This window comes from Clostridioides sp. ES-S-0190-01 (assembly GCF_020658275.1).
Taxonomy (GTDB): Bacteria; Bacillota; Clostridia; order Peptostreptococcales; family Peptostreptococcaceae; genus Clostridioides.
Genome location: NZ_JACVWA010000017.1, coordinates 1 through 115343, shown reverse-complemented (window position 1 = coordinate 115343; position 115343 = coordinate 1). Strand labels below are relative to the sequence as shown.

Annotated in this window: 109 protein-coding genes, 2 pseudogenes and 2 riboswitches (1 of these 113 running past the window's edge); of the genes and pseudogenes, 76 read left to right on the top strand and 35 right to left on the bottom strand. The window is 28.7% G+C overall.

Annotated elements, in window-relative coordinates; genetic code table 11:
- Together IC214_RS06720 and IC214_RS06715 are read right to left on the bottom strand one after the other, a co-directional pair.
- Positions 1-623, bottom strand: partial view of an ABC transporter ATP-binding protein gene (locus IC214_RS06720; protein ID WP_227483393.1) — the 5' portion only. The gene continues 40 nt to the left of window position 1, outside the view; the window shows 623 of its 663 coding nt (coding positions 1-623); it begins with the start codon at positions 621-623; the stop codon falls past the left edge of the window.
- An 11-nt stretch (positions 624-634) separates the two neighbouring features.
- On the bottom strand, positions 635-3211 hold the full coding sequence (locus IC214_RS06715) for an ABC transporter permease (RefSeq protein ID WP_227866415.1): 2577 nt from the start codon (positions 3209-3211) through the stop codon (positions 635-637).
- A gap of 208 nt (positions 3212-3419) precedes the next feature.
- Here IC214_RS06715 and IC214_RS06710 point away from each other — a divergent pair, with 208 nt between their 5' ends.
- The gene (locus IC214_RS06710; RefSeq protein ID WP_227825093.1) at positions 3420-4355 is read left to right on the top strand and encodes a sensor histidine kinase; all 936 of its coding nucleotides are present in this window, start codon (positions 3420-3422) and stop codon (positions 4353-4355) included.
- A gap of 18 nt (positions 4356-4373) precedes the next feature.
- Positions 4374-5111 (top strand): LytR/AlgR family response regulator transcription factor, encoded by a 738-nt coding sequence (locus IC214_RS06705; RefSeq protein ID WP_227825094.1) that lies wholly within the window; start codon positions 4374-4376, stop codon positions 5109-5111.
- 178 nt (positions 5112-5289) lie between these two features.
- Here the strand turns inward: IC214_RS06705 and IC214_RS06700 are convergent, their stop codons facing one another.
- The 3 genes from IC214_RS06700 to IC214_RS06690 form a co-directional block, all read right to left on the bottom strand.
- Positions 5290-10356: a DUF4132 domain-containing protein gene (locus IC214_RS06700; RefSeq protein WP_227866414.1), complete on the bottom strand. Its 5067-nt coding sequence runs from the start codon at positions 10354-10356 to the stop codon at positions 5290-5292.
- A 24-nt stretch (positions 10357-10380) separates the two neighbouring features.
- Positions 10381-10800 (bottom strand): hypothetical protein, encoded by a 420-nt coding sequence (locus tag IC214_RS06695; RefSeq protein WP_227435491.1) that lies wholly within the window; start codon positions 10798-10800, stop codon positions 10381-10383.
- Between the two features lie 230 nt (positions 10801-11030).
- Complete coding sequence (locus tag IC214_RS06690; RefSeq protein ID WP_227435489.1) at positions 11031-11282, bottom strand: hypothetical protein; 252 nt, start codon at positions 11280-11282, stop codon at positions 11031-11033.
- A gap of 88 nt (positions 11283-11370) precedes the next feature.
- Between IC214_RS06690 and IC214_RS06685 the strand changes: the two genes are divergently transcribed.
- The 11 genes from IC214_RS06685 (at position 11371) to IC214_RS06635 (ending at position 20922) form a co-directional block, all read left to right on the top strand.
- The gene (locus IC214_RS06685) at positions 11371-12117 is read left to right on the top strand and encodes a YkgJ family cysteine cluster protein (RefSeq protein ID WP_227435487.1); all 747 of its coding nucleotides are present in this window, start codon (positions 11371-11373) and stop codon (positions 12115-12117) included.
- 44 nt (positions 12118-12161) lie between these two features.
- A complete protein-coding gene (locus tag IC214_RS06680) occupies positions 12162-13073 on the top strand; it encodes an MBL fold metallo-hydrolase (protein WP_413926648.1) in 912 nt (303 codons plus the stop codon).
- 50 nt (positions 13074-13123) lie between these two features.
- Positions 13124-13936 (top strand): GTP pyrophosphokinase family protein, encoded by an 813-nt coding sequence (locus IC214_RS06675; protein WP_227435483.1) that lies wholly within the window; start codon positions 13124-13126, stop codon positions 13934-13936.
- Positions 13937-14045: 109 nt separating this feature from the next.
- Complete coding sequence (locus tag IC214_RS06670) at positions 14046-14738, top strand: metallophosphoesterase (RefSeq protein ID WP_227435481.1); 693 nt, start codon at positions 14046-14048, stop codon at positions 14736-14738.
- An 86-nt stretch (positions 14739-14824) separates the two neighbouring features.
- Positions 14825-15760, top strand: a complete 936-nt coding sequence (locus IC214_RS06665) for an MSCRAMM family adhesin SdrC (RefSeq protein WP_227846161.1) — start codon at positions 14825-14827, stop codon at positions 15758-15760.
- A 33-nt stretch (positions 15761-15793) separates the two neighbouring features.
- Positions 15794-16951: a class I SAM-dependent methyltransferase gene (locus IC214_RS06660; protein WP_227866413.1), complete on the top strand. Its 1158-nt coding sequence runs from the start codon at positions 15794-15796 to the stop codon at positions 16949-16951.
- A 151-nt stretch (positions 16952-17102) separates the two neighbouring features.
- Positions 17103-17663: a 5' nucleotidase, NT5C type gene (locus IC214_RS06655; RefSeq protein WP_227435474.1), complete on the top strand. Its 561-nt coding sequence runs from the start codon at positions 17103-17105 to the stop codon at positions 17661-17663.
- Between the two features lie 28 nt (positions 17664-17691).
- Entirely contained in the window at positions 17692-18183 is a 492-nt protein-coding gene (locus tag IC214_RS06650; RefSeq protein WP_054272357.1) for a hypothetical protein, read from the top strand.
- 234 nt (positions 18184-18417) lie between these two features.
- On the top strand, positions 18418-18969 hold the full coding sequence (locus IC214_RS06645) for a helix-turn-helix domain-containing protein (protein WP_227866412.1): 552 nt from the start codon (positions 18418-18420) through the stop codon (positions 18967-18969).
- Between the two features lie 85 nt (positions 18970-19054).
- Positions 19055-19987 (top strand): D-aminoacyl-tRNA deacylase, encoded by a 933-nt coding sequence (locus IC214_RS06640; protein WP_227866411.1) that lies wholly within the window; start codon positions 19055-19057, stop codon positions 19985-19987.
- Positions 19988-20058: 71 nt separating this feature from the next.
- Complete coding sequence (locus IC214_RS06635) at positions 20059-20922, top strand: EamA family transporter (protein ID WP_227435468.1); 864 nt, start codon at positions 20059-20061, stop codon at positions 20920-20922.
- A 484-nt stretch (positions 20923-21406) separates the two neighbouring features.
- Here the strand turns inward: IC214_RS06635 and IC214_RS06630 are convergent, their stop codons facing one another.
- The 3 genes from IC214_RS06630 to IC214_RS06620 form a co-directional block, all read right to left on the bottom strand.
- The gene (locus tag IC214_RS06630) at positions 21407-22003 is read right to left on the bottom strand and encodes a TIGR04100 family radical SAM protein (RefSeq protein WP_227435467.1); all 597 of its coding nucleotides are present in this window, start codon (positions 22001-22003) and stop codon (positions 21407-21409) included.
- 26 nt (positions 22004-22029) lie between these two features.
- Positions 22030-22557 (bottom strand): TIGR04002 family protein, encoded by a 528-nt coding sequence (locus IC214_RS06625; RefSeq protein WP_227435465.1) that lies wholly within the window; start codon positions 22555-22557, stop codon positions 22030-22032.
- A gap of 371 nt (positions 22558-22928) precedes the next feature.
- Entirely contained in the window at positions 22929-23927 is a 999-nt protein-coding gene (locus tag IC214_RS06620; protein ID WP_227435461.1) for a D-2-hydroxyacid dehydrogenase, read from the bottom strand.
- A gap of 688 nt (positions 23928-24615) precedes the next feature.
- On the opposite strand from IC214_RS06620, the gene hadA reads away from it, so the two are divergent.
- The 8 genes from hadA (at position 24616) to IC214_RS06580 (ending at position 34186) form a co-directional block, all read left to right on the top strand.
- On the top strand, positions 24616-25815 hold the full coding sequence (gene hadA / locus IC214_RS06615) for an isocaprenoyl-CoA:2-hydroxyisocaproate CoA-transferase HadA (protein ID WP_227435459.1): 1200 nt from the start codon (positions 24616-24618) through the stop codon (positions 25813-25815).
- 38 nt (positions 25816-25853) lie between these two features.
- Positions 25854-26654, top strand: coding sequence for a 2-hydroxyisocaproyl-CoA dehydratase activator HadI (gene hadI, locus IC214_RS06610; RefSeq protein WP_227435457.1), 801 nt, complete (start codon positions 25854-25856; stop codon positions 26652-26654).
- A gap of 14 nt (positions 26655-26668) precedes the next feature.
- Positions 26669-27895, top strand: a complete 1227-nt coding sequence (gene hadB, locus IC214_RS06605; RefSeq protein ID WP_169468259.1) for a (R)-2-hydroxyisocaproyl-CoA dehydratase subunit HadB — start codon at positions 26669-26671, stop codon at positions 27893-27895.
- Positions 27895-29022, top strand: a complete 1128-nt coding sequence (hadC, locus tag IC214_RS06600) for a (R)-2-hydroxyisocaproyl-CoA dehydratase subunit beta (protein ID WP_227435455.1) — start codon at positions 27895-27897, stop codon at positions 29020-29022. Before hadB ends, hadC begins: the two co-directional genes overlap by 1 nt.
- 47 nt (positions 29023-29069) lie before the next feature.
- Positions 29070-30203 (top strand): putative isocaproyl-CoA dehydrogenase AcdB, encoded by a 1134-nt coding sequence (gene acdB, locus IC214_RS06595; protein ID WP_227435447.1) that lies wholly within the window; start codon positions 29070-29072, stop codon positions 30201-30203.
- Positions 30204-30235: 32 nt separating this feature from the next.
- Positions 30236-31021, top strand: coding sequence for an electron transfer flavoprotein subunit beta (etfB, locus tag IC214_RS06590; protein ID WP_227435445.1), 786 nt, complete (start codon positions 30236-30238; stop codon positions 31019-31021).
- A gap of 18 nt (positions 31022-31039) precedes the next feature.
- Positions 31040-32077, top strand: coding sequence for an electron transfer flavoprotein subunit alpha/FixB family protein (locus tag IC214_RS06585; protein ID WP_227435443.1), 1038 nt, complete (start codon positions 31040-31042; stop codon positions 32075-32077).
- A gap of 477 nt (positions 32078-32554) precedes the next feature.
- Entirely contained in the window at positions 32555-34186 is a 1632-nt protein-coding gene (locus tag IC214_RS06580) for a sigma 54-interacting transcriptional regulator (protein ID WP_227855861.1), read from the top strand.
- 147 nt (positions 34187-34333) lie between these two features.
- Here IC214_RS06580 and fba read toward each other — a convergent pair whose 3' ends face one another.
- Complete coding sequence (fba, locus tag IC214_RS06575) at positions 34334-35260, bottom strand: class II fructose-1,6-bisphosphate aldolase (RefSeq protein ID WP_227866410.1); 927 nt, start codon at positions 35258-35260, stop codon at positions 34334-34336.
- A gap of 203 nt (positions 35261-35463) precedes the next feature.
- Here fba and IC214_RS06570 point away from each other — a divergent pair, with 203 nt between their 5' ends.
- Genes IC214_RS06570 through rlmD form a run of 3 tightly spaced genes read left to right on the top strand, consistent with a single transcriptional unit; the run spans position 35464 to position 37903 of the window.
- Positions 35464-35793, top strand: coding sequence for a DUF1904 domain-containing protein (locus IC214_RS06570; RefSeq protein ID WP_227435437.1), 330 nt, complete (start codon positions 35464-35466; stop codon positions 35791-35793).
- Positions 35793-36515, top strand: a complete 723-nt coding sequence (locus IC214_RS06565) for a pseudouridine synthase (protein ID WP_227435435.1) — start codon at positions 35793-35795, stop codon at positions 36513-36515. Before IC214_RS06570 ends, IC214_RS06565 begins: the two co-directional genes overlap by 1 nt.
- 32 nt (positions 36516-36547) lie before the next feature.
- On the top strand, positions 36548-37903 hold the full coding sequence (gene rlmD / locus IC214_RS06560) for a 23S rRNA (uracil(1939)-C(5))-methyltransferase RlmD (protein ID WP_227483381.1): 1356 nt from the start codon (positions 36548-36550) through the stop codon (positions 37901-37903).
- 81 nt (positions 37904-37984) lie between these two features.
- On the opposite strand, the gene IC214_RS06555 is transcribed toward rlmD, so the two are convergent.
- Both IC214_RS06555 and IC214_RS21125 read right to left on the bottom strand, forming a co-directional pair.
- A complete protein-coding gene (locus IC214_RS06555; protein WP_413926647.1) occupies positions 37985-38686 on the bottom strand; it encodes a tyrosine-type recombinase/integrase in 702 nt (233 codons plus the stop codon).
- On the bottom strand, positions 38683-38868 hold the full coding sequence (locus IC214_RS21125; RefSeq protein WP_413926646.1) for an Arm DNA-binding domain-containing protein: 186 nt from the start codon (positions 38866-38868) through the stop codon (positions 38683-38685). Before IC214_RS21125 ends, IC214_RS06555 begins: the two co-directional genes overlap by 4 nt.
- Positions 38869-39175: 307 nt before the next feature.
- Here IC214_RS21125 and IC214_RS06550 point away from each other — a divergent pair, with 307 nt between their 5' ends.
- From IC214_RS06550 to IC214_RS06520, 6 genes and pseudogenes are all read left to right on the top strand, one after another.
- Positions 39176-39418, top strand: coding sequence for a hemolysin XhlA family protein (locus IC214_RS06550; RefSeq protein ID WP_227866420.1), 243 nt, complete (start codon positions 39176-39178; stop codon positions 39416-39418).
- 3 nt (positions 39419-39421) lie between these two features.
- Positions 39422-40236 (top strand): annotated as a pseudogene (locus IC214_RS06540) (N-acetylmuramoyl-L-alanine amidase).
- A 250-nt stretch (positions 40237-40486) separates the two neighbouring features.
- A pseudogene (locus IC214_RS21120) lies at positions 40487-41587 on the top strand (DUF6765 family protein); the annotation flags it as partial.
- Positions 41588-41632: 45 nt separating this feature from the next.
- Positions 41633-42115, top strand: a complete 483-nt coding sequence (locus tag IC214_RS21115; RefSeq protein ID WP_413926650.1) for a jacalin-like lectin — start codon at positions 41633-41635, stop codon at positions 42113-42115.
- A 294-nt stretch (positions 42116-42409) separates the two neighbouring features.
- A complete protein-coding gene (locus IC214_RS06525) occupies positions 42410-42709 on the top strand; it encodes a hypothetical protein (RefSeq protein ID WP_219674377.1) in 300 nt (99 codons plus the stop codon).
- 32 nt (positions 42710-42741) lie between these two features.
- Positions 42742-43041 (top strand): hypothetical protein, encoded by a 300-nt coding sequence (locus IC214_RS06520; protein ID WP_227435422.1) that lies wholly within the window; start codon positions 42742-42744, stop codon positions 43039-43041.
- A 244-nt stretch (positions 43042-43285) separates the two neighbouring features.
- On the opposite strand, the gene IC214_RS06515 is transcribed toward IC214_RS06520, so the two are convergent.
- On the bottom strand, positions 43286-43486 hold the full coding sequence (locus IC214_RS06515) for a cold-shock protein (protein WP_021384215.1): 201 nt from the start codon (positions 43484-43486) through the stop codon (positions 43286-43288).
- A gap of 226 nt (positions 43487-43712) precedes the next feature.
- A complete protein-coding gene (locus IC214_RS06510) occupies positions 43713-43889 on the bottom strand; it encodes a hypothetical protein (protein ID WP_227435413.1) in 177 nt (58 codons plus the stop codon).
- A 52-nt stretch (positions 43890-43941) separates the two neighbouring features.
- A riboswitch (cyclic di-GMP riboswitch) is annotated at positions 43942-44038 on the bottom strand.
- 208 nt (positions 44039-44246) lie between these two features.
- Here IC214_RS06510 and IC214_RS06505 point away from each other — a divergent pair.
- The 12 genes from IC214_RS06505 (at position 44247) to IC214_RS06455 (ending at position 52306) form a co-directional block, all read left to right on the top strand.
- A complete protein-coding gene (locus IC214_RS06505) occupies positions 44247-44624 on the top strand; it encodes a BlaI/MecI/CopY family transcriptional regulator (RefSeq protein WP_227435410.1) in 378 nt (125 codons plus the stop codon).
- Between the two features lie 106 nt (positions 44625-44730).
- Positions 44731-44898, top strand: coding sequence for a BlaI/MecI/CopY family transcriptional regulator (locus IC214_RS06500; RefSeq protein WP_227435400.1), 168 nt, complete (start codon positions 44731-44733; stop codon positions 44896-44898).
- 661 nt (positions 44899-45559) lie between these two features.
- Positions 45560-46255, top strand: a complete 696-nt coding sequence (vanR, locus tag IC214_RS06495) for a VanR-ABDEGLN family response regulator transcription factor (RefSeq protein WP_227866419.1) — start codon at positions 45560-45562, stop codon at positions 46253-46255.
- 35 nt (positions 46256-46290) lie between these two features.
- A complete protein-coding gene (locus tag IC214_RS06490) occupies positions 46291-46806 on the top strand; it encodes a VanZ family protein (RefSeq protein WP_227846170.1) in 516 nt (171 codons plus the stop codon).
- A gap of 28 nt (positions 46807-46834) precedes the next feature.
- On the top strand, positions 46835-47893 hold the full coding sequence (locus IC214_RS06485) for a sensor histidine kinase (RefSeq protein WP_227866409.1): 1059 nt from the start codon (positions 46835-46837) through the stop codon (positions 47891-47893).
- 133 nt (positions 47894-48026) lie between these two features.
- Positions 48027-48728 carry an ABC transporter ATP-binding protein gene (locus tag IC214_RS06480; protein ID WP_413926645.1) on the top strand — a complete coding sequence of 234 codons (702 nt, stop codon included), beginning with the start codon at positions 48027-48029 and terminating at the stop codon, positions 48726-48728.
- An 18-nt stretch (positions 48729-48746) separates the two neighbouring features.
- Positions 48747-48914, top strand: coding sequence for a hypothetical protein (locus IC214_RS21110; RefSeq protein WP_413926644.1), 168 nt, complete (start codon positions 48747-48749; stop codon positions 48912-48914).
- Entirely contained in the window at positions 48915-50162 is a 1248-nt protein-coding gene (locus IC214_RS06475; protein ID WP_255613139.1) for an ABC transporter permease, read from the top strand.
- Between the two features lie 339 nt (positions 50163-50501).
- The gene (locus tag IC214_RS06470) at positions 50502-50873 is read left to right on the top strand and encodes a DUF2089 domain-containing protein (RefSeq protein ID WP_227435386.1); all 372 of its coding nucleotides are present in this window, start codon (positions 50502-50504) and stop codon (positions 50871-50873) included.
- 61 nt (positions 50874-50934) lie between these two features.
- A complete protein-coding gene (locus IC214_RS06465; protein ID WP_227435384.1) occupies positions 50935-51396 on the top strand; it encodes an SHOCT-like domain-containing protein in 462 nt (153 codons plus the stop codon).
- A gap of 18 nt (positions 51397-51414) precedes the next feature.
- Complete coding sequence (locus tag IC214_RS06460) at positions 51415-51678, top strand: hypothetical protein (protein ID WP_227483375.1); 264 nt, start codon at positions 51415-51417, stop codon at positions 51676-51678.
- 163 nt (positions 51679-51841) lie between these two features.
- On the top strand, positions 51842-52306 hold the full coding sequence (locus tag IC214_RS06455; RefSeq protein ID WP_227834830.1) for a VOC family protein: 465 nt from the start codon (positions 51842-51844) through the stop codon (positions 52304-52306).
- A gap of 438 nt (positions 52307-52744) precedes the next feature.
- Here the strand turns inward: IC214_RS06455 and IC214_RS06450 are convergent, their stop codons facing one another.
- Together IC214_RS06450 and IC214_RS06445 are read right to left on the bottom strand one after the other, a co-directional pair.
- Positions 52745-53437 carry a FadR/GntR family transcriptional regulator gene (locus tag IC214_RS06450; protein ID WP_227860713.1) on the bottom strand — a complete coding sequence of 231 codons (693 nt, stop codon included), beginning with the start codon at positions 53435-53437 and terminating at the stop codon, positions 52745-52747.
- A 24-nt stretch (positions 53438-53461) separates the two neighbouring features.
- Positions 53462-54649, bottom strand: a complete 1188-nt coding sequence (locus IC214_RS06445) for an MFS transporter (RefSeq protein ID WP_227855852.1) — start codon at positions 54647-54649, stop codon at positions 53462-53464.
- Positions 54650-54990: 341 nt separating this feature from the next.
- On the opposite strand from IC214_RS06445, the gene IC214_RS06440 reads away from it, so the two are divergent.
- The 5 genes from IC214_RS06440 to IC214_RS06420 all read left to right on the top strand — a co-directional run bounded on the left by IC214_RS06440 (position 54991) and on the right by IC214_RS06420 (position 60802).
- Complete coding sequence (locus tag IC214_RS06440; RefSeq protein WP_227825109.1) at positions 54991-56862, top strand: beta-glucoside-specific PTS transporter subunit IIABC; 1872 nt, start codon at positions 54991-54993, stop codon at positions 56860-56862.
- A gap of 85 nt (positions 56863-56947) precedes the next feature.
- Entirely contained in the window at positions 56948-58354 is a 1407-nt protein-coding gene (locus IC214_RS06435) for a glycoside hydrolase family 1 protein (protein WP_227825110.1), read from the top strand.
- A gap of 24 nt (positions 58355-58378) precedes the next feature.
- Positions 58379-59227 (top strand): PRD domain-containing protein, encoded by an 849-nt coding sequence (locus IC214_RS06430; protein ID WP_227825111.1) that lies wholly within the window; start codon positions 58379-58381, stop codon positions 59225-59227.
- A gap of 426 nt (positions 59228-59653) precedes the next feature.
- Positions 59654-60133: a GyrI-like domain-containing protein gene (locus IC214_RS06425; RefSeq protein WP_227435363.1), complete on the top strand. Its 480-nt coding sequence runs from the start codon at positions 59654-59656 to the stop codon at positions 60131-60133.
- A gap of 312 nt (positions 60134-60445) precedes the next feature.
- Complete coding sequence (locus IC214_RS06420; protein ID WP_227435351.1) at positions 60446-60802, top strand: VOC family protein; 357 nt, start codon at positions 60446-60448, stop codon at positions 60800-60802.
- A 196-nt stretch (positions 60803-60998) separates the two neighbouring features.
- On the opposite strand, the gene IC214_RS06415 is transcribed toward IC214_RS06420, so the two are convergent.
- The gene (locus tag IC214_RS06415; protein ID WP_227866408.1) at positions 60999-62330 is read right to left on the bottom strand and encodes an MATE family efflux transporter; all 1332 of its coding nucleotides are present in this window, start codon (positions 62328-62330) and stop codon (positions 60999-61001) included.
- Positions 62331-62450: 120 nt separating this feature from the next.
- On the opposite strand from IC214_RS06415, the gene IC214_RS06410 reads away from it, so the two are divergent.
- From IC214_RS06410 to IC214_RS06400, 3 genes are all read left to right on the top strand, one after another.
- Positions 62451-63344, top strand: a complete 894-nt coding sequence (locus IC214_RS06410) for a LysR family transcriptional regulator (protein WP_227866407.1) — start codon at positions 62451-62453, stop codon at positions 63342-63344.
- A 336-nt stretch (positions 63345-63680) separates the two neighbouring features.
- On the top strand, positions 63681-64535 hold the full coding sequence (locus IC214_RS06405; protein ID WP_227435346.1) for a helix-turn-helix transcriptional regulator: 855 nt from the start codon (positions 63681-63683) through the stop codon (positions 64533-64535).
- 251 nt (positions 64536-64786) lie between these two features.
- On the top strand, positions 64787-66904 hold the full coding sequence (locus IC214_RS06400; RefSeq protein ID WP_227851371.1) for a UvrD-helicase domain-containing protein: 2118 nt from the start codon (positions 64787-64789) through the stop codon (positions 66902-66904).
- A 10-nt stretch (positions 66905-66914) separates the two neighbouring features.
- Here IC214_RS06400 and IC214_RS06395 read toward each other — a convergent pair whose 3' ends face one another.
- A complete protein-coding gene (locus IC214_RS06395; RefSeq protein WP_227866421.1) occupies positions 66915-67067 on the bottom strand; it encodes a hypothetical protein in 153 nt (50 codons plus the stop codon).
- Here IC214_RS06395 and IC214_RS21105 point away from each other — a divergent pair.
- The gene (locus IC214_RS21105) at positions 66994-67296 is read left to right on the top strand and encodes a DUF4368 domain-containing protein (protein WP_413926643.1); all 303 of its coding nucleotides are present in this window, start codon (positions 66994-66996) and stop codon (positions 67294-67296) included. The two genes, IC214_RS06395 and IC214_RS21105, sit on opposite strands and share 74 nt — an antisense overlap.
- 56 nt (positions 67297-67352) lie before the next feature.
- Positions 67353-67526, top strand: a complete 174-nt coding sequence (locus tag IC214_RS06385; protein WP_227866406.1) for a hypothetical protein — start codon at positions 67353-67355, stop codon at positions 67524-67526.
- Between the two features lie 166 nt (positions 67527-67692).
- Here IC214_RS06385 and IC214_RS06380 read toward each other — a convergent pair whose 3' ends face one another.
- The 3 genes from IC214_RS06380 to IC214_RS06370 form a co-directional block, all read right to left on the bottom strand.
- A complete protein-coding gene (locus IC214_RS06380) occupies positions 67693-68478 on the bottom strand; it encodes a type II CAAX endopeptidase family protein (RefSeq protein WP_227851373.1) in 786 nt (261 codons plus the stop codon).
- A gap of 56 nt (positions 68479-68534) precedes the next feature.
- A complete protein-coding gene (locus IC214_RS06375; protein WP_227831723.1) occupies positions 68535-69200 on the bottom strand; it encodes a TetR/AcrR family transcriptional regulator in 666 nt (221 codons plus the stop codon).
- A 571-nt stretch (positions 69201-69771) separates the two neighbouring features.
- Complete coding sequence (locus IC214_RS06370; RefSeq protein WP_227866405.1) at positions 69772-72015, bottom strand: excinuclease ABC subunit UvrA; 2244 nt, start codon at positions 72013-72015, stop codon at positions 69772-69774.
- 335 nt (positions 72016-72350) lie between these two features.
- On the opposite strand from IC214_RS06370, the gene IC214_RS06365 reads away from it, so the two are divergent.
- The 4 genes from IC214_RS06365 to IC214_RS06350 all read left to right on the top strand — a co-directional run bounded on the left by IC214_RS06365 (position 72351) and on the right by IC214_RS06350 (position 77666).
- The gene (locus tag IC214_RS06365) at positions 72351-73067 is read left to right on the top strand and encodes a hypothetical protein (protein WP_227831721.1); all 717 of its coding nucleotides are present in this window, start codon (positions 72351-72353) and stop codon (positions 73065-73067) included.
- A gap of 28 nt (positions 73068-73095) precedes the next feature.
- Positions 73096-74031 (top strand): penicillin-binding transpeptidase domain-containing protein, encoded by a 936-nt coding sequence (locus IC214_RS06360; protein WP_227866404.1) that lies wholly within the window; start codon positions 73096-73098, stop codon positions 74029-74031.
- A gap of 294 nt (positions 74032-74325) precedes the next feature.
- On the top strand, positions 74326-75009 hold the full coding sequence (locus IC214_RS06355) for an ABC transporter ATP-binding protein (protein ID WP_227435330.1): 684 nt from the start codon (positions 74326-74328) through the stop codon (positions 75007-75009).
- A complete protein-coding gene (locus IC214_RS06350) occupies positions 75006-77666 on the top strand; it encodes an ABC transporter permease (protein WP_227866403.1) in 2661 nt (886 codons plus the stop codon). The genes IC214_RS06355 and IC214_RS06350 overlap by 4 nt, the downstream gene beginning before the upstream one ends.
- 129 nt (positions 77667-77795) lie before the next feature.
- Here the strand turns inward: IC214_RS06350 and IC214_RS06345 are convergent, their stop codons facing one another.
- The 4 genes from IC214_RS06345 to IC214_RS06330 all read right to left on the bottom strand — a co-directional run bounded on the left by IC214_RS06345 (position 77796) and on the right by IC214_RS06330 (position 80751).
- The gene (locus IC214_RS06345; RefSeq protein WP_227866402.1) at positions 77796-78977 is read right to left on the bottom strand and encodes a sensor histidine kinase; all 1182 of its coding nucleotides are present in this window, start codon (positions 78975-78977) and stop codon (positions 77796-77798) included.
- Complete coding sequence (locus tag IC214_RS06340) at positions 78977-79639, bottom strand: response regulator transcription factor (protein ID WP_227435324.1); 663 nt, start codon at positions 79637-79639, stop codon at positions 78977-78979. The genes IC214_RS06345 and IC214_RS06340 overlap by 1 nt, the downstream gene beginning before the upstream one ends.
- 114 nt (positions 79640-79753) lie before the next feature.
- Positions 79754-79951 carry a hypothetical protein gene (locus IC214_RS06335; RefSeq protein WP_227866401.1) on the bottom strand — a complete coding sequence of 66 codons (198 nt, stop codon included), beginning with the start codon at positions 79949-79951 and terminating at the stop codon, positions 79754-79756.
- Between the two features lie 161 nt (positions 79952-80112).
- Entirely contained in the window at positions 80113-80751 is a 639-nt protein-coding gene (locus IC214_RS06330; protein WP_227435320.1) for a TetR/AcrR family transcriptional regulator, read from the bottom strand.
- 167 nt (positions 80752-80918) lie between these two features.
- On the opposite strand from IC214_RS06330, the gene IC214_RS06325 reads away from it, so the two are divergent.
- From IC214_RS06325 to IC214_RS06305, 5 genes are all read left to right on the top strand, one after another.
- Positions 80919-81527, top strand: coding sequence for an MBL fold metallo-hydrolase (locus IC214_RS06325; protein WP_227483358.1), 609 nt, complete (start codon positions 80919-80921; stop codon positions 81525-81527).
- 70 nt (positions 81528-81597) lie between these two features.
- Complete coding sequence (locus tag IC214_RS06320; RefSeq protein ID WP_413926649.1) at positions 81598-82329, top strand: PadR family transcriptional regulator; 732 nt, start codon at positions 81598-81600, stop codon at positions 82327-82329.
- A gap of 101 nt (positions 82330-82430) precedes the next feature.
- Complete coding sequence (locus tag IC214_RS06315; protein WP_227866400.1) at positions 82431-83189, top strand: ABC transporter ATP-binding protein; 759 nt, start codon at positions 82431-82433, stop codon at positions 83187-83189.
- 3 nt (positions 83190-83192) lie between these two features.
- On the top strand, positions 83193-83933 hold the full coding sequence (locus tag IC214_RS06310) for an ABC transporter permease (RefSeq protein WP_227825123.1): 741 nt from the start codon (positions 83193-83195) through the stop codon (positions 83931-83933).
- Positions 83933-84985 (top strand): ABC transporter permease, encoded by a 1053-nt coding sequence (locus IC214_RS06305; RefSeq protein ID WP_227825124.1) that lies wholly within the window; start codon positions 83933-83935, stop codon positions 84983-84985. The genes IC214_RS06310 and IC214_RS06305 overlap by 1 nt, the downstream gene beginning before the upstream one ends.
- A 129-nt stretch (positions 84986-85114) precedes the next feature.
- On the opposite strand, the gene IC214_RS06300 is transcribed toward IC214_RS06305, so the two are convergent.
- Together IC214_RS06300 and IC214_RS06295 are read right to left on the bottom strand one after the other, a co-directional pair.
- The gene (locus tag IC214_RS06300) at positions 85115-85774 is read right to left on the bottom strand and encodes a CatA-like O-acetyltransferase (protein ID WP_227825125.1); all 660 of its coding nucleotides are present in this window, start codon (positions 85772-85774) and stop codon (positions 85115-85117) included.
- The gene (locus IC214_RS06295; protein ID WP_227825126.1) at positions 85767-86345 is read right to left on the bottom strand and encodes a TetR/AcrR family transcriptional regulator; all 579 of its coding nucleotides are present in this window, start codon (positions 86343-86345) and stop codon (positions 85767-85769) included. The genes IC214_RS06300 and IC214_RS06295 overlap by 8 nt, the downstream gene beginning before the upstream one ends.
- Positions 86346-86689: 344 nt before the next feature.
- On the opposite strand from IC214_RS06295, the gene IC214_RS06290 reads away from it, so the two are divergent.
- Positions 86690-88768 carry a penicillin-binding transpeptidase domain-containing protein gene (locus tag IC214_RS06290; RefSeq protein ID WP_227866399.1) on the top strand — a complete coding sequence of 693 codons (2079 nt, stop codon included), beginning with the start codon at positions 86690-86692 and terminating at the stop codon, positions 88766-88768.
- Positions 88769-89196: 428 nt separating this feature from the next.
- On the opposite strand, the gene IC214_RS06285 is transcribed toward IC214_RS06290, so the two are convergent.
- Together IC214_RS06285 and IC214_RS06280 are read right to left on the bottom strand one after the other, a co-directional pair.
- Positions 89197-90999 (bottom strand): BlaR1 family beta-lactam sensor/signal transducer, encoded by a 1803-nt coding sequence (locus IC214_RS06285; RefSeq protein ID WP_227866398.1) that lies wholly within the window; start codon positions 90997-90999, stop codon positions 89197-89199.
- 2 nt (positions 91000-91001) lie between these two features.
- Positions 91002-91388 carry a BlaI/MecI/CopY family transcriptional regulator gene (locus IC214_RS06280; RefSeq protein WP_227825128.1) on the bottom strand — a complete coding sequence of 129 codons (387 nt, stop codon included), beginning with the start codon at positions 91386-91388 and terminating at the stop codon, positions 91002-91004.
- A gap of 238 nt (positions 91389-91626) precedes the next feature.
- On the opposite strand from IC214_RS06280, the gene IC214_RS06275 reads away from it, so the two are divergent.
- The 3 genes from IC214_RS06275 to IC214_RS06265 all read left to right on the top strand — a co-directional run bounded on the left by IC214_RS06275 (position 91627) and on the right by IC214_RS06265 (position 93590).
- Complete coding sequence (locus IC214_RS06275; protein WP_227866397.1) at positions 91627-92304, top strand: flavodoxin family protein; 678 nt, start codon at positions 91627-91629, stop codon at positions 92302-92304.
- 11 nt (positions 92305-92315) lie between these two features.
- The gene (locus IC214_RS06270; RefSeq protein ID WP_227866396.1) at positions 92316-92741 is read left to right on the top strand and encodes a MarR family transcriptional regulator; all 426 of its coding nucleotides are present in this window, start codon (positions 92316-92318) and stop codon (positions 92739-92741) included.
- A 69-nt stretch (positions 92742-92810) separates the two neighbouring features.
- Entirely contained in the window at positions 92811-93590 is a 780-nt protein-coding gene (locus tag IC214_RS06265; protein WP_227435288.1) for an EFR1 family ferrodoxin, read from the top strand.
- A 155-nt stretch (positions 93591-93745) separates the two neighbouring features.
- On the opposite strand, the gene IC214_RS06260 is transcribed toward IC214_RS06265, so the two are convergent.
- The 3 genes from IC214_RS06260 to IC214_RS06250 form a co-directional block, all read right to left on the bottom strand.
- Positions 93746-94369 carry a uracil-DNA glycosylase family protein gene (locus tag IC214_RS06260; RefSeq protein WP_227435286.1) on the bottom strand — a complete coding sequence of 208 codons (624 nt, stop codon included), beginning with the start codon at positions 94367-94369 and terminating at the stop codon, positions 93746-93748.
- A 302-nt stretch (positions 94370-94671) separates the two neighbouring features.
- Positions 94672-97146, bottom strand: coding sequence for an FtsX-like permease family protein (locus tag IC214_RS06255; protein WP_227863252.1), 2475 nt, complete (start codon positions 97144-97146; stop codon positions 94672-94674).
- Between the two features lie 2 nt (positions 97147-97148).
- Positions 97149-97817, bottom strand: a complete 669-nt coding sequence (locus tag IC214_RS06250; RefSeq protein WP_227483347.1) for an ABC transporter ATP-binding protein — start codon at positions 97815-97817, stop codon at positions 97149-97151.
- 593 nt (positions 97818-98410) lie between these two features.
- Between IC214_RS06250 and IC214_RS06245 the strand changes: the two genes are divergently transcribed.
- Entirely contained in the window at positions 98411-100399 is a 1989-nt protein-coding gene (locus IC214_RS06245) for a sensor domain-containing diguanylate cyclase (protein WP_227846190.1), read from the top strand.
- A 363-nt stretch (positions 100400-100762) separates the two neighbouring features.
- Here the strand turns inward: IC214_RS06245 and IC214_RS06240 are convergent, their stop codons facing one another.
- Complete coding sequence (locus tag IC214_RS06240; RefSeq protein ID WP_227483345.1) at positions 100763-101923, bottom strand: sensor histidine kinase; 1161 nt, start codon at positions 101921-101923, stop codon at positions 100763-100765.
- Entirely contained in the window at positions 101911-102585 is a 675-nt protein-coding gene (locus IC214_RS06235; protein WP_227863253.1) for a response regulator transcription factor, read from the bottom strand. The genes IC214_RS06240 and IC214_RS06235 overlap by 13 nt, the downstream gene beginning before the upstream one ends.
- A 263-nt stretch (positions 102586-102848) precedes the next feature.
- On the opposite strand from IC214_RS06235, the gene IC214_RS06230 reads away from it, so the two are divergent.
- Positions 102849-103631: an EFR1 family ferrodoxin gene (locus IC214_RS06230; protein WP_227483343.1), complete on the top strand. Its 783-nt coding sequence runs from the start codon at positions 102849-102851 to the stop codon at positions 103629-103631.
- Positions 103632-103742: 111 nt separating this feature from the next.
- Here IC214_RS06230 and IC214_RS06225 read toward each other — a convergent pair whose 3' ends face one another.
- On the bottom strand, positions 103743-104570 hold the full coding sequence (locus IC214_RS06225; RefSeq protein ID WP_227435271.1) for a carbon-nitrogen hydrolase family protein: 828 nt from the start codon (positions 104568-104570) through the stop codon (positions 103743-103745).
- Positions 104571-104787: 217 nt separating this feature from the next.
- A riboswitch (guanidine-I (ykkC/yxkD leader) is annotated at positions 104788-104893 on the top strand.
- 72 nt (positions 104894-104965) lie between these two features.
- On the opposite strand from IC214_RS06225, the gene sugE reads away from it, so the two are divergent.
- Positions 104966-105286 (top strand): quaternary ammonium compound efflux SMR transporter SugE, encoded by a 321-nt coding sequence (sugE, locus tag IC214_RS06220; protein ID WP_227435269.1) that lies wholly within the window; start codon positions 104966-104968, stop codon positions 105284-105286.
- A 270-nt stretch (positions 105287-105556) separates the two neighbouring features.
- Here the strand turns inward: sugE and IC214_RS06215 are convergent, their stop codons facing one another.
- The gene (locus IC214_RS06215; protein ID WP_227435267.1) at positions 105557-106237 is read right to left on the bottom strand and encodes a phosphoribosylaminoimidazolesuccinocarboxamide synthase; all 681 of its coding nucleotides are present in this window, start codon (positions 106235-106237) and stop codon (positions 105557-105559) included.
- A 397-nt stretch (positions 106238-106634) separates the two neighbouring features.
- On the opposite strand from IC214_RS06215, the gene IC214_RS21100 reads away from it, so the two are divergent.
- From IC214_RS21100 to IC214_RS06175, 8 genes are all read left to right on the top strand, one after another.
- Entirely contained in the window at positions 106635-107687 is a 1053-nt protein-coding gene (locus IC214_RS21100; protein WP_227866395.1) for a galactitol-1-phosphate 5-dehydrogenase, read from the top strand.
- Positions 107688-107741: 54 nt separating this feature from the next.
- Entirely contained in the window at positions 107742-108158 is a 417-nt protein-coding gene (locus tag IC214_RS06205) for a PTS sugar transporter subunit IIA (protein ID WP_413926642.1), read from the top strand.
- A gap of 28 nt (positions 108159-108186) precedes the next feature.
- On the top strand, positions 108187-108660 hold the full coding sequence (locus IC214_RS06200) for a PTS sugar transporter subunit IIB (protein WP_227483340.1): 474 nt from the start codon (positions 108187-108189) through the stop codon (positions 108658-108660).
- Positions 108661-108703: 43 nt separating this feature from the next.
- Complete coding sequence (locus tag IC214_RS06195) at positions 108704-109462, top strand: PTS mannose/fructose/sorbose/N-acetylgalactosamine transporter subunit IIC (RefSeq protein WP_227435258.1); 759 nt, start codon at positions 108704-108706, stop codon at positions 109460-109462.
- Between the two features lie 24 nt (positions 109463-109486).
- The gene (locus tag IC214_RS06190; RefSeq protein ID WP_227866394.1) at positions 109487-110326 is read left to right on the top strand and encodes a PTS system mannose/fructose/sorbose family transporter subunit IID; all 840 of its coding nucleotides are present in this window, start codon (positions 109487-109489) and stop codon (positions 110324-110326) included.
- A 473-nt stretch (positions 110327-110799) separates the two neighbouring features.
- Complete coding sequence (locus IC214_RS06185) at positions 110800-111447, top strand: response regulator transcription factor (protein ID WP_227866393.1); 648 nt, start codon at positions 110800-110802, stop codon at positions 111445-111447.
- On the top strand, positions 111440-112825 hold the full coding sequence (locus IC214_RS06180) for a sensor histidine kinase (RefSeq protein WP_227866392.1): 1386 nt from the start codon (positions 111440-111442) through the stop codon (positions 112823-112825). Before IC214_RS06185 ends, IC214_RS06180 begins: the two co-directional genes overlap by 8 nt.
- A gap of 469 nt (positions 112826-113294) precedes the next feature.
- The coding region (locus IC214_RS06175; RefSeq protein ID WP_227866391.1) for a cell wall-binding repeat-containing protein at positions 113295-115343 on the top strand (2049 nt) is incomplete at its 3' end.

Genomic DNA, 115343 nt, shown 5'->3' with positions numbered 1-115343 from the left:
GCTTTTCTAGCAATATTTTCATTATGTGTTATTATTATAAGCGTTTGGTTATATTTTTTTATTGAACTTTTTAGTAAATCCATGACTTCTTCTGTAGTTTTGCTGTCCAAATTTCCTGTTGGTTCATCTGCTAGGATTATACTTGGTTTTGTAGATAAAGCACGTGCAATAGCAACTCTTTGTTGTTGACCACCAGATAATTGATTTGGAAGATGATTTTTCCTCTCATTAAGCCCCAATAAATTTATAAGGTCTTTGATGTATTCTTCATCGACTTTTTTATTGTCTAACTTTAGTGGTAATTCTATATTTTCTTTTACATTTAATACTGGAATTAGGTTATACTGTTGAAAGACAAATCCTACTTTTTGTCTTCTATATTTTGCTAGTTCTTTATCTGAAAGGCAACATATATCTTTACCATCGACTTTTATAGTTCCACTACTTGGTCTCTCAAGACCACCTACTAAATGTAGAAATGTGCTTTTCCCACTTCCACTTGGACCAATTATTGCAACAAATTCACCCTTATTTATTTTTAAATTTGCATCCTTTAGTGCATGTACAGATGTTTCTTTTTTTCCATAAATCTTACCTAAGTTAAGAATCTCTAATATAGGCATAATTACTCCTCCTATTCTGTAATGTTTATAGCTTCGACTATACTAATTTTATTTATCTTCCTTGATGGAATATATGTAGCTAGAATACCTACAATTATGTTTGCTAAAACAACTAGGATATATATTTTGTAATCTATTGAAAATCCCAATCCATATGATACAAATCCCTGCAGGTAATACATTTTAAATTGTATTATAAGACCAGCCACAATGGTAATTATACTTGAGAGTGCTCCATATAATATTCCCTCATAGAGTATCATATTTTTAAATCCTTTCTCAGAGATACCAATAGCTCTTAACATTCCAAATTCGTTAGTTCTTGAGGTTAAGTTATAACTTATGTTATTTATTATATTAAATACACTAATTATGAACATCACTGCTACTATACCATAATTATAAATCATGGACCTAGATGTCATCTTATCAGAGTTTTCTTTTTCTACCATCATATCTACCGTTGTAGTTCCAGGAACTTCACTTCCAATTTTACCCAAAAGTTTATTTATTTTTTTCTTGTTTGCATTTTTATTAAGGTCTATATAAACTAAGTTATACTTATCTACATCAGTTAATTTTTTTAGATATTCGCTACTCGTTATTACATCTACACCCTCATCTCCAGAGTACATACCATTATCTGCAAAAGGATAACTTACAATAGCTCCAACTTTAAAATCATATTCTAGATATTCATAATTATCTTTTTGACTTTCATAAAGTCCTGTATCTATTCCAACTTTTGGATATTTGACCTTTATAGTATCGCCTACTTTTATATCTACAGCTGGTGTGCCTGCGCCAGGAGTAAAAGTCTTTGAATATTTCTGTGTTTTAGAAATTTCTGGTACATATACTATAGACAAGTTTTCTTTTTTCATTTTTTTCAAATTTATACTTCCACTTACCAAGTATTTTTCTAATGATTTTATCATCTCATCATCATAACCTCTTAACTTTTGTTTTAGTGTATATTTTCCGGTAGTCTTATTTTTTGTGAATAGAGGAAATTTCTTATAATAAGGAGCTGAATTTATAGCTTCGTAGTAATCTAATCTATTTATTGTATCTACCTCTATTCTCGTGTTCAATATGCTAGCAGTTTTTATTTTGTCAATTCCATCTATATTTTTTATTTTGTCTATCTGATTATCATTAAAACCCTTTATATCCTTGAAAGAAGTGCTGTTGCCAGTTTCATTTAGAAAAACATTTGATAGAATAAAATCTGCATTCATATATGTTTGCTCTTGACTACTTTTGTTTTGGACATCTAAAAAAGAAGATTTATAATTGTCTTTTATGATGATTATACCTCCTATGCTCATAGATAATATAATTACAATGAAGCCCTTTTTATTTCTAAAGATGTTTTTCGCAGATATAGATTTTGTTACTGATATATTTAAAGTTAATTTGGATATTAAAGAATTAACTTTGGTTACATTTTTATCAGTTCCAAAAGTTTTTCTGATAGCATCAATAGGGGAAATTCTTCTTATTTTTAAGTATGTAAAGAAACTTATAATCAGTATTGTTAGTATTGTACATGCAATTGATAAGAGGATTATTTTATCTGGAATAACAAAAGGTGTAACATTTATATTTCCTTCAAATTTAATATTTCCTGCAGACCTATTAAATATTTGTGCTCCCCCCATACCTGTACATATACCTATAGGCATTGCTATCAAAGCAAGTATGAAAAGTTCATAAAACATAAGTTTGAAAATCCTAAAATTAGTGGCTCCAATTGCTCTTAAGACACCATATTCCTGTACTCTTTGGTATATTGATATAACATAGATACTATATATTACAATACCAGCAAATAGACTCATAGCAATTGCAACGAATTTACTTGAATCATCTAAAATACCATTTTCCATAGTAGAGTCTATAAGCATTGAGTTTTTTCCTATACTATTCTCATCCAACATAGCATTTTTTGCTATATTGTCTATGTTTGTATTTATATCACTGCCCTCATTAAATTCAACATAAGCTGTAAACTTATCCAATTTTGATTCATTGAGATTCAAAAAAATTTCACATTTTCCCTTGCTCTTTTCTATATATCTATCTTCAAGTATTCCTACGACTTTAAAAGTCTCTGGATTTTCTTTTTGATATAATTTAAAAGTAAGGTCTTGATTTATCTCTGGTTTTAAACCCATACTATTTAAGACCCATTTCTCTACTACCACCTCATTGCTAGCTTTTGGAAAGCTACCTTTTATAAGTTTAGAATGGCTAGTCAAGTAATTTTTATTTGCATATTCTATGTTTATAGGTAATTTTTCATTAACATCTGTGGATGCATAGTAAGATGTTATACCCAAATTTTTAATATCTTTACTAGATTTTATGGATTCTAATTGATTTATCTTTATATCTTTAAAGTATGCATGGTCAGTTCCAAGTTCTCTTCTCAATCTATCTACATCTGCTTGCTGAGAACTTCTTGAGAGGGTACCAATACCGACAATGAGTGATGTGGCAAGAATTATACTCACAGCAATTGCTAAAGACCTAGCTTTATAACTTTTTATATACCTTAGTACTATTTTCAAATTATCTTTCATGTTTACCACCTTCCTTTCTTAACTAAATCAATTATATATTTATCTAAAATATATAGCAAAGTAAGTATTTTCAAATTTTAATCAGTTAATTGTACAAATTTATATGTGTTTTTACAAGTTTAGTTAATCTATATGTAAATTTTGACTTTTTACATAATTTTTTTAAAATGATATAATTTTCATATAAATTGTAGATGGGAGGGAAATTATGGAGAATAACTTTATATTTCCTATAGTAATACTAACCTTATTTATATTTAGTAACCTTATAATGAATAAGTATAGGTTTTACAAAGAATTAGACATATTAAAAAGAGGACTACTAACATTTTTTTTATCATGTTTTGTATGGATTTTATTCATGGAGAGTATTCAATATATACAATTAAGTTTAGGATATAATTCTTTACTTGAAGGAGTATTAAACATTATATTTTTTCTAATTTTAATTATTTTAAGTTGTTATATAGGTTTTAAATTTATAAGATTGATAAATAATAACAATGAACAAGAATCCAAGTTACAAAAGCTAGATAGTAAAATAAATCATAAGGATAATATAATCGTCAAATTAAGAAGTCAAAAACATGACTATTTGAAACATTTGCAAGTAGTGTATTCTCTATTAAATACTGGGTTAGATGAAGATGCTAAAGGATATATAATGAATATATCAAATAACTTTAAATCAAAAAACTCAAGGTATGGGAAAGTATCTTATTTAGATGCTATAGCTTCATTAAAATATGAGGAATGCCTTGAAAAGAATATATCTTTTGATGTCTATATTCAAGATTTTATGGATAATTTAGAGATTGAACCTAACGACATGAGTTCAGTACTATTAAATATAATAGACAATGCAATAGAGTCTTTGTCTGCTATAAAAAAGGAAAAGAAGTATATAAGATTGCATGCATATGAAGATGAATTTCAGTATATTGTAGCCATAAAAAATAATGGTCCTAAAATACATAATGTTGAAAGTATATTTTTGGATGGGTTTAGCACTAAAGAAGGACAAGATAGAGGTTTTGGGTTATATCTAGTTAAAAATATATTAGATAAGTATGATTATAGTATACTTGTAAATAGTGATGATTTTTTAACTGAATTTGTAATCTTAATACCAAAATATTATTAGTTAGGAGGAGAGAAGTTTATGATAAAAGTTTTGATTTGTGATGATGATAAAATTGTAAGAGATGATATAGCAAATATAGTTAAAGAATCTGGATATGTAGATTATGTTAAGAAAGTCAAGGATGGCATAGAAGCAATTGAATTTATAAAAAATGAGAAAATAGATTTATTGATTATTGACATTGATATGCCATATAAAAATGGGATTGATTCTGCCAAAGAAATTCTTTCTATAGATAAAGATATACATATAGTATTTGTAACAGGTTTTGCTGATTACAGTCTTGAGAGTTTTAAAGTACATCCTATAGATTTTATAGTTAAGCCATTTAAAAAAGAAAAAATACTTGATTCAATTAACATAGCAATAGACCATATTAACTCTCATAAAATTGCTAAAAATAATTTTATAGAAGACACTCTTTTTGTATATAAAATAAGGAAACAGATACATATGATTAACTTTGATGATATAGTTATGTTTGAGAAAAATTCAAGGGCTATCAATCTATATACTAAAGATGAAGATACAATAAAATTTTACGAGAACTTTGATGACTTGCAAAAACGCCTACCTCCTAATTTCTTTATGACTCATAGACAATACATAGTAAATTTAAGGCTTATACATAAGATTATACCTATAAATAAATCTTCCTTGGAGATAAGGTTTATAAATTTTCAAGAAAATGCCATATTAAATAAATCTCTAGAAAAAGATTTTCTATATAGATTTTATAGGGTTAAAAGATTCTAGTGAAAAGAGAGGAACAAATTCTGTTATACAATAAGTATTATAAAGATGATATATAAGAAAAGTTTATATAAAAATGATTTATAATTATGAGTTAATTTATATAAGTTATAGTGTAAAATATATTGGACTTTCTTTAAAAAATTAGAAAGTCCAATATATTTTAGAGATAGTTTTATATTTATAAATTGCTTAAGATACTAGGGTCTTTAATCTTATTATCTTCAGCAAGTAATAATATCTTAGACATAATCTCAGCAGTCTTAGGGTCTTCATCAGCAAATGGAAGGAATATCTTACCTCTACTTTGAGAATGTACAGGAAGTATATTTAAAGCACCCATTCCTTTTTTATGTACAATACCAGAACCCATATGTACAGAATAATCACCTAAATTACCTGCTATAAGAGCATGAGAGCCTTCAAAATTGACATTCTTAATCTTTAATAGCAATAGTAGTTCTTTAGCAATAGCTATACGCATCTCTACAGTAGAGTGGCTTGTCTCAGGGTCAACACCACCAGCATGAGCAACACTTACAACAAGGTCTATATCACGCATAACTTCAGAGAAAAGAATTGGCGGTATAGAAGCTAGTTCTAAGCTTTTATAAGTCTTTCTATTAAAGAATTCTACTGTTTCAATAGTTGGAGGTTCAATGTCTGCTGGTGAAAACCAATCTGCAAGTGCAAACATCTTTGCTACTATATTTTCTTTGTAGAATACTTTTTGTAAACCTTCCTCATAGTCAACAGTCCAAAGTTGATTTCTAAGAAGTGCTACAGTTTTCTTTGGCTGGATTTGATGGCCAGCATATCTACGAGATATAGTTTTTTCAGATAATTCGTCAGCATTTATTCTATAATATTCACGGAACACTTGCTTAAATGGTTGAACAATTTGCTTATCAAATAAGTCATGTTGGAATTCACTCCATTTACCAGATTCAAACAGATGAACTGGATGTGCAAGTTTTAATTTATTTTTTGCAGTTAATCTATAAGGTTCACCAGTTGTATCACAAATAAAGAACTTAGACTTATCATTATATATATATCCGATAGTATCATCACATAGCCAAACTAGATTTTTAACTAAAGGACAAATAACTGGGTTTTTATAAATATTGGAGATTTCCTTAACTGTAAATACTGTTTCATTTTTCATAGCTTGCTCTAAACTTTGTTTTGCACGAGAATACTGACTTTTTAAATCTCTTTGTACTGATTTAAGTTCAAGTACATATGGATGTTTTGCAAGAGTTTTTGGTACACTTTTTAAAGTCTTATCACCTTTTTGGACTTTTATAGATGTTTTTCCTTTTTCATCAACATCTATCCAAAGTGAAGTTCCATCAATATTCTTTGGTTTAAATATATGAGCAACCTCATTTAGTTTTTCCGTTTCAAGAGCCCACATCATACGATTGATATCTTCAAAACCAGCACTTCTAGCTAAGTTTTCCATTGCTATAGCACAAGCCTTTGATTCACTTTCACGACGTTGTGCACCAAATTGTTTACTTTCTTTAGCAAACTTTTGAATAAATTCATAACGGAAAGTTGCTTCTTTAAGGTCTCCTTTTTTCATAGGAAGTAAAGAGAAACTTCTCAATTTATCTTGATTTCTATTTGTTTCAATTTCTTTCATCAGCATATCTTTATCAAGTTTTCCAAGTGTAGCATCAGCATAAAGTTGTGCACGTCTGTGAGAGTTTCCACCACTAGTTATGTATTTAGCTGATTTGTAAAGGAGATTGAATCTTTCTTCTCCAATAGTTTTATATGAATCTAAAAACCAATCCACATCAAATGCTCCATCCATGAAACTCTGTGGTGATATAGGAGAGAATAGAGCAACTTCTGATTCTTTTTGAGCAGAGAAGCCTTCATTTATATGTGCATGGAAATACCAAATTGTACTCTTTAAACCTTTCCAGTTTAAATATTTTTCAATTATATTTACCCATTGAGGAGCATACATAGCAGCTTCTATTAATCTTAATTCAGTAATATCAGTAGTTTTAAGTAATTTTTTTAATTCTTTAGAATTATCTTCTTTAGTAGGATAACAATTTTTAAGTAGAGAACTCAAAACATCTTTTTTTGAATAATTACTACCATATGAATATCCTCTTTGGAAAGTTTCTTTACCAAGAGCAACTAAGATATTTACGAAATAATTCATACCCTCAAAATGTTGTATATTATCAGCTAGATGAGAAACTTCTGTTGGCATATCACCCCTACGTGATTCGATTTCTATAATTCTATTTGTAACTGTTTTTATATTGTTTTCAAGCCATGGATGTTTTTCTAATGTATCACCACCCCATCTAGGATTTGTCAAAATTCGTATTATATTTGTTGCATTGTATCCAGTTACAATTTCTCGATTGATTTGTTCCTCAGTCATTAATCCCAATTCATATGCACGAGCAAATATATCTATATTAGTATAAAATGGGAATTTATATTCTAAAAGTTGATAATTTGCAAATGTAGTATAGAAGAACTTAGTAAAAGAAATATCATCATAAATAAATGAATGTGCCTTTCCAAGCCAATAGTTTAAAATTGGTGCATCTAAAGCAGGGCAGTATTCATTTTGTCTATAGTAGTTTTTAGTAAACTCAACTCTTTGCTTTTTACATTGTTCAGTAGTTAATAGGTTTCTAAGTTTGTAGTATGTATCTAAACAGTATTCAAACATTTCTTTCTGGTCAAATTCATTTAGTAATACTGCAAGTATTTTTCTTGTAAGAACATCAAATTTTAATTTATCTAATTTTGTATATAATTTTTTTTGTTTTTTTTCATCAAGGACATTTGAGTATATAGATGAAAACCAACTTTTTTCTATTTCATGATAAGAGCATGAGCGTATGCTATAAAATAAAATATCAAGGATTATTTTATAATCTAAATTAAGTTTCTTACTAGTTTCTCTCCAAAGTTCAGCTAATGGATAATTATCAATAGTATCCTTATTATTTCCAGTTATATGTTTAATAGGAGTTAGATTATATGTAGAGTAACCTAAAAGTATTTTATCCATATTACCTGACCATCTCTCAACCTCATACTCATAATCTGCATTTTCAATAATAAGTTCATCAAATTTTTCATATACTTTTAATATTTTATTTATATCTACATCGAGAATCTTCTTAGCTTCTTTTTTAGTTGATATAGAAACAGAATCCTCATTAGAAGATAAGCTTAAATTGGAAATAATCTTATTAAGTTTTGATGGAGTAGAGGAATCGTATTTAAAATCAAATTGTTCAGGAATTTGAAGCTTATTTTCAGGATTGTATATCCCAAATCCATTTTCTTTACAATAATCATTTTTTGCTTTACCTAATAAATTATCAATTAATATCTGAACTTGAGATGTATTCTTTTTAGACTTATCAACACTTTCCACTAATGAAATAAGTTTATTGTATAGTTCTTGTCTATCAGTATTGTCTTTTAATAAGTTTACAATTTCAAGTCCTCCAAGACATTTTTGCGAATTTGAAGATTTTATTAGAGAAGAAGCAATATTTTCTAGTTTTAAATCATCTTGTTCAAGTAAAATCTTTATTACTGTTTGCCTGATAGAGCTTGTTTTTAAAGTAAGTAAGTTGTTTATTCTGTCTAACTCTACATCTGATAAGTCAAGTTCTTTAAGTAGACTTAATACAATTTCTCTATTAGAAACACTCTTATCGCTCAAACATTCTAATAAGAAACTACGTTGTTTATCTGTTTTTGGCTCATTTATAAAATTAGCTATAAATGAAGCTCTTAAATCAGAACTCATAAGAAGATAGTTGTCCATTAGAACATCCATAAATTGAGTATTCATATCATATGCTGTTAATGTCATCATGCATCTAAGGATACTGTAAGAAGAAATTTCGACCCAAGACCATGGAAATACACTGCCAGAAAATTCCTTAGTTTTTGAATTTAAAAGTTCTAAAGTATGTTTTAGATTTTCAAATTGTTCCTTTCTAGCATCAAAGTCTTTATTAATAGGAGAATTTGATAAGTCAAAATCAACTTTTTGGTTTTGCCAATTATAGTAGTAACCAACAGAACTTTCTACATAGAAATTTCTAACTACCCATGCAAGTATCTCTAAATCGTCGCCTTTAATATTTTTAGATGCAACAGAGTGTTTAAAATATGTACTTTCTGTATTTGATAAGAAGTAAAGAGCCACAAGTTTTTTGTACTTTTCATCATATGAAAGCAATTTTTCAATAAGAGTGTATGAATCATAGATATTGTAAGTTGCAGCTGCCCATAAACTAAAATAAATTTCAAGGTTATCCTTACTGTTAATTGACTCTATACAAAACTCTTTATCAGTCAATGATTTATATGAAAGTTCTAAGCACTTACGAATTATTCCAGGTTTTTGGTCTGAAAAACCAAGCCCTGTCCATGTATCTAAAGCTCTTATAACAGAACTAAATCTTTCTAAATTGTTATCTAGGATAGTTTTTAACATATAGACAGATGCAGGAATTGTACCTTCGTCTAGGCTTTCTACAATTTGTTGTCTAAGACCTTCTTGTTGCTTAGCAGCCAAAAGAAGTTTAGAAAGCATTTCATAGCATTTTTCACTATGACTTTTCATAATACCAATTATCATTTGTCTAGTAAGTAGGGCAGTTTGATTTTCTCCAAAAATTACTTCTTCTAAAGCATTGATTACATCATCATTTCCATTATCTATTTCTAATGCGATTTTATCACTCATTATATAATCATATTGAAGAACTTTATCTGGAAGTGTAAGATAATCTAATACAGAAAAATCGTAATATATCAAACTCACATAATGTGAAATAAGCCTAATTATACTTCTAAAATAATCTTTAAGTTTATTTGAGCGATACCCTTTACGATAGTATCCTCCTGAATATGTATAATTCATTTTTCTTTTAATTAATTGACAAAGTTCTTCTACTTGCTCAGAAGTAAACATTAATTCTAAAGCATTTTTTAAAGGGCCAGAAAGTAATGTGTCTACACTTTCAATTTCATAGTAATAACAATTATAGTATTTTTTTATCATATCTAAGAATTTATTTTCATCTTTTACATCATAATAGTATGATTCGTCTTTTACACAATCCCAAAGAGCTTCAGTTAAATCGTAATATGGTTTTGAAGAAGATTTAGTAAGATTGTTTTTAAAATCTTCAATTATTTTAGGATTTTTTTCTAATCTAGTACGTTCTGACATTTATGTACCTCCAATTTATTTATTTTAAAACATCCTTCCAGCAAGTAGAGTGAGTCTTATAAAAGTGAATATATCACTATCTTTTAAATTTATAGGAGAATTGAGTTCTTCAATAACATCTTCGTTTATAAGAACTTTATAGATTCCATCTTCAAATGCTTGTAGTGCAACTTCTATAGCTTTTTCTATAGATTGTTTGTTTTCATTGTAGATAGAGCCGAATCCAACTTTTCCAATAGTAGCTTGAGACTCAATATCTTCACTAGTTAAAAAGCTTATTATTGATTTTTCTGGGGTCTTTTCATTATATTCAAGAACATTTTTAGATACAATTTCAGAGATAGCCTCTTTTAGGCAATTGATGTTGTCAGATAAATCAAAGGGGGTAAGTTCTAGCATAGGTCTACGTTTGCCAACAGCTTTAACTCTAAAATAAATTTGCATAAAATCACCTCGCAAAATATTAAGTATTAAGAAACTTAAAAAATTTATCTATTTGTTATATTATATCATTTTGTGAAATATTAGTGTGTATTATGGAATTATTTTACAAAAAATAGAAAAAAAGCTATCTTAAAGTCTAAAAAAGAGATAAAAGATAACTTTTAATTATGAAAGCATATAATAATAACTTGTAGTTATTAAAATTTAATTTAGATGTTTAGTTTTAATAACTATCTTTTTTTATTTATAAATTTTACTCCTAAGTATTTTTTGATATCTTCTTCAGGAGAAAAATCGTCAATAAGGATTTCTTTGCCAGTATCTTCAAATACTACTAGAACTTCACAGTCACCTTGTAAGAAAAATTTTCTGACAGTATCCTCTTTAACTTCTCTAACTTTTATTACATTCTTTTTTTCTTTTTCAAAGTCTTTTGTATAGTAACTTCCCATCATATTAATGATTTTTGTATATCTATTCATAAAATGCCTCCTCATGCGATTAAATTTAAAAAATATGTTATAATAATTGTTTGTATTAACTTAATAATTATAACAAGGAGTAATAATAATGACTAGTATAAAAAATAAAGATATTTTAAATTGTATAGATTATTCCACTAAAAATAAGCTCTTTAATAAATTAAATGATGTATATGAATCTTTACCAACTGGAAATTGTTCTGGTTGTGGTAATTGTTGTATGGAATCGGTAGGTATAAATTTAATTGAGTTTTTGAATATATTTTGTTATCTTGAAGATAGAGCGGATTTAAGAAGAAGATGTATAATTAAAATAGTAGACTATTATTTTGAAGAGTATTCTAAAAAAAATTCATGTCCATTCAAAGATGATAATAATAGGTGTTTAATATATGAAGTCAGACCACTAAATTGTAGATTATTTGGACATTGGAAAAAAGAGGACTATAACAAAAATCTAGATAATGTGACTAAGAAAAATAATGCTTATAAAGACTTGATGAAGAGACAACATGGATTTGAAATAAATGATGAAGTGGTAAATTATAGAATAGATTATTGTGAAAGCTTTATTCCAAGTAAAGATTATTTGAGTAAATCTGAGAGATTAAGCTTTTTTGATGAACTTATGATACTAGATTCAAAACTATATTCTAATAGCATTATAGATATAGATTTTAAGGATAGAGGCATAGTTGAATATCTTATAGAATCGCTATTTTACAGAGATTTAGCATATAATGTAAAAATAAGGATATCTAAAGAACCTAAAATAAAAAAAAGAACTATTAATAGAATAAAAAGACTTATTCTACTAGAGTCTTATATTAAATAAATAATAACTTGTAGTATAAATATTGTCAAAATGAGGTGAAGATGGTGAATCTAACAAAAGTAAAAGGAAATACTTTTTTTATAAAAGGTGGTACAAATACAGGAATATATGTGTTTGAGGATAATACAGCACTTATGATAGACCCAGGATTATGTGGTTCGAGGCCAAGAAGAGTAACCAAAGTATTAGATGAAAATAAAATACAAGTTAGATATATTATAAACACTCATGGTCATGATGACCACTATGGGGCATGTAATCAATTTAAAGAACACTATAAAGATGTGTGTGTAATGTCATCAAAATACGATAAGTTATATATAGAAAACCCAGAATTATTTTCAAAGTATATTGTTGGGGGGAAAAGCAATATATTTATGGATAGTATTTTAAAAAGTAAAATGTTAGATGATATAGAAATAGATAAAACTATAGATGCAGGTAGGCTGGAACTAAATAATGAAATGTTTGATATAATTGAATTTCAGGGACATACACCTGGAAGTATAGCTGTTTTAACTAAAGATAAGGTGATTTTTGTGGGAGACCTTTTGATAGGAGATGAAATTCTATCAAAATTCGATTTCTTATTTTTATATGATATACAAGAGCAAATGAACTCGTTAGAAAAGTTAAAAGGTATAGATTTTGAGTATTTGGTTTTGGGACATGGAAAACAAGTGATATCAAAAGAAGATGCTTATAAATTAATAGAAAAGCATTTGAATGCTTTAGAGAAATATTTATACCAAATAAGACAATTACTTGAAAAACCAAAATCTTTAGAAATTTTACTAAAAAATATTATAAATAACAATAATTTAAGCAATAATTATAAAGAGTATCATTTTTTTAAATCTTCATTGATATCTGTTATAAGTTACCTAATTGATTTAGACGAAATAGGGTATATCTTAGAAGATGGAGAATTGCTTTACTATACAAAAACAAAATAAATTATGATAAAATAAAGAAGGTCATAAAAAACAAATAAAGGGTGAGCAATATGGAATACGAAAAATGGAATGAAATACTAGCACCTTATGAACATGCAGTAGAAGAATTGAAAATAAAATTTAAAAATATAAGAAAAGAATATTTAGCAAAAGGCGAGTATTCTCCCATAGAATTTGTCACAGGAAGGACAAAAAAAATATCTTCCATAATATCTAAGTTAAAAAGGCTAAATGCGAAAGATATAGAAACTGAAATTGATGATATTGCTGGTATAAGAATAATGTGCCAGTTTGTTGAAGATATATATTATATAGTTGATTTGATAAAAGTAAGAAATGATATGACTATAATAGGAGAAAAAGATTATATTACAAACTACAAAGATAGTGGTTATAGAAGCTATCATGTTATAATAAAATATCCTATAAACTCAATTGCGGGCTCAAAAGAAATTATATGTGAAATACAAATAAGAACTCTTGCAATGAATTTCTGGGCTACAATAGAACATTCATTAAAATATAAATATGACCATTACATACCTGAGACTCTAGCAGAAAGACTTAGAAGAGCATCTGATGCTGCGTTTCTCTTAGACCAAGAAATGAGTGAAATAAGAGAGGATATAATGAAAGCTCAGGCTATGTATCAAATGAAGTCTATAGCAATTAGAGACACTCTAAATAGAATACAAGAGTTATATGATTTAGGTGATACACATAAAGCTATGCAGTATCAAAGAAAGTTGGATAGAACTGAAACAGACAAAAACATAACCGAAATTTTAGAATTAAAACAAGAAATAGATATGTTATTAGAGCAATATAAGGATAACAAGGTAGATGATAGAGTGGTTCAATAAAGCTACTTATAGAGAAAATTTACTAAATATTAATGGGGCTGCCTCTTAATGGAAAATAATTTCTAAGAAGAGACAGCCTATTTAGTTTAATCAAGGAAGGAATGATGTTATGAGTTTATATGCAATAGGTGATTTACATTTTTCAACATCAGTAAATAAGCCAATGAATATCTTTGGCAGTAATTGGGATGGTCATGAAAAAAAGATTATAGATAATTGGAAAGAGGTTGTTACAGAAGAAGATGTAGTATTAGTATTAGGAGATACATCTTGGGGAATTAATTTATCAGAAGCTAAAAAAGACTTAGATATAATAAATGAACTTCCAGGTAAAAAAATACTTATAAAGGGAAATCATGACTATTGGTGGACAACAGTTACAAGTTTGAATAAGCTATATGAAAATATGCGTTTTATTCAAACAAATTTCTATGAATATAGAGAGTATGCAATTTGTGGAGGTAGAGGTTGGATATGTCCCAATGATGTTAAATTTGATGAGACTGATGAAAAAGTTTATAGAAGAGAAGAAAATAGATTAAGGCTGTCATTAGAGTCTGCCCGTAAAAAAGGTTATTCCAAAATAATAGTAATCACTCATTATCCTCCTACAAATGATAGATTAGAGGAGTCTTTATTTACAAAATTATTTGAAGAATATAATGTTGAAAAGGTGATTTATGGTCACTTGCATGGTAAAGAGTCTTTTAAAATGGGTCTAAAAGGAATTCGAAATGGAGTTGAATATATATTAGCATCTTGTGATTATACAGAATTTAATTTAATAAAAGTTCACGATTAAAAAACATAAATTGGTAAATACTATAAGATACATGATTAAAAATAAATATTTGAGGGATTTCGGTTTTGAGAAAGGAGACACGATTTATGAGGTGGATATTAGTTTTTATATTTTTATATCTTATTCCTTTGATAGTGATATTCAGAAATTACAAGAATTTTAAGAGGTCTTGTATCTACAGTAGTATTTATGTAGTATTAGCTACAACAATAATGATAAGTAACATCTATATGAGTGGACTTAATAAGATAAAAGAATCTATGTATTATCATAATTATATTTCTGATGAGACATATGATGAGAAATATGTATCAAATTTTAATGAAAAAGAAGAAGATGATTTAAAACAAGATAAAAAAAATAGCAAAGAATCAAACAACAAAAAAGTAGATAATAAGCAAGAGAAAAATACACAAAGTACAGAAAATAATAAAGAAGAAAATCAAAAAGATGTAACAAAGAATAATGATTTAGAAAGAAATACTTCAACAAATAGTGAATCAGAAAAACAAGTAAATACTGGAGAAAACAAAGATACTTATACAAGTAAAGAAAATGATAGTGAAGATATAAAAAAAATAGACCTAGAAAGTATAGGAATTTTCAAGAAAGAAATTTATAATATAGAAAGAGTAGCTTTAGTACCAATGAGAGAATGTATACCTTATACTAAGGATATTGCAAAAAATATAACTAAATTATCTAGTATAAAAAAAGATGTTACAAATGCTAGAAATAAGTGTAAAGAAGTTATAGAAGAATATGAGAATATGCAAATCCCAGAACTTTCTAAGGATGAATATACCAAGGTATTAAGTAGTGCTAGAGATGATGTAAAAAAGGCGTATGAACTTAGACAAAAGTCCATGGATAGTGCCTTAAAATTAATAAATACTAAAAGTCCTAAATATATAGGCAAGATAACTGAGTATCTTGATTTATCAGATAAGCAGATAGAAAGTTTTAAAAATAGATTGAATGATTTAAATGAAGAAATAGATGGGTCAAATACTATTGATTAAGAGTTAAAGAGATAAGTTAAAAGGGAGATTAGTATGAATAAGCAGAGTATAGGAAAACTAAATATGTTTTTTATGGGGATTACTCAGAGAAACCTTGAAAATGAAGATTTTTTTATTGAATTAGAAGTAGTTTTTAAATCAGGAAGAAAAGAATTTAAAGGAATTGCAATGGAAGAAGAAGGTAAGTACAAATTTAATTTTAAAGGCAAGTCAGAGTTACATACATTTAGTGAATTGTTAAAAAATATATCTAAAGAAGCGGAAAATTATGATGGGCTAGTATTTAGATATATTGAAAGAGGTACTATTGTCGTAATAGAAGGAGACAATAAAAAAGTAAATGTAAAGTATCTAGATAATAAAGAAGAAGTACCGAAAATAGATGAATTTACAGCATCTCAAATAAAAAACAGAGAGTACTATGTAAAAGTAGGACAAGCAAATGCACTTTTAAAAGAAATTGGAGTACTTACAAAAGATGGTAAAATAAAAAATGATAAAATAAGAAAGTATAATCAAATAGACCACTTTGTGGAGCTTATAGACAATATTTTAAAAGAAATAAAAGACAAAGACTGTATAACAATATTAGATTGTGCTTGTGGTAAATCATATCTAAGTTTTGTACTAAATTTCTATATAAAAGAAGTATTAAAGAAAAACTGTTATTTTATAGGAATAGATTATTCAGATGTAGTTATAGAAGCGTCAAAGAAGATGGCTAAAAACTTAGGCTATAAAAATATGTCATTTATAAAAGAGGATTTAACTAATTATACACCTAATAGAGATGTTGACCTTGTAATAAGCTTACATGCTTGTGATACAGCAACAGATATGGCTATAGGATTAGGAATTAGAGCAAAATCAGAAGCTATAGTAGTAGTACCATGCTGTCATAAGGAGTTATTAGGACAATATAAATATGGAGCTATGGAACCAATATTAAAACATGGAGTATTTAAAGCTAGATTTGCAGACTTAATAACTGATGGTTTAAGAACGTTATTGCTAGAAGGAAATGGATACGATACTTCTGTGGTAGAATACATATCCCCATTAGATACACCAAAAAATTTAATGATAAGAGCAATAAAAACTAAAACAAATAATGAAAAAGCATTAAATGAATATAGAGAACTAAAAACACAATTTGGAGTAGAACCAACTTTAGAAAAACTTATATATTAGTTGAAAATGTAAAATTTACAAAAAGCTTGCTTAAATATGCAAGCTTTTTGGTATTATATAGGTATAGTCATATATATGATTTTGATTTATAATTAAAGCTGTGCTATAATATTTGATTAATAAAATCAATAAATGTTACATGGAGGTAAAAATGAACAAATTAAATATATGTATTGATATAGATGGAACAATAACTAGCCCTTATCATTTTCTTCCATACCTAAATGATATATTCAATAAAAACATTACAGAGTCAGAGTGTATAACTCACAATTGGGAAGAATTATATGGTTCAGGAATAAGGGATGTATATGCAGAATTTAATGATAAGTATGTACATTCATATGATGAAGCAGAAATTGTAGAAGGAGCTATTGAAGTAATAGAGGAATTATCTAAGGGGCATAATTTATCTTTTGTAACAGCTAGACATGAGTGTTTAACTGATGTAACTAAAAACTGGTTAATTAGACAAGGAATTTTAGATATAGATGTTTACTTATTAGGAAGTGATTATAAAGTTGAAAAGGCAAGAGAACTGAGTTGTGATATATTTATAGAAGATAACCCTTTAAACTCAGTCCAATTGGCTGATGCAGGTGTTAAAGTAATACTTTTAGATACTAACTATAATAAAGATATTGAACATCAAAACATAATTAGAGTTAATAACTGGATAGATATTAAAAAGATTATAGAAGAAAGTAATTAAAAGACTTATAATTTGAAAGGGGGAGCATATGATAGATTTAAAACTAGAAAACAGAAAAGGAAAAATTCATGTAAAGAGTAGTGAGATAAAAGACATTTTAGAATTACGTCCAGACTTTGAATATGTACAAGATATATCAAATACTATAAATCAGGAGAATATATTGGTGTTTGATTGTCAATTGACAGGAAATTCTTTTGATATGGATGATTTAGATATAGAAGAAATATTAGAAGAATTGGGTGAGGAAATAGATGAGTCTTATTTCAATGTCTTATTTGAAGATGTAAGAGCATATTTAAAAGATGCTACTGATGAAATAGAAGCAGATTTGCAAGAAAATTACCTATTTGATAATTTGAGATGCTATTTTGATATATATAATATAAATCAAGAATTCACTGATTTTAAGTTTGTATTTTTAGTTTCTTTTAAGGATATAAAAATATCTTCATTAGCCAATCTAGCTAAGATTGTTTCCAAAAGACAACTGATAGGAGCATCTAAGTTTTATAGTTAAAATACAATTTTATGATAGCAAAAGCTAGTAGTCTTGTAAAAACATAGACTTCTAGCTTTTTTATTTGCTTATTTTTAAAGAAAACTTTAGAATAGTATTTACATTCTTAAAAAAGTATTATATATTAAACATAATGTACAGTATATTGTCTAGAATGTTTTAAAATAAGTTACTGTCTTTAGATAAAATAATTAAATATGCTTATGATTGTATAAGTATAGTCGAGGTGAATTTATGCAGAATTTAAATGAAATAATTGCTGAAAACTTAAAAAAGATAAGGAAAGAAAAACATCTTAGCTTAGATAAAATTTCTCAACTTAGTGGAGTAAGTAAGAGTATGTTGTCTCAAATTGAAAAATGTGAAGTGAATCCAACTATATCTACTATCAAGAAAATAACGAATGGATTAAAAATATCATTTACATCATTGATGGAAAGACAAGAAAGTGAGATAGAATTGGTTGATAAAAAGGATGTAGACCATTTTATTGAAGATGATGGAAAATATGTAAGTTATCCGATATTTCCATTTGATTCCAAGAGAAGATTTGAAATATTTATGATTGAGATAGAAGAGGGTGGAACGTTGGATTCAAATGCGGAACTTCCAGGAACTCAAGAGTTTATTACAGTTTTTAGTGGTGAAATAACTATTAAAATAAATGGAGAGGATTATATTGTATCTAGTGGTAATTCTATAAGATTTAAAGCTGATGTATCACATGTATATAGAAACTCAGGTAGATGTGTAGCTAAAATAAGTATGGTAGTATATTATGTATAATAATTGAATGGAGTATATAGTAATATTTAGATGATTTTAAGTAGGAGAGTATATAATATTTAAATAATAGGAGTGTGATTTATAGATGAATAACAAAAAAGCAGTTTTCTTCTTTTGTAATAATTTAGATAAAGACCCAGTGGCTAAAAATGTAATTAACTGTTGTGAGGAAGTAATGGATTTAAAGCAGACTGATATTATTGTTGATGATAACTTTGTATTAGAATTTATAGATAAAAACAATAACCTATTCCAGTTTGTAAAAACGGAAAATGTAATAAGTCATGATTATAAATATTATCTGCCAATTTTAAATAAGTATTTCAAAGATTTTGATTTTGCAGGAGTTGTGAATTGGCATGAAGGAGAGCATGCTCCAGAAAATATTCTAACCGCTCATACTATTGGAGATGTACCAACAGGCGAGTTTGGAAATTCAAATCCAAAATATTTTAGAAACTTAATTAATGCAATTGAAGATATAAAAAATGAAAACTCCCTTGATGAATTCACTACATTAACAGAAGCAACTCACTGGTCTGGAACTACATATGGTGAAGTAGCTAAATTAATTACAGAATATTCTGTACCTATGTTAGATATTGAGATAGGAAGTAATAGTAATAGTTTTAATAATAAGACAGCAATACAAGTATTATCGAAGTCTCTAATTAGAGTATTTGATAGTGATGAGCCTATAAAAACTTTACTGTGTGTAGGAGGAGTTCACTTTGAAAATTCTTTTTCAGACATTATAAAAAATGGAGAATACAATATATCAATTGGGCATGTATTACCAAATCAATGGATTGTAAGTGGAATGTATGATAATGAAGATGGATTTGAAAAATTAGAAAAGTGTGTAGACAGTATTGATGGTGGAATTGATGGTATAGTTTTTCATGATAAATTAAAGGGGACTTATAAAGAACAATGTCGTAAGTTAGGGGAAAAGCTTAAGGTACCTGTGTTTAAACATAAGATATTGAAAAACCCAAAAGATTTGCCTATATGGTAGATTTGATTTATAATAATGAGATTTAGTAAGTATATTCAGTAATTCAGATTAATTTTTAAGTGAGGTCAAAAATGATAATATCTTATTTTGCACTATTAATTAGAGTAGTGCTGTTAGCCTTTGAAAGAGTAGTTGTAAGATTATTAGGTGATGAAGAAGGCGATATTTATAAAAATATAGCTTCATCATTTTTATTTTTCTTTATAGGTGGAGTATGTTTACTACCATTTAGTATAATGAGTAAGGTTGGAGATTGGTCCTTTTTAATACCATGCTATATAAGTAGCTTAGTTTATTCGATTGGGTCAGTAGCATATGTAACATCTCTAGCAACTGGTGAAGTTTCACTTGTAACTCCAATAAACAGTTTAAACTCACTATTTCTATTGCTTTTATCAGTTGTATTTTTAGGCGAAAGTTTTAGTTTAGCAAAAGTTGCAGGAATTATAATTATGATAGGTGGAGTATTTATATTAAAAAATGTAAGTTCTTTATTAAAAAATGCATCTGCCATTCTAAATAATCTACCATGTAGATTGATGTTTTTGTACATATTTTTTCAATCAGTAGGAAGGGTATTAGATAAGGCATTTTATGTTCAAGTATCTCCTATACTATATTCAACGATACTTTACTTTTTTGTTGGATTAAATCTATTTGTCTTTTTAGCATTTAAAAAGAAACAAAGAGTAATCTATGAAATATTTAGTAATAAGAAGGGACTTTCAATTTTAAGTGGTGCTATTAATGGATATTCTTATCTAGCATTATTAATTGCTTTAAATAATTTAGAACTCAGTATAGCAGAACCATTTTCTCAAGTTTCTATGATAATAACCTTAATACTTGCTCACTTTATATTTAAAGAAAATATCAAGGAGAAAATACCAGGTTCAATTCTTATATTAATTGGTGGATGGTTGTTATTGCTTTAATTGATAAATCAGAGAGATGATGGAAGTCTATAAAGGGCTAGATAAACAGAAACATGATGGGGTAAAACATGTTGTAGCTGGTGCAGAGAATTTGCACCAGCTCAGACTTTAGACAAACTATATATTAATATTTTCTGACTTTTCATTGTGCTTATTATTCAATGCTTCAGACTATAATTTCCATACCATCATAGGGAAAGGAAATATTATCAAGTTTTTTCTCTAATTCACTACTTTATATTTTTTCTCTTTTTTATGTATTTTCTTAAAAAGTTTTCTGGCCTTGTTAGACATAGTCATATTTCTTCTGACTTACATGTGGGTTATAGCAAAGAATGATTCTGTTATCAAGAAAGGTATTAAAAGTAATAAAACATTAACTAAATAGATAATATTTTATTACGTTATTTTAAAGACCCACCTATAGTTAACTATTTTCATATGTCAACTTTGTATTAAGGTTTTAAATACTAATTTATAATTGTTAGTTTTTATGTCTAACTCTAAGTGGTATATCAAGTTCTTTTGCTAATTGTTTAGATTCTTCTATTTCCTCTGGAGATATTTCATCTACTACTGAAAAGGCAACTTCTTTTATATATTCTTTGCAATCTTTTGCAAAATCTAACATGTAGTCAAATGATTTTTCTCCAAACTTTGGTTGAGTAACTCTATTATAAGCTTCTTTATTTGGAGCATTAAGACTTATTGATACTGCATCTATCACATCTTTTAACATAATAGCAGTTTTTTTATTGTGTATTAAATCACTTAGACCATTTGTATTTATTCTTGTTTTGATATTACTTTTCCCTTTTACAAATTTAGCAACTTCTATTAATTCATTTATTCTCATTAGTGGTTCACCATATCCACAAAATACAATTTCATCATATTCATCTAAATTATATTTGTCAAAGGCTTCTTTTACTTCATTAATACTTGGTTCGTGTTCTAACCATAAGCTACCACTATTTGCTACTTCATCTTTTTCATTTCTTATGCAAAACACACAGCTACATGGACATGTATTAGTTATATTTACATAGATACTGTTTTCAATTGTATATAAGATATTCATAATTTTCCCTCCATAAATTTAAGTTTTTAGTTAAAATAACGTCTTTTAAAATCAAGTTTATCAAGTGCTATCCCTAGAAGTACAAACACAATAAAGCTTCCTATTGGCTGTAACAAACCAAGTAAACTCATTACAAAAGCACTTGTAAAGCTTCCAATAATTATTCCCTCAGCAAACATATATAAAACTAGACCTACTATGCCTGCTACAAATGAAGCAATTATATTTCGTTTATTTATTATCTTGTCACTTTTAGAAGTGAAAAATAATACGAGTATTGGCTTTATAATTATAGTTGGTATTACCCATATTGCAGCTCCTGTAGATAAATCAGCTAGACCAGCGCCTATTGCAGAGGCTGCTATAGCATAGTTTGTTGGTAAAATAGTTGCAGCTAGATAAATAAAGGCATCTCCTATATGAACATATCCATTGTTTCCACCAACTGGAATATGTAATATATAAGCTATTGTCAAACATATTATAGACGCAAATAGCGCTGAAGTGACGATGCAGGTCGTCTTTTTAGAAGTAGCTTTATTCATTTTTTCCAATATAATCCCTCCTCAAAAATCCCAAACTAGTATTCTTGTAATGTTTTCTTATAAATATATTAATATTAATCATACAATTTTCATAGTTTGTTTGGTATTTTTCTGGTAAAAAGTGAATTGTACCCATTCAAAGTCTTTTGATGGAAAAGTAGATTGTAATTAGGATAATTTAATAGGATAATTAGAAAGGTTGTTGTAAATTTGATATAAAATATAACAAATAGTAGGTGTATACAAATAATATAAAATAAGAAAAATAATATAAGAGAGTCATACTCAATGTATATTGAATAGACTCTCTTATATTTGGGAAATTAAAGGCTATTTTGTTAGATAATAGCTAATTAATGAAAAAATATATTTATAAAATACTAATTTACTCTATTAGCAGCAGTTCCTGTGCTTATAACATCTACAGCACTACTTAAACTAGAATAAACTATATTTTCTATCGCTGTACTAGTGAAGAATCCAAGGTGATGAGTAAATATAACTTGCTCCATAGAAAGAAGTTTGTTGATTTCTGGGTCAGTTAATTCACCTGGGTTCATTTTTTTATTTAAGAATAATCCTTCAGTTTCAAATGTATCAAGGGCAGCAGCTCTTATTTTTCCAGCTTCTAGTGCTTCTATTAAGTCCCCTGTCTTAATTAAACCACCACGACCAGTATTTACTATGTAAGCGCCATCCTTCATTATAGCTAAAGTATCTTTATTTATCATATGTTTTGTTCCTTCAAGTAAAGGAGTATGTAATGTTATAAGGTCAGCTTCTTTAAGAAGGTCTTCTAAAGAATCTTTATAAGTTAATATATCATTTAAATCTTTATTTGGATATTGGTCAAATGCAATTACATTAGCTCCTAAGCCTTTGAATAATTTGGCAGAAGTAGCACCTATTTTTCCTGTACCTATAACACCAACTGTAATAGATCTAACTTCTGTTCCAAGAAGTTCAGCTATCCAACGATAGTCACCTTCACAGACTTTTTTCTTTACTAAAGGAGTCTTTCTTAAAAGGTTCATAGCTTGAGTAACAGCTAATTCAGCTATTGCATTAGGTGAATAAGAAGGAACATTTGTAACAATAAGTCCATTTTCATTAACTAAACCAAAATGTATCATGTCCATCCCTGCAGTTCTTGAAGCTATAACTTTAACCCCAGCATCTTTTAAAGTTTCATAAATATAAGGGTTATCTATATAGTTAGTTTGTTGTATAGATATACCATCATATCCTTTAGCTTTTACTACATTTTCTTCAGTCATGTTTTCAGGATAAATATCCACTTGAACATCCTTATGTTCTTCAGACCATTGTTTTATTACTGGTTCTTCATAATCGCGTGCTCCAAATACTAGTATTTTCATATCAATACCCTCCTGTAATTATTAAATTATATGGTAATTTTTCATTTAGAAATAATATGTAGCAATATAAGGTTATATTTTTATACAAAATTTTTAAGGTTAAAAATTTAGTTTTGAAATTGTTTTCCCTGTGTTATTTTGATATTTAGTTATTTTTTATTTAAGATAATAATTGCTCTAAACATTTATCAAAGAAATTGTTATTTTTTAGATTAAATATTATTAAAAAATTATCTAAGTTTTAAATTAGTTAACTAATCAATTGATTAATTACAATGATAGCATGTGTTTTTGAGTTTAGCAATGAAAATTTTTTTTGAAAAGTCAAGCTTTTTCATAAAAAAATATATAAAAAAAACTTTTAAAGGCATAAAAAAAATGGCAAAATGCTATGGAGAGTTGCATGATGCCACGATATGAAATTAATAATGCAATTGTATATTGTTAAAAAACATTCAAATCAAGCGATATTTTGCTTAAATATAAAGTTGGCACGATAAATGCTTAACAATATAGGTGTAAGACAATAAAAAATATAAAAAATAATCATTTATAACTTTTAATAATTTTATAAGTTATCTCAATAAGATTAGGAACTTTGACATCAAATAGTTAATATCAGAAAAAAGTACTTTATATGTGATTTAATTGAATTTTTATAATTGATACTATTAAGGAGGAAAACGTTATGCTTTTAGAAGGAGTTAAGGTAGTAGAACTTTCAAGTTTCATCGCAGCACCATGTTGTGCAAAAATGTTAGGTGACTGGGGTGCAGATGTTATTAAAGTTGAGCCTATAGAAGGTGATGGAATAAGAGTTATGGGTGGAACATTTAAATCTCCAGCATCAGATGATGAAAACCCTATGTTTGAATTAGAAAATGGAAATAAGAAGGGTGTAAGTATTAATATAAAATCAAAAGAAGGAATAGAAATATTACATAAATTAATATCAGAAGCAGACATATTTGTAACTAATGTTAGAGTTCAAGCATTAGAAAAAATGGGTATAGCTTATGACCAAATAAAAGATAAGTATCCAGGACTAATATTTGCTCAAATATTAGGATATGGTGAAAAAGGACCTTTAAAAGATAAACCAGGATTTGACTATACTGCATACTTTGCAAGAGGAGGAGTTAGCCAATCTGTAATGGAAAAAGGAACATCTCCAGCAAATACAGCAGCAGGATTTGGTGACCACTATGCAGGTCTAGCATTAGCAGCAGGAAGTTTAGCAGCATTACATAAAAAAGGAAAAACTGGTGTAGGTGAAAGAGTAACAGTAAGTCTTTTCCATACAGCTATATATGGAATGGGAACAATGATAACAACAGCACAATATGGAAATGAAATGCCTTTATCAAGAGAAAATCCAAACAGCCCATTAATGACTACATATAAATGTAAAGATGGAAGATGGATTCAATTAGCTTTAATACAATACAATAAATGGTTAGGCAAATTCTGTAAGGTTATAAATAGAGAATATATATTAGAAGATGATAGATACAACAACATAGATTCAATGGTTAATCACATTGAAGATTTAGTTAAGATAGTTGGAGAAGCTATGTTAGAAAAAACATTAGATGAGTGGTCAGTTTTATTAGAAGAAGCAGACTTACCATTTGAAAAAATCCAAAGCTGTGAAGATTTACTAGATGATGAACAAGCTTGGGCAAATGACTTCTTATTTAAGAAGACATATGATAGTGGAAATACAGGTGTTTTAGTTAATACTCCAGTTATGTTTAGAAATGAAGGAATAAAAGATTATACACCAGCACCAAAAGTAGGGGAACATACTATAGAAGTATTAAAAACTTTAGGATATGACGAATCAAAAATAAATAACTTAAAAGAAGATAAAGTTGTAAGATACTAATTAGTATTTCTAGATTTTGGGAAAGGAGAATACTAAAGATGTATACAATGGGATTAGATATAGGTTCAACTGCATCAAAGGGAGTAATTTTAAAAGATGGAGAGGATATTGTGGCTTCAGCTACGATATCTTCTGGTACTGGGACTACTGGACCATCAAGAGTTTTGGAAAAATTATACAGTGAGTCAGGTCTTGGAAGAGAAGACATTGAAAAAATAGTAGTTACAGGATATGGGAGAATGAAATATTCTGATGCTGACAAACAGATAAGTGAGTTAAGTTGTCATGCTAGAGGAGTAAACTTCATAATTCCAGAAACAAGAACCATTATTGATATAGGTGGTCAAGATGCTAAAGTACTAAAGCTAGATAAGAATGGAAGATTACTAAACTTTCTTATGAATGACAAATGTGCTGCAGGTACAGGAAGATTTTTAGATGTAATGGCAAAAATAATAGAGGTTGATGTATCTGAACTCGGAAGTATATCTATGAATTCTCAAAATGAAGTATCAATAAGTAGTACATGCACAGTGTTTGCAGAATCTGAAGTTATATCACACTTATCAGAAAATGCAAAAATTGAAGATATAGTAGCAGGTATTCACACTTCAGTAGCAAAGAGAGTTTCTAGCCTAGCAAAAAGAATAGGAGTACAAAGAAACGTAGTAATGGTTGGTGGAGTTGCCAGAAATAGTGGAATTGTAAGAGCTATGGCAAGAGAAATCAATACAGAAATTATTGTACCTGATATACCTCAATTAACTGGTGCTTTAGGAGCAGCATTATATGCTTTTGATGAAGCAAAAGAATCACAAAAAGAAGTGAAAAATATATAAAAAGAGGGATGACAATGTCTGAAAAAAAAGAAGCTAGAGTAGTAATAAACGATTTATTAGCTGAACAATATGCAAATGCATTTAAAGCTAAAGAAGAAGGAAGACCTGTAGGTTGGTCAACATCAGTATTTCCTCAAGAGTTAGCAGAAGTATTTGACTTAAATGTATTATATCCAGAAAATCAAGCAGCTGGGGTAGCGGCTAAAAAAGGTTCTTTAGAATTATGTGAAATGGCTGAATCTAAAGGATATTCTATCGACCTATGTGCATATGCAAGAACAAACTTTGGTCTTTTAGAAAATGGTGGATGTGAAGCTTTAGATATGCCAGCTCCAGATTTCCTACTTTGCTGTAATAATATATGTAATCAAGTTATAAAATGGTATGAAAATATTTCAAGAGAATTAGATATACCTTTAATAATGATTGATACAACTTTCAATAATGAAGATGAAGTAACTCAATCTAGAATAGACTATATAAAAGCTCAATTTGAAGAGGCTATAAAACAGTTAGAAATTATATCAGGAAAGAAATTTGACCCTAAGAAATTTGAAGAAGTAATGAAAGTATCAGCTGAGAACGGAAGACTATGGAAATATTCTATGAGTTTACCAGCAGATTCTTCTCCTTCACCAATGAATGGATTTGATTTATTTACTTATATGGCTGTAATAGTTTGTGCTAGAGGTAAAAAAGAAACTACAGAAGCATTTAAATTACTTATAGAAGAGTTAGAAGATAATATGAAAACTGGAAAATCTTCTTTCAGAGGAGAAGAAAAGTATAGAATAATGATGGAAGGTATACCTTGCTGGCCATATATTGGATATAAAATGAAAACATTAGCTAAATTTGGAGTTAATATGACAGGTAGTGTTTATCCACATGCTTGGGCATTACAATATGAAGTTAATGATTTAGATGGAATGGCAGTAGCATACAGTACTATGTTTAACAATGTAAACTTAGACCGTATGACAAAATATAGAGTTGATTCTTTAGTAGAGGGTAAATGTGATGGAGCATTCTATCATATGAACAGAAGCTGTAAACTTATGAGTTTAATACAATATGAAATGCAAAGAAGAGCAGCTGAAGAAACTGGATTACCATATGCTGGATTTGATGGTGACCAAGCTGACCCTAGAGCCTTTACTAATGCTCAATTTGAAACAAGAATTCAAGGTTTAGTTGAAGTAATGGAAGAAAGAAAAAAACTTAATAGAGGTGAGATATAATGGAAGCTATTTTATCTAAAATGAAAGAAGTAGTTGAAAATCCAAATAAGGCTGTAAAAGAATATAAAAATGCAACTGGTAAAAAAGCTATAGGTTGTTTCCCAGTTTATTGCCCAGAAGAAATTATACATGCAGCTGGAATGCTTCCAGTTGGTATATGGGGAGGACAAACAGAATTAGATTTAGCTAAACAATATTTCCCTGCATTTGCATGTTCAATAATGCAATCATGTCTAGAGTATGGATTAAAAGGTGCATATGATGAATTATCTGGAGTTATCATACCAGGTATGTGTGACACATTAATTTGTTTAGGACAAAACTGGAAATCAGCAGTACCTCACATAAAATATATATCATTAGTACACCCACAAAACAGAAAACTTGAAGCTGGTGTAAAATACCTAATCAGTGAATACAAAGGTGTAAAAAGAGAACTTGAAGAAATATGTGGTTATGAAATAGAAGAAGCAAAAATTCATGAAAGTATAGAAATTTACAATGAACATAGAAAAACTATGAGAGACTTTGTTGAAGTAGCTTATAAACATTCTAATACTATAAAACCATCAATAAGAAGCTTAGTAATTAAAAGTGGATTCTTTATGAGAAAAGAAGAACACACTAAATTAGTAAAAGATTTGATAGCAAAATTAAACACAATGCCAGAAGAAGTCTGTTCTGGAAAGAAAGTTTTATTGACAGGTATATTAGCAGATTCTAAAGATATATTAGATATTTTAGAAGACAATAATATAGCAGTAGTAGCTGATGATTTAGCTCAAGAAACAAGACAATTCAGAACAGATGTACCTGCAGGTGATGATGCATTAGAAAGATTAGCAAGACAATGGTCAAACATAGAAGGTTGTTCATTAGCTTATGACCCTAAGAAAAAACGTGGGTCACTTATAGTAGATGAAGTTAAAAAGAAAGATGTAGATGGTGTTATCTTCTGTATGATGAAATTCTGTGACCCAGAAGAATACGATTATCCTTTAGTTAAGAAAGATATAGAAGATAGTGGAATACCTACTTTATATGTTGAAATTGACCAACAAACTCAGAATAATGAACAAGCAAGAACTCGTATTCAAACTTTTGCTGAGATGATGAGTTTAGCTTAAGTTCATTAAAATAAATTTACTATAAAATATGAAAATTGGAGGAAGCTATGTTATATAACAAAGAACAAGAACTTTTAAGAAAAGCAGTAAGAGATTTTGTTAGTAAAGAATTAGATACTTTACCAGCAGAAATGGATAAAACAGGTGTAATGCCTAAGGAATTAATCAAAAAATTAGCTGAAACAAAATTTATAAGCAGTAATATCCCAGAAGAATATGGTGGTGGGGGAGCAGGATATGTTTCTTACGCTATCATAATGGAAGAAATAGCTAGAAGATGTGCTTCAACAGCTACTTTCGTTACAGCTGGTTCTTCTCTTGCTACATTACCAATACTTTACAATGGTACTGAAGAGCAAAAACAAAAATACTTAAGAGGTTTAGCAACAGGTGAGTTAATAGGAGCATTTGGTTTAACTGAGCCAGGAGCTGGTTCTGATGCTGGTGGACAACAAACTACAGCAGAATTAGTAGGAGACCACTACATATTAAATGGTAGAAAAACTTTCATAACTAATGGACCATTCTGCGATATAGCTATAGTAATAGCAGTTACAGATAGATCTAAAGGTCTTAGAGGAACATCAGCATTTATAGTAGAAAGCAAATGGGATGGTTTCTCAACAGGAGCTCATGAAGATAAGATGGGTATAAGAGGAACTGAAACTTCTGACTTAATATTTGAAAATGTTAAAGTTCCAAAAGAAAACCTTATAGGAAAAGAAGGTAATGGATTTAAAATAGCAATGGGTACTCTAGAAGTAGGTAGAATAGGTGTTGCTGCCTTAGCTCTAGGAATTGCTCAAGGTGCTTTAGATGAAGCTGTTAAATATACAAAACAAAGAGTTCAATTTGGTAAGCCTATAGCTAAATTCCAAAATACTCAATTTACTATAGCTGATATGGAAACAAAAGTTTGTGCAGCTAGAGGATTAGTTTATGATGCAGCACAAAAGAGAGATGCAGGAATGAGAGTTGCTCAAGAATCTGCAATGGCTAAATACTATGCAGCAGAAGTTGCAAATGAAGTTGCTTATAAAGCATTACAACTTCACGGTGGATATGGATTCATAAAAGATTATGAAATCGAAAGAATGTACAGAGATGCTAGAATCGTATCAATATACGAAGGAACATCAGAAGTTCAAAAAATGGTAATTTCATCAAACGTATTAAAATAATAAATAATCTAATGAAATTGGAGGTATAGACTTTGAAAATATTAGTTTGCGTAAAACAAGTTCCAGATACTAACGAAGTAAGAATAAATAAAGAAACAGGTACTCTTATAAGAGATGGAGTTCCAAGTATATTAAACCCAGATGATGCAAATGCATTAGAAGAAGCATTAAAAATTAAAGATGAGCATGATGATGTAACTATAACAGTTATAACAATGGGACCTCCTCAAGCAGATTTTATGCTAAGAGAGTGTTTAGCTATGGGGGCTGATGATGCAATATTATTAAGTGATAGAGCATTTGGAGGAGCTGATACTTGGGCTACATCAAATACTATCGCAGCAGGAATATCTAAAATAGGTGACTATGATATAATATTTGCAGGAAGACAAGCAATAGATGGAGATACTGCACAAGTTGGACCACAAATTGCAGAAAAATTAAACATTCCTCAAGTTACATATGTACAAGACTTCAAAATAGAAGGAAAAGACATAATAGTTCAAAGACAATTAGAAGATGGATATGAATTAATTAAAGTAAGTACACCTGTACTTTTAACAGCAGTAAAAGAATTAAATGCACCTAGATATATGTCTGTTGATAAAATAGTTAAAGCATATAAACATGATGTAAAAGTTTGGACAATTGATGATTTAGACGTAAATAAAGAAGAAGTTGGCTTAAAAGCATCACCAACTAAAGTATTTAGATCATTTACTCCTGAGCCAAGAGGAAAAGGAGAAATCTTAGAAGGTAAAGCTGACGAAATAGCTAACAAAATAATAATAGGTCTAAAACAAAAGCACATTATATAAGTTGGAGGAGTACAAACTATGAATGATATAAAAGATTTAAGTTCTTATAAAAACGTATGGATATTTGCAGAGCAAAGAGATGGAAAAATAACTCCAGTAGTTATCGAATTATTAGGAGAAGGAAGAAAATTAGCTAAAGAAGTAGATGCAGAACTTTGTGCAGTATTATTAGGAAAAGATGTTGATGGATTAGCTAAAGAATTAATTTCTTATGGAGCTGATAAAGTTTATGTTGCAGACGATGCTCTTTTAGAAAAATATACAACTGATGCATATACAAAAGTAATAAAAGATGCAATAGATGAAATAAAACCAGAAATAATGCTTTTCGGAGCAACTCATATAGGTAGAGACTTAGCACCTAGAATAGCTTCAAGAGTAGGAACTGGATTAACAGCAGACTGTACTAAACTAGAAATAGACCCAGAAGATAAGAAAATAAAACAAACTCGTCCAGCATTTGGTGGAAACATAATGGCTACAATCATTTGTCCAAACCATAGACCTCAAATGTCTACAGTTAGACCTGGAGTTATGGATAAAGCTGAAAAAGACGAAACAAGAACTGGTGAAGTTATAGCATTAGATTACAAAATAACTCAAGATGATATAAGAACTACTGTTTTAGAAACAGTTAAGAGTAAAAAAGATTTAGTATCTCTTACAGATGCAAATGTTATAGTATCAGGTGGTCTAGGATTAGGTGGACCTGAAGGATTTGAAATGCTTAAACAATTAGCTGACAAATTAGGTGGAGTAGTTGGTTCTTCTCGTGCAGCTGTAGATGCTGGATGGATAGACCATTCTCACCAAGTAGGTCAAACAGGAACTACTGTTAAACCAAACCTATACATAGCTTGTGGTATATCAGGAGCAATACAACATTTAGCAGGTATGCAATCATCAGATTTCATAATTGCTATAAACAAAAACCCAGCAGCTCCAATATTAGAAATTGCTGATTATGGAGTAGTTGGTGACTTACATGAAATAGTTCCAATGCTTATAGATAAATTAGATAGCGTTGATGATTTATTAGAAGCTATAAAAGCTTAATAGGTAACAAGTACCTAAATATTACTGATGAAATAAGCCTTATTAGTTAGTAACATAAATATTATTACATAATATGGTTATTACTAAATTGTATTTGTCAGTTATTAAAAAGTCTGTTTGAATAAAATTTTATAATACAAGATATCTAGATAATCCTTATATGTATATTACTTACAAAATGTGAGTCATATTCTATAAGGATTATCTTTATTTTCAAAAATAAGCACTAATTTTAATTAAATTGTGTTAAACAGACAAATAATTACCGAATATGTGATAAAATACAATTAAAAGCAAAATGAAATTTTTAACAAACTATGACCATTAAAATTATCTGTAAGTTGTATTTTAATGAAGCAAGATATTAAAAAAAGACAAATAAGGAGTTGGTTGTATGTGCTAATAGTATTTATTGTAAGCAAACAATAAATTTTGTATGTAGTTCAATAAATTACTTAATGAAAGGTGCGAATATTGATGGATAATAATTTGATAGGGCTTATAGAACATGTAGAAAATCCAGTTATTTTATGCAAAGAGTCAGGCGAAATAATATACTGTAATCATCTAATAGATAATATTTTTAGCTTTCTCGATATAAAAAGACCTAAAAATATAAATGAATTAGATTCAAATTTTGACAAAAAAGATATACTGGTGAATAATAAAAAGAAAATAGCTTTTAGAGAATTAAGAATGACTGCACATATTTATAATATGAAAGATAATGATAATGAAAATAACATAGTTTATTTATTTGAGAAGTCTGTAATATCTGACAAAATAGTTGAGGATATAATAGAACATATAGATGAAGTTGTCGTTGTATTTAACAAAGATGGAGTAATTGAAAAGATGAATACTGTCAGTGATGAGATTTTACCCTTTAAAAGAACTGAAGTACTTGGTAGAAATATAACAGATCTTGTCAGACAGGGGTTAGTTGAAGAACCAATAATATTAAATATGCTTAAGGTAAAGAAAAAGATTTATAGAAATATTGTTTATCCTGATGGAAAGCTTATCGCTTATACAGCCGTTCCAATATGGGACTCAAAAGGAAAACTTACAGGAGGAGTACTTACAGGAAGAGATATATCAAGGGTTATTAAACTTGAATCTCAGATAAGATATAGTGATGTATCAGAAGATACAGAGTATATAAGCCAAAGTAAGACTATGGACAATATAAAAAAAGTTGTCAAAAGAGCTGCAGCATCAGATTCTTCTATATTTATAAATGGAGAATCAGGCGTAGGAAAAGAAATTATAGCTAGGACAATATATAAGTATAGTTCAAGAAGGGAAAAGCCTTTTATAGCTATAAACTGTGGGGCTATACCAAATGAATTATTAGAATCAGAGTTTTTTGGATATGAAGAAGGTTCTTTTACTGGAGCTAAGAAAAAGGGTAAAAAAGGACTTTTTGAAGAAGCAAATGGTGGAACTATATTCTTGGATGAAATAGGTGAATTGCCAATGCAAATGCAAAAAAAATTACTTAGAGTTATACAAGAAAACACAATTACTAGAATTGGTGGGAGTAAACCTATAAAGATAGATGTTAGATATATAAGTGCCACTAATATTTCTCATGAGGACCTTAGAAACAACCTTAAATTTAGACAAGATTTATACTATAGATTGAGTGTTATTCCAGTAAAGATACCACCACTTAGAGAGAGAAAAGAAGATATAGTTCCATTAGTGGACTACTTCCTAAAGCTTTATAATGATAAGTACAATAGAGAAGTAGAAGTTTCACCTAAGGTTATTGAATTATTGGAAGAATACTCTTGGCCAGGAAATATAAGAGAGTTAAAAAATATTATTGAAAGATTTGTAGTGTTATCAGCCAAAAACGTAATTGGAGAAGATGAATTTAATATGCTTATAAATCTGGATATGATTGATAACGAATCAGATGATTTATCACCAATAGTAGTAAATGGAATTATGAATCTGAATGATGCATATAAAATGGTAGACCAAATAATGATAAGTAAGGCTATAAATAAATATGGTTCAATAACAAAGGCAGCCGAAGTGATAGGCATATATCCTTCTACAATACATAGAAAGATAAAAAGCGGATATATTCGTGTTTAGTAGATAATTATATGCTATATTAATTAATTTTATAAAAAAATATATTTTTAAATACATAACCTATATACAACTTAAAAGAGATGGCTTAGAAATAAATTTAATTACTCTAAGTCATCTCTTTTCTTTTATAAATATTTAAAAGTTATATTAGTTTATAGAGTTAGCAGAACCTAAAACATCATCTATTTTACTTTCAACTACAGCTTGTATAGCATCTCTACCAGCACCAATGTATTTTCTTGGGTCAAATTCTTTTGGATTTTCAGCTAAGAATTTTCTAACAGCAGCAGTCATAGCTAGTCTTAAGTCAGTATCCATGTTTATTTTACAAACAGCCATAGAAGATGCTTTTCTTAACATGTCTACAGGTACACCTTTAGCTCCAGCTATATTTCCACCAAATTCATTACATGTAGCAACAGCGTTTTGGTCAACAGCAGATGCACCATGAAGAACTATTGGGAAACCTGGTAATTTGCTTTGGATTTCTTCTAGTATATGGAATCTTAATTTAGCTTCTCCTTTGAATTTGAAAGCACCATGAGAAGTTCCTATAGCTATTGCTAATGAATCAACTCCTGTTCTTTCAACAAATTCAACTGCTTCAGCAGGTTGAGTATATTTATGAACATCAGAAGTAACATCATCTTCTGTTCCAGCTAAAACACCAAGTTCTGCTTCAACAACAACACCTTTAGAGTGTGCATATTCAACAGCTTCTTTAGTTATTTTAACATTTTCTTCAAAGTCAAAATGAGATCCATCTATCATAACTGAAGAGAAACCAGCATCAATACAAGTTTTAATAGCATCCATATTTGGACCATGATCTAAGTGAAGAGCTACATCTACACCTATTTCATCAGAAGCAGCTTTAACCATCTCAACTAAAGTATGAGGTCCAGCATATTTAACAGCTGACATAGAAGCTTGTATCATAACATAAGAATTTTTAGCTTTAGCAGCTTTTAAAACACCTTGTAATTGTTCTAAGTCACTTATGTTAAATGCACCTATAGCAAATCCACCTTCGTAAGCTTTTTTAAACATTTCTTTTGTATTAATTAATGCCATTTTAAACTCCTCCTATTAACTTTTAAAATTTACCCATCACTTATATTATAACGTTAAATCAAAAAAAGTACATAGTAAATTGTAATAACTATAAATTACAAGTATAATGTTAAATAGAAGATAATAGGATTAGGCAGAATAATAAAGAATAGCAACAATTTAGGAAGAATTAAAATAAAGAAGGGTTAAATAAAGGAGTCAATATGCCACAGATAAAGATAAGAGGAATTCATGAAAATGATATATGTAAAATAAGTGAAAAAATGATAGATGCTTTAGTTGAAGCTGTAAAATGTCCAAGAGATTACTTTGAGATAGAATGTATAAAATCAGTTGCAATAAGAGATGGTAAAATAGCAGAAGTGTATCCTTTTGTTGAGATAGCATGGTTTGATAGAGGACAAGAAGTACAAGATACAGTAGCAAGAATAATAACTGATAGTATAAGAAATAATTTAGATGTTGAAAGTATGGATTTAGCATTTACATTATTTGAAAAAGAAAAATATTATGAGAATGGAGAACATTTTTAATGGCTAAGAAGCAACGTATAGATAAAATTCTTTCAAACTTAGGTTATGGAAGTAGAAGTGAGATAAAGAAATATTGTAAGCAAGGTTCTGTAGTAGTAAATGGAAGTGAAGTTTCAAACCCAGGGACTCAAGTGGATACTGAAAACGATGAAATATTATTCAATGGAGAAGAAGTTTTCTATAGAGAATATATATATTTAATGATGAATAAACCAGATGGATATATATCAGCAACTACAGATAAATACGACCCAACAGTTTTAGATTTGATTGATGTATCATACTTAGCATTTGAGCCATTCCCTGTTGGAAGATTAGACAAAGACACAGAGGGATTGTTAGTTCTAACTAATGATGGGAAGCTTTCTCACAGAGTTTTATCGCCTAAGAAGCATGTGCCTAAGACTTATTATGCAAAAATTGATGGGATAGTGACTGAAAAAGATGTAGAAGCTTTTGCAGAAGGAGTAGTACTTGATGATGGGTACAAAACTATGGCATCTCAGTTAAAAATATTAAAGAGTGATGAGGAATCAGAGATAGAACTTACAATACATGAAGGTAAATTTCACCAAGTTAAAAGAATGTTTGAAAGCGTAGATAAAAAAGTAGTATACTTAAAAAGATTGTCTATGGGTAATTTAAAGTTGGATGAAAGCTTAGAGTTAGGCGAATATAGAGAGTTAACAGATGAAGAAGTAAAATTGATTGAAGAAAGATAATAAAGATACTATAGTAAATTGGAGGAGAATTTGTGAAGAAAAAGGATATTATAGAATTTGAAGTAGATAAAATGGAGTTTGGAGGCACATCCTTAAGCCAAGTTGGAGATAGAGTTATCCATATGAAGGGCGGAATAAGTGGTCAAAAGGTAAAAGCTGCTGTTAAAAAAGTTAGAAGCAAAAAAGCAGAAGTTAAGATGATGGAGTTACTTGAATATTCACCTCTTGAAACCGAAACACCTTGTAAGCACTTTAGAGAATGTGGAGGATGTACATTACTATCAGTGCCATATGAAAAGCAATTAGAAATAAAAGAAAAACAAGTTATGGATTTATTTTTAAAGCAAGACTTATTTGGGTTTCAGTTTTTGGGAATAGAAGGAAGTCCTGAAAACAAGTACTATAGAAATAAAATGGAATATACTTTTGGAGATGAAGTAAAAAATGGACCTTTAACATTAGGACTTCATAAAAAAGGAAAGCATATAGATATACAAACTGTTGAAGAATGTATGTTAGTTGATGAAGACTTCTCAAAAGTATTAGTATCTAGTGTAGAATTTTTCAATGAAAAAAATCTTCCTTATTATAGAACAATGAATCACAAGGGATATTTAAGACATCTTGTAGTTAGAAAAGGGATTTATACTAATGAGATTATGGTTAATATAGTTACTTCTTCTCAGGAAGATTTTAATATGAATGAATTTAAGGACATGCTTTTAGAACTTAATTTAAAAGCTGAGTTGGTAGGTGTACTTCACACTATTAATGATGGTCTAGCAGATGCTGTTCAATGTGATGAGTTAAGAGTTTTATATGGAAGAGATTATATACAAGAGGAAATTTTAGGGCTTAAATTTAAGATTTCTCCATTTTCATTTTTCCAAACCAATACTAAAGGAGCAGAGGTTCTTTATAGTATTGCCAGAGATTTTATTGGAAATTACAATGATAAGGTTGTATTTGATTTATATAGTGGGACTGGCTCTATTGGACAGGTTATGGCTGGTGCAGCTAAGAAGGTGTATGGCATTGAAATAGTTGAGGAAGCTGTTGCTGCGGCTAATGAGAATGCCAAGTTAAATGGACTTACTAATTGTGAGTTTATTGCTGGAGATGTTGCTAAGGTTGTTAAAGATTTAAAGGATAAGCCTGATTTAATTATTGTTGACCCTCCTAGACCAGGGATTCATAAGGATGCTATTAGGGATATTTGTGGATTTGGTGCGGAGGAGATTGTTTATATTTCTTGTAATCCTAAGTCTTTGGTTGTTGATTTGGTTGATTTTAAGAGTTATGGTTATGAGATTAAATTGGTTAAGTGTATGGATATGTTCCCAAATACACCTCATTGCGAGACTGTAGTTAAACTTATTAGAGAATAACAGGGTTATAGCTGTTTATATGATGTTATAAAGGTGGATTTGCCACCGATTTGCCACCGTAATTCTATTTCGGTGGCAAATTTATTCTACAATACCTTCAAAAATATCTACAGTTTGATTTCTCATCTTGTTAGTAACATGAGAATATGTATCCATAGTAGTAGCTATTTTAGCATGTCCTAATCTATGTTGTATATCTTTTATATTAGCCCCGTTTTCCAATAACATAGTAGCATGTGTATGTCTTAAACTATGAAAATTAAAATCTATGCCAAGTTCGTAATTCACGACTCTGCTCAAATATTTTAAACTGTTTGTTGTTACATGCTCACCCATTACTTCGCCACCACGCATTCCAGTATTAAATGCTATTTGTAAAGGAATGTAGAAACTAGAGCCTTGTGGGAATCTTTCTAAGATTTTATTAAAATCTTTTAAACTTATAATTTTTAAATCATTTTTTTTATTTTCTTGCATTTTAGGCATATGTACGTATTGCATAGGATTTTCTTTTATAAATTTAAATGGATATACGGCTGATTTTAGAGCTCCACTTAAAACAACATAAAAATTATTGATAGAATTTTTGCTAAGACCAAATTTTGACTTATCATTTAAAAATTTCTGCAATTTAGCAGGATTAAGATTTTTTAGTTTGTATTTTCCTAAATCCTGTTTTAAATGATTTTTTATAATTTTTCCATAGTTTTTTTGTGTACCATATTTACAATTTAATAAAACATATTCTTTGTACCAAAAATCTAAGAAGTCAGAGAAGCTCATTTCATTATCTGAAATAATTGACCTTCATTTTCAAACTCGCTTAGAGCATCTCTTAACGCTTTTTCGGCTTCTTTTTTAGTTTTGCCACCAACTCTTTCTATCTTTTTTCTTTTACCATTAATAGTCCCTAAGTCAAAGTAATAATACCATTTTTCACCACGTTTTCTTATTCCACCTTTCATAATTTTTTCTCCTCTCAAAATTAAATACTCTAACTATATTAGATCAATTAAATATATTCTAAAAAATATATATTTGAATTGTTCATTGTATTTTAACTAGCATAAATTTTTCTTATTTCTTTTCTCCATTTCTTTTTTACCATAAATATCACATAAGTAAGTAGTATATAGAGTCTATAAATCTAGCAACTAAAGAACTAGTAATAAAGATATGCCAGTCAATTTAAGCAATGAAGAACCAGTGATATTAAAAAAGGACTTAATTAAACCTAAGTCTTTTTTTTATATAAAAAATAAAGAGGCTTACATGAATGAAGAACTTTTCAACGCAGATTTAAAAAGACATGAAACAAGAATAAATAAACATGGTGAAGAAATAGACGAATTAAAGATAGCGAATATAGAATCTAAAGCAGAGTTAAAAGCATTATGTGAGAACTTAAACTCACTTACAAGTATGTTAAAGTGGTTGATTGGGACAATGATTACAACACTTGTAGGGTTCTTTATATTTGCAATACAGAAAGGAATATTTTTAGGAGGAAAATAAATAATGAAAATATGTATTACAGTAGGACACAGTATTTTAAAAAGTGGCGCATGTACTTCTGCTGATGGAGTAGTTAACGAGTATCAATATAATAAATCTCTTGCACCAATATTAGCAGATACATTCAGAAAAGAAGGACATAAGGTGGATGTAATAATCTGCCCCGAAAAGCAGTTTAAAACTAAAACAGAAGAAAAGTCGTATAAAATGTGGGATATGACTTACTCATAGAGTTACATCTAAATGCAAGTAATGGTCAAGGAAAAGGTTCAGAGGTGCTATATTATAGTAATAAAGGTCTAGAGTATGCAACTAGAATATGTAAGAAACTAGGCACAGTATTCAAAAATAGAGGTGCTAAATTAGACAAAGGATTATATATTTTAAATAGCTCCAAGCCTACAGCCATATTAATTGAAAGTTTCTTCTGTGACAATAAAGAGGATTATGAGAAGGCTAAGAAACTTGGGGATGAAGGAATGGCCAAATTAATTGTAGAAGGCGTATTGAATAAAACTATAAATAATGTAGAGGTGGGCAAAATGTATAAACACACAATAGTGTACAGTGGTGATGATAAGGTATCAGCAGACATCTTAGGACTATATTACAAGAGGTCAAAAGAAAGTTATTTAGTAGTAGACATAAAAGACTATAAGCCGCATCAAACACAAAATTTGCATGTAATTGGTGGAGTAACTTGCAATAAGATGAAAGAAATGAGTAAGACCACAGGAGAAAAGTTTACTCAGATATATGACAATGATGTGTGGTCTACAATGGATAAGGCTAGAGAGTTTGTAAAAGAAATATTGTAAGTTTTAAATATTTATTTAAACATGTGTGAGGATAAAAAGAATGTATATCAAAGTTCTTTTTATCTGCTTTTATTATAAATGTATTTATTAAAATTATAAGAATATGTTTTTGGCTATTTATACGCTTTTAATGACCAGTTATGCAAAAAAGTATTGAATATTTATAATATTTTGTATATTGTTGAAGGTAAATCTATATAAATAAATTTACATAGATTTATTTTTAAAAATAAAATTAAGAGGTGATTTTATGAATTTAGATTTTCATTATTATGGGACATATCTTGCAGCCAAGATAACAGGTTATGATGATAATGAGTCAAATACAATCGCTTATGCTGCACAATATGTAGATGAATCGAGTAAAAGTATGATTCTTGATGATGTAAACTTTACATTTCCTACAATACAGACTAATTCAGAATTTGAAAAATATTATGCAGATTTTACTTCATGGGGTTATAAATGGAATATTGACAGTTTGAATTAAATAAAGATAGTGTGGATACCATTTCATTTTTTACCTGGGAATTTAAATAAACAATACAACTATAATGGTGTTAAGGAAAGCAAAGGTCTTACAACAAACTGGAAGTTTAAAGATGGAGATGAACAGAAATTTAGATTGATGTGTTTGCTAAATAGTGAAACTGTGTCAGCTATTATAAATGACCTAATCTATTTTCATAATACTGAAGAATATAAGTTACAATTTATTGGTATGAGAATGCATGTACTTGCTGATACATGGGCACATATGTATTTTATTGGTAAGCCAGAATGGTATATTAATGACGTTAAAGAATTTATTGCTGAAGAGAGCAAATACATAGAAGAAACTAAATGGACTAAAGCAGAAGAGTATCGTAATAATGGTTGGCATTCTATTAATTTCACAGGAACTCCTGATGTTGGTGGATATGAAGGAATTGCATATCTTGGGCATGGAAGAATGGGTCATATACCAGATTATGGATATCTTAATTACAGATATATTCCAAATTGGAGTTGTACTGATGATAAAGTGAAGATACAAAAAAATAATCAAGATAATTTCTTTAAAGCATTTTGTCAAATGGTATATGCACTAAAGTGTATTAAGAATGGTACTGATTTTAGTCTAAATCAATATGAGAGTTTAACAGAAAATCAGAAAACAGAAGTTACAAAAGTAATAATAACTAGAAAAGATGACCAGTCAGATGCATGGGAAAAAGCAATAAAAGCTTTAGGATATAGTTCTTTAGATAAATTTGATAAGAATAAATGGAAAAATGAATTTATAAAATCTTCTAATAAAGAAAAGACAGATTATTATTATTTTAATTTGGTTGCAAAAAAACATGTAGACTATGTAATTGACTTTTTAGAGGAAAAAGAAGTACTGTTAGAAGAAATGTGTAGTAAATATTGTGAATTTAAAACTTTTGATGATACCCAATTTGCTAAAAATAAAAATAGAGTAACAAAAATTATACTTAGAGGAGCTTATATAGCTGATTCTATACAATTTGTATATGATGGAAAATATAAGACGCCAGTACACGGAGAAGCATTAGGAGGAAATGAAACATCTATGGTTTTAGATGCTGATGACTATATAATTAAGATAAGTGGTTCAGTAGGATTATATGAAGGTGGAGAACCGTATCCTAATTCACCAACTAGAACAATCGGAAAAATAACTTTTTTAACCAAAAAAGGAAAAACGATAACAGCAGGGTGTGAAACTATGTTTAAATCATATGGGACTTTTACTCTAGAACCACTTGCAGGTAAACAAATTTTTGCGCTTCAAGGTTCATATTTAATACGTAAATTAGAATCAGAAACTAACAAGCGATATTTAGATTGTTTGGGAATTGCAAGTACAAAATAACTACAGATTAATTAACTGTTGTTATTTTATACTTAAGAAAATAACATAATATTTTACATTTATAATGAGAGTGTTTCCTATATGAGGGTAAATATAAAAATATTACATATATTAGAGTTCTTGTAAGTAATTCATCAAATAAAAAATATAAATATTTTTGTTGTTTTTTTATATAAATAGCATCTATTTGTCCACTTATGCCTTTTCAATGACTAGTTATACAAAAGTATTGAAAATTATGAATATTAATATTATTATGAATATAAGTCGAATATACATATTAGGAGGTTTTTTATGAATACTTTGTGTGGTGGATGGTCAGATTTTAAAGTAGTAGAAAAAGAAAATTTAGAAATATTTAACGAGGCTATAGGAATGTTAAAAGGTGTTGATTATGAACCGCTTATTGTTTCTACTCAAATTGTAGCTGGGATGAATTATAGCTTTATTTGTAATGCTACTTTAGTTACCAAAAATCCAAGAAGTTTTTTAGCAGAGATTGTTGTTTTTAAACCTCTATCTTGCGAAGAAAACAATAAAGCAATAATTACTCATATTAATGAGATACATAATTATACACATACACACAGATAATAAAAAATATTAATCTAGTGAGGAGTCACAAAATGAGACTAAATATAACTCAACAAAATACTATAGAGGTTGAAAATAGTAAAAAAGAAGATGTATATTTTGTAATAGTTGGCGAGGTTTTTTTTGAACGCCATGGTAATACATTCAATAATATCACAAACAACAATGTAGATAATTATGAAGTTGAAGTGTTGCCAACTGATAATATTAATTTAGAACTTAAAATAACATCCTCAAGAAATACAAATCGTGTTTATGTAATTGTTGAGGACAAGCAATACAATCATGGTGCAGTATTTTTAAATCCGACATTAAAAGAGGAAGATAAATAGATTAAATTAAAGTAACTGTGTCTGTAAAATGTAAATTTTATTAATACAGTTACTTTTATGTGATATAATAAAAAAATAGAAGTGTACTACCAATACACTTCTATAGCTGCAATTAAGCACTCTCATGTTGGGGAGTGCTTTTTTCATTTCTCCAAATAACCTTGTTTTTTTCATCAATAATTATCTTATATATACTAGCAATAAAAAAAGACCCTAAAAGAGTCTTTCCCGAAAAATCTATATATTATAATATAGTTATATTTTCTGCTTGAGGACCTCTAGCACCTTTAACTATATCAAAGCTTACTTGTTGACCTTCTTCTAATGATTTAAATCCTGAAGTTTGTATAGCTGAGAAATGAGCAAATACATCATCTCCACCTTCTATTGATATAAAACCAAATCCTTTTTCATTATTAAACCATTTCACTATTCCATTATTCATTAAAAATACTCCTATTAACCTATATCAAGATATACTTGATTTAATTGTGTATTAACACAAATACTATTGTATCATAGATTAATAGAAATGTCTACTTAATTATATTTTTTAGTTAACATTTTTGGTTATTCTTAATATTAAAAATATATTTGAGCGTTTTATATTGGTATATATTAATAGAAATGTAGATAAAACTAAAAAGGGTTCTCTAGAAAACAAAATCTATTTAATTATACTTACTTACCAATACCATCACTTGATGTAAGCAATTTTCTACTACATTTTCTCCATACTCTAATATAAAATCATCTAACTGTGTATCTATAAAATCACAATAATCATATGAACTACCAATATATGCAGTCAACATGTGTGTACATCTATCCATTTTATCTCTAAACATATATTATTATCCCCCTAAAAAACTTTCATAAAAACAAAAAGAACAATATCTTTTTGGCAACTGGCTGACATAACTTATAAGATATTTTACAAGTCTTAGCCCCTATAGCTTTGCGTCACTAAATTTCTCTAGTTTTGCCTATTTAGTTTTATTCTACAATTTAATAATACAATGTAATTAGTTATTATTCAACATATGTGTTTGAAAATTGAATAAGTTTATAAATATGAATAGTATTTTTTATATATAAAAACAAACTAAAATAGTAGAATATATGTAAAATTTTACCTGTAGTTTTTGTATTAAAAAGCTTCTATTATTAGTTTAAGTTAGACTGAACGAGGGAGCGACATTAAGATGGAAGAAGAAATGTTAATAGAAAAATTATTAAGAGCCGAACTAATAGTAATGGAGTATTTATGGAAAAAAGATTCTGAAATGTCTAAAAAAGAAATTGTAAAAGATATAAAACAGATGTATGTATGGCATAAAAGTACAATAAAAACACTACTAAAAAGATTGGTTGACAAAGGTTATTTGGTTAGAGATATTATAAAGTTTCAATCTCATTATAAAATAATAATAGATAACAAAGAATATTACGCTTTTAAGAAAAAAGTACTAAAATCTAGTAAAAGTAGAAAAATAATGCGTTCACTTACTACTACACATAAAACCGTAAGTAAAGAAAAGTTAGATTCACTAGAAGAGTATTATAAAAACTTAAAAGAATAATATGGTAAATTTTGGATGAGAGTATTTGGATAAATTCTCTTGTTTTGAAAACTTTATTGAGATAGAATTTATTTATACATAAGTTGGTAATGGAGGGGTATATAATATGAAAATTAGTAAATTACCAGAAGCAGAGTTAAAAGTTATGAGATATATTTGGGAATCAGATAGAATATTAACATCAAGAGAAATTGTTGAAGCTATGGAAGAAAAATATAAATGGAAAGATACTACTACATTTACAGTATTAAAAAGATTACAAAGAAGAGTTTAGAAACTTAAAAGATGAGGAATAAAAAATGGTGGCAAATTATGTTTTGCCACCATTTTGCCACCGTTTCAAAATAACTTGTTTTTTATTAAAAAGTTTAATATAGTATTATACAGTGCAGTAGTTTCAATTACTGTAAAAATAAGATAGGTTAGATAGTTTCAAGAAATATGCAATAGTTTCAACGTTTCAAGAAACTCTATATTGCGAGACTTTAGTATTGATACAACGAGTTGATATGTAGAAATTCTATGTTTTAGGCAATTTTGCAAGTATATCGTCTTCACAGGTGATGCTGATAAAATCAGAAATAAGGTCATTAAAAACTATATCAATGTTTCTGTGGTGTTGATATAGAGTGTGAGGATACAACGAAATAAAGATGGAGAATCAAAGGAGTACTGTGAAAATGGTACTCCTTTTCTCGGAGGATTTCAGAGCGCAGGGTACAAAAACTTTGTAAAGAAAATGAATACCAAGTATTATACATTTTAGTCGTATCTGGTGGATATAAAAAGAAGCAGAAAAACCGAAAGATAATCGTAAAAAATTGTAGAGTTAGGAAATTCTTAATAATTTCTTATGCAGGAAATCATAAATAGTAAAGATTCTTTTGATACAATAATAAAATATCTTGTATATGCGCGAAAGGAGGAAAAAAGTTATGAATGATAAAATTCTTGTAGTAGATGATGAACATGATATAGCGGACTTAATAGAGGTCTATCTGCAAAATGAAAACTATATCGTATTTAAGTATTATTCAGCTAAGGAAGCTCTTGCTTGTATAGAAAATACAGAGCTTGACCTTGCTATTTTGGGTATTATGATGCCTGATGTAAATGGATTTGATATTTGTCGAAAAATACGTGAGAAGTACAATTTTCCAGTTATTATGCTAACTGCAAAAGATGAGGAAACTGACAAAATCACAGGATTAACTTTAGGAGCTGACGATTATGTCACAAAACCTTTTCGTCCCCTTGAATTAATTGCTAGAGTAAAGGCACAGCTGCGTAGATATAAAAAATACAATCATATACAAGAAGAATCTGATACAAGTTCTGTTTTATGTTATTTAGGTTTAGAAATTAATACTAAGACATATGATTGTCTAATTGACGGAAATCCTATTTCACTTACACCAACGGAGTATTCCATACTTTGTATTTTGCTACAGAACAAGGGAACTGTTGTTAGTTCAGAGGAATTATTTTATAAAATATGGCAAGATGAGTATTATAGCAAAAGTAACAATACAATCACTGTTCATATACGACATTTGCGTGAAAAAATGGGTGATACTATTGAAAAACCTAAATATATCAAAACTATATGGGGAGTCGGTTATAAAATTTAACTACAACTCACTATGAGGAGAGGAAAAATTACGCTATGAATAAAAAAAAGAAACATTTAAAAATAATTAGTTGTGTATTATTCATACTTTATTTAATTTTATTAGTATGGATTATATTGTTTAAACTACAATTCAGAATAAGCGATATAGGTTACACAAGGAGTATCAACTTGATTCCATTTCATTACTCTACTTCTGTTGGAGAACAGTTTCATTTTGAGGAAGTGAGAGATAATATTTTAATTTTTATTCCTTTCGGAGTTTTACTTTCCATGTTGTCATCAAGAATGAAACTACAAAATAAAGTTCTTATTATTTTTGGAAGCAGTTTTATCCTTGAAATGATTCAGTATATTCTTGCTATCGGAAGTACAGATATTACAGACTTAATCACCAATATGTTTGGTGGAATAATTGGTATTGGTCTATATGCATTACTGCTGAAAATACTAAAAAATAAGCAAAAAACAGATATAGTAATTTCAACTCTAGCTGGAATCTTTGCAGTTCTTTTTTTAGCACTGATGACAGTTCTTCTGTTATCCAATTAATAAATGTATAGATATGGAGGTGATAGCAATGACAAATATTGGTACAGAAAAGAAATTATGTATGAAACTATTTATAAGCTTAATTATATATACCTTAGCTGGGTATATTTTGGTAATATTATTCGATTATGGATTCAGTAGATTTTCAAACACATTTTTTCCGTGGCTACATCTTAGAATTGACTTAATTTATTTTCTATATTTGATTATAGGTTTTTTCTGTATTTTTTATCATTACTGGAAAAAACCATGGGGATATTTGCAGGAAGTTATGAATGCCACTAAAGTAATATATCAACTAAATGACAGCACCATTGAATTATCTGAACCACTCAAAGATATGGAAAAGCAGATGAACCAAATAAAAATGGCTGTTCTACTTAGCCAGCAAGCTGTAAAAGAAGCTGAAAACAAAAAGAATGAATTAGTCATGTATTTAGCTCATGATATTCGCACACCTCTTACCTCTGTAATAGGTTATTTAAGTCTGCTGGATGAAGCACCTGACATGCCTATAGAACAGAAAGCAAAATATGTTGGAATTGCTTTGAAGAAGTCTATGCGTCTGGAAAAGCTCATTGATGAATTTTTTGAAATCACAAGGTACAATACACAGCAAATTCAACTAACAAAAACAAATGTAGATTTATACTATATATTTGTGCAACTCATTGATGAGTTTTATCCTGTATTATCTGCTAAAGGAAATTCTGTTATACTCAACGCAAATGAGAATTTGATGGTTTATGCTGATTCTGAGAAACTAGCTAGAGTGTTTAACAACATGCTCAAAAATGCTGTTGCATACAGTTATCCTAATACAGAAATTCTTATTTACGTTAAAAAGGAACAGGATAAGATTAAAATTAAATTTGAAAACCAAGGACATACTATTCCACCAGAACAATTATCTACAATTTTTGAAAAATTTAACCGTTTAGATGATGCTCGTAAATCGGACAGTGGTGGTGCAGGTCTTGGGCTTTCTATTGCCAATGAAATTATTCTTTTACATGGTGGAGAAATTTTGGCTCAAAGTGAAAATGATAGGATTATTTTTACTGTATTACTTCCAATTCAGTCTTAGGAAAACATTAATTGGATATTAGGATTTTCTTAGGAATTTATCCTGTTAATATTAAAGTTTAAAACGTCCTTGTTTAGTAAAATAAAACTGAACAAGGACGTTTGTCTTTGTATTATAAAAAAGGAGAAAAGACATGGAATTAACAATTACAAATCTTAAAAAAAATTTTAAGAATAAAACCGCAGTTGATGATGTTTGTTTAAATCTTACACCTGGTGTGTGTGGGCTTCTTGGAGCTAATGGTGCTGGTAAGACTACGTTTATGAAAATGATTGCGAATATTCTAAAACCAACTAGTGGAAAAATTGTTTTTGATGGTAAGGATATTCATTCAATGGGAGAAGAATACAGAAATCTATTTGGTTTCTTGCCACAGGATTTTGGCTTCTTTCAAGATTTTACAGTAAAGGACTATTTGGAGTATGTGTCTGCATTAAAGGACGTTCCTGCTAGAGAAACAAGAAAAAAGATTGACAGTCTGCTGCATACACTTACCTTGACTGATGTCAAAAATAAAAAAATTATCAAGTTATCTGGTGGAATGAAACGTCGAGTGGGAATTGCACAAGCAATGTTAAATGACCCGAAACTTCTAATAATGGATGAACCAACAGCTGGACTTGACCCTGGAGAGCGAGTTCGTTTCCGAAACTTTATTTCAGAGTTCTCTCATGACAGGATTGTCCTTATTTCAACTCATATCGTATCTGATATTGAGTATATTGCTACTCAAAATGCCATTATGAAATCAGGAAGAATTCTTGATGTAGGGACAACAGATGAATTGGTCAAACAAGTTACAGGTAAAGTTTGGAATTGTATCATACCTGCTTAAAAGATGCCTATGTATGAAATGCAGCTTCGTATTATTAATCAACGTAGTGAAGGTAATAATCAGGTATCAGTTCGTTATTTGGCAGATGAAGCCAAAACAAGTGACTCAATAATGGCTTCGCCCCGTTTGGAGGACTTATATTTATGGTTATTTCCGCAAGAGGAAATAAGTGAGGAGGGAAAGTAAATGATTCGTATTTATCGTCTTGAAATAAAACGTGTGTTGAAATCACGTCGTTCTATCATTTTATTACTTATTTCACTATTCATGTCTGTTGTGATGGCTTGGCTTCCGGTATTGTATGAGGACATCAATCAATATGATAAAAACGGCAACAAGGTAGCAGAATTAAATGGTCTGGAAGCAATTGCCTATAAAAAATCACTTCGCTCTGAAAATAATGGAGAAGTTACTATGGAAAAACTCAAAGAAGCTTTGAATATCTATCAAAGTGCAGTTTTGCCATATGGAGAAGACAGCCTTAGTAGTGGTGAATTCCCTACAGATATTTATATAAAAAAGGTATTTCCCATTCAATCTCTATTGGCAAGACTGCCAGAAGCCTATTCTAATCCAAAGACTGGTCAGGGAATAAGCTTAATGGATATTTCTCCTAATAAATTAGATGGTTTTTATGAGCAGACTACGCAACATCTTAAAGATATCATGCAGATGGAGCAAAAGAAATATCCAACCGCACAGAAACATGCGATACAAGAATATGTAGAAGTAAATACGCCTTTTCAGCTTTATACTGGATATTCAAGAGATGCATTTGATTATATTATTCTATTTATTTTTCTCCTAGTCATTCTTTGTACAGCGGCTGTGACCCCTACGTTTTCTAATGAATACCAAACGGGTTCAGATAGTATTTTGCGCTGTACAAAACATGGACATTCTCGATTGGCAATTGCAAAGATTATGGCTGCACTTACTATTTTTACTGTAGCATTTGTCATATGTATTTCAATTCATTTGACAATTTCAAATCTAGCATTTGGAACTGAGTGTATGAAAACATCTATGCAGATGCTATTTTCAGTTATCAGTCTGCCTGCACTTAATTTAGGGCAGCTTCAGATTACTTTGGCAATAGGAGGGCTTATTTCACTGCTGGCAACTGTCAGTTTCACACTGTTTTTATCAGCTAAATGCAAGGATTCACTCTCTGTTATCCTAATTGCTATTGTAACATGTTTACTTCCAATATTTACGTATTCGGCTGGAGCCAATTGGCTTACTTTTATCTTACCATCAGCAGGAATAGGTATGCAAAATAGTTTACTGTACCAATTGACTAGCTTTAATTATCTGCATATTGGACAGGCAAGCATCTGGTTACCCTATGTCATAATAGTGGCATCAATAATTGAAATTCCTGTATTTCTTCTTCTTGCTATACGGGCTTATAACAAACATCAGGTTATATAAATCAACATTCTGTGAACAACTGTTTAGTAGTTAAAAACCTTTGTTTAGGAATAGAAATGTTTCATCTTAAATATAGGTGTTAGTAAAATGGTGGATCTGAAATAAAATCAAAGTAGCCATTTTCTAATGTGTATTTAAAACATATTATCAATGATACAAAAATTAATCGAAAATGAATAGTTCCTCAATTGGTACATCTACTATTCTTGATATATCTATTGCTGATTTTAGATATGTATTAATTATTTTAATATAAATATTAATTATTTTAATGTATATATTGACTTTATTAATTTTTTGATTTATATTATAAACATTAGATAGAAAGAAGGTGATGTGATGTATCAAGTTATCAGCCGCTGTCCTGTCTGCGGAAGAAAACTTAAAGTTGTCAAGCTACAATGTGAAAACTGTGATACAGTGATTGAAAATGATTTCTGCCTCAGTGCATTTGACTATCTATCTGCAGATGATTTATTCTTTGCAGAAACATTTTTAAAATGTCGTGGTAATATAAAAGAAGTGGAAAAAGAACTAAAGATTTCTTATCCAACTGTTCGTTCTAGGTTAGATGATATTATCCAAAAACTAGACGGAAAATCTAATGTGACATCTTCTTCTGATTCACATAAAAAGGAGATTTTAGATGCACTGGAAAAAGGAGAAATCACTCCAGCAGAGGCATTAGAACAAATAAAAGAAAATAAATGAAGCTCTATCTCTATTTCTGACAGTAGTCAGGAGTAGTGACCAAAATATGAGGCTATTTCTGTTGGAATGGATACAGAAGAGCAGAAATGAGGAAAATAATATGGATGAAAAAATGAGGATTTTAACAATGGTAGAGGAGGGAAAGCTTTCTGCCAAAGAGGCAATTGACTTGATTGATGCATTAGATAAAACTACATCTCAAGAGGAGTATACGAATTATTCAGAAGACTTTGATAGTCAAGCTTTTACTAAACAAAGCAGTACTTCATATGAAAATAAGATGTTGAAGATTATTGTGGACACTCCAGATGGTGATAAAGTAAATGTGCAACTTCCTGTAAAGATTATACGTCAAGTGTTGAAAATGACAGGTAAGTTGCCAATTAAGAGTGAAGATTTGCAAGGTATAGACCTAGATGCTCTTACTACCTCTATTCTTGAATGTCTGGATAATGAAACACTTGGCAATATCATAGAGGTTGACTCTGCTGATGGCACTACAGTTAAAGTTTTTATAAAATAATACTAGGAGAATAGGTTTATGCGCATTATTGTCCGCTCAAAAGAAACAAATTTGTGGCTACCCATACCATTGTTTCTAGCAAATACTGCAGTTCTTTTGTTGCCAGAATCGGTTATTGAAGAGATTAAAAAATCACTTCCAGAGCCATATCAGGAAGTCATTAACAAAAAATTTCTACAGGAACTCGTTCGAGAATGTCAGTCTGTTCTTAAGCAGTACAAGGGACTTGAGATTGTTCATGTGGAAACTCAGGATGGCACTTTTGTATCCATTCGCTTATAAAGTAGTGTTTATTTTGTATATTACTATTATTTAGAGAACTTACATTTACTGAGAACACTTATATTTATTGACTTAAAAATGACGAAAACATGTCCATTTTTTACAATATTTTTTTCTAGTACTAATGTTATAATCTATTTACTAATGTTGATGGAGGTAACTTATGAAATATGCAGGTTGTTTATTTGCAGTAAAAGATATTCAAATTGCTCGTAAATTCTATGAAGAATTATTTGATTTAAAAGTTATTGTTGACTATGGAAAAAACATTGTATTTGAGGGTGGATTGTCATTGCAACAAGATTTTGATTGGTTGACAGGAATCTCGAAAGAAGATATGAAAGACAAAGAGAATAATTGTGAAATATTCTTTGAAGCAGAGTCTTTTGAAGAGTTTCTATCAAAACTAAATGCAAGAAATGATGTTACCTTACTTCGTGATGTAGAAGAAGCACCATGGGGGCAAAAGGTAGTTCGAATTTATGACTTGGATAATCATTTAATTGAAATAGGTGAGTCTATGAAATCAGTAGTTAATAGATTCCAAGAACAAGGTATGAATCTTACTGAAATAGCTACAAGAATGGATATAACTATTGATGATGTTAATCAAATTTTACAAGGCTAAATTATGGCTGATTAAGTAAATCTCAATATCAAATTAAGTAAGTTTGAATATCAAACTAAGTAATTCTAAATATCAAAATATAAAACAGTAAATTCTCATGATTTGCTGTTTTTTATATGCATAATTAAAGAAATGATATGATAATCATTAAAAATACCTAAACTAGGAAAAAAGAAGGCTGCCAAATAATGCTTTATAATTGTTTATATTACAGTCAATTTTATTTTTAAGTAACGATTATATACAATCTAATATTAATTATAATACTTAATAAAATAATCTATGAATAGTAAAACAGAGCTTATTTGGACACTATATTTAGTAGTATATTAAAATAAGCTCTTTATAGTACATATTATAAATATTTAGTTCTCATAAGTCTTAACTATTAGACCTATAATTCTCACGAGTTTAACTATAAGACCTACAAATAGAAGTTTAATCACGCTGAAATAACTGAATAACTCCCTCTAAATGGTTATACATTGATGTATAACCCAAATTAGCATCTTTACTATCAAAAGCCATCATTATCTCATGGTGATGACTAATCATATCTTGTAGTGAATTTCTATATTTAAAGCCAAAGTGTTGATTAGAAGACACAGTTTTAGGTATTAGTTCATAATACTTTATAAAAATTGGATTATGAGAAGCTAAAATTATTTCTTTGTGAAATTGCAGGTCAGCGTCATAACATTCTTCTATTAAGCCTTGTGAAACTTTGTCTAGTTCTTCTACAGATTTCAAGTAAGCATATCTTATTCTCTGAAGTTCTTCAGAAGTAGCATTTAAAATGGCTAACTTAGTAGCTTCACTTTCTATAAGTTGTCTTGCTCTTAAAGATTCAACGTAAAATTCTTGTATATTATGATTTTTATAAACTTCATTATCAGAAAAAAGGTCAACTTTTTTAAATCCTTCAACTATGGGGCTTGAATAGGGAATAGACCTAAGTATTCCTTCTTTACAAAGTTTGTCTATAGCATTCCTTACAGGAATTCTACTTATATTAAATAGTTCAGCAATCTTTCTTTCACTTGGCAATTTACTATTAATTTTAAAATTTCCATTTAGAATATTTACTTTAATATAATCAATAATTTGTTCAGTGGCACTTAAATTTGTCATAAAAACTCCTAAACATATAATTTTTTATGAGTGTATTATATCACAATTAAGAGGTAAATTTAATTTTTTATAGTATGTATAAGATAATATGGAAGCAATTATAGCAATAAAAGCTAAAGTAAAATAACCATATTGTATTGAAATATAATCTGATATTTTACCCACTAGCATTGGAAATATAGACATTCCTATAGCATAAACTGCTTGAAAAAATCCCATTGCAGTAGATTTTTGATATTTTGGTATATTTTTCATAGACTCACTAGTAAGGTAAGAAAGAAGTATACCTGTAGATATTCCTGGTAACGATTGTAGCATAAATATTATATTAATACTTTTTACTGTTGGAACTAGAAAGCAATAAACTGAAATCAAAAAAAACACTGAGGGAATCCAAAATTTTGGTCCATGCTTTGTACAAAATTTAGTAGAAGCAAATCCAGAAGATACAACAGCACATACCATGTAAAATATAGAAGATAAGCCTATAATGGTAGAACTAGAGCCTAGTTGTTTAAGAATTTGAGTAGTAAATGACATTGTTGTAGACATTTGGATTCCTTGTTGAATCAATGCCATAAAAGAAAAAAATACAAGTCTTTTGTCTTTACATATAGATAAATAATTTTTAAATGGGATTTTTTCGGTTATTTTTCCTGAGTGATGATTTTTTACATTTAAGGCTAGAAGTGTACCAATGATTGAAGATATTACACTCATAATACACAAATTTACCATTCCTAATTTTTCATAAAATAAGGTACTCATGACAAATCCAATTAACATTCCTAGGTTGTTTACCAAAATTATTGTACTTGTAGCTTTTTGTTGATGTTCTATGGAAAAAAAATCAGTGTAGTGAACCATGTAAGAAATCCAAGTTGATGATGCTATTCCAGATAAGATATTAGCTATAAGAAATCCTTCTCCTCCAGGAGAAATAACTCTTATAAGAGATGCCAAACCAGCAAATAAAATTCCACATAGTATAAATATTTTATGTTTGTTTATAGAATCTGCAAAAACCCCAATAGGAAGTCTTAGTAAGCATTGTGAGATTCCATATGAGCCTATTATTATACCAATCATGTTTGTAGATACGTGACATATACTTAAATATGGATTTTGAAAAGGTATGTATACGTATTGTGAAAACCAGAAAAATACAACAATAGAGAGTAAAAGTAATTTTTGATTAAATATTTTTTTCATATTATCCTCCAAATGGTATGTTTATAATGGAAATAATATACCATTTTGTTTAGTAAATCAAGTATTTTAAAATTTTAAAAATAAATTTCGATATAACAATAAGAATTATTTGTTGAAAAATTATATTTTATAGTTGAATTAAGAAAACGCTTATGTTACTATAAAGTTAACAAATTTGAATATTACAGTAGACGTGTTACTGGTGATGCAGGCAAGATCGAATCAATTTTTATAGGTTACCTATATAGTACTATGGGTATAATCTATTTATTTGGTTCGATTTTTTTGTTTAATTGGCCATAAAAACAAAAAGCCTATAATTAAAGATGGAGGATTTATATATGGATTATAAAAAAGTAGCTCAAGAAATTCTACAAAATGTAGGTGGAAAAGAGAATATAAATGAAGTTACTCACTGTATGACGAGACTTAGATTCAAAGTTAAAATTACCTCTAAGGTTAATAAGGATAAGTTAGCCAGAACTGAAGGAGTAATAACTGTTGTAGAGAGTATGGGTCAGATACAAGTTGTAATTGGTAATAAAGTAAAAAAAGTGTATGATGAGATTGTAAAAATGGTACCTCAATCAAGTGAAATAGATAATAAAAATGGAAATGAAGAAAAACAAGGTATCATGAACTCTATATTATCTGCTGTAGCTGGAATATTTACACCTACAATACCTGCTATAGCAGGGGTTGGTATGATTAAAGGTATTTTATCAGTTCTTGCTATGTACTATATGAATAAAAATGGTGTAGATATAAAAGAGACTCAAAGTTATATTATTCTAAATGCTATGGCTGATTCTATATTCTATTTTATGCCTATCATACTAGGATATACTGCGGCTAAAGTGTTTAATGCAAATAAAATAATATCTATGGTATTAGGGGCAACACTTTGTTATCCAGCCTTTACAGCTTTGATGGCAGGAGAAGAAACAGTTAGATTTTTAGGATTAGCAGTAACAAAGGCCACATATACATCATCTGTTATTCCAATAATTATTGCTATATGGGCTCTTTCATATGTTGAAAAAATACTGGAAAAGTATATACCTGAAGTAATTAAAATAATAATGGTTCCAACTTTATCATTAGTTATAATCTTACCTGCAACATTGTTTTTATTTGGACCAATTGGGATATATATAGGAAATGTTATAAACTTTGTTTACAAGTATATTTATGAACTAAGCCCTGCATTGTGTGGAGCATTCATAGGTGGATTATGGTGCGTATTAGTTATATTTGGTGCACATAGAGCACTACTACCAATAGGTATAAGTGATGTTGCTCAAACTGGAAGACAGAATTTATTGGCTTTTGCAGGAGCCGCAAACTTCTCGCAAGCAGGAGCTGCTCTAGGTGTATTCTTTAAAACTAAAAATCAAGGATTAAAGACAATCTCTATGTCTGCAACTATAACGGCACTATTTGGTATAACTGAGCCTGCAATATATGGAGCTAATCTTAGGTTAAAAAAACCAATGGTATGTGCTGTAATATGTGGTGCAATTGGAGGTGGCATAATGGGAATGGGTGGCTCTTATGGTAACGCATTCGCAAACCAAGGTGTTTTAACTATACCTGTATATGCTGAAGCAGGAACGTTAGGTTTTTTAAGTTATCTAGGAGGTTGTGCTATAGCATTTTTTGGTTCAGCTATTTTAACTTATCTGGTTGGGTTTGAAGATTTAGAAGAATCTTCTAAAGGAAATAGCTCTACTATAAAAGTAGAAACAAAAGAGGGCATTGTTGATATAACTTCACCTGTGGAAGGAGATTGTATAGAATTATCAGAAGTAAAAGATGATGTATTTGCATCAAAAGCTATGGGAGAAGGTATAGCTGTATTACCTACAAAAGGCGTAATAATAGCTCCTACTGATTGTGAAGTAGCTTCTTTATTTCCAACACTACATGCAATAGGATTAAAGCTAGATAATGGAGCAGAAATGTTGATACATGTTGGAATTAATACAGTAGAGTTAAATGGAAAACACTTTGTAAAACATGTTAATCAAGGAGATTTAGTGAAAAAAGGTTCTAAACTGATAACTTTCGATATAGATGAAATAAAAAAAGCTGGATATGATGTAACTACACCAGTTATAGTAAATAATACATTTGATTTTGCACAGGTGATTTCTTGTAAATCCAGTCATGTATCTACAAATGATAAAATAATTTCATTAGTTAATAATTAAATTGATTAGAACTATAAAAATTAGCTTAGTGCAATAAAGCAACAAATAAAACGATTAAAACATTAATATAAAAGGAGTGACACTTATGAATACAGGATTTCCAAAAGATTTTTTATGGGGAGCATCATCTTCAGCATTTCAAGTGGAAGGAGCTTGGGATAAAGATAATAAAGGAAAAACAGTGGCTGATTACAATTCTTTTAAAAAGTCTCACTTGCAAGCAGACACTAAAGTAGCATCAGATTTTTATCATAATTATGAAGAAGATATTGAACTGATGAAAGAATTAGGAATGAAAACTTATCGTTTCTCAATTTCATGGGCAAGACTAATTCCAGATGGGGAAGGAGAAATAAACCAAAAGGGAATAGATTTTTATAATAAAGTAATAGATAAATTAATAGAGTGTGACATTGAGCCATTTGTAACTTTATATCACTTTGACCTACCTTTTGCATTAGTGGAGAAGTATAATGGTTGGGAAGGTAGAGAGACTGTTTATGCCTTTGAAAGATTTGCCAAAGTATGCTTTGAGCATTTTGGAGATAGAGTGAAATATTGGCAACCTCATAATGAACAGAATTTAATAGTTAGAGTAGAAGAGAGAATTAATATATATAATGAAACAGACCCATGGAAGATAGATAAAATGCGTGCTCAAATGGATTATAATCTTTGTTTAGCTCATGCATTGGCAGTTAATGCATGCCATGAAATGATAGAAGGAAGCAAGATTGGAGCAGCAGTATCATCATCTGTAACATATCCTCTTACATCTAAACCAGAAGATGTATACGCAGCAAGAATGAATGACAACTTTAAAGTGTACTACATGCTTGATATGCATTATTATGGAGAGTATCCAGGGTATTATATGAATTATCTTGAGAAAAGAAATATAGTTCCTCATATGGAAAATGAAGATAAAGAAGTACTTAAAAAAGCTAAAATGGATTTCATAGCTGTAAATTATTATAGAACAAACTGTGCAGAGGCCTTACCTGAGGATTCACAACATCCATTTGGACTAAGAGAAGGAACAGTTGACTTTAGTATGTATGGATTATTTAAGATGTCGATGAATCCTAATCTAAAGGCTTCAGAGTATGGAGCATCAATAGATTCATCAGGACTTAGAGTTGCATTGAATGAATATTGGCAAAGGTATCACTTACCTGTTATAATAACGGAGAATGGTCTTGGAGCTAAAGATGTCCTTGAAGATGGTAAAATTCATGATGACTATCGTATAGATTATTTAAATACTCATATAAATGCATGTAAATTAGCTATTGAAGATGGTGTAGAAATGATGGGATATTGTCTATGGTCATTTACAGACCTTTTAAGTTCTTCACAAGGTTTCAACAAACGTTATGGACTTGTTTACATAAACAGAACAGACCATGAAACCTTAGATTTAAAAAGAATAAAGAAAGATAGTTTTTATTGGTATAAAGAAGTCATAAAGAGTAATGGAATAACAAAATAAATATAATATATTGAGGTTTTTAGTATGTACATTACAAAGGTATTAAATAATTCGTTGCTACTTGCAAAGGATGATAATGACGAAGAAATAATATTGATGGGAAAAGGAATTGGTCATAATTATAAGATTGGGTCTGAGTTAAATAAAGAAGATATAGAAAAAACTTTCGTTCTTCATGATGAAAATATAAAAAAGAGCATTGTACAACTTGCATCAGAAATAGATGCAGAATACTTTGGTATAGCTCAAATGATAATCTCATATGGAATAGAAAAGTATAATTTAAAACTTATGAACCATATATACTTGGCTTTAACTGACCACATCGCCTTTGCAGTGAGACGCTTTAAAGAAGGTATAATGATTGAGAATTACTATTTGTTTGAAATTAAAGAATTTAATCCAAAAGAATATGATATAGGAAAATATGCGATTACTGTTTTTAAGGAGGTTCTTGGTCTAGACCTACCAGAAGAGGAAATTGGTAATATAGCAGGCCATTTTATAAATGCACAACAAGACAATCCTTATAGTGATAGAAACAAGAGAAGTGCTAAAATTGTGAATGCCATTTTACAAATAGTTCATTATCACTTTTCTATTGTATATAATAAAGAATCATTTTATTATATGAGATTTGTAATGCATCTAAAGGCTTTTTCTCAAAGATTTCTGGCTAATGAACCATCAAAAGAAAAGATAGATTTTATATATAATCAAGTGCGTAAAAATTGTAAGGAAGAATATGAATGTGTAAATAAAATAGGAGCCTATATACACAAGGAATACTCTAGAAAATTACCTCGTCAGGAGGAATTATATTTAATGATTCATATTCATAAGATTCTAGGGGAGCTAGATGAAAACTGTTAAAATGTTTTAGTATATTAGTAACTTGATAATAAAAATAAGAATTAACCAAATTTAAATAATGGAATTATTTTAAGAGATAGCTATTAAACTATCTCTTAATTTTATGCAAAAAATGACTCTAAAAGTAGTAACCTAGAAAATATGTTTAATCCTAATGTTATTTATATATTAGAATAACTACAAGATTAATATTGATTTTCTTTATGAATTTCAAGGATGAATACTAGTGATTTATAATAAGCAGTACTATTTCTTATTTGAGTTATTCATTATTTTCAATCCATTTGTATTTACTTAAAATAAGAGCACTGTGTGACAAGCATCATAATATTGGTTTTGTTATACTGTTAATATAAAGATGCAACTAAGAATAAAAACTACGAAACAGAGGCTAAGAAATAAAAATAAAGTAATGGAGGATATGAAATGGCTAGAATATCTAATATAACGATGGCTGAACAGCCTTCGTATTGCATTTTAGCAATACGAAAAACTATTGACTTTATGGTAGAATTTTCAGAGTTTTCACAGCAAAGTTTTCGAAAAATTTCCAACTATCTGGAAGAAAAGGGAATATTGTCTGCAGGAGCACCAATTGTATGCTTTCATAACATGGACTTAGAAAAATTAGATGTTGAAGTAGGTTTTCCTGTAGCTAATCATTCTGTATTTAATAATATGGATACAGAAAATGAAATTTTGCAAAAGATTGTTCCAACACAGAAAATAATAACTGCAATTGATTTAGGACCATATGAACTGCAAGACCCTACACTTGAAGAATTATTTTTGTGGGCGAAGGATAGTGGATATGAACTTCATGGAGATATCTATTATCAGTACTTGAATGATTTAAATCGTCCTGAAAGTGAGTATCTCACTAAAATGATGTTACCTATTCTATAAATAACAAAACAGAATAGAAATTCTGTGGATACATAGGTTTAGCTGTAATAAAAAACAAGTTAACTACCATTTTACTATGAATGGTAGTTAACTTGTTTTTTATATGGATTGTTTATGATATGACAGATTGAATTGTTACTTAATGAGTGACTAATAGACGTTTTTATTGAAAGTTACTACCTGTTATGTGATAATAAGGACTTGTTAGGGTAATTATTATAGTTGTGGTTTAATGATTGAGATATTATCATAATATTTGCAAAATGATATAATCGAGAAGAAACAAGACAGATAAATAAAGGAGTAAATAATATGAAGATATATGATGTATTAACACGTTTTTATATTAAGGATATAGAAAATGCAATTCCTTTTTATGAAAATCTTTTAAAAGATAAATGTTCTTTACGTTTTTCTTATAAAGAAGTGGGGTTAGAGTTGGCTCAAGTAGGAAATGTTTTGCTGTTATCTGGTTCTGATACTGCTCTTAAGCCATTTATAGAAACGAAAGCTACTTTTATGGTTGATTCTGTGGATGAATGGAGAAGTCATCTGCTACAAAGTGGAGCAGTAGTAATAAGAGATAAGAAAAAAGTTCCTACAGGATATAATATGACAGTAAAACATCCAGATGGCACAATTATAGAGTATGTTCAGCATACAAAATAAAATTAGCTCAAAATATGGGATTAACTCAAACACAGGATTAACTTTAAAATAGAGTTATTAATAAATAGCTTAGGGTAATATATTATATACTCAAAAGTTTAATTTGTTAATCTTAACTCTGATATATTATAAATTAGATTAATATGTATCAAAATAAAAAAAGTTATTTACATAAAAGGTGAACTTTGGATAGAGTTCACCTTTCTATTTTTTTTGACCTACAAAAAATAATATACTGAAATGTCACAACAGAAACCCATCCTATGCCAGTAGCAAATGCAATTGTCTTTAAACCAAATTGTTGAATAAACAAATAAGAAATAATAACACGAATTGATATATGTAAGACGGTTCCAATTACAGGAATATTTACTTTTCCACTTCCTCTATACCATCCAACAAATGCACTTCCTATAAAACATAAAACATAGAAAATAGAGATAGTTTTCATGTACTCTATGCCATTTATCATAATTCTACTATTGGCATTATTTGTCATAAATTCAATAGTAGTCTTTGCGAAGAAATACATTATCAAAGATAATCCAATTCCTAGACAAACTAGTGTAATCAATCCTGTATAAAATCCTTGCTTTGCTCTTTTTCTATTTTCATTTCCAAGATTTTGTGCGACAAATATAGAGATAGCCTCAGCACCACTATCACCAAAAGAATTAGCAAAGCCTTCAATTCTTGTTGTAGCAGTGTATGCTGTAATCATGTCTGCTCCCATTAGATTTACAGCTCCCTGTACTAGTAATTTTCCAATATATAAACTGGATTGATGAAGAGCTGAAATTAGACTATAGGATAGAGTTAATCTTAATAATTTCCATTCAAACTTCATATCTTCCTTTCTAAACAAAAGAAATGAAATGTTTTTTCTTATATAAATAAAACAAAGAATTGATGCAAGAGTCTGTGAAAGCACAGTTGCAGAAGCTGCTCCTTGGATTCCAAAATCACATACTGCAACAAAAACTATATCCAAAACAGTATTTATTATCATTGAAAGCATTAAGATAATTAGGGTAGCTTTAGTATTCCCAACAGCTCTCAAGGCTGCTGATAATAAATTATAAAAATATGTTGCGATAAGTCCACAAAAAATAATATTTAGGTATGGTATCGCGATATTTGAAACTTCTTGTGGTGTATGAATTAGATTTAGTAATGGAGAAAGCATAAATATTGAACATATACTTAATCCTAAAGCTAATGTAATGCCAAAGATAGTTGCTAGAAAAGATTCTTTTCTAAATGAAGATAAATCACTAGCTCCATAAAAATGTGCAAATATAATTGATATACCTGTACAACTTCCACTTAGTACAAATATAAAAAGGTTCATAGTAGTTCCAGCTACACCTACAGCAGCAAAAGCAGTTTGACTTACAAACCTACCAACTATAATAGCATCAATAGTATTGTAAAGTTGTTGGAGTATATTTCCTAAAAGTAATGGGAACATGAGTATGACCAACTCTTTCTTTATGTAACCTTCTGTTAAGTTAGTTGTATATTTCATAATGGCACCTCGTTAAATTTTAAGATACAATTAGTTTACAGTCATATTAAATAATTGTAAAATGCTGTTTTTATCCATATAATATAAATAAATGTTTATATTATGAATTGGGGTAAGATTATGACAGAACTTGAGATACAAGCTTTTTTGACTATTATAAAGCTGGGAAGCATTTCTGCTGCTGCTGAAAGTTTATATGTTACTCAGCCAGCTTTAAGTAGACGCATACATGCATTAGAAGCTGAATTGGGATACAAATTAATTAATCGAAAAAAGGGAGTACGAATATCAGAGTTGACAGAAGAAGGGAAGGCATTTGTTCCAATTGCAGAAAAATATAAAACTCTCTTACAAGAAGCTAAGTATATAACTAAGATTGATAGAAGTAAAATTATAAATATATCCTCTATAGGAAGTGTTAGCTCATACATACTTCCAGATGTATTTTCCTGTTTTATGAATACATATCCAGAGTATAATGTAAATTTTTATAACTATCATTCTTATGAAGCATATGATTATGTTTCCAAGGGGGAAGTTGATATAGCTCTTATTTCAGATGATATGTTTTTTAATGACATAGAAACAATACCAATATTTAAAGAAGCCATGTTACTGGTAACAAGTTATGGCTCAAAATACAATGGAGAATTGCATCCATCTGTTTTAGATGTTGCCGATGAAATAAGACTTCCATGGAATCCTGAATATGATTTGTGGCATAATTTTTGGTTTCGTTCAACTCTTCAACCTAAAGTATTTTTAGACCAAATGTCTCTTTTAGAGTATTTTATGAGACAAGAAAATTTATGGGCCATTGTGCCAGTATCAGTAGCATATCACCTTAAAGAAATATCTAATATCGAGATACATTACATAAAAGATGCTCCACCAGATAGGTTTATTTATTATTTAGTTAAAGAATCTAATAAACAGGAAATAATAGATAAATTTTTAGATTTATTAAACGAAAAACTATTGAAAATTAAAGGGTTGGAGTCTTTAGTTAAATAATAGAAGATAGTAAATCTTAAAGTTAAAAGTTTATTTAGAGTTAAATAAATTAAGTGTATATTTAAAAATAAAGAAATATTTATATAAAGAAGAGTATTTCAAGAGAATATTAAGAATCTCAAATGAAATACTCTATTTTTCTTTTTTAATGATTATATTATATGAAAAAATGTATATTATTAAGTTAGAAATATGTAAGAAAATTGAAAAATAGGTTAAAGGATGAGATAAACATATAAAAAATAATTTTCACATTATAAAAAATAGCAAGATTTATTAAATATGACTAAGAAGTAATTGATATAATGTCTCATGGATAAAAGGAGGAGAGCTGCAATGTTTTATAAAGTAAATAATGTTATAACTGCTATTGATTATATAGAGGAGCATTTATCAGAAAAGCTGGATTTAGATATAGTTGCTAATGCTGTTCATTATTCAAAATATCATCTACATAGAACTTTTACAACTTCTGTTGGGTTGACAATGCATGATTATATAAAACGAAGAAAACTCACAGAGGCAGCAAAACTATTAGTATTTTCTAAAAAAACAATTATTGAAATTGCATTGATAGCTGGCTATGAAAGTCAACAAGCATTTACTTCTGTATTTAAAGATATGTATAAAAAATCTCCAAATAAATATCGAAAAGAACAAGAATTTTATCCTTTGCAGCTAAGATTTGTTTTGAAAAAAGAAAATCTATTTTCAAAAGATATATCGGAATTAGAAAAAGATATTACACTTGCTAAAATATCTGATATACCATCATGGATGAGTTTAGTGAGATTAGTCATAGATGGATTCCCAAATTTACAGGAGGAAGAATATATCTCTCAATTAAAACAATATATTTTGGAAGAAAGAGCCTTGATATTAAAATTTAATAACATTGCTATTGCAAATATGGTATTTAATAAAGAAACTGGGAGCATTGACTTTTTTGGAATACACCCTCAATATCGTAATTCAGATATTGCACAGGTGTTTCTAAAAAAGGTTATTGAGAATTTTTTGATAGATAAATCTATCTCAATCACAACTTTTAGAGAAGGAGATAAAGCTGATACAGGACATCGGAATATGATAAAGAAGTTAGGTTTTGCAGAAGCTGAATTATTGACTGAATTTGGGTATCCTACTCAAAAATTTATTCTGTCTTCTGAAAATGAAAAAGACACTGAATAGTACTAATAATCTATTGTATTAAAAAATAATTTTACATTTTTAGGTGTATTTATTTTGCTGTCCATGTTTCTCATAACTTTGATTATAAATATAAGAAAATGTATTTTTTATTTAAAAAGAAATATAAATTTTGAGGCTGAAATTTAAAACAAAAACTAAATTTGAATCAAAGAGCAAGAATGATTAAAAAATATAAAATTCAATTCAGTATAATGATTTAAGATAATACTTAATTGGCAAGGAGGATTCAAATGTCTAAAAATCAGCAATTAGAAAGTTGTAATTCTATTACATCCAATCCTAAACATAATATATCTGGACAAGAGATGGAGTTAGCAACATCTTTTCCAGATGAGATTGCATATCTTATAGATATAAATAATAAGCTGGATAATGCTTTGGAGAATGCAGAAAATTCAGTTGATAAACTAGATAAAGATTACATGGATGCTAAATTATATATGGTAAAAAATCGTGGAGAGATAGACCCACATGAAATGTTCCAAAATGAACTGGCACTAAAGCAAATAGATAGTTATGGGGCTTTTATGGTAAAAGTTCGAGACAAGATTGCTAAAATGAAAGATTCGCCATATTTTGCTAGGATAGATTTTCAACTAAAAGATGAAGGTTATGATTCAAAGTATTATATTGGTCGATTTGCATTTGATTATGAAAATGAACTTCTAATACTAGATTGGCGTTCTCCAATGGCCAGTATGTTTTATGACTGTGAGATAGGACCAGCAGGGTATAATGCACCACTTGGATGGATAGATGGAGAAATAACACGTAAACGACAGTTTAAAATTAAAAATGGAATACTGGAGTATGTACTTGAAAGTTCTATGAATATACAAGATGATATTCTTCAACAGGAACTTAGTAATACTTCAGATGAAAAGATGAAATCCATTATTTCAACAATACAAAAAGAGCAGAATCAAATTATTAGAAATGACAAGGCTGACACCCTCATTATTCAAGGAGTAGCTGGTTCTGGAAAAACATCTATAGCCTTACATCGAATTGCTTTTCTTCTTTATCGATTTAAAGATAAGATATCAGCAAATAATGTAATTATTCTATCACCTAATAAAGTCTTTGGTGACTATATTTCTAATGTACTTCCTGAACTAGGAGAAGAGCCTCTATGTGAATTAAGTTTTGAAGATATAGCAGAAGTTCAATTAGAGAGGATTATTGATTTTGAGGGAGAAAAAGATTCTCTGGAAGTAAATGATGTACAATGGGAAAAAAGAGTGCGTTTCAAGTCTACACTTGATTTTTTAAAGCTTATGGATAAATATATAAAGCAAATGCCAAATATGGTCTTTATTCCTAAAGATTACACTTTTGGAGGTTTTATAGCTAAAAGTGACTGGATACGAAAAAGATTTGATGCATACAATAAATATCCAGTTAAGCGAAGACTGGAGATGGTAGCAGAAGATATTCATTATAGATTTGAATCAGATAATATTATGGAAGATGACTTACCAAAAGTAAAAAATATACTGAAAAGTTTAAATAGAATGCTAACAATAAAAAATACTCTAGTACTGTATAAGGACTTCTTCAAACAGATGAATATTCAAGATATGTTTGTAATGCCATCAAAGAATACTCTTGAGTGGGCAGATGTGTATCCATTTATATATCTTCATGCTGCATATGAGGGATTACAAGAAGACAAAGTGATAAGACACATTGTTATTGATGAGATGCAGGATTACACTCCTATTCAATATGCTGTAATAAACTTACTTTTCAAATGTAAAAAAACTATTCTTGGAGATTTTGGACAACTAATCAACCCTAATCATTTACATACATTAGATGACATGGTACAGATTTATGATGGTGGAGAGTTAGTAATGTTAAACAAGAGTTATCGTTCTACTTTTGAGATTATTAATTTTGCCAAGAAAATTCAAAATATAACTTCGCTGGAGGCTATTGAAAGACATGGTGAGGAGCCTGTTGTGATTAAATGCAGTAACGAACCAGATGAGATAGAGAAGATAAAAATGGAGATTGAGCAGTTTGAGGAAAGCAACAATGCTACCCTTGGTATTATACTAAAAACCAACAGCGAGGCTAAAGCAATATATGATGTTATTAAGCAAGAATATGATGTTAATTTAATATCTCCTGAAAGTTCTAGTTTTATAAAAGGTGTATCAATTACTTCTATTAAAATGTCAAAGGGGCTAGAGTTTGATGAAGTTGTTATTCCTTCAGTAAATAATAAAACATATTACAATGATTACGATCGTAGTTTATTATATATTGCTTGTACACGGGCTATGCATAAACTTAAGCTTACATACACTGGAAATTTAACACAGTTGATAGAACTTAATTGAGATATATAATTTACATTGTAAAGATTGATTTTTCTAACTTATTATGAGGTATAACACCTTGCCACTCAATTACTTGAAAATCTGATTTTATGTGCTTTTCCGCTTGTGCTCTTAATGGGGAGCTTATTGACCTCATTGACAAATACAAAAACTTTGAAACCATGACAACAACTATGCTTAATGAGTTTGTTGAAAAAATCCTTGTTGTGCATGAGCGTTACCGCAAGGGTAGCCAAGAAGGTAGTCCTCCAATCCGAGGATATGGCTGGCTAAGGGCGTATATGCCCTTACCAGAAGTTTATCAAGGCAGGAACCCGTGTCGCCATTATTTGAAAGAAACTGGGGTAGCATTTACGCTTCTCCAGTTTCATCAATTTATTTTATCGTGTTAATAAGTTTTTTCGTTGATATTATATCTGTTTGAATAATTTGTGCACTGTGCTTGACGTTGCAAATAATATATGTAGGTAAGTCTTGGGATTTCAAAATTTCTATTTGCTTTGAAGTACCTATATTGCTTTTTTCAAGATATTCTAATCGTTTTGTAAGAATATCAACTGCTTCTTTTCTATCTAAGAATTTAATAAGAAAAATAGTAATCATAAAAGGAACAAGGTTATAATTAAAATTTTGAATAAATGATACAAGTGTACCTTTCAACTCAATATAACCTGTCTTAGAAAGCTAATAAACGGTTTTGTCAGGTATATTTGTCTCTTCTTTAGCCATATGAACTCCTTACAGTTCAGCAAACTTGCGTTTCGATATGAGGCATTGTATCTTCTGAGTTACTTCCAAGACAAATTCATCTGTATGTAAGCAATCATAGCTAAAATAACTTGGAGACCTAGAAGCACAATTGACTTTGCTTGTATTGGCTGGATAAGAAGGTCCATTGTGAATAGACCACCAATCGCATTGCACCACGCATGAAAACACACACAGATTAGGACACTTCCAGCCAGCCTGTATAAGACTGCCAACATAAAAGACATCGCGATACACCAACACAAAAACGAGATGAAGTTCATGGAGGATTGGTTTGCGTTCTGTAGCAACCAGAGCGGAAGATGCCAAATGGCCCATATCACGCCTGTGAGAAGACATGCAGCAAAAAAAGGGAGTTTTTGCTCTAATGCTGGCTGCAAAAAACCGCGCCAGCCAAGCTCTTCCAATCCGCCTCCTATAATCATGAATGGAAACATAAGGAGTATCGTATACCAAGGCTTTCCTAGATATCGATTGCAAAGGATATTGATCACAATCTGGCTGGCAAAGAAAATAGCAACAATCAGGGCGCGAGAGCCGGATAGATGATTGGTTCTGACGATACGGCCACAAAGTTCTTTAATCCCATGAATCTGTTCACTTTTTTTAAGAAGAATCGTAACAGCATAAGCTGGAGCAAATCCAATTGAGAAACCAACTAGTAAGTAGTATACGACAGTTCCAATCGGTCCTGCAAACCATTCAAGCCGTTCGCCTATTATGACGATTGTTGTAGCACTCCATGCAATTAAAAATACAAGCAATAAGTATTGTAGTATGGGTTTTTTCTCATAATAATTCCACATCAGCATAACCTCCTCATTGTAAATAAACTATGGACTCATTCTTGTTGTCCTTATTTTCAGACAGGCTGGTTACTGCTTCCCAACATGAAAAGGACAGATGTACACAGGCTGAACAGTAATCCATCCGTATTCAACTGAATATATTGCATAGCAGGGTAGCACCTTGTTAGAATCAAGTCCCTTTCGATTCCGCTGAGACATACTGTAATAAAAGAATATATTTCATCTAACGTCTGTTTAGGAGAGAAATAGCCTTTTTGTATTTGCTCTTCAATATATTGATATGCTTGCGTTTGTAAATAATCGCTATGGGATGCAACCTTCACATTTGCCCGAAACCTCTGATAATATTGCTGGTCGCTGGCAAGCGTAGAAAGCATTTCATTTAAAATCTTACCGTACCCAGTGATGCCAATCATAATCGCATCAAAATATAGCGAAAACAGCTGCTTTACAACATCTTCTGGAGAATGTCCTGAGTGCAGTATTTCATCAACTTTAGCAGACACGTCAATAATTGATGTGTCTCTGTTAATGAGGGCAAATAGGATATCCTCCAAATTAGTAAAATAACGATATACAAGCCCGTGACTAAAGCCTGTTTTCTCAATAATATCTTTCATTTTAACTGTATATACTGGCTTGGACATGCAAACATCAAATGCAGCATCCAGTATCTGATCCCGTTTTTCCTCCAAATACTGTTCATTTACTTTTGGCATTACATAAACCTCCCTTAAAATGACTTTATCGTCATTATTATATGATATACTATACTCTCTTTTCTATGTCATGTCAATGTTAAAATGACGAATGTGTCATTTTAATATTGTGGATGTGGTCCAGTCAATCGCAGGCAACATAGCTGTTAATAAAACTGCGGCTGGTATCAGGTAGAACGAAGTGGGAATAGGAACCGAAAACGACGTGAAGACAAATGATTGTGTGGTAAAGTAAGTCGGAACATGAAGCTTAGCACTAATTAAAGCAATGTATCCGCTACTATATCAAGGAGGAGGCACTTTAAACTACGCCAGCACTGGATAAAACGATTTTTCCCTTGTTGATTTCTGATAGGGGAAATACTGAGATTTTGTTAATCATTTTGTTAATTCTATAGATTAAAGTGTCTTCTATAGAATTAACAAAATATCAGAAGTACTATTTGAGGTAATTAGAACTGTACAAGCCATAAATAAAATATATAATTATGTGTATTTTTATTCCATACTTTAATAGATATTTTTTAAAATAAAAAGCATTTTTTCTGTAGTTTTATTTACACCATTGTTCTTATTTTTTTATTGATTTTCTAAGAAAGTCTGATGTTATAGTATTACCTTTTTTTAACATTTCTGATGGAGTACCTTCAAATACTACCTGACCACCATTTTTACCACCATCAGGTCCAATATCTATCACCCAATCTGCTTGCTTTAAAACATCTAAATTATGTTCAATGATAATAATTGTATTACCTATGTCTACTATTCTTTCAAAAATCAACATAAGCTTGTCAATGTCAGACATATGAAGACCAGTAGTTGGTTCATCTAGAATATATATAGTACCTCTTTTATTAAGATTTTTTGCTAGTTTAATTCTTTGACATTCTCCGCCAGATAGTGTACTAAGTGGCTGACCTAAAGTCATATAAGATAATCCAACATCTTTCATAGTTTGTAATATTTTACAAAGTTTCTTTTCCGTAAAGAATTCAAGTGATTCATCTACTGTCATGGAAAGAACTTCAACTATATTTTTACCCTTATACAATTTTGACAGGACTTCTTCATTATATCGAGTACCTCTACAAGCTTCACATATATTAATAACAGGGTCCATAAATACCAGTTCTGTAACAAGTACTCCTTTTCCATTACAAATAGGACAAGCCCCTTTAGAATTAAAGCTGAATAAACTTTCACCAACATTATTTTCTTTAGCAAAAAGTTTTCTTATTTCATCAAAAAAACCAAGAAATGTAGCTGGCATAGAGCGATTTGTAGTCGTGATAGGGTTTTGGTCAATTTTAATAACATCTTTTTCATATTTTTTTGCAAAAATACTAGAAATCAAAGTACTTTTTCCAGAACCAGCAACTCCAGTAACAACTGTCATGATTCCAACCGGTATATCTATATCAACATTTTTTAGATTATACAAACAAGCTCCTCTAATGGGAAGAAAGTTTTTTGGTTTACGAGTATTAGATTTTAGAGATAATGACAAATTCATAGCTTTTGAAGTAAGTGTATTTGCTAGAAGTAATTCATTATAGGTACCTTGAAATATAATATTTCCCCCATGTTTACCAGCATTTGGACCAATATCTATAATCTCATCTGCTATAGATATGACATCTTTATCATGTTCTACCACCAGAACTGTATTTCCTCTGTCTCTAAGTCTTTTTAATAATTGATTCATACGATGTACATCTCTTGGGTGCATTCCAGTGCTGGGTTCATCAAAAATATAGGTTAGACCTGTGAGGCTACTTCCCATATAGCGTACAAGTTTTAATCTCTGAGCTTCTCCTCCAGATAGAGAAGTTGATTCTCTATTTAGATGTAAATAAGGAAGTCCAATATCAATCATTCTTTTCAAGCCATCAGTAAGAGTATCTACAACAGTTTCAACTCTATCATCATTTATTTGAGAGAGTAAATTGTAAAGTTCAGTAAATTCCATATTACTCATATCTGCTATAGAATACCCTAAAATAGTGCAGTTAAGAGCATCTTTATTTAATCTTTTTCCATGACATTCAGGACATTCCTCATCAGTTATAAGTCTTTCTGACTTTTCTTTGGTGTGTTTGCTCATATTGCTAATATCTCGATTTAGATATGTTTGATTGTATTTATTAAAAATACCTTCAACTTTTGAATTTTCAGGTTTGCTTTTTCCATCTTTTGAGCCATATAGCAATAAATTATATTCCTCCATAGAATAATCCTTCAGAGGTTTATCTAAATCAAATAGTCCAGATTCAGTATACTGTTTCCAATACCATGAATTAGGTTTAAATAGAGAGTCATTTACACAACCTGAATTCCATGAATTTTCAGGATTTAGAATAGACTCAATATTAATCGCTTTGACTCTACCAATTCCAGAACAGTTTTTACACATACCATTTGGGTCATTAAACGAAAAATATGATGTTGTTCCTATATATGGTTTGCCAATTCTAGAAAATAATAATCTTAGTGAAGAATACAAATCGCTTATAGTTCCTACTGTAGAACGTGCATTGCCACCAAGAGGAGACTGGTCTACGATTACAGAAGCAGTTAAATTATCAATCAGTTCTACATGAGGTTTTTTGTATTTTGGAAGTCGACCTCTAATAAATGCTGAATATGTTTCATTCATTTGTCTTTGTGATTCTGCCGCAATTGTGTCAAATACAATACTTGATTTTCCAGAGCCAGAAACTCCAGTAAAGACAATGATTTTGTTTTTTGGAAGTTTAAGTGAGATGTTTTTTAAATTATTATGTGTAAGTCCCTTTATTATGATATCTGACATAAATACTAAGCCCTTTCTTTATATATTTTAGTAGCATAATTATATTATGTAGTTATATTATAATAAGGTTAAAATTTATTTTCATGATATATTCTGCTATATTACAGATATTATTTTTAAATTTACTTACAGTGTAAACAGTATTAATTAGTATGCTACATATAAAAACAAAACTCCTATTATAAAACTTATTTAGAATTTAGTAAAAATAAGCTAGTTTAAAAGATTTAAATAACTTGACTTTTAAAACTTACTATTGTAATATTTTAAATATTACAATAGTAAGTTTTAGGTGTATACTCAGACATAATTTTACTACTTGAAAGGAGAGAACAATGTTACTGATAGTTATAATAGCTGTTTTTATAATAGCTTTAATCAACATAATTATATTAGGTAAAGAAAATATAAAAGGAATAATTATTCCTGTAGCTTTATTTCTTGTAAGTGACTTCTTATTTCTTTGTGGAAATATTATATTGAGAGGAGGAGTGATTTTACTATTCATAGGATTATTTGCAATACCATTAATGTTGATTGCTTTCATATGGATTTGTGTACATATTATTAAGCTACATCTTAGAAAAGATTTAAATAAAAGAAAAGTAATCGGATGTATAGTTTGTACTTTTATAAGTATATCTACTATATTTCTTCCTAGACCAAGTGAAAGTTTTAGATTCCAACTTTACAAAAAGGATTATATAGAGGTTGCACAAGCAGTCTTAAAAGCATGTGATGAAAAAAAGTTAAATTCTGAATATAATCTAAATATTAAACTTGGCAAAAAGGAGTTAGAAAATATTTTTTCCGAAGAAGTAGTAAATAAAATAAATAAGTTAAATAGAAATGTAGATGTAACTAAGATAGTTGGTAATAAAAAATCAGTTTGTTTTTTCTTTGGAGCTGAATTACAATCTGTTGATGGGATTGTATTCTTTAAAGATTTAAAAGGAAATAAGCCAGAGTTAGATTTTATAAATAAACACATTCAAGCTCCACGTTTAGAGTATATGGCAGATGATGTCTATTATTTTAAAGGAGGATTATAAATATACATATATAGGGAAGGAGTAAGATATGAAAAGAAAGACAAGTTTTATTTTAATAATTATTCTATTAATCATTGCATTTATAGCAAAACATTCAATGGAAAGTAATCAAAAGAGTAAAGAACAAGATATTAAGAGTAACAATACAAATTTTAAATCAAATGAATTGGATAGTAAAGATAGTACACAACAGAAAAAAGATAAAGTTAATGTAGTTGATTATAGTAATTGTTTTAAAGATGTTAGTGGAGGGGCTGTTTTTTATAGTAGTAAAAATAAAGAATATAATATATACAATAAAGAGTTAATTGAAACAAGGGCTTCACCTTGTTCTACTTTTAAAATAATTTCAACATTAATTGGTTTAGAAAAAGGAATAGTAAATTCAAAAGAATCAGTTATGGGGTATAATGGCACAATTTATGAGATTGAAGATTGGAATAGAAATCTTAATTTAGAAGAAGCATTTAAAGTATCTTGTGTTTGGTATCATAGAAAACTGATGAATCAAGTTGATGCTAAATTTGTTCAAAATACACTAGATAATCTAAAATATGGGAATTGTGACATTAGTGAGTGGGAAGGAAATTTAAAAAATGGAAGTAAAGATTTAAATGGGTTCTGGTTAGAATCTTCATTAAAAATCTCTCCCAAAGAGCAAACACAAGTATTAAATAAAATTTTTGAGGGTGATACAAGTTTTAAAAAAGAGAATACTAATCTCTTGAAGGAGATTATGAAAATAGATACAAATGATAAGAAAATAAATGTATATGGTAAAACTGGAACAGGATTTGATGAAAAGAAGCAATGTGTTGATGCATGGTTTGTTGGGATGGTAGAAAATGAAGATGATACATATTACTTTGCTATTAAATCAGATGATTCTAATAAAAAAATTGGAGGACCAAAAGTAAAAGAGATTGCAATTGATATAATTAATAACTATTACAGTACTATATAATAGACATAACTTTATACTAAAATATTAGGTAGATTTAAGTAACTATGCAATGAATTGATAAATATATTGCATAGTTTTTATTTTATTTATATTATTTTAAGTATATGTAAAAGGATATGAGCAAAATTTTAATAAAAAATAATCTTATATTGGTTAAAATTTATAAGGTGTTTATGTAAAGTATCATATTTAATTGAAAAAAGTATTTTGAGAGAGAGTCAACATTTAGTTTGAAGTGTCACTATAATGTCATTTTGGATTGCTAAACTTTAACTATAAAGGAGATGATTATATATGGAAATACTAAAATGTGAAAATTTAACAAAGACATATGGCTCAAATCAAACTATGGTGACGGCTCTTAATAATTTGAATTTATCAGTTCAAAAAGGTGATTTTGTATCCATAGTAGGAGCCTCTGGTTCTGGAAAATCTACATTACTCCATATGCTTGGAGGAGTAGATAGACCTACATCTGGAAAAATTTATATTGAAGATACTGAGATAGCAAGCTTAAAAGAAGAAGCATTGGCAATTTTTCGACGCAGAAAAGTAGGGCTTATATATCAATTTTATAATCTTATACCTACTCTTGATGTTAGAAAAAATATATTATTACCAATGTTACTTGATAAGAGGAAAGTGGATGAAGATAGGTTTTCGGAAATTGTATCTACCTTGGGATTAACTGATAGGCTAAAACATCTTCCAGGTCAACTTTCAGGTGGGCAACAGCAAAGAGTAGCTATAGCTAGAAGTTTAATATATAGACCAGCTATTTTATTAGCAGATGAACCAACAGGTAATCTTGATAGAAAAAATTCTGAAGAAATTGTAGATTTACTAAACTTATCAAATAAACGATTTAATCAAACAATACTTCTTATTACTCATGATGAAAAAATAGCATTAGAAGCAAATCGCATTATAACTATGGAAGATGGTATGATAGTTTCTGAAAAGGTGGTGAAGAAATGAATATTCTTCAAGAATACACCTTAGATTTTGTACGTCGTAATAAGCGTAGTAGTATAGCTATAATGTTGGCTATATTACTTACTACAACTATGATGTCTTCTTTATGTGGATTATTATATACAATGTGGAGTGATTTTATAAGACTTTCAGTTGAGAAAGAAGGTAATTGGCATGGAGAATTATTTGATGAAACTCATGGAAGTGACTTATCATTAATTGAAAATTTCTCTTCAGTTGATGATGTGATGATTAAAGGACCATGGTATGTAGGTAAAATTAATGATGATAAAAGGGATTACATAATTTATAGAAATGCCACATCAGAATATTGGAATTCTATGCCAGAAAAAGACACTATACTAGAGGGGCGTCGACCAAATAATGCTAATGAAATTGCACTCTCAAAACAATATTTTGAAAGTAATCCAAATGTAAAAGTTGGTGATAAGATTACTATCCCAATAGGAGATAGGGTTTTAAATGAAAATTATATTGTACCTACAGCACCAACAGCAAAAGGTGAAAGTTTTAGAAAGATTTCAGAAACTGTGTTGACAATAGTAGGGAAAATAGATGTTACTACTTCATCAGTTGTACCTGCATATACAGCTCTTGGTTATCTTGATAGAGCAAGTATAAAGCCTAGTGATAATATTACTGTATATTTGCGATTTAAAAATATTAGAGATACATATAAAGAGCTTCCAAAGCTTGCTAAATCATTAGGATGGAAAATGAATGAATATGGAAAATACAATCTTAAGTATAATAGTAATTATCTTTTAAAGATGTTAGTCTTTTCTCCAGAACAGAAAGCATCTATGAACAGTATAGAAAAATTTTCAACACCTCTTATGTATTTAACAATAGCAATCTTTACAGTGGCTGTATTTGTAATGGTGATTTATAATGCTTTTGCATTATCAGCAAATGCTAGACTTACTCAATTGGGCATACTAGCTAGCATTGGAGCATCTCCAAAGCAGATTAAAAAGTCTGTAGTTTTTGAAGGTTTTTTATTGACAATTATCCCTTTACCTATAGGCTTATTTTTAGGGTGGGCATTGTGTAATGGCCTTGTAAGTTATATTAATTCAGTAAATATTAATATTGATAATCAACAGGTAATCTTTACTTATGGTATTCCTGCTTTCTTACCAGCTGTTTTACTTACAATAATAACAGTATGGGTTTCCGCACTGATACCAGCACGTAGAGTATCAAAACTAGCACCTATAGAAGCAATCAGACAAGGTGATAGTGTTAAAATTAAAAGTTCTAATAAATACTCATTAACAAGGTTATTTGGTATAGAAGGAGAACTTGCAGTAAATGCGCTTCGTGCCCGTAAAAAATCTTATCGTACTGCAACAATATCTTTAACACTTTCTTTTTTATTATTGACAAGCTTTCTAAATATAATTGCATGTCAAAAAGGTGCAGAGAGTGTTTATGGTAGTGATATTTATGCGAGTCAAAGGGATATATCATTGTATTTGGAAAATAGTGAACCTACAGAAAAACAGTTTTTAGAGCAATTAAACAATACACAAGGTGTAGAGAGTTCATTATATTATCTAAAAATGTCTGCAGCAACTTGGTTAACTGAAAAAGATGCTTCAAAAGAGCTTGCAAAGAGTGGAGGATTTAAAAATATAGTCTCAGCTAAAAAATATTCTCCTATAGAACGTGATGGTAAGTTTCGTATCACTTCAACTATGATTGGACTTGATGATGAGAGTTTTGCAAAATATTGCAAACAACTTTCTATAGACCCTAAACCATATTATGATACAAAAAATCCAATTTCAATTGTATATAATCGTGAGGAAGATGTTGAGCGTAGTACACGTAGGGATAAAGTATATATAGATTATTTAAATCTTTCTGTAGGAGATAACATTACATTGAATGAAAAAGTATATGATGAAGATGAGGGAAATTATACTTTTAACATGAAAGTAGGAGCTATTACAGATACACTTCCACAAATAGCAGAAAGGCTTGGTAGATACACACTAATTCAAGTAGTACCAATGTCTACAGTACAAGATATGTCTAAAAATTACCATGAAAATCGTAGATTAAAATCAAATAGGATAACAGGGCTATTTAAAATAGATAATCATGATAATATTTCTAAAGTAAGAAAAGAGTTTGAATCTATTTGCAACCAATATTATGGGTCAGGTGATTATAGGATTAATGATGTTGTAGAAAATGAAGAGTTAAGTGATAGTGGACAAATAACTATGAATTTAATAGTAGGATTTATTACAGCATTGTTAGCTGCAATTGGTTTATCAAATGTATGGGCGACTGTTTCAGGGAATCTTAGAAGTAGGCGACAAGAATTTGCTATGTTACGTTCTGCAGGATTGTCTCCAAATGGCATGAAAAAGATGATTATCTTAGAAGGATTATTTTTTGGTCTTACACCATTATTACTCAGTATTCCTGTGCAAATAGCTATATTGTATGCTTTCATCCATATAAATGAAATAAGTTTTATGGAGTACTTATTATTTGCACCAATATCCATAGTGACGAGCTTTACCATATTGATACTTATTGTAGTAATAGCATCGTATATTATGGGATGTAAACAATTAAATAATGAAAACATAGTAGAATCTATAAAAAATGAGACAATATAAACAAGATTTATTTGAATATTTTTTAAAAGCAACTTTAAATAATATTGTGTGTAAGTTATAAATAATGTATAAATGATAAATAAGATATAATGTAACTGGATTATAGGTGTTTTCCTATAATCCAGTTTTTTATGTATAAAACTTAATTATGAATCTTGCACCACCATGATGACAATTTTCTGCATGTATAGTACCATTTTGATTTTCGATAATAGACTTTGATAGAGCAAGACCTATACCAATGCTGTATTTGCTAGCATTTTTACCACGATAAAATCGATTAAAAATATATGGCAGGTCTTCTTGAGCAAAACCTTTACCATTATCTTCTATAATAATTTCAATGTATAGAGGATTTTTACTATAATAAGCAACAATCTGTCCACCATCTTCTACATGTTCACTACAGTTTTTAAGAATATTTAAAAGAGCTTCCAAAGTCCAGTTAATATCAATGTTAAATTCTACAAACGAAGAGTCTTCAATAAGAAATGTCTGGTTTTTTTCTTTTAAAATTTCTTCTATAGGTTCAACTGCATGAGTAAGAAGAGAATGGACATCTATAAGCTTACTTTCAAATATTAAAGTATTTGCATCTAACTTTGACAAAGTAAGTAAGGATGACACCAATCTTTCTAATCTTAATATTTGATTTGTAAGTCTGTTGAGGTAATCTATTTCTTCCTCGGGACAACTTTCTGCAAGTAACTGTGCCATGAGCGACATAGAAGTAATTGGAGTTTTAAGTTGATGTGCGATATCTGCAAGATTATCTGAAAGAGTTTGTCTTTCTTTTAAAGCAAATTCTTTTGAGCAACGAAGTTCTCCCACAGTTTTGTATATCTCGTCTTCAAGATGTGAAAACTTATCTTCACAACGTAAAAGTACAGATTCTTTTCCTAAATTTACTTCTTCTAAATAGCTCGTAAGCATATTTATTCTATTCATATTTTTTCTTTTTTCTCTATACTGAATTATAAACATAACTATAGCCATTGTTGACACTATAATAAAGGACACTATCATGAAATAAAAAAAGTTTTTATACCAAAATGTATTTTTAGTATAACCATGTTTTAATAAAATCTCATTTCCCACATTAAAGTCATGAGAATCTGAATTTTTTAGTGATTCTAAAATATGTTCTGTAGATTTAGGATTAAGTTGATAGGATGTACCAATGGTTTTAGCTATCATATCATATTCTTCAGAAGAAGTTACAGTTGTTAGAATTATACTTAACAAAATAGTAATAACTAAACAGAATACTATAAAAATAACAGTATTATTGATATATTTTTTTATTTTCACTAGCTGTCCTCCATTCTGTATCCTATACCTCTCAAGGTTTTTATACAGGATGGATTTTTTAGTTTTTCTCTAAGTCGCTTTATTGTAACAGTAAGAGTATTATCATTTACAAAGTTGCCATCTATATCCCAGAGCATTTCTAATAGTTTTGCACGAGTAAGTGCTTTATTTTTATTCTCCATTAGACTTAGGAGTAGTTTGTATTCTCCTGCTGTCAAAGAGATTTCAATATTGTCCAAATATACTTTGACTTCATCTTTATTCAATCTTATATTTTCACATGTAAGAGTGCTAGTAGTGTTAGAATGAGTACGTCTAAGTACAGCATTAATTCTAGATTGAAGTACTGAAAGTAAGAATGGCTTAACCACATAGTCGTCTGCACCCATATCCAAACCTTGTACAATATCTTTTTCATCATCGCGCACTGTCAAAAATATCACTGGAATATCTCTTATATTTTTAACATATTTACAAAATTCATATCCAATCCCATCAGGTAAATTTAAATCAAGTAGAATTAAATTGATATCTTTGTCAAATTTTTTCTTAGCTTCAGTGATTGTACTATAACAACAAACTACATGGTTTTTCTTTTCTAGGGAAGCTTTTATCCCAAATGCAATTGTATCATCATCTTCTAAAAGAAGTATTTTTGCCATTTATTTTCAGTCCTTTCATTTAAAAGAAATTATAGTGTAAAAATATGGTTATCAGCATAAATAACTAACTGCTTGTGTGATATTGAATATTCAGTTACCAAACTGGAATTTGTTTTAATCTTTACTATTGCTCTTTTCTATAATAGTTCCAAGACCAGCTCCTACTATCATTCCAAATACTAATCCATAACACATAGATATTCCAGTTTTTCCTTGAGAGATACCAATCGCAAAACCGATAGCAATACCAATACCTGCACCTATAAACATAAATAAAGTAACATAACTATTTCTTTTATCTTTTTCTTTCATACACAGCCCTCCAACGTAAATTTCTATTTATACAGATATTATACAGATACACAAAATCATACACAATGGAAATCCTTGTTCTACAACAAAGTTATCATTTTATCCTCTAGATTATCCTGCACAGAAAATAAAATTCCTGTCAAAAAACTTATAAATTAAAACTACGCTTTAAGTGAATCTATCAAAAGACCAAGAGTGGTTTCAATAAATTTTTTTTCTTCTATATTAAAATTGTTGAGATACGATTTTCCTGTTATAGATAATAAATTAAAAAATCCTGTAAGTGTAAATATTGATGAATACATAAGAGTGGGTATCTCAATATCTGACCTAATACTTCCATCAACTTTTCCTATTTCAAATAGTTCTTGTATTTCTTCAAACATAAATTTATTGAAAGAAAAAAACTTTTCTTTAAAAGGTATCTCTAAGTCTGAGTTTTTAGATTGTACAAGTCCAATCATTCCCATTAAAGCTAATAAAGAAGGCTCTTTACAGTAGAATTTATGAAATGCAGAATATGAAAATTTTAATCTTTCAAATCCAGTTTTACCTCTTGAACTTTCTATTTTAACACTATCCCAAAGTCTTTTATACCCTCTTAGTACAACAGCAAAAAACAAATCTTCCTTGCATGAGAAATATTTATATATAGTACGTTTTGTATATTCTGTTTCCTTTGCTAGTTCATTCATAGAGGTGTTATCAAATCCATTAAGACAAAATAATTTTTCTGCTTTGACAACAATTTCATTTTCTCTTTGGATTTTTTCTTTATCTCTTTTTGATAATTCTGGCATATAAAACACTCCTTTTTACTGATTCCATTGATAAAATAGTATACTAGTGGTATACTTATATAACAACGGTATACTATTGCGAATAAAATTAATGTAAAGCACTATAATTTATTATAACTTTACTAATTAATTATATAGGTAAAATATAAAAAAAGGGGGATTTATTTATGCAAATAAAAGAAAATATCTTGTTGTTAGATAGTACTCGTGGTGCAAATTGTTTTATTGTGTTTGATGAAGAGATTACATTGATAGATACAGGACTTCCTTTTATGGGGAATGGTATAATTAAAGAATTAAAAACACTTGGGATTCAACTAACTGATATTAAGCATATTTTACTGACTCATCATGATGTTGACCATATGTCTAATATTAAGTTATTGAAAGAATATACAGGAGCAAAAGTGTGGGCTCATATGGAAGATATCCCATTTATTATAGGAGAGAAGGATAGACCTGGATTCAAAAAATTTATTGGAAAGACAATTGCAAAAAGAATTATTAAAGATATAGAGCCTTATAGAGACAATATGCAAGTTGGAAATATAAAAATTATTCATACACCAGGACATACACCAGGACATGTTTGTATGCTTTTTGAAGATGTTTTATTTGCAGGAGACTTAGTTAAGAATAAGAACGGAAATATAATTCCATATCCTAATCTGTGGAACTGGGACTCTGAAAAAATGATGAAATCTGTAAATGAGTTAGAAAATTTAAAATACAACTGGATATGTATGTCTCATGGAAGCCCTTGTACTAAAGAATAAAAATAATAACTATTGACTATATACAACGTTGGTGATAGTATAATATCCAAGATAGAGTATAAGGTGGTGAATTTTTCTGATACGTACTTTAATTTTATATTATTTAAATATTAAGCCAACACATGGATATGAAATTCAAAAATTTTTACAAGTTTCTGGTGCAGATAGATGGACCAAAATACAATCTGGTTCAATCTACTATGCTTTGACAAAGTTAGAAAAAGATGGATTAGTTAGAGTTTTGAGAGAAGAAAAAAATGGTGCTAGAATTCGTAAGATTTATGATATTACACAAAGTGGTAAAGTGGAGCTAAGAGAAGAATTACAAAAAGAACTGCAAATGCCTATAGTTCCAATAGGTTCAAATAAGTTTTTGTTGTATAATATTTTAGATGTATTACCAAGAGATACTATACAAACCAATCTTGAAAAGCATATAAAGCATCTGATAGAGCAGAAAAAGTATTGGGAAAACTGGAAAGAAATTAAAAAGATTGATAAAAAAAGCCTTCCAACAGAAAGAATTGCCTTTGATATGACAATAGATAATTTGAATTATCAAATACTATGGCATGAGGAAATACTAAATAATATTGATAAGTACATATCTGTTGGTTATGAAACACAGAACGTCATTAAATCTATAGATTTTTCAAATATAGAAGAAGATTTTTTATTTGCAAATGAGGCAACAAGTGAACTATTAGAGGTTCAAAAACTCAGAGATGAAATAATTAATAATCCAGACAAAGCTATAGAAAATATAGATAAAATAATACTAAAATTACAAAATAAAAAATAAGTTTATTCATAATAACACGGGTCAAAGACTCGTGTTTTAAAAAAACAATATATACAACATTGGATATATAATATTGGTTAAAATATTAGGAGGTTTTATAAATGGAAAATGTACTATTAGAGATTGAAAAGTTATCTAAAAGATATAAAAATAAGGAAGTTGTATCAAGGGAGAGTTTTAAAATACTAGAAGGGGATATTTTAGGTTTTATTGGGCCAAATGGAGCAGGAAAAAGCACCTCTATTAATATGTTTACTACGATTTTATCTCCAGATAGTGGAGATATATATTATAAAGGTAAAAGTATCAAAAATCAGCAAAATGTTTTTAAAAGTGCTATTGGTGTTGTGCCACAAGAACTGGCAATATATGAAGATTTAAGTGCATATGATAATGTTAAATTCTTTTGTTCATTGTATGGTTTTAGAGGAAACGAACTCAAATCTCGAACTAAAGAGGCCTTAGAGTTTGTTGGACTTTGGGGTAGACACAAAGAACTTCCAGCAAAATTTTCTGGAGGAATGAAACGCAGATTAAATATAGCTTGTGCAATCGCACATAGTCCTAAAATTCTCATTATGGATGAGCCAACAGTTGGAATTGACCCTCAATCGAGAAATAAAATTATGGAAGCAATTAAAACGATTAATAAGAATGGTACAACAATTATTTACACTAGTCACTATATGGAGGAAATAGAAGCTTTATGTAATAGGATTGTTTTAATTGACAAAGGAGTAATTTTAGAAGACTTAGATAAGAGCGTATATAAAGATAAGTATTTAAAACTTGGTTGCAAGACCTTGGAGGATATTTTTTTATATCTTACAGGTACAAATTTGAGAGATTTGGAGGAATAATATATGAGATATTTTTTACCATTGTTTAGATTAGGAATAAAGAGAAGAAGTAAAGATTTTTTTATTTTATTTTATAATATTGTTTTTCCATTAATAACCATAATGTTATTAGGATATTTAACATCAAAATCTTATGGAACAGAATTTACATCATATAACTATTATACTATTGTCACAATACCATTTTGTGTACTTATGGGAATTATTAGTGTTTCATATGCGTCACAAGATGAGAAAATTTCTAGTACATCATATCGTTATATGATTTCTCCTATTTCTATAACAGCACTAGTACTTTCAAAACTTTTTTCTTGTACAATTATACTTTCACTGTGCAATGTAATAACTTTAATGATAATAAAAAGTGTTTTTCAGATAAGTTTTGGTGGAAATTTTTTAGTTATTATTTTTCTTTTAGTGTGTGAATCAACTGTAGTATCAGCTATAGGTTTATTTTTAGGTCTTGCATGCAAAAACTTAGATATACTACGTAATATCATTAATATACCAATAGTGGTTTTTGGTTTCTTAGGAGGAGTATTTTTTCCAGTTAGTTCATTAAACCCAATTGTTTCATTAGCAATTAATATATCACCATTGACTTGGGTCAATAGGAGTATAGTTACTTGTATTTATGATAATAATTTTCAACCTATTTTTTATATATCATCTATATTTGTAATGATAAGTATTTTAATTACAGTACTTACAGTTAAATTTTTTAAAAAGGAGGCATTTATATAGTGAACTTAATAGGTATTTTTAATAATAATTTTAAAAGAAATATAAATAAAAAATCAGGATTTTTAGTAACACTCTTATTTCCAATAATTATAGTAATACTTGGAGTAATGGCAAACTACATAAGTAAACCATCTTTTAATATTGGTATTTTAAGTGAGTATAAAAATGAGCAAGTTTTAAATGAATCTGAAAAGAATATTTATACAGATATGGTTAAGGCATTAAAAAGTACTCAAGGAATTGATGTTGAAACTGCAGATTTTAAAACAGTTAAAACTGATATTATAACTGGAAAATATTCTGCTGTTATATATTTTAATAAGGGTAATTTCGAACTTTATTCTATAAAAGATAAAAGTACAAATAATATATTAGAGTATTTAATAGAATCATATAAAGAAGATTCAACACCTATAAATATAAGTAAACTACAAGAAAATACATTAGGGGTTTTGCAAAGAATAATTGCTTTTATTGTATTATTTTTAATGATAACATCTACTATTACAGCATCAATGATTATTAAAGATAAGAATTCAGGTACATTTACAAGAATATTATATTCACCACAAAATATAAGAGGATATGTGTTAGGGAATATGCTATATAACTTTGCAATCACATATTTTCAATATCTAGTTTCTATAACTATTATTAAATTATTTAATATTGATATTAGTATCAGTTATATAAATTTACTTTTAATGGGTGTATGGATATCGGCTTTGGCAACTTCTTTTGGAACATTTGTATCTTCCTTGTTTAATAAAGAGATGTATGCAAATTTATTTGCTACTGGTATATCTCTTATATTATCACTTGTTGGTGGTTCATTTATTCCAATTGATAAAATGCCTACTATGTTGCAAAATATGAGTATCATAAGTCCCATACGATGGTTTATAAGTATTTCCACTTACATGGAAGATGGGAAAGGATGGTTTTCTAATATGAACTATATTTATATTTTAACAGCAACAATAGTAGCTTTAATTTTGTTAACTGTGGGATGGACTAAAAGAGTAAAATATTTAAATAAAATTGAGAACTAAATAAAATTAAAGAAAAAATAAATAGTTATAATTAAAATAAGTAAACAATCACATTATCCTATTAGTGCAATGTGATTGTTTATCCTAGATTATAAATATTATAATACATGGTTATAATACAGATGTTTTTTAGAATAGCCATGTATCAGTATTAAAGCACATTTTTTGTATATCATCAATAAAACAACTTACATGGTATCCATCAGTAGCTGCATGATGTACTGTTATAGAAAGAGGGAGAAGTATTTTTTCATCTTTTTGATGATACTTACCTGATTCAACTGTAGGGAAAAAATAATTTTCAAGACCATGATTATGTACAGTAAAGCTTTTAAAACTAATCCATGGAAGACATGAAACAGTATAGCAATTTTTTGGAGGATTAGGTTTTGCTAAAAAACCATAATTTTTTCCATATTGTTCAACATCATTTAAGTAACTCTTATAGAATATTGAAAAATCTTTATTGTATTCTGTCCATATTGATGAAAAAGTTTTATTATCATCATGAAAAATTGCATAGAATGGAGTTAAAGTATCCCAATATCCTAGTTCATTTTCATCATATGCAATCTTTAGTTCTTTATATCGATTTAAACAAGTTGTTACTATATATAGATATGCTGGATAAAATTTGATATTTTTCTTTTTTGTTTCATCAAGTAAATGAGTAATATCTATTTCTATAGTTAAATCAAATCCTACATTTGTCATCTTTGAAAAATAATAAAAATGTGTATATCGTTCCCAGTTTTGTAAGTCAATTTTATGGAATTGTTGTTTACTCATATAAAATCACCATATCCTTTATAAGATTTATTTGATTATCAATATCGTTATCTGTAAGTATTAAAACAGGTGCGGATGTCTTCATACTATCAAGCAAGAACATTATGTGTGTTGCAAGTATTGTAGAATTACATTTTTTAAATTCATTTTTAGATTGTCCATAATCTATTAACTTCGAAAGCATTGTAATAGCTGAGTTATATCTTTTGTTCATATAATCACGCTGGTCTTTTTCTACAAAAGCAAATTCATGGATTGCAAAATCTAGTCCAGAATATTCACTTTGTATTTCTGACTTTTGTTGATTAAGAAAATACTCTAACATTTGCCTAGCTGATATATTTTCTTTGATACTTTCATCTAATAAATTTTTAGCATTGTTTTTATGAGAATTTAGCATATCAATAAAAATTTCTTTTGTTGAATTAAAATGTCTGTATAGACCACCACGACTTAAATTACATGCTTCACAAACATCTTTCATAGTTACATTACTGTAGCCTTTTTCAGAAAATAACCTTATTGAAGTATCAATAATAAATTGTTTAGTTTGCATTCCTTTTGTTGCCATAGATTTTCCTCCTTTGCGACATATGTGTCGCTTTTGATTATAAGACACTTGTGTCGCTTTGTCAATTTAAATTTATATAGTATAAAACAGTTAGGTGTAAGATAACTTAATTTATTTTAAATTAAGAAAGAAATTTATTAAAGATAGTAATAATAATATTGACTTTTAAAACTTACATATGTAATATATAAATTACTATCAATTATAATATTTAAGATACATATTTTTTATGAGTATATTTAAAAACAATAGACCAATAAAAAAGTATATAATTGATATATTTATGGGCTTATTTTAAATTTAAAGCTTACATATGTAATATATTGAAGAATAAGGGGGTTTGTATGAAAAAAAAGATAAAAACAAAGAAATTACTAATCCTTGGAGCTTTAATCTGTTTAGTTACAGTTATTATTGGTCTTACAATTAATTTTGTATTGAATGGATTTAATAAAATCAAACCAGATGAAGTATTAAAACAGTATATGTCTTTCGCAAATGAAAGACAATATGAAAAAATGTACAATCTATTAGATGAGAAAAGTAAACTAGAAAACAAAAAAGAAGATTTTGTCTCTAGAAATAAAAAAATATACGAAGGAATTAGTGCACACAATATAAGTATTGATATTAAGGACATTAAAAAAGATGAAGATGAAGGTACAAAAATAAATTATGATTCTAAAATAAACACTTTAGCAGGAGAAATCTCATTTTCAAATGAAGTATTGTTGACTAAAGACAAGCAAAAAAACTATAGAATAAGATGGCAGTCAAAAGTTATATTTCCAGAACTTGAAAATGATAATAAGGTTCTAGTATCAACACTTAAAGCTAAAAGAGGAAATATTTTAGATAGAAATGGTGAAGTACTTGCTGGTCAAGGTCTTGCATCTGTTATAGGATTAGTGCCTGGAAAGATGAGTAATAATGTAGAAGACCTAAAAAAACTATCTGATTTACTAGATATACCAGTTGAGCAAATCCAAAAAAAATTAGATGCATCTTGGGTAAAAGAAAACTCAATGGTACCTATAAAAACTATTGAAAAAATAGAAGAAAATCCAGATGGATCTGTAAAAGAAAAAGATAAATCATTACAAGAATCATTACTTAGCATTTCAGGAGTTAAAATATCTAATACAGAGGTAAGAGCATATCCACTAGGTGAAAAAGCTGGTCATTTAACTGGGTATGTTCAAAATGTGAATGCAGAAATATTAAAAGAAAAAAAGGGAAAGAACTACAATGTTAATAGCATAATAGGTAAAATTGGTTTAGAAAGTTTATTGGAAGACAGAATACGTGGTATTGATGGATGTGAGATTATCATAGCTGATAGATATGGAGATAAAAAAGAAACTTTAGCAATTGTTCCAAAGCAAGATGGGGAAGATGTCAAACTGACCATTGATTCGAAGATACAGAGTAAATTATATGACCAGTTGAAAAATGATAAAGGTTGCGCAGTAGTTATGAATCCTAAAACAGGAGAGATTTTATCTCTTGTAAGTAGTCCATCATACAATCCAAATGAATTTATACTAGGTATGTCAGGGGATAGATGGAAGGAACTCAATGAAAATGAAAATAAACCAATGTATAATAGATTTAAAGCCAGACTATGCCCTGGGTCTTCTTTCAAACCAGTTACTGCTGGTATTGGTATAACAACAGGAAAGATTAATCCTAATGAAAATTTTGGACATAGTGGTCTTAGTTGGCAAAAAGATTCTAGTTGGGGAAGTTATAAGGTAACTACATTAAAGGATTATGGAAATACTGTAAATATGAAAAATGCATTGATTTACTCTGATAATATTTACTTTGCCAAAGCAGCATTAAAAATAGGTGAAAATGTATTATCAAAAGAATTGTTAAAACTGGGATTTGAAGAAAGTATACCATTTGAATTTGGATTAGCTTCTTCAAAATTTGGTACTGACAATAAATTTGATACAGAAATACAATTAGCAGATAGTGGGTATGGTCAAGGTAAAGTACTTGTAAATCCAGTACATATGGCATCAATATATTCAACTTTTGTCAATGATGGAAGTATGATAAGGCCTTATCTTGAATTTAAAGAAAATCCACAGGCTGAATTCTGGAAAAAAGATGTGTTTTCTAAAGAGTCTGTGAAAATTATTCGTGATGATTTAATTCAAGTTATTGAAAATCCAAATGGAACAGGCCATAGTGCTAAAACTGAAGGAGTTACTATTGCTGGAAAAACTGGTACAGCAGAAATTAAAGCATCAAAAGATGATACTACTGGAATAGAGCTTGGATGGTTTAATGCTTTTACAGTTGATGAAAATAGTGACAAACAGTATTTAGCATTAGCTATGGTTGAAGATGTGAAACATCGTGGAGGAAGCCATTATGTTATACCTATTATAAAATCAGTATTTGAAGATTAATATGATGTATTAGAGATTATATTTTTGGCTTATTTTTAGATAAAAGTCAAACTAATAAGAGACTTCACTATATAGTGAAGTTTTTTATTAGTTCAAAAAATAAAATAGTGGCAACAATTGAGGATGTGAGGGAGAGTTGCCACTATTTGTATAGGGTATTATATTATGTTTTTAAGCTAGTTTTACTATCTTCTATGTTTATATAATAAACCTTGTATATGAATTTTATAGAGAATTAATTTGAATATTGTATGAAGTTTTTAAATCTTAAAGAAAAAGTATTAGGTTTTATGTAAATAAATAAAAACTTACATAAATATTTAAACTATTTATAAATAAAATCCCATATTTAGAGTATTTATATAGATATGTGTAAACAAATTACAACCATCAAATTTTTTTATTGTAATTTTAAAAGTATATTTGCATTAATTTGTCTTATATATTTTTTTATCATTTAAAATAGACAATGTTATTTTGGATGCTGTGATACCATTAGAATAATCTTTACTTTGAATGTTTGTTGCAAATAAATAAGTATTTCCATTTTTTTCTAAATAGCCTATAAACCAACCATTTACATCTTTTCCATTTATATTAGCAGTACCAGTTTTTCCATAAAGCGATACTCCAGCTTCTTTAGATATCAATAATGAATCTTTTACAATTTTTATATTGTCATCTTTAAATTTAAATTTATTTGTATAAAAATCTTTAAGTAAATTTACCTGTTCAATAGGTGAGATTTTCAAAGAAGATTCTAACCAATAGTTTGATATCCCAGATGAAACATCACAATTTCCATAGTTAATTTTTTTTAGATAAGTTTGTACTTTCTTCATACCATTTTTTTTGTCTAAATCTTGAAAATACCAGTTAACGGAGTTTTCCATAGCAGAAAATAAGTCATGGTCTTTATTCCAAGAATCATTAGTAGAATACTTCCCATCCCAATGAATGTATGAATTATCTCTTGTTATCACACCATTTTCTAATCCCAACAAAGCACTATAAATTTTATAAGTGGAGTCTGGTGAAATTCTCGTTTTACTTTTTTCTTCATTATAAATATGATACTGATTGGACTCTAAATCATACATTACAAAACTCCCATCAAAACCCTTGAAATACTGACTTAAATCTTCATATAAAGTTTGATTACTTGTAATATTATATTTTTCATTGACATCTGCCATAATGGATAGTGTAGGGCTACTTCCAAATACAATTAAAGCTATTATTGTAAAAATTAAAATACTTTTAAGTTTTAAAGCTTTTGACTCAATTTGGAAATCTGTTATCTTTAATATACGTCTTTTTATTTGCTTTTTTGAACCACCAATATCTGAAGTAAGTGTGAGATTAGATGGCTTTGATAGATTGTCTATAAAATTTATTATGGTATGTCCATATTCTATGTAGCTATTCTCATCAAGTCTTTTTAAAACTGAAATATCACATGCAATCTCACGGTCTAATCTCATTTCTTTAAGTGCATACCAGATAAGAGGATTAAACCAATATAATATTTGGAAAAAACACATTAGATAATTTACTAAAATATCTTTGTTTTTAGAGTGTTGTAATTCATGAAGTAAAATATATCTTATGTCTTTTAAAGATAATTTAGATATAGATTCGCTTGGTAATATAATATGTGGCCTAAAGTATCCAAATGTAATAGGTGTATTTATAATAGATGATTTACATAGTATAAAATTCTTATCTAAACCTATATTTTCTTTACAGTGCTTAAAAAGTGAAAGTATCTCTTCATCTTCTAAAATTTGTACTGATTTTTTTATATTTCCTATTTTAAAATTACAATGAACTGTAATAATTATCATGGTTGTAATTCCAATTATCCATAATGTTAGCAATAAAATATTTAAATTATCGAAATTAGATTGACTCAAAGATACTGAAAAATCTTTTAATGCATTTGAATTATTAATTATACTGTCTGAAGAGTTTTTTACAATAGAAGTATTTGCTGTATTATTTTCAATCTGAGTAAAACTAGATATATAGCTAAATATATTTAAATGATTAATATATTTAAGCGGAATAAATGGGATTATTAACATTATAAGTATCATAAACCCGATATTGTATTGATACATTGCAGAAATATGTTTTTTTAATATTTTTTTAGCAAGCAAAATTATAATAATTAAAAAAGATAAGGTTATTGTGCTAAGCAAGAATCGAATAAAAAATGGAGCATACATACTTACTTATCCTCCTTAGTTTTCCTTTTATCTAAAATATGTCTTAATTCTTCTATATCATCTTCTGATAATTTATCATTCTCTAAAAAATTTAGTACCATAGAATTAAGTGTTCCATTATAAAAGCGATTTAAAAAAGAACTACTTTCTGTAGATACATACTCTTCTTCTTTAACAATTGGAGTATAAACAAAGACTCTGCTATTTTTTTCATATGCCAAAGCTCCCTTTTTAACCAAACGCAACAACATTGTCTGAATAGTCTTAGGACTCCACTTACTTGTTTTTACTAGCTTTTCAATCACTTCATTCGTACTAATAGGAGCATGTTTCCAAATGATTTTCATTACTTGATATTCTGCTTCTGAAATCTGTGGTAGTTTTTTCATAAGATACCTCCTTATACTTACATTTGTAATATATAAAGTATATTATCATTAGTTTGCTTTGTCAATTTTTTTAAATAGTTCATTTTTAGTCATCTAGAAAGTACATGTATTTAAATATAAATAGTATTAATTAAGCTGTATGTATGGTAAAAAATTAAATATAAGGATTATATTGACAGTTAAAAAAATGGTTGATATACTTATTGTTGATATAACAACTAAAATGGAGGTATAAATTATGATAATTACAGTTATAAATGGAAGCCCTAGAAAAAATGGGGCAACATCAAATGTTTTGACTCAGTTATGCAAAGATATAAAAAAAATTAAACCAAATGTCAAAATCAATTTTTTTAATCTAAGTGAAGTCAATCCATCATATTGCATTGGTTGTTTAAATTGTTATAAAATAGGTAAGTGTATTAATCAAAATGATAAAGTAGAGTATATTCATGATATAATTACTAAGAGTGATGGTGTTATATTTGGTAGTCCAACTTATGGAAGTAGTGTAACTGGTCTTTTTAAGGTGTTTACAGATAGAGCTCATATGATGTTAGAGCGATTATTGTATCATAAACCATGTATAGCAGTTACAACATATGAAAATGCTCGTGGTTCAAAAGCTATTTCTTTTATGAAATCAATGGTTTTAGATTCAGGAGGTTATGTTTGTGGTCATTTATCTGTAAAGGTTGGATTTAATCAAAATCCTATAGTTGAAAGAGTAGAATCAAAGATACAAAAGGTATCTAAAAAATTTGTTTATTGTATAGAGGAAAAGAAAAATCCACCTGTGTTTTCTCAAATCTACGACTTTATTGCTATGAATATTATTTTAAAGCCAATGGCATTTAAAAATATTGAGCAATATAAAGGAATAATTGATAGATGGGAGGCGCAAGGTATTATTTAGATGGAGGTATTATGAGAGATTTTGATAAATTATATGAAGTCACAAGTAAGTTAATAAGTACTTCATTAAAAGTAAAAGAAGATTTAAAAAAGATGTTTAAGCAAAATGGATATGATATAACAACTGATCATTATGCTTTATTAAGATTTCTATGGGAACAAGATGGAATTTCTCAAATAGATTTGTGCGAAAAATCATGTAAGGATAAATCTAATACAACAAGAATTTTAGATGTTATGAAAAATAAAGGCTTGATTGTTCGTAAAGTAGATGTTAAAGATAGACGAAAATTTCAAATATTTTTAACAGATGTAGGCAGAGAATTAGAAGAGCCATTAAATAAAATTGCAGATATATATGCAACAGATACATTTAAAACTATTTCAGATGAGGAGCTGTCTTTATTTACTGAAGCTTTAGATAAACTCAGTAAATAAGTATAAATTATGTTTTAAGAAGTCTTTTTAACTCATTGATGATACAAAACAATAGAAAGAGGGATAGGGATGAGTTCTAAGATTTATTATTTTTCTGGAACAGGAAACTCTTTAGTGGTTTCAAAGACTTTAAAAGAAATGTTAAATGAAAATGGGGAAGTAATACCTTTAGCTATACATAGAAAAGAAAGACATATAGACGTAAATGAAGATATATTGATAATTGTTTTTCCAGTTTATTTCGCTGATGTTCCTGATATAGTAAAGTTTTTTATAGATAAGTTAAATTTTAATAGTAATACTCATATATATGCTATTGCCACTTGCAATGGGGTGGCTGGACACAGTTTATTTACTATAGATAAATTACTTAAGAAAAAGGGTAAAAAATTATCTGCTGGTTTTTTAATTAATATGCCTGGAAATGCTTTGATAACACCTCCAGATGTTGAAGAGGAAAGATTGAGAAGTCAAACTAATAGAGTAGCTGAAGTTGCAAAATGTATCAATAACTTGGAATTTGGAAATATAGAGGGAAAAAACAATTTAAAGTCACATATAGATAGTGTTGTACTTCGTCTAGTAGGTAAAAACATGCAGATTGCCACCACTAAATTTTTTGCAGAAGATAATTGTAATGGGTGCGGAACATGCAAAAGAGTTTGTCCATTAGAAAACATAAGTATAGTTGACAGAAAACCAAAGTGGGGTAATGAGTGTGAAAGATGTTTAGCCTGTTTTCATTGGTGTCCAAAAGAGGCTATTAATATAAAAAAATCGTTTTTGACAGATAGAAAGAAGTATCACCATCCAGATGTTACAGTAAAGGATATATTTTTAGATAAATAGATATGTTTGATTTGTTCAATGATGGACAATATTAAAGGTTAGTGATAAATAATATTAAATAAAAATTTAAATTTACTATAAAAAAAGTACTATAATTATAACTTATGATTTGAAAAGTAGAGTGCCTCAAAGCGTTTTTATGAGGCACTTTTCTATTATTTTATAAGTTCTATCATTTTTTGAATATCTTCTGAGGCCATTTCGAATTTTGATTTTTCAATCAATAAGTTTCCACCAGTCATAATATATGATGGGAATATTCGTAAATTGTCATAATAAAGTTCATTATTACGAAGTTTGTATGTTGAAATAGAAGGAACTGCATTCTTTTTTGTATGTTTTTTAGTAATCATATTAAAAGATTTTTTTGCTACATCTCCCATTAACATTATTACCTTTAGATTACTGAATAATTTAATTTCTTCTTCTAAAATAGGCATGTGCGATTGAATAGTGTCGCGAGTTATTGTATATTCTGATTTAGGTAATTTTACTGCATTTGTTATATATATGCCTAGATTTAAGATATCGTTTATGCTAGATACTTTTATACCTGCATTTTGGAATAAAGGGATTGTATTTTTTAAGTAGTCAGCATGCTCATCTAAACTATAAAAATCATCATTAGGATTACTTGGTACAACTTCGTTAATCATTATAGTTTTTATAGAGTCTGTATCTATTGTTATATTGGGAAGATATGATAAGACTTCATTATCCTCAAAAAGATTATTATTTTTAATAAATTCATTTAAAGTTGATTTTATATTTATCTTCATATGTTTAAGCTCCTTAATTTTAAGCCTTAAATACTATAAAAAGTAATTGTAAAGCAAAAGAATTTTAAAAACATAATAGCACAATAAACATGACAACATAATGTCATGTTTATTAATTAATAACTTATATAAAGAATATCCTTTGAAAAGTTCAATTCTATTTAAAAACATAAAAAAAGACCATAAATAAAGGCGATAGCAATATTTGTGGTCATAAAGATATATAATCAAAAAATCTATAGGATTATAGTTTTAAAAAGATAATTTATTATGTTTTATTTATAGATATTAATTTATTATTATCATTCTATAATATCTATACAATCAATAATATCCATTTTTTTAATTCTCCTTAAAGGAATAAGAGTGGCTATAATACATGCAATTATAGAAACAAGTGTAGCTTGTGAAATCGAAACAATTGGGATATTAGTAAAATCAATTTTTTCTATAGTAGCCATGTTTATTATAACAGTACTGGCATATCCTGCAATTGAACCAAATATAGAAGCAGAGATTCCATAATAACAACCTTCCCATAAAAACATTTTGTATAAACTACTGTTACTCATACCAATAGCTCTCTTAACTCCAATTTCATTAATTCTAGTATTAATGTTTGTATGAGTTGTGTTAATAATGTTTAAAGTACCAATCAAACCTACAAATAGTATAATAGTCCATGCTAAAAATTGTATTTGTTTGAAACTTTCTTTAAGTTGGTTGTCTGATTCAATATACGATATCCAACGAGAACCTGGATTGTTTTTGCAAATTTGTTCAATAGATAATTTTATTTCTTCTAAATTTGATTTATCTTTAGCATAAACATTTATCTGACTGAATTTATTTTTATTTGTTAGGGTGTCATATACAGTATCATATACAATAACATCAATACCATTTAACCAACCATTACCCTGCAAATTAATCATTTTATCTACAGTATTGTATACTTTTAATTGTTTTTTATTAATTGTAATATTATCCTTTGGTTTTAGATTTGTAGCCTTAAATTTTGTATCTGATGTAGAAATAGCAATTGGATTTTTTATAAGACATAGAGAGCCATTTTTGAAATCCTCCAATAAAGAATCTTTTACAGAAGGTATTAATTCTTTAAGAGTTTGTTCATCAACTCCAATAACTTTTAACATTTCAGAACCATTTTCAAAGTTAATATCTGTATTTATTTCCCCTTGTTTATATTCAGAGTATTTGATAAAAGAGGTACGATTGATATTTTTCATGTTAACTATTTTATCTAGCGTAGATTTATCAAAGCCAGGCACTTCATTTGTTAAAGAAAAATCTCCTTTTTTTAAGTCACTAACCGATTTGGATACATCTAATACATTAGAAAATTCACTCAGTGCAACAAATACTGTTATACTCATAAATAATGATAGTATAGTTATTATAGTTCTACCTTTATTTCTTTTTAGATTTAGCCATGCTAGATGTCTTTCGAAGTTTTTGATTGGTTTTTCTCGTTTAATCTTAATTTTTCTTTTGATTTTGATAGTGCTACCAGCCATAGCAATTTTAGGAGAAACATGTGAAGCATATATTGCTGATGGTAAAGCCGCAACAAATGAAAATACTAGTGAAATACTAACACTTAATAATAGTGGAATTAAGTATGCTGTTGAATTTCTCTGTATAATCTCAGGCATTTGTTTACTGTCATTTACTAAAAATATATCTGGATTTAAAATATTCGTAACCATCTCAGTTATGCTTTCAGAAGAAACAATTCCAATTATAGCTCCAATAGGTATAGCAATAGCGCATAAAAATAAAATTTGTAAGATAATAATTTTATATAGTTGCCTTGGTTCAGCTCCAATTGCTCTTAAACATCCATACTCTTTGATTTTCTTTGTAACAGAAATTTTTAAAATATTATAGATTACAAGTCCAGAGGCCAGTAGTACTAAGAGTGCAACAAATAAAGATATTATTATAATTATAGACATATTAGCACTATTGGAACTGTTTTTATCTCCTTCAAAGTTAATTCCTAATGTATTTAAATAAACCCAGTTGTATTGAATTGAACTACGAGAAATATTGACTTTTTTGGCTAATTGATTTATAATTTCCTGAAATTTATTTTGTTGCTTTATTTTAAAATCCAATGATGATAAAGCATATCTTTTAGGTAATAGATTTTCTGATGTACCTTTACCTACAACACTATTTACTATTCCACTTGCATAGCCTGTGTAGTCATTTTCTAAAATACCACTTAGTTTAAAATTGGTTTTATAACCATAGGGTTGTTCTGTATCATTTAAGAGTGAGATATTTAAATCCATAGGAATAGTTATACCAAGTTTTGGTTTTATTCCCATAAGTTGTAAGGTGTTTTCATCTAAAGCAATCTCATTTTTATTTTTAGGAAGATTTCCAAACTTTAGTTTCATTAGTTTTGGATAGTTGGAAAGTCCTATTTTATCGTATTCTTTTACAAGTATAGAGATACCTGTATTCTTTATTTTACTAGTACCAAGTGTTGTTGAAAGACCAGCTTGGTAGATTCTATTATCTTTTTTTAGTTTATCAACTTGAGTTTTATTGAGTTGGTGAAAGGATACATGTCTATCACCATTAAAAGAGCGAGCTTGCTCTTTTCTTAAGTTTTGAAGTATGCCAATTGATTGACCTACTACAGTTGTCATTATAGTTGACATTATTATTGCAATAACAATTAATGTAGTCATAAGTTTTTGGTTTTTTAACTCTTTTATTGAAAGTGAAAGGTAATTCTTCATTACTATTTCACCTCCATAAGTACACCATCAATTATTGAAAGCTGTCTGTCAGCAAGCTTTGCAATCCTATCATCATGAGTTATTACTACTAGAGTCTTTTTAAATTGTTTTGATGTTTTAATAAGAAGATTCATAACTTCACTACCACTTTTGCTGTCTAAGTTTCCTGTAGGTTCATCTGCAAATATTACATTTGGCTTTGCAATTAATGCTCTAGCAATAGCAACTCTTTGTTGCTGACCTCCTGAGAGTTCATGTGGAAGATGATGCAATCTATCTGAGATTCCAAGCAATGATGAAATTTCATTTAAGTATTCTTTATCAGGTTGTCTTTTATCTAATAATACAGGCATTGAAATATTTTCTGAAGCTGTCAAAACTGGTAGTAGATTAAACTGTTGAAATACAAATCCAAAACATTTTCTTCTAAGAGTGGAAAGTTCCTTTTCACTATATTTATACATATCTTTCCCATCAAGTAATACCTGCCCAGATGTAGGACTATCTAATCCACTCAAGATATGTAAAAGTGTACTTTTTCCACTTCCAGAAGGTCCAATGATAGAAACAAATTCACCTGAGTTTATTTCTAAATCAATGTTGTTTAATGCAATAACTTTGTTGTTATTAGAACCATATATTTTTGATAGTTGTTTTGCTTTTATAATCATAAAAAACACACTCCTTTTTTATATAAGAAGAGTGTAAGTCATAAAACTCAATTTTCTCTCAACTTTTATACAATTATATAAATAAAAGTAAATTATAGACAAAAAGGATATAAATATATTTGAAATACTGTGTTAAAAAATAAGATAGATAGACTTATCTATATCTATTATTTTGAATCTCAATAGAAATTATAATTTAATAAAGAAATAAGAATAAAAAATTAAAATGAAATTTCCTTAGAGAAGTTTAATTAGTTTAAAGAAAATATTTAAAGAAAATTTATTAAAACTAGGCAGATTTAAGGGTATTTGTTGAGTACAATTCAATTCGTAGGGGTATAAGGGTTAAATGGATGTAATTTACTATTAAAGAAAAAGATTCCAAAATAAAGTAGGAGTTGCTATGAACATTTTTACTTAATATTTTTATTTGTTCATAGTGGTTGATATAGGAGGAGGATAACTACTAATAAAATTAACTGTAGCTTTGAAATATAAAGCTGTTATGGATTATTATTGTGATATAATAATTGTAAACATAAAATTAAACCAGATATTGGGAGGACTATAGAATATTGGGAAGACTATACAATATGAAGATAGTATTCGCAAAACTGCGAATAGGTGCAGTTCCACTTATCTTGAGCATTGCCCTAATTTTGACAGGTATATTGTCAGTTCGTTCTATCAACAACCTTGAGGGAGATGCACGTGTTATCAATTATACAGGTATTATCCGTGGTGCTACACAGAGACTGATAAAAAAAGAACTTGCTCATGTACAGGATGATAGTTTGATTGCACATCTAGATGATATACTAACAGGGCTTTCTAATGGAAGTGCTGAACTTAATTTAATAAGACTTGAAAGTGAAGAGTATCAATCATTATTAGTAGAAATGAAAAAGGATTGGTCAGATATTAAGGTAGAAATCATGAGTTATAGAGATGGCGGTTCTGGGGACAAACTGTTTGAGATGAGTGAAGATTACTTTAACTTAGCGGACCAGTTGGTAATGGCTGCAGAGGTATATACTGATAAAATCGTTCAAGATGCTCGAAATTTATTGTTTTATATTAATATAGTGTTTATATTGATGGCAGGGCTATGTACTGTTTTTGCTTTCTGCCAAGATAAACGTCGCAGAAGATTGATTGAAGTTGAAAATGAGAATAAACTAAAAAACGAACAGTTATCAAAAAGGTTGCAAGAATTGCTTGTTCCTATAAATGAAATAACAGAACTAATGTATATATCAGACATTGATACCTATGATTTGCTATTTGTCAATGAAGCTGGAAAGAAAACTTTCAATATCAATGACGAAGAGCATTTGAAGTGTTATAAAGTATTGCAGGGATTTGATTCTCCATGTTCATTCTGTCAGAATTCTATTCTAAAAAAGGATGAAAATTATACTTGGGAACATACAAACCCAATCACTAAACGCCACTACTTATTAAAAGATAGATTAATGGAGTGGGAAGGCCGCACAGCAAGAATGGAAATTGCATTTGATATTACTGAAGCAACTAATGAAAAAATTGAACTAGAGAGCCGTTTGAAGAGAGATAATGTTCTTGTTGAATGTATTCGAGAACTTTATCGCAATCATGAAACGTTAGATGCTACTAATTATGTATTGGAACAGGTAGGAAATTTGTTTTTAGCTGAACGTGCCTACATTTTCTTATTTCATGGTGATAATCTATCTAATATTGCAGAATGGTGTAAAGAAGGTATAATTCCACAAATTGATAACCTACAGGATTTACCACAGTCAGATTTTGCAATGTGGCTCAATGTGTTTCAAAAGCGAGGCAATGTAGTTATTCATGATATAGAAGACTTAAAATTGACTATGGAGTTTGAATATGAGATTCTTTTACAACAGAAAATTAAGCGTCTGGTCATGGTTCCATTAGAGCGTAATGGAAAATTAGATGGATGTATTGGACTGGATAACCCCTCTATAAACTTAACGGAAAATGCAGCTACATTTCTTGAAACTCTTAGTTATTTTATTATGATTGCAATGCATAGAAATGAAAATGAGGAAGTTCTTTATCGTTTAAGTTACTTAGACACTCTTACTTCTTTTTATAATAGAAACCGTTATATTCACGATATTGATAACCTTGTGGGCGAAAAAAATTCTATTGGCGTAGTATATTTAGATGTAAACGGACTCAAGGAAATCAATGATAATTTGGGACATGATTCTGGTGATGAGTTGCTTAAAGCATGTGCAAAAATCATTCAAAATAGCTTTGAAATAGGTTCCTACTATCGAATTGGTGGTGATGAATTTGTAATTATTTGCATAGATATAAGTGAGAATGAATTCAATGAAAAAGTTCAAAAATTAAGGAATAATTTTATGAATGATGAATGTAAAGCTGCCATTGGTTCAAAATGGGAAGAAAATTGTGAAAATATTCAATTCATTATAAAAACTGCAGACGAACTCATGTATGCTGATAAAAAAGAATTTTATCATAACCATCGTGCAACAGGACGCTATCGACATAATACTGATGTATTAGAAGATTCAGATAGATTGAAAGAAAAAAATATTTAATAAACAGTTTCAAGTTTATCTGTACATAAATTTATACATAAAGAGTAAAGAAGTTATTTAAGCAGAAGCATTAGTATGTTATTTGAATGATAATGGACTGAGTTAATTGACAGATAAATTTATTATTGTATTATAAAAATTAAATTTAATTAGCGAAATAGATTTTTATGTATTTGAAATGTGTTGTGTAAATCTATCTGATTTAAAAAAATCAGATAGATTATATTTATGTTTAAGGTTGCGTCTTTTTATTAGAATGTAGGCTATAGGGTATATTTTAATAAAACTTAAAAGTTTATTATACTTTATACAAAGTTTATTATGTTTTATACAAGAAAATCTAGATTAAAAATTAAAGTACCTCTAGTCTTTTGTTGAGAACTTTGTTGTAATTTTGGCACCACCAATTGGATTGTTTTCAATAAAAATAGAACCACCATGTTTCTCACATAATACTTTAGATATATAAAGACCCATACCAAAATTTAAGTTGTTATTATTTAAAGTCTTATCTTTATAAAAAGGTTTTAATGCTGATTTTATAGATTCTTCACTAAATCCCACACCATCATCTTCAATTACGAAAGTAAGGAATTCTTGCTCAAGGTATATAAGTATAGATATTTTATTTTTTGCATATCTAAATGCATTTGATATTATATTTTCAATAACTCTATGAATAATATTTTCATCAAATAATACGTTTATATTATCCACTTTATTTGTAATTTTAAAAGATTTTCCAGCTTGTTTTGATAGAATAGAGATATTGCTATCTAAGTTTTCTACAAAAGCATTTATACTTGATGTAGATTTTGTAATAACTAGCTCTTCTAATCGTTGAGCATTACTCATACTATTTACATAGTATTCAATTCTGTTGATATGTTCAGACATAAGTTGTGCAGTTGATAAAATTTTTTTATCACTAAGTTTTCCTGTTGGCATGTATTTTATTAAATAATCTGAGTATCCCTTTAGAACAGTCAGAGGATTTCTTAAATCATGAGAAAAAGCAGCATTAAGCTGTTTTCTATCGTCTATCATAGTCCACATTTTTATATTATTTTTATTTAGTTGCAACCTCATTTTCTCAAAGGCACTACACAGATTACCTAATTCGTCATTACTCTTATATTCTAAGTAAAAATCTAAGTTATTATTGGATATTTCGTTTGCTCCTTTATTAAGTATTTCAATAGGTATCTTTAATTTTACCTTATAAAAAATTATATCAGCCAATAATAGAAGTCCTATAAAAAATACGAGTGGGAGTATAAGCTGAAGTGTACTAATTATATTAATCAATACTTTATCAAAATCACTATATTGATTTAAATTATTTTGCACTATGGTTATAGTTTCTGTGTATAAAGGAGTTTGTAAATATTTGTCTTGTATAGAGTGATATATGTAATTAAGTAAAATGTATGAGACCGTTGTAAGTACTGATGCTATAATTAATGAAGATAGAGTGAGAAAGAAAAAAGATTTTTTTAATGACATATTCTTTATTTTATCCATTTGTAACCAGCTCCCCATACTGTTTCTATGTAATTATCAAGAGTATATCTTGATAATTTAATTCGTATTTTTCTGATATGTTCCATTATAACATCACTATTTCCATTTTTATCATAGCCCCATATTCTATCATAAATTCTCTCTCTATCAAATACTTGACCAGGGTTCGTAGAGAGAAGTTCTACGATATCAAATTCTTTTTTTGAAAGTGAAACTTGGTTATTATCAATGGAAATTGACCTTTTTTCATAGTCTATTACTAAATCTTTATAAAAATTGACTTTAGTATGATTTGATTTTCTTTGTTCGCGTCTTAAGTGAGCAGAGACTCTTGCCCCAAGTTCCTCTAAATCAAAAGGTTTTACAATATAATCATCAGCACCAACACGAAAACCATTAATTTTATCATTGTTTTCAATTTTGGCTGTTAAAAATAAGATAGGACATGATATATAGTTTCTAATTCTACTGCAAACTTCAATTCCATCTATTTCAGGCATGTTTATATCAAGTAGAATAATGTCTGGATTTTTAGATATTTTTTCTAGTGCTTCTTTTCCATTTTGAGCAGTATAAACTTCATAATCATTTATTTCAAAATAATCCTTTAATAAAGTGGTGATTCCTTCCTCGTCATCTACAACAAGTATTTTACTGTTCATAAAAATTCTCCTTTCTAAATAAAACTTTTTAAACAACTTCTATTTTAGTATAAAAATCTCAAGAATTTCTCAAATTATTAAATTTACATAAAAATATAATAGTTTTAATGATTAAAATTAGTATATTTTTATATACTAAATAAATCAAGTGTCTAATTATTGGAAAATTTAAGCATGTAGTTAATAGTCTTTATTTGAGTATTCTAATTTTAATATATAAAGATGAATAATTTTCCAAAAGGGCATCTTGGGAGGAGTATTTTATGAAAGATAAAGTTATTTATTATTTTACATCAACTGGAAATAGCCTAAGTGTAGCAGAGAGTATATCGAATAAAATAAATGCAAATATAATTAGAATATGTGAAACAACTGATGTAGATTGTAATAGTGATATGATAGGATTTGTATTTCCACTATATTTTTGGGGGTTACCTAATCTTGTTTCTAAATTTATATCAAATCTAAATATTAAAAGTGATAAACCATATATTTTTGCTGTAGTAACTTGTGGAGGCATGATAGGTGGAAGTGCGCTTCATGATGTGGATGCTTTATTGAAAGAGAAGGGTCATGGACTAAATCTAGGTTCAAGGATACAGATGGTTTCTAATTACATTTGTGAGTTTAAAATAAAAGATGATAAAAAAATTGATAATTTACTTAGAAAAGCAGAAATCAAGGTTAATGAAGTGTCAGAAGATATTGTAAATAAGAAAAGTAATAAAATTGGCAAAACAAATTTTATATACAAGAAGTTTTATAAAAAATATATTTCATCTTGTGCAAGTCAAGATAGCCATTTTTCAGTTGAAAATACCTGTATAGAATGTGGTATTTGTTCAAAAGTATGTCCTGTAAATAATATAGACGTTGAAAAGGGGAGACCGAAGTTTTTACACAATTGTGAACATTGTTTAGCATGTGTACATTGGTGTCCTAAGCAAGCGATTCAATGGAAAGATGTAACTAAAAATAAAAAGAGATACCATAATCCAAATATAAAGTTGGAAGATATGATAAGTGAGAAAAGTAAAGATATTTAATAAAAAATGACTACTATTAATCAATTAGTAACTAAGAGTAGTTGGGATAATTACCATAATAAAAACCCCATAAATATTTTAAATAATTAATTTAGGGGGTTTTATAATTTTTTATTTTAAAATATTAAGTTCATATAAGTCTGTTCTTCTATGTTTAAGTAATGGTAATTGTTGTCTTATGTCAGGAATTAAATCTCTATCAATATCAGCATAGATAATGCATTCCTTTTCATCAGCCTGAGCTATAATTTTTCCCCAAGGGTCTGAAATTCTTGAATTACCAAAAGCTATGTAAGAAGCATCTTTATTTCGAGCAGGTGCAGCACCAACATAAAATATCTGATTATCTAAAGCACGCATTCTGATAGATAATTCCCAATGTGCAGGTCCAGTTGTCATATTGAATGCTGCTGGCAAGATAACGATTTCTGCACCTTCAAGAGCCATTAAACGTGATAATTCAGGGAAACGAATATCATAGCAAATAGCAATACCCATCTTTCCATATTCAGTATCTATTATAGTAACATCATTTCCAGCAGTAAGAGTATCAGATTCTTTAAAGCTAACTTTTCCTGTAACTTCAATGTCAAATAAGTGCATTTTGCGATGTTTTCCAATTAAAGTTCCATTTTTATCAAATACATAACAAGTATTATAGATTTTGCTATCTTCTAACTCTGGAATACTACCAGAAATTAGATAAATACCATGTTTTTCGGCTAGTTTACTCAATGTATTTGTTGTTTCACCTGGATATTCTTCTGCAAATTTAGGAAAGTATTTATTTTCATATGGACAATTAAACATTTCCGGTAAAACCACAATTTTAGCCCCATTATTGGCAGCTTCTGTTACCATTTCTACAGCATGATTAATATTTTCAATCTTGTTTTCTGTAGTAATCATCTGACACACTGCAATTTTGTAGGAATTCATAAAAATTACTCCTTTCGATATTTTTATGTTATTATAACATATTAAATAAAAATTAGATATAAATACAAAATATGTAAGTTGAATATGTTATATAACCAAAGAGTACAAATTACTATAGATATATATTTTAATTTATACTCTTATAATTTATATCATATCAATATATTGACTTTTTTTACCTATGTTGATAGTATTATTTTAAAGACAATAAAATAATACTAGAGTTTTATAGGGTTCCGCAATTATTAATGATTGGTCTGGTCCAAGATAAAACCCACAACATAATTTTGTTGTGAACACGGAAGGATAAAAACCTGGGAGATATTTTATAATATTTCTCAGGTTATTTTATTGCTAAAAAAGAGATATATTATTTGAAAAGAGGGATGATTTATATGAAATGGTTATTTTTATTTATTGCAGGACTATTTGAAGTTTTTTGGGCATTTCAATTAAAAAATTCACATGGATTTTCTAAGTTGACTCCAAGTATACTTACTGTTGTTGGGATGATTGTTAGTTTTTATTTTTTATCATTGGCGCTTAAACATCTTCCGCTTGGAACGTCATATGCCATATGGACTGGAATTGGTACAGTTGGAACTGCTATTGTAGGAATTGCTCTTTTAAATGAACCAGTTAATATGGCTAGAATTTTATGTATAGGTCTTATTGTAGTGGGGATTGTAGGATTGAAATTATTATCGAGTAACTAATAAGTATGAATTAGGATAAATAGTAGGAGGTGATAGTTATAGAATATAGAAGCTAATTTATAGGAATTAAGTGCATCAGCAGAATAAAAGATGCTATAAAGTTAGAAATTATAAAATGTTGTAATAATACAATAAAAAAGCTATGAAATTAGAAATTATAAAATGTTTTAAAGTAATTGATATTTTATAGAATTTCTGATTCATAGCTTGTTTTTATTTATAAGTTTATTAGATTTGTATTTGAAAATTATATGTATATATTCTGTATAATTATTTTGCTAATAATAAAGCAGTTAAATCCATAGGGTCAACTATTACACCATCTTTATAAACACGCATATTTCCAGATGCTATCTCATCTATTAATATTACTTCATTATTGTAGAATCCAAATTCAAACTTAATATCATAAAGTTCAAGTCCTTTTTCAGCTATAGTATCACGAACTATGTTAGAAATTTTTTGGGTCATACTCTTCATTGAATCAAATTGAGCTTGAGTCATAATATTTAAAGCTTCTAAACCTTCAGATGTTATAAGTGGGTCACAACGGTCATCATCTTTTAAAGTTGCTTCTACATAACAGTCTAACTTAGCTCCTTCTTCAACACATGAACCATAACGACGTAAGAAACTACCAACAGCTCTATAACGACAAATAACTTCTAATCCATTACCAAAAACTTTTGCTGGTAACACTTCCATAGTTGCATCTTCTAAATTAGCACTTACATAATGAGTTTTAATTCCAGCATTGTTTAGAATTTCAAAGAACTTAACAGATGTTTCTAAATTAGCCTTACCAATTCCATCTATGCTTAGCCCTACAGTATTTTCACCTGGATCGAATACACCATCTTTGCCAGTTACATCATCCTTAAATTTAAGTAAGAAATTTCCATTATCTAATTCAAAAACATCTTTAGTCTTTCCTTGATACACTTTTTTCATAAACAACCTCCAAAATATTAAATTATTATATTGAATAAGGCATTAGTGTCAAAAAAGTTCTGGTATTCGTATAAAAATCTATATTGATGCCTTATATTTAATATTATATCACAAAAATAGAGAATTTTTCCGAACATTTTTATAAAAATAATAAAAAAAGTACATTTTATGAAAAATTTTAGAAAAGTACTCAGAAAGAAAGTGAGTGTCATTTGTATTAACACACATAAGTTTTTGTAGGAAAATTTTTTGACACACTTTGACACACATATAATAACAGTGTGATAAATGGCATGAAAACTATATTTACAAATGTTGGCATAAAAATTGCTCTATATATTTTACATAAAAAAGATGAGTATATATCTAAATAAAATAAACAATAGAGGTGGTTAATGTGAAGTCAGTTAAGTTCTATGGTGTAAGAGATACAAGAGTAGAGAATGCAGATATACCTAAAATATTAGAAAAAGATGATGTAATAGTTAAAGTAAAAGTTGCTGGTATATGTGGCTCTGATATATCAAAATACTCAAAGACAGGCCCTCATATGGTTGGAGAAATCTTAGGACATGAATTTTCAGGAGAAGTAGCAGAAGTTGGTACAGAAGTAAAAGATTTTAAAATAGGAGATAGAGTTGCTGTTTGTCCAGCTATGCCATGTTTTGAATGTGATGAATGTAAAAAAGGGTTGTATTCAAGATGTAATAATGTAGCAATAATAGGCAATAAAGAGCTTGGAGGATGTTTTGCTGAATATACAAAGGTAAAGGAAAGAAATTTGATAAAAATACCAGAAGAAATAAGTTATGAAACGGCTGCTGCTTTAGAACCAGTGTGTATAGCAGGGCATGGACTTTTTAGGTCAGAAACTAAGGTAGGAGATACTGTTGTAGTACTTGGAACAGGACCAATAGGCTTATTTTCGATACAATGGGCAAAAATATTTGGTTCTACAAAAATAGTGGCTATAGATGTATTTTATGAGAAATTAGAATTAGCGAAGGAATTAGGAGCAGATATTTGTATAAATGCAAAAGAAAAAAATATTGTAGAAGAGATAAAAAAATTAACTAATGGAGCTGGAGCAGACATTGTTATTGAATCAGCAGGAACTCCAATGACATGTGGTCAGGTATTATTATTAGCCAAAAAAGGTGGGACAGTACTGTATGCAGGAGTACCATATGGAGATGTAGCTTTAAGCAGAGAACAATTTGAGAAGATAGTGAGAAGTGAGCTAACTGTGAAAGGAACTTGGTTTGGAAATTCATTTCCATTTCCAGGAAAAGAATGGAGTGCTGGCTTGTATCATATGCAAAAAGGTGACATGAATGTTGAGAAATTGGTGACACACAGAATAAACTTAGATGAAGTGCCAGATTATTTTGAAAAAATATACAAAAGAGACATTTTCTTTGGTAAGATAATGATTAATGTGGCTAATTAAGGTAGAGCAATAAAGATAGTAATTTATAATGTATATAAAAAAGTTAAGAGAGGTATGATTCATATGGCAGGAATAATTATAGCTGCACATGGGAATATGGCTAAAGCAATGTTAGAAAGTGCTGAATTAATAGTAGGGAAACAAGAAAAAGTAGAAACTTTAGGATTAAACCATGGTGACAGTATAGATGAGTTTAGTAGAAAATTAGAAAATGGAATTGAAAAATATAAAGATGAAGGTATTTTAGTATTACTTGATTTTTATGGAGGAACTCCTTTCAATACATCTGCTGTTATAATAAATAAATTTGCTAAGGAATGTGAATTAGAATGTTTAACAGGTGTAAATTTGCCTATGCTTTTAGAGCTGTTTTTAAACAGAGATACTATGAAGTTAAAAGATTTAAAAAATTTATGTGAAGAAGTTGGAGTTTCAGGAATTAAAGATGTAAAAGCAGCTTTAAATATATAAAATAAATTAAAATTTTGGAGGAATTATTATGAGCAATATAGCATTAACAAGAATTGATGATAGATTAATACATGGGCAAGTTATAACTGCTTGGTGTAAGATTACATCAGCAAAGAGGATAGTAATAGTAGATGATTTAGTTGTAAAAGACCCTTTTATAGTTCAAGTATTACAAATGGCAGCACCTTCAACTGTTAAGGTTGAAGTGCATGATATAGAATCAGGTGCTGAAGTTTTAAAATCATATGATGGAGATGAAAATTTAATAGTATTAGTTAAATATCCTAAAACTGTTTTAGGTCTAGTAAATAATGGAGTAGATTTAAAAGAATTAAATGTTGGGGGTATGGGTGCTGGTCTTGGAAGAAAAAGTTTTTATAAGAATATATCAGTATCAGATGAAGAGAAAGAAATATTTAGGGAATTAATATCAAAGAATGTTAAGTGTTTTATACAAATAGTTCCAGATGCAAAGAAAATTGATGTAGGAACATTGTTGTAAGACCTATTTTGTAAATATTTAAAATTAAATAAGGAGGAAGAACATGCAAATTTCACTAATTCAAGCAGTTTTAATAGCAATTTTTTATTATCTTTCTTGGAGTCCATGGCTAACTTATGTTGGATTTTTTACATGGAATAGACCTTTATTAGCTGGATTTGTAACAGGAATTATACTAGGAGACCCAGTTCAAGGAGCAATTATAGGTGCAGGTATAAATATGATATATTTAGGATTCATATCAGCAGGAGGGGCTCAAATGGGAGACCCAGCTTTTGCAGGATATGTGGGGACTGCTTTAGCTATAGCATCTAATTTGGATGTAAGTACTGCAATGGCAATAGCTGTTCCATTAGGTACTGTTGCAACTGTACTTTGGATAGGTAAAATGACAGTCAATTCTTTTTTTGCACACTGGGCAGATAGAGAGGTTCAAAAAGGAAATATAGATAAAGTAGCATTTATAAACATAGTTCCACCTCAGATACTATTGTTTGTAATGAGTTTTATACCAGCATTATTAGTTGTTTATTTTGGGCCAAATGCAATAGATGGAATGTTAGAAGTAATGAATGATAATGTGTTACATGTATTCAATGTAATTGGAGCTATGTTACCAGCGTTAGGAATTGCTATGAACTTAAAATTAATTGGAAATAAGTTTACTATGCCATTTTTCATATTAGGTATATTAATGGCTGTTTATTTTAAAGTAGATATAATAGTAATATCTGTTATTGGAGTAATACTTGCTCTTACAATTACTTCAATTAAATATGGAAAAGATGGTGCGACATCTTAAATATATAAGAAAGGGGAAAAAATTATGTCAGATACAAAAAGTGAAGTAGCTAAGAAAATGTTAAGCAAAAAAGATGTGATAAAGTCATGGCTAAGATGGTTTTTCTTTGCACAATCTAACTACAATTATGAAAGATTACAATCAACAGCATTTTCACATTCAATGTTACCAGTACTTAAGAAGTTATATCCAGATAAAGAAGAGTTAAAGCAAGAAGTAGAAACTCACTTGGCATTTTTTAATACAGAGCCTATATGTGGATGTGTTATACATGGAATAACAATAGCTATGGAAGAAGAAAAAGCTAATGGTGCAGATGAAATAAGTGGTGATGGTATGAATGCCATAAAGACAGGTTTAATGGGACCATTGGCAGGTATTGGAGATACTTTAACTCAAGGAGTTATAACACCTATAGTATTAGCTGTTTGTATTGGTTTAACTGAGGGAGGAGCATCAATTGCAGGACCGATATTATTTGTATTGGCTCAATATATAATAATGACCTCAATTTCATTTGGAATGTGGACAAATGGATACAAGTATGGTAAAAAAGCTGTTGAAAGTATACTTCAGGGTGGAATAGTAAATAAAGTTATAGAAGGTGCTTCGATACTAGGGACTTTAGTTATGGGCGGACTAGTAGGTAGATTTATTAATTTATCTACACCAATAAGTTATACTAGTGGAGATTTTAAATTTAGTCTTCAGACAGATTTACTTGATAAGATATTTCCAGGATTAATTCCTTTGGTACTTACTTTATTGGTACTCTTTGCTTTAAAGAAAGGTCTTTCTCCAATAAAAATAATGGGTATATTGATAGTGGTAGGTGCTATTACAGGTATATTAGGATTATTTTAAATAAATGCATATGATGTATTGATGAGGATTTTAGATAAATTGGCTATATCTATAAAATACAATAGCAATTAGGGTAAATTAGATTATTAATAGATTAAGATTTAAGCTTAGATAAGTAGTGTAGAATATATAATTTTGTAAAAGGTATCTCAAAATGATTTTTAAATCATAGGTGAGATACTTTTTTATTTATGTATAAAATCTTATGGGATTGGATAAAAATATTAATTTTATATAGAAGAGTTATTTTGTAGGTTTCTGTTTTATATTAATATTTAGAGAGTAACAATTATATTTAAAAATTTTGCAGAGTTAACTATGTGTTTAAATTTATAGATTTAGTATTAAAGCTTATCTGTACTCTATTTTATATTGGTATTTAGTAATAATTGTAAACTTCTTGTAACATATATTTTATATAATTGAAACAATGGATATAATATGAAATATAATAAATTTAGGGATGTGAATATATGAATGTATTAATTGCTGATGATGAAGTGAGTATGATTAAGATACTTTGTGCTTATTTTAAAAAAGAAGGCTTCAATGTATTTACTGCAAAAAATGGGGAAGAGGCTTTAGATGTTTTTTATGAAAATAAAATAGATTTAGCAATACTGGATTGGATGATGCCATTAATTGATGGAATAGAGGTTTGTAAAGAGATAAAGGAAAATAGTAACACAAAGGTACTTATGTTGACAGCTAAAAGTCAAAGCGAAGATGAAATCGAGGCACTCAATATAGGTGCAGATGAATATGTTAAAAAGCCATTTGACCCTAGAGTCTTAATAATAAGGGCTAAGAAATTGGTAAATTATAAAGATACAATTAATATAAGAGATTTAAAAATAGATTTTGAGTCAAATAAAGTTTTTAAAGGTAATGATGAACTACTATTGACTAAAAAAGAATTGGAATTAATGCATTGCTTAGTTAATAATAAAGGAATAGTTTTATCTAGGGAAAGACTTTTAGATTTAGTCTGGGGATTGGATTATGATGGAGATTTTAGAACAGTAGATACTCATATAAGAAGACTGAGAACAAAAGTAGGAGAAGATATAATAAAAACTTACAGAGGATTAGGGTATAGTCTGGAGGATTTTGATGACTAAACTAAATAAGAAGTTATCTATAAGTATATCAATAGTAGTTGTAGTTGTTTATATAATATCTATAGCTATAAATAGTATGTTTATTCATAGGTATTATTTACATGAAAAAAGAAATGTATTGAACAACATTGAAAATGAAATAAAACATAAGGATATTAATAAATTAAAGTCAAATATTGAATTAATTGAAGAAAAAAGTAATACAGCCATTGTATATGTAACATTAGATAAAAATTACAAAAATAAAAATAGTATGGATAAAATAAATCAAGATTTGCTAGACGCTTTTTGGAATAAAGGTTTGAGCTTAAATAAATTTTGGATTGAAGGAAGTGTTTTAAAAGATATTGACAATAAAAGTATTAATAAAATATATAATCAGGGAAAAACCAAATATAGTCTACTAGTAAAGTTTATGAAAAAGGATAATTATTTATTTGCTATATCTATACCAATAGAACATTCAGAAGAAACAATTGGTATAGTAAATAGATTTAATATAATAATGGGGATATTTTCAGTAATTATAATAACTATACTTACATTTATACTGTCAAACAGAATTATAAGACCTATGGAAAAGTTAAAGCTTTTATCGAAGGATATATCTGAGTTAAATTTTAGAACTGAGGCCATAAAAACGAATGATGAAATAGAGGAGTTAGCTTATAGCATAAATATAATGAGTGTAAAGCTTGAAAAGGCACACAATGAATTAAATAAAAGAAATGAAAATTTAAAATCTTTTATATCTGATGCATCTCATGAAATGAAAACTCCAATAGCACTTATAAAAGCATATGCTATAGGTATGAAAGATGGTTTGGATGATGGTACTTATACAGATACAATAATTGAACAGGCAGAAAATATGTCTAATACAATAAATACTCTTTTATATTGGGCTAAATATGAGAAAAAAGAAGTTAGTTTGTGTGAAGTAGATTTAAAGGAAAGACTGCTTAAGAATTTAAAAAATTATGAATTATTGATATCTAAGGATGATATAAGTGTTCAATGCGATATAGAAGATAAAAATCTTATAATAAATTCTGATAAAGATAGTATAGATATGGTACTTAATAATTTGATTAGTAATGCAATAAAGTATACTAGTGATAATGATATAGAGATTAATCTTTTTAGAGATAAGGATAAGATTATTTTATCTATAAAAAATGGAATAGATTATGATAGAGAAGATGATATTGATGATATATGGAAGCCTTTTTATGTCTTAGAGAAGTCAAGAAGTAAAGAACTTTCAGGTACTGGTCTTGGTCTTACAATAGTTAAGACTATACTTGAAGAAAATAATTTTAGATATAAGGTTGAAATTTGTGATGGAAAGATAGAATTTTATATTATCTTTATATAAGCTTTATACTATTTTTATATTGTCTCGTAAAAATACAACAAAATAAAATATAAATATAAAAAATAATTTAAAAAATATCAAATTAATTTGTTTTTCATATGGATAAAATTGGTTATTTAATATATAATCATAAGTATAAATAATGAAATTTATTTATAAAACAAGTAGCACTTTTAATTCTAAGAGCTACTTTTTTTTACATAAAACCTACTATTTTACGACAATTCATTAACATAAAAATCAAACTCACCTTAAAATTAAAATTTACTAATTTTTCAATCAATTAGAAAATCTACGTATTCCTTTATAATAACTATAATATAAGAAAATAATAAATAAATTATATATTAATTATAAAATCATTATAGTTAGAAAACCTCTTTAAAATTAGTCTTTAAGTATCCCTTAGAATTAAAACGGGAACAAAACGAAACAATTAGGTACTACTAATGGACAAGGGGGAAATATAATGAAAATACCAAAGAAGATTGCTGCTATGCTTACAGTTACTATGATAGCTGGAAGTTCTACAGCAGGTATAGCTAGTGCACAAACAGTAGCAACAAATTTAACTGGACAAGAGAGATATGAAACTGCTGTAAAAATAAGCCAAGATGGATGGAAAAATGCTGATGAGGTAGTAATAGTAAATGATTCATCTATAGCAGATGCTCTATCCGCAACACCATTTGCAAAAGCAAAAAATGCTCCTATACTTTTAACAGGTAAAGATAAATTAAATGATAAGACAAAAGCAGAGTTACAAAGACTAAAAGCTAAGAAAGTATATCTAATAGGTGGTACTTCTGTACTAAGTGCAAATATAGAAAAACAAATAAAAGATTTAAAAATATCTTTTGAAAGAATATCTGGTGCAGAGAGATACCAAACATCTTTAGAGTTAGCAAAGAGATTAGATGCAGTAAGTGATGTTAAAAAAATAGCTGTAGTTAATGGTGAAAAAGGGCTTGCAGATGCAGTAAGTGTGGGTGCTCCAGCTGCGCAAAATAATATGCCAGTAATACTTGCTGACTCTAAAAATGGAACAGCAGTTGCAGATAAATTTATAAAAGATGCAGGAATAACTCAATCTTATGTAATAGGTGGAGAAAGTTCAGTTTCTGAAGCTGTAAAAAATAAACTACCAAATAGTACAAGATTAGGTGGAACAGATAGAAATGATACAAATGCAAAAGTAGTAAAAGAATTCTATAAAAAGACAGATTTAAAAAATGCATATGTAACTAAAGACGGGATGGCTAAACAAGACCAACTTATAGATGCTTTAGCAGTAGGTGTATTAGGTGCTAAAAATCAATCACCAGTAGTTTTAGTTGGAAAAAATCTATCAGCTTCACAAAAAACTTTAGTTAACTCTAAGAGTTTTGATAAAATAACTAAGGTTGGCGGAAATGGTAATGAAACAGCATTTAATGAAATTAAATCATTACAAGAAGTAAGTACATCTGAAGCTAAAACAATTGCTGAATTAAAGTCAGCTGTAGATAAAGCAACTGCTAATGATGTTATAAACTTTAAACCAACTAGTGAAGTTAAAGAAGCATTTACAATACAAACTGACAAAGCAGTAACAGTGAATTTAAATGGTACATATACAAAGACTGTAACTATCAACATGCCTAATGGGGATGTAAACAACTATGCGAAAGTAGATGATGTAGTTATAGATGATGTTAAAGACGGAACTTTCGTTAACTATGGAAAAATAACTAATTTAAAAGTTAATGATAAAAATGGAGCTAAGATAGAAAATAATTCAAAAGGTGAGATTGGTAGTTTAACAGTAGCATCTGGAGCAAGTCAAATAAAAGTAACTAATGGTGGTAAGATAACTACAGTTACAAATAATTCTAAAGGTACTACTATAGATAATAAGGGTACAATAAGTACTGTTAAGGGAGACAATTCTCCATCTATAAGTGGAAATAATCCAAGTTCTAACTCATCAGGAGGAAGTTCTTCAAGTGGAGGTTCTTCAGGGGGAAGTAGTGGAGGAAGTTCTTCATCAAAAGTAGGTCAAATAAAATTTAACGCAACAGATAAACAAATAAAAATAGGTTCAGATAATAAAACTGTAGATTTATCAGATAATACATATGTATTAAAGTTAACAAATGGAACAGTAAAAGATGGAGATATAAAAGCTAATGTTGAAGTAACTGGATTACCAGCGGGATTAAGTTATACAGCAATAGGAAATAAATCAGAAAATACAGTAACAATTACAGTATCAGGGACAGCAGAACAAGTTGTGCAAGATGATTTAAATAATGTAAGTGTATTAGTTAAGGCAGGAGCAGTATCTGAAACAACTGCTACAGATTCAATTGCAAATACAACATTTGAAGTGAAAAAATATGTAGCAGCAGCAGTAGGTGAATTAACTTTTGATGCAACAGATAAACAAATAAAAATGACATCAGGTGATGAAACAGTAGATCCATCAGATAACACATATGTACTAACACTAACAAAAGGAACAGTAAAAGATGGAGAT

Excerpts from the sequence above, each read along its gene's own strand:
- sugE (WP_227435269.1), top strand. The coding sequence starts at position 104,966 with ATGAAATGGTTATTTTTATTTATTGCAGGACTATTTGAAGTTTTTTGG.
- IC214_RS06350 (WP_227866403.1), top strand. The coding sequence starts at position 75,006 with ATGAATATTCTTCAAGAATACACCTTAGATTTTGTACGTCGTAATAAG.
- IC214_RS06190 (WP_227866394.1), top strand. The coding sequence starts at position 109,487 with ATGTCAGATACAAAAAGTGAAGTAGCTAAGAAAATGTTAAGCAAAAAA.
- IC214_RS21110 (WP_413926644.1), top strand. The coding sequence starts at position 48,747 with ATGCAGCTTCGTATTATTAATCAACGTAGTGAAGGTAATAATCAGGTA.
- IC214_RS06260 (WP_227435286.1), bottom strand. The coding sequence starts at position 94,369 with ATGAAGATAAATATAAAATCAACTTTAAATGAATTTATTAAAAATAAT.
- IC214_RS06365 (WP_227831721.1), top strand. The coding sequence starts at position 72,351 with ATGTTACTGATAGTTATAATAGCTGTTTTTATAATAGCTTTAATCAAC.
- IC214_RS06620 (WP_227435461.1), bottom strand. The coding sequence starts at position 23,927 with ATGAAAATACTAGTATTTGGAGCACGCGATTATGAAGAACCAGTAATA.
- hadI (WP_227435457.1), top strand. The coding sequence starts at position 25,854 with ATGTATACAATGGGATTAGATATAGGTTCAACTGCATCAAAGGGAGTA.
- IC214_RS06245 (WP_227846190.1), top strand. The coding sequence starts at position 98,411 with ATGAAGATAGTATTCGCAAAACTGCGAATAGGTGCAGTTCCACTTATC.
- IC214_RS06215 (WP_227435267.1), bottom strand. The coding sequence starts at position 106,237 with ATGAAAAAAGTGTATCAAGGAAAGACTAAAGATGTTTTTGAATTAGAT.
- IC214_RS06585 (WP_227435443.1), top strand. The coding sequence starts at position 31,040 with ATGAATGATATAAAAGATTTAAGTTCTTATAAAAACGTATGGATATTT.
- IC214_RS06380 (WP_227851373.1), bottom strand. The coding sequence starts at position 68,478 with ATGTGGAATTATTATGAGAAAAAACCCATACTACAATACTTATTGCTT.
- IC214_RS06295 (WP_227825126.1), bottom strand. The coding sequence starts at position 86,345 with ATGGCAACAAAAGGAATGCAAACTAAACAATTTATTATTGATACTTCA.
- IC214_RS06440 (WP_227825109.1), top strand. The coding sequence starts at position 54,991 with ATGGATTATAAAAAAGTAGCTCAAGAAATTCTACAAAATGTAGGTGGA.
- IC214_RS06700 (WP_227866414.1), bottom strand. The coding sequence starts at position 10,356 with ATGTCAGAACGTACTAGATTAGAAAAAAATCCTAAAATAATTGAAGAT.
- IC214_RS06200 (WP_227483340.1), top strand. The coding sequence starts at position 108,187 with ATGAGCAATATAGCATTAACAAGAATTGATGATAGATTAATACATGGG.
- IC214_RS06255 (WP_227863252.1), bottom strand. The coding sequence starts at position 97,146 with ATGAAGAATTACCTTTCACTTTCAATAAAAGAGTTAAAAAACCAAAAA.
- IC214_RS06455 (WP_227834830.1), top strand. The coding sequence starts at position 51,842 with ATGAAATATGCAGGTTGTTTATTTGCAGTAAAAGATATTCAAATTGCT.
- IC214_RS06400 (WP_227851371.1), top strand. The coding sequence starts at position 64,787 with ATGTCTAAAAATCAGCAATTAGAAAGTTGTAATTCTATTACATCCAAT.
- IC214_RS06470 (WP_227435386.1), top strand. The coding sequence starts at position 50,502 with ATGTATCAAGTTATCAGCCGCTGTCCTGTCTGCGGAAGAAAACTTAAA.
- IC214_RS06395 (WP_227866421.1), bottom strand. The coding sequence starts at position 67,067 with ATGGTTTCAAAGTTTTTGTATTTGTCAATGAGGTCAATAAGCTCCCCA.
- IC214_RS06205 (WP_413926642.1), top strand. The coding sequence starts at position 107,742 with ATGATTCATATGGCAGGAATAATTATAGCTGCACATGGGAATATGGCT.
- IC214_RS06340 (WP_227435324.1), bottom strand. The coding sequence starts at position 79,639 with ATGGCAAAAATACTTCTTTTAGAAGATGATGATACAATTGCATTTGGG.
- IC214_RS06555 (WP_413926647.1), bottom strand. The coding sequence starts at position 38,686 with ATGAGCTTCTCTGACTTCTTAGATTTTTGGTACAAAGAATATGTTTTA.
- vanR (WP_227866419.1), top strand. The coding sequence starts at position 45,560 with ATGAATGATAAAATTCTTGTAGTAGATGATGAACATGATATAGCGGAC.
- hadB (WP_169468259.1), top strand. The coding sequence starts at position 26,669 with ATGTCTGAAAAAAAAGAAGCTAGAGTAGTAATAAACGATTTATTAGCT.
- IC214_RS06280 (WP_227825128.1), bottom strand. The coding sequence starts at position 91,388 with ATGAAAAAACTACCACAGATTTCAGAAGCAGAATATCAAGTAATGAAA.
- IC214_RS06300 (WP_227825125.1), bottom strand. The coding sequence starts at position 85,774 with ATGAGTAAACAACAATTCCATAAAATTGACTTACAAAACTGGGAACGA.
- IC214_RS06655 (WP_227435474.1), top strand. The coding sequence starts at position 17,103 with ATGAACAAATTAAATATATGTATTGATATAGATGGAACAATAACTAGC.
- IC214_RS06515 (WP_021384215.1), bottom strand. The coding sequence starts at position 43,486 with ATGAATAATGGAATAGTGAAATGGTTTAATAATGAAAAAGGATTTGGT.
- IC214_RS06475 (WP_255613139.1), top strand. The coding sequence starts at position 48,915 with ATGATTCGTATTTATCGTCTTGAAATAAAACGTGTGTTGAAATCACGT.
- IC214_RS06290 (WP_227866399.1), top strand. The coding sequence starts at position 86,690 with ATGAAAAAAAAGATAAAAACAAAGAAATTACTAATCCTTGGAGCTTTA.
- IC214_RS06180 (WP_227866392.1), top strand. The coding sequence starts at position 111,440 with ATGACTAAACTAAATAAGAAGTTATCTATAAGTATATCAATAGTAGTT.
- IC214_RS06315 (WP_227866400.1), top strand. The coding sequence starts at position 82,431 with ATGGAAAATGTACTATTAGAGATTGAAAAGTTATCTAAAAGATATAAA.
- IC214_RS06335 (WP_227866401.1), bottom strand. The coding sequence starts at position 79,951 with ATGAAAGAAAAAGATAAAAGAAATAGTTATGTTACTTTATTTATGTTT.
- IC214_RS06325 (WP_227483358.1), top strand. The coding sequence starts at position 80,919 with ATGCAAATAAAAGAAAATATCTTGTTGTTAGATAGTACTCGTGGTGCA.
- IC214_RS06425 (WP_227435363.1), top strand. The coding sequence starts at position 59,654 with ATGGCTAGAATATCTAATATAACGATGGCTGAACAGCCTTCGTATTGC.
- IC214_RS06580 (WP_227855861.1), top strand. The coding sequence starts at position 32,555 with ATGGATAATAATTTGATAGGGCTTATAGAACATGTAGAAAATCCAGTT.
- IC214_RS06185 (WP_227866393.1), top strand. The coding sequence starts at position 110,800 with ATGAATGTATTAATTGCTGATGATGAAGTGAGTATGATTAAGATACTT.
- IC214_RS06630 (WP_227435467.1), bottom strand. The coding sequence starts at position 22,003 with ATGAATATCTTATATACAATTGAAAACAGTATCTATGTAAATATAACT.
- IC214_RS06500 (WP_227435400.1), top strand. The coding sequence starts at position 44,731 with ATGAAAATTAGTAAATTACCAGAAGCAGAGTTAAAAGTTATGAGATAT.
- IC214_RS06665 (WP_227846161.1), top strand. The coding sequence starts at position 14,825 with ATGAGGTGGATATTAGTTTTTATATTTTTATATCTTATTCCTTTGATA.
- IC214_RS06550 (WP_227866420.1), top strand. The coding sequence starts at position 39,176 with ATGAATGAAGAACTTTTCAACGCAGATTTAAAAAGACATGAAACAAGA.
- IC214_RS21125 (WP_413926646.1), bottom strand. The coding sequence starts at position 38,868 with ATGAAAGGTGGAATAAGAAAACGTGGTGAAAAATGGTATTATTACTTT.
- IC214_RS06310 (WP_227825123.1), top strand. The coding sequence starts at position 83,193 with ATGAGATATTTTTTACCATTGTTTAGATTAGGAATAAAGAGAAGAAGT.
- IC214_RS06715 (WP_227866415.1), bottom strand. The coding sequence starts at position 3,211 with ATGAAAGATAATTTGAAAATAGTACTAAGGTATATAAAAAGTTATAAA.
- IC214_RS21115 (WP_413926650.1), top strand. The coding sequence starts at position 41,633 with ATGTGTAGTAAATATTGTGAATTTAAAACTTTTGATGATACCCAATTT.
- IC214_RS06330 (WP_227435320.1), bottom strand. The coding sequence starts at position 80,751 with ATGCCAGAATTATCAAAAAGAGATAAAGAAAAAATCCAAAGAGAAAAT.
- IC214_RS06410 (WP_227866407.1), top strand. The coding sequence starts at position 62,451 with ATGACAGAACTTGAGATACAAGCTTTTTTGACTATTATAAAGCTGGGA.
- IC214_RS06695 (WP_227435491.1), bottom strand. The coding sequence starts at position 10,800 with ATGCAAATTTATTTTAGAGTTAAAGCTGTTGGCAAACGTAGACCTATG.
- IC214_RS06645 (WP_227866412.1), top strand. The coding sequence starts at position 18,418 with ATGCAGAATTTAAATGAAATAATTGCTGAAAACTTAAAAAAGATAAGG.
- IC214_RS06480 (WP_413926645.1), top strand. The coding sequence starts at position 48,027 with ATGGAATTAACAATTACAAATCTTAAAAAAAATTTTAAGAATAAAACC.
- IC214_RS06640 (WP_227866411.1), top strand. The coding sequence starts at position 19,055 with ATGAATAACAAAAAAGCAGTTTTCTTCTTTTGTAATAATTTAGATAAA.
- hadA (WP_227435459.1), top strand. The coding sequence starts at position 24,616 with ATGCTTTTAGAAGGAGTTAAGGTAGTAGAACTTTCAAGTTTCATCGCA.
- IC214_RS06685 (WP_227435487.1), top strand. The coding sequence starts at position 11,371 with ATGACTAGTATAAAAAATAAAGATATTTTAAATTGTATAGATTATTCC.
- IC214_RS06225 (WP_227435271.1), bottom strand. The coding sequence starts at position 104,570 with ATGAATTCCTACAAAATTGCAGTGTGTCAGATGATTACTACAGAAAAC.
- acdB (WP_227435447.1), top strand. The coding sequence starts at position 29,070 with ATGTTATATAACAAAGAACAAGAACTTTTAAGAAAAGCAGTAAGAGAT.
- IC214_RS06250 (WP_227483347.1), bottom strand. The coding sequence starts at position 97,817 with ATGATTATAAAAGCAAAACAACTATCAAAAATATATGGTTCTAATAAC.
- IC214_RS06415 (WP_227866408.1), bottom strand. The coding sequence starts at position 62,330 with ATGAAATATACAACTAACTTAACAGAAGGTTACATAAAGAAAGAGTTG.
- IC214_RS06670 (WP_227435481.1), top strand. The coding sequence starts at position 14,046 with ATGAGTTTATATGCAATAGGTGATTTACATTTTTCAACATCAGTAAAT.
- IC214_RS06520 (WP_227435422.1), top strand. The coding sequence starts at position 42,742 with ATGAGACTAAATATAACTCAACAAAATACTATAGAGGTTGAAAATAGT.
- IC214_RS06265 (WP_227435288.1), top strand. The coding sequence starts at position 92,811 with ATGAGTTCTAAGATTTATTATTTTTCTGGAACAGGAAACTCTTTAGTG.
- IC214_RS06420 (WP_227435351.1), top strand. The coding sequence starts at position 60,446 with ATGAAGATATATGATGTATTAACACGTTTTTATATTAAGGATATAGAA.
- IC214_RS06690 (WP_227435489.1), bottom strand. The coding sequence starts at position 11,282 with ATGAATAGATATACAAAAATCATTAATATGATGGGAAGTTACTATACA.
- IC214_RS06565 (WP_227435435.1), top strand. The coding sequence starts at position 35,793 with ATGGCTAAGAAGCAACGTATAGATAAAATTCTTTCAAACTTAGGTTAT.
- IC214_RS06355 (WP_227435330.1), top strand. The coding sequence starts at position 74,326 with ATGGAAATACTAAAATGTGAAAATTTAACAAAGACATATGGCTCAAAT.
- IC214_RS06635 (WP_227435468.1), top strand. The coding sequence starts at position 20,059 with ATGATAATATCTTATTTTGCACTATTAATTAGAGTAGTGCTGTTAGCC.
- IC214_RS06285 (WP_227866398.1), bottom strand. The coding sequence starts at position 90,999 with ATGTATGCTCCATTTTTTATTCGATTCTTGCTTAGCACAATAACCTTA.
- fba (WP_227866410.1), bottom strand. The coding sequence starts at position 35,260 with ATGGCATTAATTAATACAAAAGAAATGTTTAAAAAAGCTTACGAAGGT.
- IC214_RS06525 (WP_219674377.1), top strand. The coding sequence starts at position 42,410 with ATGAATACTTTGTGTGGTGGATGGTCAGATTTTAAAGTAGTAGAAAAA.
- IC214_RS06460 (WP_227483375.1), top strand. The coding sequence starts at position 51,415 with ATGCGCATTATTGTCCGCTCAAAAGAAACAAATTTGTGGCTACCCATA.
- IC214_RS06705 (WP_227825094.1), top strand. The coding sequence starts at position 4,374 with ATGATAAAAGTTTTGATTTGTGATGATGATAAAATTGTAAGAGATGAT.
- IC214_RS06370 (WP_227866405.1), bottom strand. The coding sequence starts at position 72,015 with ATGTCAGATATCATAATAAAGGGACTTACACATAATAATTTAAAAAAC.
- IC214_RS06230 (WP_227483343.1), top strand. The coding sequence starts at position 102,849 with ATGAAAGATAAAGTTATTTATTATTTTACATCAACTGGAAATAGCCTA.
- IC214_RS06505 (WP_227435410.1), top strand. The coding sequence starts at position 44,247 with ATGGAAGAAGAAATGTTAATAGAAAAATTATTAAGAGCCGAACTAATA.
- IC214_RS06650 (WP_054272357.1), top strand. The coding sequence starts at position 17,692 with ATGATAGATTTAAAACTAGAAAACAGAAAAGGAAAAATTCATGTAAAG.
- IC214_RS06450 (WP_227860713.1), bottom strand. The coding sequence starts at position 53,437 with ATGACAAATTTAAGTGCCACTGAACAAATTATTGATTATATTAAAGTA.
- IC214_RS06430 (WP_227825111.1), top strand. The coding sequence starts at position 58,379 with ATGTACATTACAAAGGTATTAAATAATTCGTTGCTACTTGCAAAGGAT.
- IC214_RS06235 (WP_227863253.1), bottom strand. The coding sequence starts at position 102,585 with ATGAACAGTAAAATACTTGTTGTAGATGACGAGGAAGGAATCACCACT.
- IC214_RS06570 (WP_227435437.1), top strand. The coding sequence starts at position 35,464 with ATGCCACAGATAAAGATAAGAGGAATTCATGAAAATGATATATGTAAA.
- IC214_RS06405 (WP_227435346.1), top strand. The coding sequence starts at position 63,681 with ATGTTTTATAAAGTAAATAATGTTATAACTGCTATTGATTATATAGAG.
- IC214_RS06510 (WP_227435413.1), bottom strand. The coding sequence starts at position 43,889 with ATGTTTAGAGATAAAATGGATAGATGTACACACATGTTGACTGCATAT.
- IC214_RS06360 (WP_227866404.1), top strand. The coding sequence starts at position 73,096 with ATGAAAAGAAAGACAAGTTTTATTTTAATAATTATTCTATTAATCATT.
- hadC (WP_227435455.1), top strand. The coding sequence starts at position 27,895 with ATGGAAGCTATTTTATCTAAAATGAAAGAAGTAGTTGAAAATCCAAAT.
- IC214_RS21105 (WP_413926643.1), top strand. The coding sequence starts at position 66,994 with ATGTGCTTTTCCGCTTGTGCTCTTAATGGGGAGCTTATTGACCTCATT.
- IC214_RS06490 (WP_227846170.1), top strand. The coding sequence starts at position 46,291 with ATGAATAAAAAAAAGAAACATTTAAAAATAATTAGTTGTGTATTATTC.
- IC214_RS06270 (WP_227866396.1), top strand. The coding sequence starts at position 92,316 with ATGAGAGATTTTGATAAATTATATGAAGTCACAAGTAAGTTAATAAGT.
- IC214_RS06485 (WP_227866409.1), top strand. The coding sequence starts at position 46,835 with ATGACAAATATTGGTACAGAAAAGAAATTATGTATGAAACTATTTATA.
- IC214_RS06240 (WP_227483345.1), bottom strand. The coding sequence starts at position 101,923 with ATGGATAAAATAAAGAATATGTCATTAAAAAAATCTTTTTTCTTTCTC.
- IC214_RS06195 (WP_227435258.1), top strand. The coding sequence starts at position 108,704 with ATGCAAATTTCACTAATTCAAGCAGTTTTAATAGCAATTTTTTATTAT.
- IC214_RS06675 (WP_227435483.1), top strand. The coding sequence starts at position 13,124 with ATGGAATACGAAAAATGGAATGAAATACTAGCACCTTATGAACATGCA.
- IC214_RS06445 (WP_227855852.1), bottom strand. The coding sequence starts at position 54,649 with ATGAAAAAAATATTTAATCAAAAATTACTTTTACTCTCTATTGTTGTA.
- IC214_RS06660 (WP_227866413.1), top strand. The coding sequence starts at position 15,794 with ATGAATAAGCAGAGTATAGGAAAACTAAATATGTTTTTTATGGGGATT.
- IC214_RS06375 (WP_227831723.1), bottom strand. The coding sequence starts at position 69,200 with ATGCCAAAAGTAAATGAACAGTATTTGGAGGAAAAACGGGATCAGATA.
- IC214_RS06275 (WP_227866397.1), top strand. The coding sequence starts at position 91,627 with ATGATAATTACAGTTATAAATGGAAGCCCTAGAAAAAATGGGGCAACA.
- IC214_RS06435 (WP_227825110.1), top strand. The coding sequence starts at position 56,948 with ATGAATACAGGATTTCCAAAAGATTTTTTATGGGGAGCATCATCTTCA.
- IC214_RS06710 (WP_227825093.1), top strand. The coding sequence starts at position 3,420 with ATGGAGAATAACTTTATATTTCCTATAGTAATACTAACCTTATTTATA.